The 115,343-nt window shown below is 69.3% G+C and carries 88 protein-coding genes, 2 tRNA genes, 1 other RNA gene and 2 pseudogenes (2 of these 93 cut by a window edge); 67 read left to right on the top strand and 26 right to left on the bottom strand.

Annotation, left to right across the window (positions count from 1 at the left end; genetic code table 11):
* The 3 genes from IEZ15_RS23445 to IEZ15_RS23435 all read left to right on the top strand — a co-directional run.
* A protein-coding gene (locus IEZ15_RS23445; protein ID WP_189279215.1) for a ComF family protein crosses the window boundary here: on the top strand, positions 1–354 show its 3' end. Its footprint begins 375 nt before the window's first position; only the last 354 of its 729 coding nucleotides appear in the window; the start codon falls outside the window, past its left edge; the stop codon is at positions 352–354.
* 322 nt (positions 355–676) lie between these two features.
* Positions 677–1,366 carry a ribosome hibernation-promoting factor, HPF/YfiA family gene (gene hpf, locus IEZ15_RS23440; protein ID WP_093894003.1) on the top strand — a complete coding sequence of 230 codons (690 nt, stop codon included), beginning with the start codon at positions 677–679 and terminating at the stop codon, positions 1,364–1,366.
* Positions 1,367–1,550: 184 nt separating this feature from the next.
* Positions 1,551–2,300, top strand: coding sequence for a response regulator (locus IEZ15_RS23435; RefSeq protein ID WP_114244837.1), 750 nt, complete (start codon positions 1,551–1,553; stop codon positions 2,298–2,300).
* A 58-nt stretch (positions 2,301–2,358) separates the two neighbouring features.
* On the opposite strand, the gene IEZ15_RS23430 is transcribed toward IEZ15_RS23435, so the two are convergent.
* Both IEZ15_RS23430 and IEZ15_RS23425 read right to left on the bottom strand, forming a co-directional pair.
* The gene (locus IEZ15_RS23430; protein WP_189279214.1) at positions 2,359–3,534 is read right to left on the bottom strand and encodes a winged helix-turn-helix domain-containing protein; all 1,176 of its coding nucleotides are present in this window, start codon (positions 3,532–3,534) and stop codon (positions 2,359–2,361) included.
* Positions 3,535–3,610: 76 nt separating this feature from the next.
* On the bottom strand, positions 3,611–4,186 hold the full coding sequence (locus tag IEZ15_RS23425; protein ID WP_189279213.1) for a GNAT family N-acetyltransferase: 576 nt from the start codon (positions 4,184–4,186) through the stop codon (positions 3,611–3,613).
* 240 nt (positions 4,187–4,426) lie between these two features.
* Here IEZ15_RS23425 and secA point away from each other — a divergent pair, with 240 nt between their 5' ends.
* Positions 4,427–7,246, top strand: a complete 2,820-nt coding sequence (gene secA, locus IEZ15_RS23420; RefSeq protein WP_114244835.1) for a preprotein translocase subunit SecA — start codon at positions 4,427–4,429, stop codon at positions 7,244–7,246.
* Between the two features lie 569 nt (positions 7,247–7,815).
* Here secA and IEZ15_RS23415 read toward each other — a convergent pair.
* Positions 7,816–8,244, bottom strand: a complete 429-nt coding sequence (locus IEZ15_RS23415) for an Rv3235 family protein (RefSeq protein ID WP_114244834.1) — start codon at positions 8,242–8,244, stop codon at positions 7,816–7,818.
* Positions 8,245–8,534: 290 nt separating this feature from the next.
* Here IEZ15_RS23415 and IEZ15_RS23410 point away from each other — a divergent pair, with 290 nt between their 5' ends.
* Both IEZ15_RS23410 and IEZ15_RS23405 read left to right on the top strand, forming a co-directional pair.
* On the top strand, positions 8,535–9,041 hold the full coding sequence (locus tag IEZ15_RS23410; protein ID WP_189279212.1) for a DUF6912 family protein: 507 nt from the start codon (positions 8,535–8,537) through the stop codon (positions 9,039–9,041).
* Between the two features lie 91 nt (positions 9,042–9,132).
* Positions 9,133–9,804 carry an HAD family hydrolase gene (locus IEZ15_RS23405; protein WP_189279211.1) on the top strand — a complete coding sequence of 224 codons (672 nt, stop codon included), beginning with the start codon at positions 9,133–9,135 and terminating at the stop codon, positions 9,802–9,804.
* A 39-nt stretch (positions 9,805–9,843) separates the two neighbouring features.
* Here the strand turns inward: IEZ15_RS23405 and IEZ15_RS23400 are convergent, their stop codons facing one another.
* On the bottom strand, positions 9,844–10,413 hold the full coding sequence (locus IEZ15_RS23400; protein WP_093893995.1) for a DJ-1/PfpI family protein: 570 nt from the start codon (positions 10,411–10,413) through the stop codon (positions 9,844–9,846).
* A 390-nt stretch (positions 10,414–10,803) separates the two neighbouring features.
* Here IEZ15_RS23400 and IEZ15_RS23395 point away from each other — a divergent pair, with 390 nt between their 5' ends.
* Positions 10,804–15,816, top strand: a complete 5,013-nt coding sequence (locus IEZ15_RS23395; protein ID WP_114244831.1) for an NAD-glutamate dehydrogenase — start codon at positions 10,804–10,806, stop codon at positions 15,814–15,816.
* Between the two features lie 75 nt (positions 15,817–15,891).
* On the opposite strand, the gene IEZ15_RS23390 is transcribed toward IEZ15_RS23395, so the two are convergent.
* The 3 genes from IEZ15_RS23390 to IEZ15_RS23380 form a co-directional block, all read right to left on the bottom strand.
* Positions 15,892–17,652, bottom strand: coding sequence for a serine/threonine-protein kinase (locus IEZ15_RS23390; protein ID WP_189279210.1), 1,761 nt, complete (start codon positions 17,650–17,652; stop codon positions 15,892–15,894).
* Between the two features lie 99 nt (positions 17,653–17,751).
* Positions 17,752–18,540 (bottom strand): ABC transporter ATP-binding protein, encoded by a 789-nt coding sequence (locus IEZ15_RS23385; RefSeq protein ID WP_189279209.1) that lies wholly within the window; start codon positions 18,538–18,540, stop codon positions 17,752–17,754.
* Complete coding sequence (locus tag IEZ15_RS23380; RefSeq protein WP_229846059.1) at positions 18,533–19,474, bottom strand: ABC transporter permease; 942 nt, start codon at positions 19,472–19,474, stop codon at positions 18,533–18,535. Before IEZ15_RS23380 ends, IEZ15_RS23385 begins: the two co-directional genes overlap by 8 nt.
* A gap of 128 nt (positions 19,475–19,602) precedes the next feature.
* Here IEZ15_RS23380 and IEZ15_RS23375 point away from each other — a divergent pair, with 128 nt between their 5' ends.
* A complete protein-coding gene (locus IEZ15_RS23375) occupies positions 19,603–20,217 on the top strand; it encodes a TetR/AcrR family transcriptional regulator (RefSeq protein WP_114244827.1) in 615 nt (204 codons plus the stop codon).
* A 3-nt stretch (positions 20,218–20,220) separates the two neighbouring features.
* Here IEZ15_RS23375 and IEZ15_RS23370 read toward each other — a convergent pair whose 3' ends face one another.
* The gene (locus IEZ15_RS23370; RefSeq protein ID WP_189279207.1) at positions 20,221–23,769 is read right to left on the bottom strand and encodes a bifunctional glycosyltransferase/CDP-glycerol:glycerophosphate glycerophosphotransferase; all 3,549 of its coding nucleotides are present in this window, start codon (positions 23,767–23,769) and stop codon (positions 20,221–20,223) included.
* A 101-nt stretch (positions 23,770–23,870) separates the two neighbouring features.
* Between IEZ15_RS23370 and IEZ15_RS23365 the strand changes: the two genes are divergently transcribed.
* From IEZ15_RS23365 to IEZ15_RS23345, 5 genes are all read left to right on the top strand, one after another.
* Entirely contained in the window at positions 23,871–25,895 is a 2,025-nt protein-coding gene (locus tag IEZ15_RS23365; RefSeq protein ID WP_189279206.1) for a bifunctional glycosyltransferase/CDP-glycerol:glycerophosphate glycerophosphotransferase, read from the top strand.
* Between the two features lie 114 nt (positions 25,896–26,009).
* A complete protein-coding gene (locus IEZ15_RS23360; RefSeq protein WP_189279233.1) occupies positions 26,010–29,564 on the top strand; it encodes a bifunctional glycosyltransferase/CDP-glycerol:glycerophosphate glycerophosphotransferase in 3,555 nt (1,184 codons plus the stop codon).
* 269 nt (positions 29,565–29,833) lie between these two features.
* On the top strand, positions 29,834–31,021 hold the full coding sequence (locus IEZ15_RS23355) for a glycosyltransferase family protein (RefSeq protein ID WP_229846058.1): 1,188 nt from the start codon (positions 29,834–29,836) through the stop codon (positions 31,019–31,021).
* A 47-nt stretch (positions 31,022–31,068) separates the two neighbouring features.
* Positions 31,069–32,583: a bifunctional glycosyltransferase/class I SAM-dependent methyltransferase gene (locus tag IEZ15_RS23350; protein WP_189279205.1), complete on the top strand. Its 1,515-nt coding sequence runs from the start codon at positions 31,069–31,071 to the stop codon at positions 32,581–32,583.
* 70 nt (positions 32,584–32,653) lie between these two features.
* Entirely contained in the window at positions 32,654–33,028 is a 375-nt protein-coding gene (locus tag IEZ15_RS23345; protein ID WP_229846057.1) for a DMT family transporter, read from the top strand.
* 6 nt (positions 33,029–33,034) lie between these two features.
* Here the strand turns inward: IEZ15_RS23345 and IEZ15_RS23340 are convergent, their stop codons facing one another.
* The 6 genes from IEZ15_RS23340 to IEZ15_RS23315 all read right to left on the bottom strand — a co-directional run bounded on the left by IEZ15_RS23340 (position 33,035) and on the right by IEZ15_RS23315 (position 45,343).
* Positions 33,035–35,236 carry a bifunctional glycosyltransferase/CDP-glycerol:glycerophosphate glycerophosphotransferase gene (locus IEZ15_RS23340; RefSeq protein WP_189279204.1) on the bottom strand — a complete coding sequence of 734 codons (2,202 nt, stop codon included), beginning with the start codon at positions 35,234–35,236 and terminating at the stop codon, positions 33,035–33,037.
* A 43-nt stretch (positions 35,237–35,279) separates the two neighbouring features.
* On the bottom strand, positions 35,280–37,586 hold the full coding sequence (locus IEZ15_RS23335) for a bifunctional glycosyltransferase/CDP-glycerol:glycerophosphate glycerophosphotransferase (RefSeq protein WP_189279203.1): 2,307 nt from the start codon (positions 37,584–37,586) through the stop codon (positions 35,280–35,282).
* 158 nt (positions 37,587–37,744) lie between these two features.
* Positions 37,745–38,656 carry a carbohydrate ABC transporter permease gene (locus IEZ15_RS23330; protein WP_229846056.1) on the bottom strand — a complete coding sequence of 304 codons (912 nt, stop codon included), beginning with the start codon at positions 38,654–38,656 and terminating at the stop codon, positions 37,745–37,747.
* Positions 38,657–38,750: 94 nt separating this feature from the next.
* The gene (locus IEZ15_RS23325; RefSeq protein WP_189279202.1) at positions 38,751–40,169 is read right to left on the bottom strand and encodes a carbohydrate ABC transporter permease; all 1,419 of its coding nucleotides are present in this window, start codon (positions 40,167–40,169) and stop codon (positions 38,751–38,753) included.
* A 4-nt stretch (positions 40,170–40,173) separates the two neighbouring features.
* Positions 40,174–41,541, bottom strand: coding sequence for an ABC transporter substrate-binding protein (locus IEZ15_RS23320; protein ID WP_189279201.1), 1,368 nt, complete (start codon positions 41,539–41,541; stop codon positions 40,174–40,176).
* A 142-nt stretch (positions 41,542–41,683) separates the two neighbouring features.
* The gene (locus IEZ15_RS23315; protein ID WP_189279200.1) at positions 41,684–45,343 is read right to left on the bottom strand and encodes an FHA domain-containing protein; all 3,660 of its coding nucleotides are present in this window, start codon (positions 45,341–45,343) and stop codon (positions 41,684–41,686) included.
* A gap of 499 nt (positions 45,344–45,842) precedes the next feature.
* Between IEZ15_RS23315 and IEZ15_RS23310 the strand changes: the two genes are divergently transcribed.
* The 4 genes from IEZ15_RS23310 to IEZ15_RS23295 all read left to right on the top strand — a co-directional run bounded on the left by IEZ15_RS23310 (position 45,843) and on the right by IEZ15_RS23295 (position 51,521).
* Complete coding sequence (locus IEZ15_RS23310; RefSeq protein ID WP_114244816.1) at positions 45,843–47,510, top strand: serine/threonine-protein kinase; 1,668 nt, start codon at positions 45,843–45,845, stop codon at positions 47,508–47,510.
* A gap of 181 nt (positions 47,511–47,691) precedes the next feature.
* Positions 47,692–48,930, top strand: a complete 1,239-nt coding sequence (locus IEZ15_RS23305) for a serine/threonine-protein kinase (RefSeq protein ID WP_114244815.1) — start codon at positions 47,692–47,694, stop codon at positions 48,928–48,930.
* A 162-nt stretch (positions 48,931–49,092) separates the two neighbouring features.
* The gene (prfB, locus tag IEZ15_RS23300) at positions 49,093–50,199 is read left to right on the top strand and encodes a peptide chain release factor 2 (protein ID WP_189279199.1); all 1,107 of its coding nucleotides are present in this window, start codon (positions 49,093–49,095) and stop codon (positions 50,197–50,199) included.
* A 404-nt stretch (positions 50,200–50,603) separates the two neighbouring features.
* Positions 50,604–51,521, top strand: coding sequence for an LPXTG cell wall anchor domain-containing protein (locus IEZ15_RS23295; RefSeq protein ID WP_189279198.1), 918 nt, complete (start codon positions 50,604–50,606; stop codon positions 51,519–51,521).
* Between the two features lie 107 nt (positions 51,522–51,628).
* Here the strand turns inward: IEZ15_RS23295 and IEZ15_RS23290 are convergent, their stop codons facing one another.
* The gene (locus IEZ15_RS23290) at positions 51,629–51,829 is read right to left on the bottom strand and encodes a hypothetical protein (RefSeq protein ID WP_114244812.1); all 201 of its coding nucleotides are present in this window, start codon (positions 51,827–51,829) and stop codon (positions 51,629–51,631) included.
* A 269-nt stretch (positions 51,830–52,098) separates the two neighbouring features.
* Between IEZ15_RS23290 and ftsE the strand changes: the two genes are divergently transcribed.
* From ftsE to ssrA, 5 genes are all read left to right on the top strand, one after another.
* The gene (ftsE, locus tag IEZ15_RS23285; RefSeq protein WP_072484165.1) at positions 52,099–52,788 is read left to right on the top strand and encodes a cell division ATP-binding protein FtsE; all 690 of its coding nucleotides are present in this window, start codon (positions 52,099–52,101) and stop codon (positions 52,786–52,788) included.
* A gap of 23 nt (positions 52,789–52,811) precedes the next feature.
* Positions 52,812–53,729, top strand: a complete 918-nt coding sequence (ftsX, locus tag IEZ15_RS23280; protein ID WP_114244811.1) for a permease-like cell division protein FtsX — start codon at positions 52,812–52,814, stop codon at positions 53,727–53,729.
* Positions 53,730–53,796: 67 nt separating this feature from the next.
* Entirely contained in the window at positions 53,797–54,984 is a 1,188-nt protein-coding gene (locus IEZ15_RS23275; RefSeq protein WP_189279197.1) for a S41 family peptidase, read from the top strand.
* Positions 54,985–55,002: 18 nt separating this feature from the next.
* Positions 55,003–55,491, top strand: a complete 489-nt coding sequence (gene smpB / locus IEZ15_RS23270) for an SsrA-binding protein SmpB (protein ID WP_114244809.1) — start codon at positions 55,003–55,005, stop codon at positions 55,489–55,491.
* 125 nt (positions 55,492–55,616) lie between these two features.
* Positions 55,617–56,004, top strand: a transfer-messenger RNA (tmRNA) gene (gene ssrA, locus IEZ15_RS23265).
* Positions 56,005–56,067: 63 nt separating this feature from the next.
* On the opposite strand, the gene IEZ15_RS23260 is transcribed toward ssrA, so the two are convergent.
* Positions 56,068–57,324: an MFS transporter gene (locus tag IEZ15_RS23260; protein ID WP_189279196.1), complete on the bottom strand. Its 1,257-nt coding sequence runs from the start codon at positions 57,322–57,324 to the stop codon at positions 56,068–56,070.
* 84 nt (positions 57,325–57,408) lie between these two features.
* On the opposite strand from IEZ15_RS23260, the gene IEZ15_RS23255 reads away from it, so the two are divergent.
* The 7 genes from IEZ15_RS23255 (at position 57,409) to IEZ15_RS23225 (ending at position 65,020) form a co-directional block, all read left to right on the top strand.
* Positions 57,409–58,410: a LysR family transcriptional regulator gene (locus IEZ15_RS23255; protein WP_189279195.1), complete on the top strand. Its 1,002-nt coding sequence runs from the start codon at positions 57,409–57,411 to the stop codon at positions 58,408–58,410.
* Between the two features lie 136 nt (positions 58,411–58,546).
* Positions 58,547–59,230 (top strand): hypothetical protein, encoded by a 684-nt coding sequence (locus tag IEZ15_RS23250; RefSeq protein WP_229846055.1) that lies wholly within the window; start codon positions 58,547–58,549, stop codon positions 59,228–59,230.
* Positions 59,231–61,420 carry a bifunctional polysaccharide deacetylase/glycosyltransferase family 2 protein gene (locus IEZ15_RS23245; protein WP_189279194.1) on the top strand — a complete coding sequence of 730 codons (2,190 nt, stop codon included), beginning with the start codon at positions 59,231–59,233 and terminating at the stop codon, positions 61,418–61,420.
* The gene (locus IEZ15_RS23240) at positions 61,417–62,658 is read left to right on the top strand and encodes an acyltransferase family protein (RefSeq protein WP_189279193.1); all 1,242 of its coding nucleotides are present in this window, start codon (positions 61,417–61,419) and stop codon (positions 62,656–62,658) included. The genes IEZ15_RS23245 and IEZ15_RS23240 overlap by 4 nt, the downstream gene beginning before the upstream one ends.
* Positions 62,659–62,870: 212 nt before the next feature.
* Positions 62,871–64,019: a uroporphyrinogen-III synthase gene (locus IEZ15_RS23235; RefSeq protein ID WP_189279229.1), complete on the top strand. Its 1,149-nt coding sequence runs from the start codon at positions 62,871–62,873 to the stop codon at positions 64,017–64,019.
* A gap of 39 nt (positions 64,020–64,058) precedes the next feature.
* Complete coding sequence (locus IEZ15_RS23230) at positions 64,059–64,436, top strand: DUF4259 domain-containing protein (protein ID WP_114244804.1); 378 nt, start codon at positions 64,059–64,061, stop codon at positions 64,434–64,436.
* A gap of 20 nt (positions 64,437–64,456) precedes the next feature.
* Entirely contained in the window at positions 64,457–65,020 is a 564-nt protein-coding gene (locus IEZ15_RS23225) for a GNAT family N-acetyltransferase (protein WP_189279192.1), read from the top strand.
* Here IEZ15_RS23225 and IEZ15_RS23220 read toward each other — a convergent pair.
* Positions 64,953–65,672: a GNAT family N-acetyltransferase gene (locus IEZ15_RS23220; RefSeq protein ID WP_189279191.1), complete on the bottom strand. Its 720-nt coding sequence runs from the start codon at positions 65,670–65,672 to the stop codon at positions 64,953–64,955. The genes IEZ15_RS23225 and IEZ15_RS23220 overlap by 68 nt on opposite strands.
* 114 nt (positions 65,673–65,786) lie before the next feature.
* Here IEZ15_RS23220 and IEZ15_RS23215 point away from each other — a divergent pair, with 114 nt between their 5' ends.
* From IEZ15_RS23215 to IEZ15_RS23190, 6 genes are all read left to right on the top strand, one after another.
* Positions 65,787–66,407, top strand: a complete 621-nt coding sequence (locus IEZ15_RS23215; RefSeq protein ID WP_189279190.1) for a CGNR zinc finger domain-containing protein — start codon at positions 65,787–65,789, stop codon at positions 66,405–66,407.
* An 88-nt stretch (positions 66,408–66,495) separates the two neighbouring features.
* Positions 66,496–67,083: a sigma-70 family RNA polymerase sigma factor gene (locus tag IEZ15_RS23210; RefSeq protein WP_189279189.1), complete on the top strand. Its 588-nt coding sequence runs from the start codon at positions 66,496–66,498 to the stop codon at positions 67,081–67,083.
* Positions 67,080–67,961 (top strand): anti-sigma factor family protein, encoded by an 882-nt coding sequence (locus IEZ15_RS23205; RefSeq protein ID WP_189279188.1) that lies wholly within the window; start codon positions 67,080–67,082, stop codon positions 67,959–67,961. Before IEZ15_RS23210 ends, IEZ15_RS23205 begins: the two co-directional genes overlap by 4 nt.
* A gap of 103 nt (positions 67,962–68,064) precedes the next feature.
* A complete protein-coding gene (locus IEZ15_RS23200) occupies positions 68,065–70,443 on the top strand; it encodes a HelD family protein (protein WP_189279187.1) in 2,379 nt (792 codons plus the stop codon).
* Positions 70,444–70,905: 462 nt separating this feature from the next.
* Entirely contained in the window at positions 70,906–72,342 is a 1,437-nt protein-coding gene (locus tag IEZ15_RS23195) for an NAD-dependent malic enzyme (protein WP_114244798.1), read from the top strand.
* A 388-nt stretch (positions 72,343–72,730) separates the two neighbouring features.
* Complete coding sequence (locus IEZ15_RS23190; RefSeq protein WP_003968811.1) at positions 72,731–73,012, top strand: HU family DNA-binding protein; 282 nt, start codon at positions 72,731–72,733, stop codon at positions 73,010–73,012.
* A 194-nt stretch (positions 73,013–73,206) separates the two neighbouring features.
* Here the strand turns inward: IEZ15_RS23190 and murA are convergent, their stop codons facing one another.
* Entirely contained in the window at positions 73,207–74,547 is a 1,341-nt protein-coding gene (gene murA, locus IEZ15_RS23185; RefSeq protein WP_114244797.1) for a UDP-N-acetylglucosamine 1-carboxyvinyltransferase, read from the bottom strand.
* 276 nt (positions 74,548–74,823) lie between these two features.
* Between murA and IEZ15_RS23180 the strand changes: the two genes are divergently transcribed.
* The 12 genes from IEZ15_RS23180 to IEZ15_RS23125 all read left to right on the top strand — a co-directional run bounded on the left by IEZ15_RS23180 (position 74,824) and on the right by IEZ15_RS23125 (position 90,355).
* Entirely contained in the window at positions 74,824–75,384 is a 561-nt protein-coding gene (locus IEZ15_RS23180) for a YqgE/AlgH family protein (RefSeq protein ID WP_114244796.1), read from the top strand.
* A gap of 30 nt (positions 75,385–75,414) precedes the next feature.
* Positions 75,415–75,708, top strand: a complete 294-nt coding sequence (locus IEZ15_RS23175) for a DUF3039 domain-containing protein (RefSeq protein WP_114244795.1) — start codon at positions 75,415–75,417, stop codon at positions 75,706–75,708.
* 270 nt (positions 75,709–75,978) lie between these two features.
* The gene (locus IEZ15_RS23170) at positions 75,979–77,628 is read left to right on the top strand and encodes a beta-N-acetylhexosaminidase (RefSeq protein ID WP_373302603.1); all 1,650 of its coding nucleotides are present in this window, start codon (positions 75,979–75,981) and stop codon (positions 77,626–77,628) included.
* A 429-nt stretch (positions 77,629–78,057) separates the two neighbouring features.
* The gene (locus tag IEZ15_RS23165; protein WP_114244794.1) at positions 78,058–78,954 is read left to right on the top strand and encodes an FAD binding domain-containing protein; all 897 of its coding nucleotides are present in this window, start codon (positions 78,058–78,060) and stop codon (positions 78,952–78,954) included.
* Positions 78,951–80,819, top strand: a complete 1,869-nt coding sequence (locus tag IEZ15_RS23160; RefSeq protein ID WP_189279186.1) for a 2Fe-2S iron-sulfur cluster-binding protein — start codon at positions 78,951–78,953, stop codon at positions 80,817–80,819. The genes IEZ15_RS23165 and IEZ15_RS23160 overlap by 4 nt, the downstream gene beginning before the upstream one ends.
* Positions 80,816–83,152, top strand: coding sequence for a xanthine dehydrogenase family protein molybdopterin-binding subunit (locus tag IEZ15_RS23155; protein ID WP_114244792.1), 2,337 nt, complete (start codon positions 80,816–80,818; stop codon positions 83,150–83,152). The genes IEZ15_RS23160 and IEZ15_RS23155 overlap by 4 nt, the downstream gene beginning before the upstream one ends.
* A 133-nt stretch (positions 83,153–83,285) precedes the next feature.
* Positions 83,286–83,828 carry a hypothetical protein gene (locus IEZ15_RS23150; protein ID WP_189279185.1) on the top strand — a complete coding sequence of 181 codons (543 nt, stop codon included), beginning with the start codon at positions 83,286–83,288 and terminating at the stop codon, positions 83,826–83,828.
* A 27-nt stretch (positions 83,829–83,855) separates the two neighbouring features.
* Positions 83,856–85,310 carry a WXG100 family type VII secretion target gene (locus IEZ15_RS23145; RefSeq protein WP_189279184.1) on the top strand — a complete coding sequence of 485 codons (1,455 nt, stop codon included), beginning with the start codon at positions 83,856–83,858 and terminating at the stop codon, positions 85,308–85,310.
* Between the two features lie 28 nt (positions 85,311–85,338).
* A complete protein-coding gene (mycP, locus tag IEZ15_RS23140) occupies positions 85,339–86,751 on the top strand; it encodes a type VII secretion-associated serine protease mycosin (RefSeq protein WP_189279227.1) in 1,413 nt (470 codons plus the stop codon).
* 202 nt (positions 86,752–86,953) lie between these two features.
* Positions 86,954–87,385, top strand: a complete 432-nt coding sequence (locus tag IEZ15_RS23135) for a hypothetical protein (protein ID WP_189279183.1) — start codon at positions 86,954–86,956, stop codon at positions 87,383–87,385.
* A 25-nt stretch (positions 87,386–87,410) separates the two neighbouring features.
* The gene (locus tag IEZ15_RS23130) at positions 87,411–89,681 is read left to right on the top strand and encodes a DUF6571 family protein (protein WP_189279182.1); all 2,271 of its coding nucleotides are present in this window, start codon (positions 87,411–87,413) and stop codon (positions 89,679–89,681) included.
* Between the two features lie 119 nt (positions 89,682–89,800).
* Positions 89,801–90,355: a hypothetical protein gene (locus IEZ15_RS23125; protein WP_189279181.1), complete on the top strand. Its 555-nt coding sequence runs from the start codon at positions 89,801–89,803 to the stop codon at positions 90,353–90,355.
* 357 nt (positions 90,356–90,712) lie between these two features.
* Here the strand turns inward: IEZ15_RS23125 and IEZ15_RS23120 are convergent, their stop codons facing one another.
* Positions 90,713–91,114, bottom strand: a complete 402-nt coding sequence (locus tag IEZ15_RS23120) for a hypothetical protein (RefSeq protein WP_189279180.1) — start codon at positions 91,112–91,114, stop codon at positions 90,713–90,715.
* A 123-nt stretch (positions 91,115–91,237) separates the two neighbouring features.
* Here IEZ15_RS23120 and IEZ15_RS23115 point away from each other — a divergent pair, with 123 nt between their 5' ends.
* The 7 genes from IEZ15_RS23115 to IEZ15_RS23085 all read left to right on the top strand — a co-directional run bounded on the left by IEZ15_RS23115 (position 91,238) and on the right by IEZ15_RS23085 (position 97,394).
* On the top strand, positions 91,238–92,014 hold the full coding sequence (locus IEZ15_RS23115; RefSeq protein ID WP_189279179.1) for a helix-turn-helix domain-containing protein: 777 nt from the start codon (positions 91,238–91,240) through the stop codon (positions 92,012–92,014).
* Positions 92,011–92,259 carry a DUF397 domain-containing protein gene (locus IEZ15_RS23110; protein WP_189279178.1) on the top strand — a complete coding sequence of 83 codons (249 nt, stop codon included), beginning with the start codon at positions 92,011–92,013 and terminating at the stop codon, positions 92,257–92,259. Before IEZ15_RS23115 ends, IEZ15_RS23110 begins: the two co-directional genes overlap by 4 nt.
* Before the next feature lie 11 nt (positions 92,260–92,270).
* Positions 92,271–92,834: an AAA family ATPase gene (locus tag IEZ15_RS23105; protein WP_373302602.1), complete on the top strand. Its 564-nt coding sequence runs from the start codon at positions 92,271–92,273 to the stop codon at positions 92,832–92,834.
* A gap of 402 nt (positions 92,835–93,236) precedes the next feature.
* Positions 93,237–93,386 (top strand): hypothetical protein, encoded by a 150-nt coding sequence (locus IEZ15_RS23100; RefSeq protein WP_189279177.1) that lies wholly within the window; start codon positions 93,237–93,239, stop codon positions 93,384–93,386.
* A 270-nt stretch (positions 93,387–93,656) separates the two neighbouring features.
* The gene (locus tag IEZ15_RS23095) at positions 93,657–94,094 is read left to right on the top strand and encodes a hypothetical protein (RefSeq protein ID WP_189279176.1); all 438 of its coding nucleotides are present in this window, start codon (positions 93,657–93,659) and stop codon (positions 94,092–94,094) included.
* A 33-nt stretch (positions 94,095–94,127) separates the two neighbouring features.
* Positions 94,128–96,383 (top strand): hypothetical protein, encoded by a 2,256-nt coding sequence (locus IEZ15_RS23090; protein ID WP_229846053.1) that lies wholly within the window; start codon positions 94,128–94,130, stop codon positions 96,381–96,383.
* Positions 96,384–96,443: 60 nt separating this feature from the next.
* Entirely contained in the window at positions 96,444–97,394 is a 951-nt protein-coding gene (locus IEZ15_RS23085; protein ID WP_189279174.1) for a hypothetical protein, read from the top strand.
* A 274-nt stretch (positions 97,395–97,668) separates the two neighbouring features.
* Here IEZ15_RS23085 and IEZ15_RS23080 read toward each other — a convergent pair.
* Both IEZ15_RS23080 and IEZ15_RS23075 read right to left on the bottom strand, forming a co-directional pair.
* Positions 97,669–97,743, bottom strand: a tRNA-Arg gene (locus IEZ15_RS23080).
* Between the two features lie 45 nt (positions 97,744–97,788).
* Positions 97,789–98,112: a hypothetical protein gene (locus IEZ15_RS23075; protein WP_189279173.1), complete on the bottom strand. Its 324-nt coding sequence runs from the start codon at positions 98,110–98,112 to the stop codon at positions 97,789–97,791.
* Between IEZ15_RS23075 and IEZ15_RS23070 the strand changes: the two are divergent.
* Positions 98,050–98,484: pseudogene (locus IEZ15_RS23070) on the top strand (phosphotransferase); the annotation flags it as partial. The gene IEZ15_RS23075 and the pseudogene IEZ15_RS23070 overlap by 63 nt on opposite strands.
* 230 nt (positions 98,485–98,714) lie before the next feature.
* Here IEZ15_RS23070 and IEZ15_RS23065 read toward each other — a convergent pair.
* On the bottom strand, positions 98,715–99,287 hold the full coding sequence (locus IEZ15_RS23065; protein WP_189279171.1) for a hypothetical protein: 573 nt from the start codon (positions 99,285–99,287) through the stop codon (positions 98,715–98,717).
* 3 nt (positions 99,288–99,290) lie between these two features.
* Entirely contained in the window at positions 99,291–101,522 is a 2,232-nt protein-coding gene (locus IEZ15_RS23060; protein WP_189279170.1) for a DUF6571 family protein, read from the bottom strand.
* Between the two features lie 94 nt (positions 101,523–101,616).
* Here IEZ15_RS23060 and IEZ15_RS23055 point away from each other — a divergent pair.
* The 3 genes and pseudogenes from IEZ15_RS23055 to IEZ15_RS23045 all read left to right on the top strand — a co-directional run.
* Positions 101,617–102,012, top strand: a pseudogene (locus tag IEZ15_RS23055) (phosphotransferase); the annotation flags it as partial.
* 98 nt (positions 102,013–102,110) lie between these two features.
* The gene (locus IEZ15_RS23050; RefSeq protein ID WP_189279168.1) at positions 102,111–102,626 is read left to right on the top strand and encodes a DUF1269 domain-containing protein; all 516 of its coding nucleotides are present in this window, start codon (positions 102,111–102,113) and stop codon (positions 102,624–102,626) included.
* 389 nt (positions 102,627–103,015) lie between these two features.
* On the top strand, positions 103,016–103,777 hold the full coding sequence (locus IEZ15_RS23045; RefSeq protein WP_189279225.1) for a MerR family transcriptional regulator: 762 nt from the start codon (positions 103,016–103,018) through the stop codon (positions 103,775–103,777).
* 117 nt (positions 103,778–103,894) lie between these two features.
* Here the strand turns inward: IEZ15_RS23045 and IEZ15_RS23040 are convergent, their stop codons facing one another.
* Entirely contained in the window at positions 103,895–104,416 is a 522-nt protein-coding gene (locus IEZ15_RS23040; protein ID WP_189279167.1) for a hypothetical protein, read from the bottom strand.
* 349 nt (positions 104,417–104,765) lie between these two features.
* On the opposite strand from IEZ15_RS23040, the gene IEZ15_RS23035 reads away from it, so the two are divergent.
* Genes IEZ15_RS23035 through IEZ15_RS23025 form a run of 3 tightly spaced genes read left to right on the top strand, consistent with a single transcriptional unit; the run spans position 104,766 to position 107,885 of the window.
* Entirely contained in the window at positions 104,766–105,200 is a 435-nt protein-coding gene (locus IEZ15_RS23035; protein WP_189279166.1) for a hypothetical protein, read from the top strand.
* A 16-nt stretch (positions 105,201–105,216) separates the two neighbouring features.
* Positions 105,217–107,304 (top strand): hypothetical protein, encoded by a 2,088-nt coding sequence (locus tag IEZ15_RS23030; protein ID WP_189279165.1) that lies wholly within the window; start codon positions 105,217–105,219, stop codon positions 107,302–107,304.
* Positions 107,301–107,885 carry a hypothetical protein gene (locus tag IEZ15_RS23025; RefSeq protein ID WP_189279164.1) on the top strand — a complete coding sequence of 195 codons (585 nt, stop codon included), beginning with the start codon at positions 107,301–107,303 and terminating at the stop codon, positions 107,883–107,885. The genes IEZ15_RS23030 and IEZ15_RS23025 overlap by 4 nt, the downstream gene beginning before the upstream one ends.
* Before the next feature lie 57 nt (positions 107,886–107,942).
* On the opposite strand, the gene IEZ15_RS23020 is transcribed toward IEZ15_RS23025, so the two are convergent.
* Positions 107,943–108,017 (bottom strand) — tRNA-Cys (locus IEZ15_RS23020).
* A gap of 186 nt (positions 108,018–108,203) precedes the next feature.
* Here IEZ15_RS23020 and IEZ15_RS23015 point away from each other — a divergent pair.
* From IEZ15_RS23015 to IEZ15_RS23000, 4 genes are all read left to right on the top strand, one after another.
* Positions 108,204–109,709, top strand: a complete 1,506-nt coding sequence (locus IEZ15_RS23015; RefSeq protein WP_189279163.1) for an MFS transporter — start codon at positions 108,204–108,206, stop codon at positions 109,707–109,709.
* Between the two features lie 32 nt (positions 109,710–109,741).
* The gene (locus tag IEZ15_RS23010; RefSeq protein ID WP_114249050.1) at positions 109,742–109,939 is read left to right on the top strand and encodes an Arc family DNA-binding protein; all 198 of its coding nucleotides are present in this window, start codon (positions 109,742–109,744) and stop codon (positions 109,937–109,939) included.
* Positions 109,939–110,307 (top strand): type II toxin-antitoxin system death-on-curing family toxin, encoded by a 369-nt coding sequence (locus IEZ15_RS23005; protein WP_114244769.1) that lies wholly within the window; start codon positions 109,939–109,941, stop codon positions 110,305–110,307. Before IEZ15_RS23010 ends, IEZ15_RS23005 begins: the two co-directional genes overlap by 1 nt.
* A 164-nt stretch (positions 110,308–110,471) precedes the next feature.
* Positions 110,472–112,253, top strand: coding sequence for a DEAD/DEAH box helicase (locus IEZ15_RS23000; protein WP_114244768.1), 1,782 nt, complete (start codon positions 110,472–110,474; stop codon positions 112,251–112,253).
* A gap of 112 nt (positions 112,254–112,365) precedes the next feature.
* Here IEZ15_RS23000 and IEZ15_RS22995 read toward each other — a convergent pair whose 3' ends face one another.
* Positions 112,366–112,935, bottom strand: coding sequence for a hypothetical protein (locus IEZ15_RS22995; RefSeq protein WP_229846052.1), 570 nt, complete (start codon positions 112,933–112,935; stop codon positions 112,366–112,368).
* 287 nt (positions 112,936–113,222) lie between these two features.
* Between IEZ15_RS22995 and IEZ15_RS22990 the strand changes: the two genes are divergently transcribed.
* Entirely contained in the window at positions 113,223–114,863 is a 1,641-nt protein-coding gene (locus tag IEZ15_RS22990) for a WxL domain-containing protein (RefSeq protein ID WP_229846051.1), read from the top strand.
* Positions 114,864–115,036: 173 nt separating this feature from the next.
* Positions 115,037–115,343 carry the 5' end (the start) of a hypothetical protein gene (locus IEZ15_RS22985; RefSeq protein ID WP_189279161.1) on the top strand. Its footprint extends 1,664 nt past the window's final position, so 307 of the gene's 1,971 nt are visible here — the first part of the coding sequence; the start codon lies at positions 115,037–115,039; the stop codon falls past the right edge of the window.

The raw sequence follows: 115,343 nt of genomic DNA, 5'->3' as shown, positions 1-115,343 counted from the left end.
CGCCGGATCGCGCTGGCCGCCGCGGGTGAACTGCGGCGCGGAGGTACCCGTGCCCGGGTTGTCGCGGTGCTTCGGCAGCGGCGCCCGGTGGCCGATCAGGCGGGGCTGGGAGCCCGGCAGAGGCAGGCGAATCTTGCGGGGGCACTGGAAGTCGTGGCCGGGGGCGAACGGCTGCTTGCGGCCGGACGGGTGGTGCTGGTGGACGACCTTTTGACGACCGGTGCCTCGCTGGCCGAGGCGGCCCGGGCGATCGGGGCAGCGGACGGGCACACGGGTGCCCTGTCCGGCAGCGGGCGGGCGGCGGTTGTCGCGGTATCTCCGCCGGCCTTCGAAATAAACCGGAACTGCCAGTGAACTTGCATCGTTGCAGTTGGTGAGTGGGTAAAAAGACCTGAACGGAGGTACGTGCGAGTAGCGGGTGCCGACATCGGGCCAGGCAGGCTATGTTCGGTTGTGAGGAATGGTGAACACCAGGCCTCGATGAATGCAACACCAGGTTTCGGGCAGGTAACTCACCGGTAGTCCAGATGCAGAAAATTCGGTGGGGTGCAGACCCCGCCGATGGGGGAGGAGGAGGTGGAAGTCACCGAGTCCGCGGCTCCGGCTACCACCGGGGCCTGGTGCAAAAGGGAGATGCTCCGCCACTGAGTGGAGTGATCCGGGAACGGAGTTCTGCGTGGACATCGTCGTCAAGGGCCGCAAGACCGAGGTGCCCGAGCGGTTCCGCAAGCACGTGGCCGAAAAGCTGAAGCTGGACAAGATCCAGAAGTTCGACGGCAAGGTGATCAGCCTCGACGTCGAGGTGTCCAAGGAGCCGAACCCCCGTCAGGCCGACCGTTCCGACCGGGTGGAGATCACGCTCCGCTCGCGTGGGCCGGTCATCCGGGCGGAAGCGGCCGCAGGCGACCCGTACGCAGCGCTGGACCTGGCCACCGGCAAGCTGGAGGCGCGGCTGCGCAAGCAGCACGACAAGCGCTACAGCCGTCGTGGCAACGGCCGGATTCCCGCTGCCGAAGTCGCCGAGACCGTGCCGGGCGCGGCGTCGTTCAACGGCGAGGGCGATCTGGTCGGCAATGAGGCGGCTCAGTCCGTACCCACCACCAGGTTCGGCTCGCTGGAGGTGCAGGGCGAGGGTCCGCTGGTGATGCGGGAGAAGACGCACGTCGCCGCACCGATGTCGCTCGATCAGGCGCTCTACGAGATGGAGCTGGTCGGGCACGACTTCTATCTGTTCGTCGACTCCGAAACGAAGGAACCCAGTGTCGTCTACCGACGGCATGCCTATGACTACGGTGTCATTCACCTGAGGACCGATCCGCTGGCCGCCGACGAGGCGGGCGGCGCGGGCGGTGCGCTCGGCGGCTGACGCCCCCTTCTGCGGTGCCCCTGGAGCGCCTGTGCGCCCCCAGGGGCACCCGTGTGCGGCCACGGAATCACCGCTCCGACGTCTGGGCATGAAATCATGTCGTCCCAAGCCAACCAGTGCTCTGTGAACTGCCGTTGGCGGACAGTTTGTGAACTTCAGGCCATGGCCTTCAGGGGGAGGAACGATGGCGGACACCTTCGGGCCCGTGCGCGATGCGAATGATGCCGACGGCGCTGCCGATACCGGGGCGGACACGGACAGTGGTTCCTGCAAGGAGCCGATCCGGGTCCTCGTGGTGGATGACCACGCGCTCTTCCGCAGAGGTCTGGAGATCGTCCTCGCTCAGGAGGAGGACATCCAGGTTGTCGGCGAGGCAGGTGACGGGGCGGAGGCGGTCGACAAGGCGGCCGATCTGTTGCCCGACATCGTGCTGATGGATGTACGGATGCCCAAGCGCGGCGGCATCGAAGCCTGCACGTCGATCAAGGAGGTGGCCCCCAGCGCGAAGATCATCATGCTGACGATCAGCGACGAGGAGGCCGATCTCTACGACGCGATCAAGGCGGGTGCCACTGGCTATCTCCTCAAGGAGATCTCCACGGACGAGGTGGCCACCGCGATCCGCGCGGTCGCCGACGGGCAGTCCCAGATCAGCCCGTCCATGGCGTCCAAACTGCTCACCGAGTTCAAGTCGATGATCCAGCGGACCGACGAGCGCAGGCTGGTGCCGGCGCCGCGGCTCACCGACCGGGAACTCGAAGTCCTGAAACTCGTTGCAACGGGCATGAACAATCGCGATATCGCGAAGGAACTGTTCATTTCCGAGAACACTGTGAAGAACCACGTTCGCAACATTCTGGAGAAGTTGCAGCTGCACTCCAGGATGGAAGCCGTGGTCTACGCCATGCGGGAGAAGATCCTGGAGATCAGATGACCGGTCCCACGACGGGACCGGAAGGGGCGGCGCCGGGTAAAGGGACGGGAATGTGCGCTCACGCCAGAGCGCGGGCGATTTCCTGAGCCAGCGGCCCTCGCAGTTCCGGTGCGTCGACCCGCTCCAGCCGGACATCTGTACAACCGACCCAGGACGCGGCCTCCACCAGCGCCTCGGCCATCGGCGCCACGGCCTTCCTGCCCTCCAGGGACACCTGGCGGGCGACCAGCGTGCTTCCCTCGCGCGCCGGATCGACGCGGCCCTGCAGCTTTCCGCCCGCCAGCAGCGGCATCGCGAAGTAACCGTGTATTCGCTTGGGCTTGGGGACGTAGGCCTCCAGACGATGGGTGAAACCGAAGATCCGCTCGGTGCGCGCCCGCTCCCAGATCAGGGAGTCGAACGGCGACAACAGGGTCGTACGGTGTCGCCCGCGTGGCTCGGAGGCCAGCGCTGCCGGGTCCGCCCAGGCCGGCTTCGCCCAGCCCTGCACCCTCACCGGCACCAGCCCGGAGTCCGCCACCACCGCGTCGAACTGCTCACCCTTGAGTCGGTGGTAGTCCGCGATGTCCGCGCGGGTGCCGACGCCCAGGGACTGCCCCGCGAGCGCGACCAGCCGGCGCAGGCACTCCGCGTCGTCCAGATCGTCGTGCAGCACGGCATCGGGCAGGGCCCGCTCGGCGAGGTCGTACACCCGCTTCCAGCTGCGCCTCTCGGTGCACACCACCTCGCCGTACATCAGAGCGCGCTCGACGGCGACCTTCGACGCCGACCAGTCCCACCACTCCCCGCCGTTCTTCGCACCGCCCAGCTCCGTCGCCGTCAGCGGGCCCTCGGCGCGCAGCTGCTTGATCACCGTTTCGTAGGAGCCGTCCGGCAGGTCGTGGTGCCAGTGGGGTCGCGAGCGGTAGGCGCGGCGGCGGAACGCGAAGTGCGGCCACTCCTCGACCGGCAGGATGCATGCCGCGTGCGACCAGTATTCGAAGGTGCGGCCACCCGACCAGTACGCCTCCTCGACCGGGCGTCGGCCGACCGCGCCGAGGCGCGCGTACGGAATCAGCTCGTGCGAACGAGCGAGCACCGAGATCGTGTCCAGCTGTACGGCACCGAGATGCCGCAACACACCCGGAACCCCGGCCCTGCGGTCCGGAGCGCCCAGGAAGCCCTGGGCGCGCAGGGCGATCCTGCGCGCCTGGTCGGTGGAGAGTTCGGCGGCGGGAGGCGGCGCAGACGTCATGCCTCGCACCTTAGAGGGAGGCACTGACATCCGGCCGTGGAGCTCCCCGCGGCGGCAAGAGGCCGGTGCCGGTGAGTCAGGTGGTGGCGGGCAGGTAGGCGTGGGTGCCCGGCAGGCCGAGATCGGACGGGAGCAGCGCCCCCACCCACGCGTTGCGCCGGACGCCCTTGTTGAGGAGTCCCGACCGCTGCTCGCCCTCCATCCGGAATCCCGCCCGAAGCGCCACGGCACGCGAGGGGACGTTGCCGGCCTCGGCCCGCCACTCCAGCCGGTCGCCGCCGAGCGAGGTGAAGGTCCAGCGGGCGGCGGACAGCACGGCCTCCGTCATGTAGCCGCGGCCCCGATGCTCCTTGGCGGTCCAGAACCCCACCTCGTACGTGCCCGGCAGATTGCGGCGATTGATGCCGAGCGCGCCCGCCAGGGCCCCGCCCTCGCGCGTGATCACCGCGAAGTTGTACATGGAGTCGTCGCGCCAGCCGCCGGGGGACAGCTTCCCCGCGAAGAGCTCCGCGTCGGCGTGGCTGTACGGCGAGGGCACGACCGTCCAGCGCTGGATGTCCGGGTCCTGACAAGCGGCGTGGACCTCGTCCGCGTCGCCCGTCGTGAAGGGGCGCAGCAGCAGACGCTCGGTGGTGAGGGTGATCGGCTCCATGTACGGATTCTGGTGAGGCACCGGCCGTGAAGCGAACACTTTTCGGACTTCCCGGCACCTTCGGAGCCTCCCGACCGTTGACTTTGGAAGGGACGACGGAGCCGACGCGGCGGCAGCCCTCCCGGCGCGGCGTGGTCCTCGCTTACGATGGCCGTTGCGGTGGGGCCCACCTGCCGTGCCCGCGCCAGAGTCCATAACACGACCCAGTGCCAGGCCCGACCGGCAAGGAGACCAGCCTCAGTGTCCGTCTTCAACAAGCTCATGCGTGCAGGCGAAGGCAAGATCCTGCGCAAACTGCACCGCATCGCGGACCAGGTCAGCTCCATCGAAGAGGACTTCGTCAACCTCTCCGACGCCGAGCTGCGGGCGCTCACCGACGAGTACAAGGAACGGTACGCGGACGGCGAGAGCCTGGACGACCTGCTCCCCGAGGCATTCGCGACCGTCCGTGAGGCCGCCAAGCGGGTCCTCGGACAGCGTCACTACGACGTCCAGATGATGGGCGGCGCAGCCCTGCACCTCGGCTATGTGGCCGAGATGAAGACCGGCGAGGGCAAGACCCTGGTCGGCACCCTGCCGGCGTATCTCAACGCTCTCTCCGGCAAGGGCGTGCACCTGATCACGGTCAATGACTATCTGGCCGAGCGTGACTCCGAAATGATGGGCCGGGTCCACAAGTTCCTCGGTCTGACCGTCGGCTGCATCCTCGCCAACATGACGCCGGCCCAGCGCCGTGAGCAGTACGCCTGCGACATCACGTACGGCACGAACAACGAGTTCGGCTTCGACTACCTCCGCGACAACATGGCGTGGTCCGCGGACGAGCTCGTCCAGCGCGGCCACAACTTCGCCGTGGTCGACGAGGTCGACTCGATTCTCGTCGACGAGGCCCGTACGCCGTTGATCATCTCCGGCCCGGCTGACCAGGCCACCAAGTGGTATGGCGACTTCGCCAAGTTGGTCACCCGTCTCACCAAGGGCGAGGCGGGCAACCCGCTCAAGGGGATCGAGGAGACCGGCGACTACGAGGTCGACGAGAAGAAGCGGACCGTCGCCATCCATGAGCCCGGTGTCGCGAAGGTCGAGGACTGGCTCGGCATCGAGAACCTCTACGAGTCGGTGAACACCCCCCTCGTCGGGTACCTCAACAACGCCATCAAGGCCAAGGAACTCTTCAAGAAGGACAAGGACTACGTCGTCATCGACGGCGAAGTCATGATCGTCGACGAGCACACCGGTCGTATCCTCGCCGGTCGCCGCTACAACGAGGGCATGCACCAGGCGATCGAGGCGAAGGAAGGGGTGGACATCAAGGACGAGAACCAGACGCTCGCCACGATCACCCTGCAGAACTTCTTCCGCCTCTACGGCAAGCTCTCCGGCATGACCGGTACGGCGATGACCGAGGCCGCCGAGTTCCACCAGATCTACAAGCTCGGTGTGGTGCCGATCCCGACCAACCGGCCGATGGTCCGTGCCGACCAGTCGGACCTGATCTACCGCACCGAGGTCGCGAAGTTCGCCGCCGTCGTCGACGACATCGCCGAGAAGCACGAGAAGGGCCAGCCGATCCTGGTCGGCACCACCTCGGTCGAGAAGTCCGAGTACCTCTCGCAGCAGCTTTCCAAGCGCGGTGTCCAGCACGAGGTTCTCAACGCCAAGCAGCACGACCGTGAGGCGACGATCGTCGCCCAGGCCGGTCGCAAGGGCGCGGTCACGGTCGCGACGAACATGGCCGGACGAGGCACCGACATCAAGCTCGGCGGCAACCCCGACGACCTCGCAGAGGCGGAGCTGCGTCAGCGCGGCCTCGACCCCGTCGAGCACGTCGAGGAGTGGGCGGCCGCGCTGCCCGCCGCGCTGGAGAAGGCCGAGCAGGCCGTGAAGGCGGAGTTCGAAGAGGTCAGGGAGCTCGGCGGGCTCTATGTCCTGGGCACCGAGCGGCACGAGTCGCGGCGTATCGACAACCAGCTGCGCGGCCGTTCCGGCCGTCAGGGCGACCCGGGCGAGTCCCGCTTCTATCTGTCGCTCGGCGACGACCTGATGCGGCTGTTCAAGGCGCAGATGGTCGAGCGCGTCATGTCGATGGCCAATGTGCCGGACGACGTGCCGATCGAGAACAAGATGGTGACTCGGGCGATCGCGTCGGCCCAGTCGCAGGTCGAGCAGCAGAACTTCGAGACGCGTAAGAACGTCCTGAAGTACGACGAGGTGCTCAACCGGCAGCGCGAGGTCATCTACGGCGAGCGCCGCCGGGTCCTGGAGGGCGAGGATCTGCAGGACCAGATCCGCCACTTCATGGACGACACGATCGACGACTACATCCGCCAGGAGACCGCCGAGGGCTTCGCCGAGGAGTGGGACCTGGACCGGCTGTGGGGTGCGTTCAAGCAGCTCTACCCGGTGAAGGTCACCGTGGAGGAGCTGGAGGATGCGGCCGGAGACCGGGCAGGCATCACCGCCGAGTTCATCGGTGAGTCCATCAAGGACGACATCCACGAGCAGTACGGGCAGCGTGAGAAGCAGCTCGGCTCGGACATCATGCGTGAGCTGGAGCGGCGTGTGGTGCTGTCCGTCCTGGACCGCAAGTGGCGTGAGCACCTCTACGAGATGGACTACCTCCAGGAGGGCATCGGCCTCCGTGCCATGGCGCAGAAGGACCCGCTGGTCGAGTACCAGCGCGAGGGCTTCGACATGTTCAACGCCATGATGGAGGGCATCAAGGAGGAGTCCGTCGGCTACCTGTTCAACCTGGAGGTCCAGGTCGAGCAGCAGGTCGAGGAGGTTCCGGTGCAGGACGAGGCCGAGCGGACCTCGCTCGCCAAGGAGGACCTCGTTCCGGCGGCGCGTCCGGAGATCCGGGCCAAGGGGCTCGATGCTCCGCAGCGACCGGACCGGCTGCACTTCTCCGCGCCCACGGTGGACGGGGAGGGCGGGGTCGTCGAGGGCGACTTCTCCAACGGTGACGGTGGGGTCGCGTCCGAGTCGGACGGGTTGACTCGGGCGGAGCGGCGCAAGGCGCAGAAGAACGGTGGGGGTGGGCGGCGCCGCAAGAAGTAGCGGTGGCGTCGGCGTTGTTGGCGCCGGTGGGGTTTTGGCCGGGGTCGGGCACCTTTTGTGGGTGGCCGGCCCCGGTTTGTTTGGGTTTGGGCCCTGGGCCCCGTTGCCGGGGGTGCGGGGCGGGTGGGGGCGAGTGGGGGCGCGGCGCGGAGGTGTCCTTGGTGGGGGAGGGGACGGCGCCGCTGCGCGGGGCCGTCCCCTCCCCGCCCTTTCCCGAAACCGGGGCTCTGCCCCGGAACCCGTTCCTCAAACGCTGGAGGGGCTTGGAGTGCGGGATGTGGGTGGGGCCAGGACGGGGGTCGGGTGGGTGAGTGGGTGGAGTGGCGTGGTGGGGGTGGGGTGGCTGTGGTGTGGGCAGGGCGGGCTGGCTGTGGTGTGGGTGAGGCCGCCGTAGGTGGGGTGTCCGTTGGTAGACGGGGTTCCGGCTCGGTGCCCCGCTCCTCAAATGCCGGAGAGGCTGAGAGTGCGGTGCGCGGGCGTGGGGTGGGCGGCCAGTGGTTTCCGGGAGCCTCCCCTGGCCCCGTAGCTCGTGTGGCTGCGGGGCTGGGGGGAAGTCCCCGGCTGGGTGTCTATCGGGTGGGCGTTGCCTGTAGGTGTTCGTCGCCCAGCTCTACTGCTGCGCAGCGCCAGCGGAGATCTGTGCCCTGTTCCAGGCGGAAGGCCATGGCCCTTACCTGTTCGCCCGCTGCGATGCTGGCGCAGGCCTCCACCACGCCCGGAGCCGGCTGGGCGCCGTGGCACATGCGGATGACCGGGCGTGCGCCCCGGGCCCTGAGGGGGGTGCGGGGGGCCAGTTCGGCCAGTTGGTCGTATGCCTCGCCGATGGTGTGTCCGAGCATCCAGTGCACCGGGCGCTGGCCGCTGAGGACCGCCAGGAGGCGTTCCGCGAACCAGTGGTGGGGGCGGACGCGTCGGGGAGTCCTTGCGCGTTGCGGTGGTACCGACTCGGGCCTGCGCTGGTCGTGTCGTCCGGTGGGCCGGGTCCTGTTCGTGCTCATCGCTCATCGCCCCCGTGCTTCAGAGGCCCGGCCGAATACCGGGCGGTAACTTCTGCTGTGGATCTTCTACGGCGACGGCGGAGGTGGCCGCAAGCGGCGTGGGGCGCCGGACGCGATCGGGAGGAATCACCTATCCGGGTGATGAGCCCGGTGTCGTGCGGGGTGCGAGGAAGGCATGGGGAGGGTGAGTGGCGGTTGCGGGGTGGACGGGACAGCAGCGATGCACGTAACCCCAAAGGGGGACGTCGCACGTATCCTGAGGGCGTTTCCGACTACGAAAGCGGCCAGCCATGCGCGTGTACGTCCCCCTGACGCTCCCCGGTCTCGCAGCGGCGCACAAGGCGGGCGAGATCGGTCCCGGTCCGCTGACCGCCTATGCGGTGACCCCCGGACTGCGTGAGTGGTACGTCTCCGACGACATCGAGGAGCTGGAGTACGCGGCGCTCAACCGGGCCGCTTCCGCTTCGCTGCGCCTGATCGCCGGGAATCCCGACGCGGTCCGCCGGCGGGTCGTCGTCGCCGTCGACGTACCGGACGGTGCGGCCGTGGCCGACCCGGACCGCAGCCTCGACTCGTCGTCGCTCGGCGAGGTGCGGATCGCGTCCTCCGTGGCGCTGACCGCGGCTGCTGCCGTGCATGTCGACGCGGATGACGCCGAGAAGGACGTCACGGCCGCCGCGGCTGCACTGGGTGCGGCGGACCTCGGTGACGACGACGCGCAGTTCACCGTGGACGGCGCCGAGGACCACGAGCTGCTCTGGTTCGGCATTCAGGAGATTCCGAATCTGATCGGATGAGGGGGACGGGGAGCGGAGGGGGAAGAGGGGCGGTGCGGTTGCTGCCCCGCTGTCGGAACGGGTGTCGGACCCAGCGGGTACTTTCTTATGCATGGGGACGCATGGGAAGCACCGCACGCATCTGGTCTGGGACTGGAACGGCACACTGCTCGACGACAACGCCGCGGTCGTCGGCGCGACCAACGCCGCGTTCGGCGAGGTCGGCCTGGAGCCGATCACCCTGGAGCAGTACCGCGAGATGTACTGCGTCCCCATCCCCCGCTTCTACGAACGGCTGATGGGCCGACTGCCCACAGAGGCCGAGTGGGAGCGGATGGACGGGATATTTCACCTGCACTACACCGAGCAGCGGGCCGCCTGCGGGCTCACCGAGGGCGCCGAGGAGCTTCTCGCGCAGTGGCAGCGGGCCGGACGCAGCCAGTCTCTCCTGAGCATGTACGGACACGCCCAGCTGGTCCCCGTGGTCCGGGGGTACGGCATCGAGCGGCACTTCGTACGGGTCGACGGGCGCACCGGGCCGTCCGGCGGCAGCAAGGCGCTGCACATGGAGCGGCACATCGCCGCGCTGGACGGGGTGTCCCCGGAGCGCACGGTGGTCATCGGCGATGCGGTGGACGACGCCGTGGCCGCCGCCCATGTCGGTGCGAAGGCCGTGCTCTACACCGGCGGATCGCACAGCAGGGCCAGTCTGGAGGCGGCCGGGGTGCCGGTGGTCGACAGCCTGGCCGAGGCCGCCGACCTCGCCGAGCGGATGGCTGGATAGGGAGGGAAGGGCGAGGGGCCCGGCCCCGCGTGAGAGCCGTCAGGTGGTTACCGGGGCCTTTGTGCGGAGCACCTTCAGGAATTCGCGCATCCACGCCGAGTGGTCCGGCCACGCACGGGACGAGATCAGGGTGCCGTCGACCACCGCCTCGTGGTCCTCGAAGACGGCGCCCGCCGCCTGCATGTCGAGCTCCAGCGCGGGGTACGCGGTGACGTGCCGGCCGACCAGTGCGCCGACCGCTGCCGTCATCAGCGGGCCGTGGCAGATCTGGGCCACCGGCCGGTCCGAGTCGAAGAACGCCTTGAGGATCTTGCGCAGCTCGGCGTCGTTGCGCAGATACTCGGGCGCCCGGCCGCCCGGTACGACCAGGGCCACGTAATCTCCGGCGTCGACCTCGGAGAAGGCCAGGTCGGCGGGCCAGGTGTAGCCGGGCTTCTCGGTGTACGTGTCGAAGCCGGGCTCGAAGTCGTGGACCACGAAGCGGAGCGTCTTGCGGGCGGGAGCCGCGATATGGACGTCGTACCCCTCCTCGCGCAGCCGCTGGTAGGGATAGAGGACTTCCAGGGACTCGGCGGCGTCGCCGGTGACGATCAGGATTTTCGGTGCCATGGCGGGGCTCCCACGGTTCGTCGGCCTGTTCCGTCTACCAGAGTGCGGCAATACGGGCCGACGCGCTGTCCAGAGTGTCAAACTTCGGGGCCATCTTTTGTACACATACGGCTCGTGACGGCTACGGGGGCGGGCGAGATAGCCTGGACCCCGTGATCAGCGCGATACGCCTCGGGGGCAGCGAAGCCCCCGGCCTGCGCCCGGAGTGCCACAGCACCCGGGCTATCACTGATCCTCACAGCCCGGGCCGACTGCCAAAAATGGCCAATATGGTCCCGGGCATCTCTCATAGCGGCATAGCGTCGACTCAGACCGGAAACCCCGTGTCGTGGCGGTACGTCGTCTTTTTCACCTACGTCACGCAACGGCGCGCGACAGGAGCCAGAGGACATGCAGACCAAGCTGGACGAAGCCAAGGCCGAGCTGCTCGCACGGGCCGCCAAGGTAGCTGACAACAGCCCGGGCGGTGGTGTCGGTGGCCCGGGCGGTACCCACGGGGTACGTGTTGCGGCCGCCGGGGCCGATCAGGAGCGTCCCGGGCAGGACGTACTCCTCGCCTACCTCCAGCGCTACTACCTGCACACCGCTCCGGAGGACATCTCGGGCCGCGACCCCGTGGACGTCTTCGGCGCCGCCTCCTCCCACTACCGGCTCGCGGAGGCACGCCCGCAGGGCACGGCGAACGTCCGGGTGCACACCCCGACCGTCGAGGAGAACGGCTGGACGTGCAGCCACTCCGTCGTCGAGGTCGTCACCGACGACATGCCGTTCCTGGTCGACTCCGTCACCAATGAGCTGTCCCGGCAGGGGCGCGGCATCCATGTCGTGATCCACCCGCAGGTCGTCGTACGCCGCGACGTCACCGGCAAGCTCATCGAGGTCCTCGCCGAGGGCAACGGCATCTCGACGAGCCTGCAGGGCCGCAAGGACGCCAAGGGTGCCAAGGGCGTCGGGACCGAGCTGCCGCACGACGCGCTTGTCGAGTCCTGGATCCACGTCGAGATCGACCGTGAGACCGACCGCTCCGACCTCCAGCAGATCGCCACCGATCTGCTGCGGGTGCTGTCCGACGTACGGGAGACCGTCGAGGACTGGGAGAAGATGCGCGACGCCGCGCTGCGCATCGCCGACGACCTGCCCGGCGAGCCGCTCGACGACCTCGCCGACGAAGAGGTGAACGAGGCCAGGGAGCTGCTGCGCTGGCTCGCCGCCGACCACTTCACCTTCCTCGGCTACCGCGAGTACGAGCTGAAGGACACCGACGCGCTGGCCGCCGTACCCGGCACCGGCCTCGGCATCCTGCGCTCCGATCCGCACCACAGCGTCGACGAGGCGCACCCCGTCAGCCCGTCCTTCGACCGGCTGCCTGCCGACGCCCGGGCCAAGGCCCGCGAGCGCAAGCTCCTCATCCTCACCAAGGCCAACAGCCGGTCGACAGTCCACCGCCCCAGCTACCTCGACTACGTCGGCGTGAAGAAGTTCGACGCCGACGGCAATGTCATCGGTGAGCGCCGCTTCCTCGGCCTGTTCTCGTCCGCCGCCTACACCGAGTCCGTGCGCCGGGTGCCCGTCATCCGCCGCAAGGTCGCCGAGGTGCTGGAGGGCGCCGGCTTCTCGCCCAACAGCCACGACGGCCGCGACCTGCTGCAGATCCTGGAGACGTACCCGCGCGACGAGCTCTTCCAGACGCCCGTCGACCAGCTGCGCTCCATCGTCACCTCCGTGCTGTACCTCCAGGAGCGCCGCCGACTGCGGCTCTACCTGCGCCAGGACGAGTACGGGCGCTACTACTCCGCGATCGTCTACCTGCCGCGTGACCGCTACACCACCGGTGTACGGCTCCGCCTGATCGACATCCTCAAGGAGGAGCTGGGCGGCACCAGCGTCGACTTCACCGCCTGGAACACCGAGTCGATCCTCTCCCGGCTGCACTTCGTCGTCCGGGTCGCCCCCGGCAGCGAGCTGCCCGACCTCACCGACGCCGAGGCCGACCGCATCGAGGCCCGGCTCGTCGAGGCCGCCCGCTCCTGGGCCGACGGCTTCCAGGAGGCGCTGAACGCCGAGTGCGGCGAGGAGCGCGCCGCCGAGCTGATGCGTCAGTACGGCCACTCGTTCCCCGAGGGCTACAAGGCCGACCACACGCCGCGCTCCGCCGTGGCCGACCTGGTCCACCTCGAAGCGCTCAAGAAGGACGAGAAGGACTTCGCCCTCAGCCTGTACGAGCCGGTCGGCGCCGGCCCCGGTGAGCGCCGCTTCAAGATCTACCGGACCGGCGAGCAGGTCTCCCTGTCCGCCGTGCTTCCGGCGCTCCAGCGGCTCGGTGTCGAGGTCGTCGACGAGCGTCCGTACGAGCTGCGCTGCGCGGACCGTACGCACGCCTGGATCTACGACTTCGGTCTGCGGATGCCGCAGACCAATGGCAACGGCAACTACCTCGCCGACGACGCCCGCGACCGGTTCCAGGACGCCTTCGCGGCCGTGTGGACCGGTGAGGCGGAGAACGACGGCTTCAACTCGCTCGTGCTGGGCGCCGGTCTGAACTGGCGGCAGGCGATGGTGCTGCGCGCCTACGCGAAGTACCTGCGTCAGGCCGGATCGACCTTCAGCCAGGACTACATGGAGAGCACTCTCCGTAACAACGTCCACACCACCCGGCTGCTGGTCTCGCTCTTCGAGGCCCGGATGTCGCCCGAGCGCCAGCGGGCCGGTACGGAGCTGACCGACGGGCTCCTCGAGGAGCTGGACGGGGCCCTGGACCAGGTCGCCTCGCTCGACGAGGACCGGATCCTGCGGTCCTTCCTCACCGTCATCAAGGCCACCCTGCGCACCAACTTCTTCCAGATGGTGGACGACGGCAGGCCGCACAGCTACGTCTCGATGAAGTTCGACCCGCAGTCCATCCCGGATCTGCCGGCACCCCGCCCGGCGTTCGAGATCTGGGTCTATTCGCCGCGCGTCGAGGGCGTGCACCTGCGCTTCGGCAAGGTCGCCCGAGGCGGTCTGCGCTGGTCGGACCGGCGCGAGGACTTCCGTACGGAGATCCTCGGCCTGGTCAAGGCGCAGATGGTGAAGAACACCGTCATCGTGCCGGTCGGAGCCAAGGGCGGCTTCGTCGCCAAGCAGCTCCCCGACCCGGCCGTCGACCGTGACGCCTGGATGGCCGAGGGCATCGCCTCCTACCGCACCTTCATCTCGGCGCTGCTCGACATCACCGACAACATGGTGGCCGGCGAGGTCGTGCCGCCCAGGGACGTCGTCCGGCACGACGAGGACGACACATACCTGGTCGTCGCCGCCGACAAGGGCACCGCGAAGTTCTCCGACATCGCCAACGAGGTCGCCGTCGGGTACGGCTTCTGGCTCGGCGACGCGTTCGCCTCCGGCGGTTCCGCCGGTTACGACCACAAGGGCATGGGCATCACCGCCCGCGGCGCCTGGGAGTCCGTCAAGCGGCACTTCCGCGGGCTCGGCCACGACACCCAGACCGAGGACTTCACCGTCGTCGGCGTCGGCGACATGTCGGGCGACGTGTTCGGCAACGGCATGCTGCTCTCCGAGCACATCAGGCTCGTCGCCGCCTTCGACCACCGGCACATCTTCATCGACCCGCACCCGGACGCCGCCACCTCGTACGCCGAGCGGCGCCGCCTCTTCGACCTGCCGCGCAGCTCCTGGGCCGACTACAACAAGGAACTGCTCTCCGCGGGCGGTGGCATCCACCCGCGCAGCGCCAAGTCCATCCCGGTCAACGCGCACATCCGTGAGGCGCTCGGGATCGAGTCGGGTGTCACGAAGATGACGCCCGCCGAGCTGATGCAGACCATCCTCAAGGCCCGTGTCGATCTGCTGTGGAACGGCGGCATCGGTACGTACATCAAGTCGTCCGCCGAGTCGAACTCCGACGTCGGCGACAAGGCCAACGACGCGATCCGCGTCAACGGCCAGGATCTGCGGGCCAAGGTCGTCGGCGAGGGCGGTAACCTCGGTGCCACCCAGCTCGGCCGGATCGAGTTCGCCCGCAACGGCGGCCGGATCAACACCGACGCGATCGACAACAGCGCCGGTGTGGACACCTCCGACCACGAGGTGAACATCAAGATCCTGCTCAACGGTCTGGTCCGGGACGGCGACATGACCGTCAAGCAGCGCAACAAGCTGCTCGCCGAGATGACCGACGAGATCGGCCGTCTGGTGCTGCGCAACAACTACGCGCAGAACGTGGCCCTGGCCAACGCCACGGCCCAGGCGCCCTCCCTGCTCCACGCCCACCAGCGCTTCATGCGCCGACTGGTCCGTGACGGGGACCTCGACCGCGGGCTGGAGTTCCTGCCCACCGACCGGCAGATCCGCGAACTGCTGAACGCCGGCAAGGGGCTCAGCCAGCCCGAGCTGGCCGTGCTGCTCGCGTACACGAAGATCACAGCGGCCCGGGAACTGATCAAGACCAGCCTGCCGGACGACCCGCACCTGCAGCAGCTGCTGCATGCCTACTTCCCGGAGCAACTGCGTGAGCAGTTCCCCGAGGCGGTCGACGGGCACGCGCTGCGTCGCGAGATCATCACCACGGTCCTGGTCAACGACACCGTGAACACCGGTGGTTCGACCTTCCTGCACCGGCTGCGGGAAGAGACCGGTGCCTCGATCGAGGAGATCGTGCGGGCGCAGTTCGCGGCCCGCGAGATCTTCGGCCTCGGCCAGGTGTGGGACGCCGTCGAGGCGCTCGACAACAAGGTCGCCGCCGATGTGCAGACCCGGATCCGGCTGCACTCGCGCCGGCTCGTCGAGCGCGGTTCGCGCTGGCTGCTCGGCAACCGGCCGCAGCCGCTGGAGATCGCCGGGACGACCGACTTCTTCAAGGCGGGTGTCGAGCAGGTCTGGGCCGAGCTGCCCAAGATGCTCATGGGCGCCGACCTGGACTGGTACCAGTCGATCCTGGACGAGCTCACCGAGGCGGGTGTCCCCGGCGAGCTGGCACAGCGGGTCGCCGGATTCTCCTCCGCCTTCCCGGTGCTGGACATCGTGGCGATCGCGGACCGCACCGGCAAGGACCCGCTCTCCGTCGCCGAGGTGTACTACGACCTCGCGGACCGGCTGGGCATCACCCAGCTGATGGACCGGATCATCGAGCTGCCGCGGGCCGACCGCTGGCAGTCCATGGCCCGCGCCTCCATCCGCGAGGACCTGTACGCCGCGCACGCCGGGCTCACCGCGGATGTACTGTCCGTGGGCAACGGGACCTCCACGCCGGAGGAGCGGTTCAAGGCGTGGGAGGAGAAGAACGCGGCGATCCTTACCCGGTCGCGCTCCACGCTTGAGGAGATTCAGGGGTCGGACGCATTCGATCTGGCGAATCTGTCGGTGGCCATGCGGACGATGCGGACGCTGTTGCGTACGCACGCGTAGGGGTTGGTGGGGGCGGGGCGGTTGCCGGGGTGCCCGGCAACCGCCCCGCCCCCAATCGCCGGACGGGCTCGGTATTCACTGCTGCCACAGGGTGAGTTCGGTGAAGTAGTCCGGCAGGTCGTTGGTGGCGCGCTTCTCCACCTTGGTGATCTTCAGCATGGCGAGATTGCCGTCGGACGTCACCGTGCAGAGGCGGGTGCCCACCGGCAGGGTCTGGCCGCGCTGGAGCTCCTTCTCTCTGATCTCGGACGGCAGCACGTCGGACTGCGAGCCCTGCAGGCACTGTTCGGGGGCCGGCCCGGTGCTCTTGCCCATCGGTGTGCGGAATTCCCAGCTGCCGCCCGACACCTCGCTCAGCTGCAGCTCGTCGTCCCCGTCGGTGAATTCGTCGGGGCCCGCGACCCGCGGCTCGTCGAGATCGACTCCGATGACGTTCGGCTCGGCGGGTGCCCGCAGCGCGAACGGGCGGTCCTGGAAAATCGCCTTGTAGCTGCTCTGCTGCGCGGATGATCCGGGCGAGGCGGAGTTCGACGATTTCGGATCGGGCTGCGGGGACGAGGGCCGGTTGCTGCGCGAGCTGTCGGCGTGCGAGGCGTCGCCGCCCTTGTCGTTGCCGCGGGTGGCGATCACCCACGTTCCCGCGACCAGCAGCAGCGCCGCCCCGGCGGCCGCCGCGATCCGCACCGGCCCGCGGGACTTCGAGGCGGGTGCCGTCGCCGGTGCCGGGCCGGGCGCGGGCGGCGGCGGGGTGGGGATGTACGCGGGTGGCCGGGGCATGGTCGGCCGGTCGGACGTCGGCAGGGTCGCCGCGTATCCGGCCTGTGCGCCCGGCGGCACCGGGTCGGCCGGGACGGTGGTGCCTGCCCCCGAAGGGCCCGTGCCCGGCGGGTACGTGGGTACCGTCGCCGGGTTCGCCGGCTGCGGGGGCCGGTGCGAGGCCTGCTCCCGGCGGGCGATCTCCGCAGCGAGCGGTTCCGGCAGCCAGCCGTCGGATTCGCGCAGCGGCCGGCCCGCCGACTGCTCGCACAGGGCGGCGAGTTCGGTGGGCATGAAGCGTGCCCCCGGATCGGCGGCCAGGCAGCGTTCCAGCAGCGGGCGCAGCTCCTGCGGATAGCCGTCAAGACGGGGCGGCCGGTGCTCGGTGTTGGCGATCTGGGCGGCGACGGTCATCGCCCCGCCCGTCCCGTACGGATGGCGGCCGGTCGCCGCGAGGGCCGCGATCAGGCCGAGCGAGAAGACATCGGTGGGCGGTCCGACCTGCTCGCCGAGCGCATGCTCGGGCGACATGAACTGCGGGGTTCCGACCAGCCCGCCGCTGCGCGTGAGCTGGGTGGCGTCGGCGGCGCGGGCGATCCCGAAGTCGATGACGTACGGACCCGTCGCCCCGAGCAGGATGTTGCCGGGCTTCAGATCGCGGTGGACGACCCCGGCCGCGTGGATGGCGGCGAGCGCCTGCGCCGTACAGCCGATGAGCCGGAAGACCGTGGGCAACGGCAGTGGGCCGTATGCCTCCAACGCCGACTGGAGAGCCATGCCGGGTACGAACACCGAGGCGAGCCAGGGCTGTTGGCCGGAGGTGTCGTTGTCGACGACCGGCACCAGGTGATAGCCCTGGACCCGCCGGGCAGCCTGCACCTCCTGCTCGAACCGGAGACGGAATTCGGGATCGTCGCCGAACTCACGGCGGATCAGCTTCAGCGCGACGGCCTGGCCGCCCCGGGTGTGCGAGAGATAGACCGTGCCCATCCCGCCCTCGCCCACCCGGCCCCGCAGGAGGTAACCGGAGATCTCCTGCGGATCGTCCGCCCGCAGCGGTCCCGGTACGCCGTCCTGCATGTGTCCCCCTGAGCGGTATCCGGACAACCCCGTTGTGCGGCACGGGAGTTTATCGCCCCGGCCGTTCCGGCCGCTCTCCCCGGTCCGCCGCCCGCGCCGCTACTTCTTGCCGGTGAACTTCTCGTACTCGGCCACGACCTCGTGCGCCGGGCCGTCCATCCGCAGCGTCCCCGCCTCCAGCCAGATCGCCCGGTCGCAGGTCTCGGTGATCGACTTGTTGCTGTGGCTGACCAGGAAGACCGTGCCGGCCTCCTTGCGCAGCTCCTTGATCCGTTCCTTGCTGCGTCGCTGGAACCTGGCGTCGCCGGTGGACAGCGCCTCGTCGATCAGGAGGACGTCATGGCTCTTGGCGGCCGCGATCGAGAAGCGCAGCCGCGCGCCCATTCCGGAGGAGTACGTCCGCATCGGCAGGGTGATGAAGTCGCCCTTCTCGTTGATGCCGGAGAAGTCGACGATCCCCTGGTAGCGCTCGCGGATCTGGGCCCGGGTCATTCCCATGGCGAGGCCGCCGAGCACGACGTTGCGCTCGCCGGTCAGATCGCTCATCAGCGCCGCGTTCACCCCGAGCAGCGAGGGCTGGCCCTGGGTGTGCACCCGGCCCTTCGTCGCGGGCAGCAGACCGGCGATCGCCTTCAGCAGCGTCGACTTCCCCGAGCCGTTGGAACCGATCAGGCCGATGGCCTCGCCCTTGTACGCGGCGAAGCTCACCCCCTTCACGGCGTGCACTTCGCGCACCCCGGGGGTCTGCCGGCGCGAGACGATCCGGCTGAGTGCCGAGGTGGCGCTGCCCTTGCCGGTACGGGCGCCATTGACCTTGTACGTGATGTGCACGTCGTCCACGACGACGGTCGGTACCCGCTCGTTGTAGTCAGTCACGTTGTCAGCCACGTCCGTACCGCTCCTCCGCCTGCCAGAAGTACACGAATCCGCCCACGCCGCACACGAGCGCCCAGCCCCCGGCGATCGCCCACACATGCGGCGGCAGATGGGACGCGCCGAAGCTGTCGATGAGCGCGAACCGCATCAGGTCGATGAAGACGGCCGCCGGATTGCACTCCAGCATCACCATCACGAAGTGCGGAACCCGGTCGCCCTTGAGCATCGTGTCCACACTCCACATGACGCCCGAGGCGTACATCCAGGTGCGCAGGATGAACGGCATCAACTGGGCGATGTCCGGCGTCCGGGCGGCCAGCCGTGCCACCACCATGGAGACACCGGTGTTGAACACCGCCTGGAGGAACAGCGCCGGAATCGCCAGCAGCCAGGACGGCCTGGGAAACTGCCCGAACCCCACCAGGATCATCACCAGCGCGCCCAGCGAGAACAGCAGCTGCTGGAGCTGCTGCAGGGCCAGCGCGATCGGCAGCGAGGCGCGCGGGAAGTGCAGGGCCCGGACCAGGCCCAGGTTGCCGCTGATCGCACGGGTGCCCGCGGTGATCGAGCTGGCGGTGAAGGTCCAGATGAACACGCCGGTGACGAGGAACGGCACGAAGTCCTCGACGTTGCGCTTCGTGTTCAACAGGACGCCGAAGATGAAGTAGTAGACCGTCGCGTTCAGGAGCGGGGTCATGATCTGCCAGATCTGGCCGAGCTTCGCCTGGCTGTACTGGGCGGTCAGCTTGGCGGTGGCGAACGCCGTGATGAAGTGCCGTCGCCCCCACAGCTGCCGGACGTACGCGCCCAGCGTGGGCCGGGCCCCGCTCATGGTCAGTCCGTGCCGGGCGGCGAGCGCGGCGAGCTCACCCGGTGCGTACACCGGCAGGGGTGTGCCGGCAGGGGTGTCGGCCGGGGCCGCTGGTGTTGTTGTCTGGCTCACCACGATCGCTTTCGACGGGAGGGCAGGAACACGAAGACCGACGGGACGGAACCGTATCGTCGCAACGCCGAGGGTAGGGCGCATTCACGTCGCAACGCAACCGTTTCGTCGTTACGGACTATGATTCGGCCATGACCACCGACCCGGGAACCCGCCGCCGTGTCCCCGCCGGAGCCGCTGTGCTGCGCGAGGACGTCACCGATGCGATTCGCAGCGCCGTCTTCGAGGAGCTGGCTGCGGTGGGCTTCGCCAGGATGTCGATCGAGGGCATCGCCCGGCGTGCGGGCGTCGGCAAGACCGCCGTCTACCGCCGCTGGAAGTCCAAGCTGGCCCTGGTCCTCGACCTGGTCTCCGCCGTCGCCGTCCAGGGCATGCCGGCCCCGGCGACCGGTTCGCTGTACGGGGATGTCCGCGCCGTACTGGAACTCGCCTCCTACGCCCTGCGCCACCCCGTCGCCTCGCAGGTCATCCCGGACCTGCTGGTCGAGGCTGCCCGCAGTCCGGAGATCTCCGAGACGATCAAGGCCGCCCTGCTGGACCCGCAGCAGGGCATCGCCGCCGTCGTCGTACGCGACGCCGTGGCGCGCGGCGAGCTGCCCGAGGACAGCGACCCGGACCGTGCGCTGGACCTGATCGTCGGCCCGCTCTACTGGCGGCTCGCAGTCGTCCGCACCCCGCTGCCCAAGGGCTACCTCGACGACCTGGCGGCATCCGCCGTCGCCGCACTCAAGAACCGAGCCGGGTAGGTACTACCCCTCGGCGAGCAGCCGGTCCGCGACCCGCGCCGCCGCCCCGCCGTCGTCCAGGTCGCAGAAGTCCCGACGGAAACTCTCGTACGCCTCCGCGTGCCGGGCCGCCGACGCGGTCAGGGCGCCGGCATCGCGCAGGACCCCGGCGATCTCGTCCGTGCCGACGAGCAGCGGCCCCGGCGCCCGGGTCTCGAAGTCCAGACAGAAACCGCGCACCGTGTCGCGGTAGTGCTCCAGGTCGTAGGTGTGGAAGAGCATCGGACGGCCCGTGTGCGCGTAGTCGAACATCAGCCCCGAATAGTCCGTGACCAGTACATCGGCGATCAGTAGCAGCTCCGCGGTGTCCGGGTGGGCCGACACATCGCGTACGCCGTGTCCCCCGGGCACGCTCCCGGTCACCTGTGGATGGCGCCGTACCAGCACGGTGTGGCCGTCGCCGAGGGAGTGCGCCAGCGCTGCCAGGTCGAGCGCCGGATCCCAGCGGTAGCGGGGCCGCTCGCCCCCGGTGCCGGACGGGTGGGCCAGCTGGTCACGGTAGGTCGGCGCGTACAGCACGACCCGGCGGCCCTCCGGGATGCCGAGCCTGCGCCGTACCCGCTCGGCGGTCTTGGCCCGGTCGGCCGAGAAGAGCAGATCGTTGGCGGGGGAACCCGCCTCCAGGACCTCGCCCCGGTAGCCGAGAGCGCGACGCAGCAGCGGGGTGGAATGGCGGCTGGGAGAGACCAGGACGGACCACTGGGCCGCCCGGCGCGGCAGCGAGGCGAGCTGGTGGTGGTCGGCGTACAGGGTGCCGCCCAGATCCGTGCCGAAGCGGCCGAGGGGGGTGCCGTGCCAGGTCTGTACGACGGTCTGGCCGGGCCGCCGCTCGAACCACTCGGGCAGCTGGTCGGCGGTGACGATCCGGCGGGACCGCGCCAGCGCCTCGTACCAGGCGGCACTGTGCTCGATGACCGGGACTGCGGCGGACGGGATGTGTCCGTGGAGCCCGTCGGTGACCCAGAGGTGCTCCGACTCCACGCCCCGGCGCAGGAGTTCGGCGTGGACGGCGCGCGGTGAGGCGCCGCCCGTGTAGAGGACGGCGTCCCGCAGCGGCAGCGCCCGCCGGGCCGGATAGTGCGTGCCGCGCAGTTCGGCCCGGCGGTACGCGCCCCGCTCGGCGACCGCGAGTACCGGTCCGGCCTGCACGGTCAGCCGGTCGCCGAACCTGCGGTCCAGGGCGAACTCCCGGCCGGGTGCGGGGGCCGTGGAGTCCGCCTCCGTGCGGCGGAGCGGCAGACGGGCGGTGAGTGCGGTCAGCACACGGACCGGCCGGCCGCCCAGATACGCGTCCCAGCGGCCCTCGTGCAGCCCTGCGGCCACCGAGGGCGCGAGGAACGCGGTGAAGCGGCGCCCCTCGTAAGCCCCCTCGTAAGCCCCTTCGGGCGCCCCTGCGCGTGCTTCCCCGTACGTTGCCGCGCGCGGCTCCTCATGTGTGACGGGGGCCGTCACCGTCTCGCGCAGTGCCTCGTGCCGCAGTACGAGGTGGGCCGGGCCTTCGTCCTCCCGTACGCCCGTTCCGGCGCCGGTCACCCCCTCCACCCGCAGCGCACCGTCCGACGTCCACGCCGCCCCGTCCACGAACGGCTGCCCGCTCAGGTCCAGCACCAGCTCGCCCGCCGCATCGGCCACGACCGGCGGCGCCGCCTCCGGGGCCGCGGCCAGCGGCACCCTCGACCCGTCCGCCAGCACCAGCCGCGCCCGCCACCGCCCGCCGGGTTCCGGCTCGACCTCGCGGGGCGCCCGGTGCGGTGCCTGTGGTGCGGCCGCCATCCCGGCGAGGTCGGTGAGCGGAATCCGTACCGTGAAACGGTCGCCCGCCAGGCACTCGACCGGGTGGCCGAACTCCTGGTCCGCCACCCCTTCGCAGGTCAGCACCAGGGCCTTCGGCCGGGCGCCCCCGTACAGCCGGCCGGTCAACTCCAGCTCCTCGCCGATGCGACGGTCCTCGCACCGGGCCGGCAGCTGCGCCAGGGTCAGCCTCAGCCGCCCGTCCAGGTAGTCGAGCACCGCCCGCCGCCCCTCGCCCAGGTCATGGACGAGCGGCTGTACGGACCCCGCCTCCACGGCCCGCACGGCCACCCGGCGGACCGTGCCAGGAGCGGCCACCATCATGCCCACCAGCCAGCCGCCGGGCCGCAGCCGACGCGGGTCGAGAGTCAGCTCGAAACCCGCGTGGTCGTAACTGTGCAACTGCTGACCGGAGTTGATGGTCGCCTCGGGTGCGGGAACGTTCCGTACCGGCACCGTCCGCAGATGCTGGCGGCGGGTCGCGCGCACCATGCCCACCTTCAGCGAGTGGCGCGGAGCCGCGGCCGGCAGATTGCGGATGTACGCGTAACCGCGCAGCAGCAGCTTCCCGTCGTCGCCCCACTGAGCCTCCAACAGCCGTGCCACGGCCGGGAGATCGGTACGGGCGAGGCGGGTGCTGTCCGGAATGCCGGGGAAACCGGCCTGCCGCCGCCCCGGCACGCCGCCGACCATGAACGTCCCGGCGCCGTTGTCCCGTTCGAAGGCGAGCACGGCCAGCAGCTCCGCAAGCCTGCGCTCCTTCACCAGCTGCCACTTGATCCGCAGCTCCACCGGCAGTTCATGGGCCACTGCCCGGCCCGACCTGGCCGCCCCGTCCATCCGTTCCATCCGGTCCAGGAACGCCCCCGCGTCCGCCATGAACGCATCCCGGTACTCGGGCCCGCCCATCGCGAGCCCCTCCAGGAAGTACACGAAGTCGTCGCGCAGGCACGAGAGGTCGTAGCGGCGCCGCGCACCGCCGTTCGCCACCCCGCCCCGGCCCGCCAGGAACGCGCTGACCTGCTCGCACGCCGAGATCCGGTCCCGTACGCCCTGCACATCCGTACGCCGTCGGGTGATCGACCCCTCCCGGACCCGCCAGTAGTAGACATGCTTGTGCAGCACATCGACCGAGCCCGCGAGGAAGTGCGCCGGGATCATCACCGGGGTGTCCTCGTAGAGCTTCCCCTCCGGGAAGGCGAAGGCGTGCCGGTCCCAGAAGGAGCGCCGGAACACCTTGTTCCAGGCGACCCGGTCGGCGAGCAGTCGCGGATCGCGGCTGATGTGGGTGCGGGCCCGGGTGGTGGTCAGCCAGCGGTACTGCCAGGCCTGCTGCCGCCCCTGCTCGTTCAGCCGCCACACATTGCCGGTCGCGAGGTCGGAGCCGGTCGACTCCAGTGACGCCAGCATCTGTTCGTAGGCGTCGTGGACGACGATGTCGTCGCTGTCGACGAACGCCAGATACGGCACGTCCGCCGTGGTGTGCCGCACGCCGGTGTTGCGGGCCGCGCTCAGCCCCGCGTTGGACTGACGGACGTAGTGGAAGCGGCGGTCGCGGGCGGCGAACGCCCTGGCGAGGGCCGCGCTGCCGTCCGTCGAACCGTCGTCGACGAGGACCACCTCGATGTCGGAGACCGACTGTTCGGCCACCGACCGCAGGCAGTCCTCCAGATAGTCCTCGACGTTGTGGACCGGGACGACGACACTGAGGCGCGGCTTCATGCCAGGTCAACCGGGGCGGACGCGCCTGGTCACCGGCACTGCCCCGAACGGGTGAACACGCGATTCGGTGCGCGGTGGGTGCGCGATTACGCTCGGCTGCCATGCTCCTCAGTGTTGTCGTGCCCGTCCACCGCGTTCAGGGATATCTCAGGGCGAGCCTGGAGTCCGTGCTGGGCCAGGGCCCCGGTGAACCGGAGCTTCTCGTCGTCGACGACGGGTCGAGGGACGGCAGCGCCGAGATCGCCGCCGAGTTCGCGGCGCGCGACCCGAGGGTCAGGGTGATCACCCTCGCCGAGCACCGCGGGGCGGGTCCGGCCCGCAACGCCGGGGCGGCAGAGGCACGGGGGCGGTTTCTCCTCTTCCTCGACGGCGACGACCTGCTGCGACCGGGCGCCCTGGAAGCGATCACCGGCCGGCTGGCCGAGAGCGAACCGGACGTACTCCTCCTCGGACACGACCGCATCGACTGGTGGGGGGACGTCTCGCCCGCGGCACCCGTCATCCCGTCCCCGGCGTCCGTTGCCGAGGGCTTCTCCACCGCCGTCCCGCGCCTCTTCCGCCGCGCCTTCTGGACCGCGCACGGTCTCCACTTCACCGACGGCCCCTATGAGGACGTCCTCCCCGTCCACCGCGCCACCCTCCTGGCCTCCGGCGCCGGCACGCTCGACACCCTCGACCGGATCTGTGTCCGCCACCGCATCCGCCGCACCGGCGCCTTCGCCACCACCCCGGGACGCCACCACTTCGCGATCCTCGACGCATACGAACGGCTGCTCGCCGAGACGGACCACGACCCACGGATCCGGGCGGCGCGCATCCACCACCTGCGTGCCGTCGTCGCCGACCCCGGCCGGATCGCCCCCGAGGACCGCGCCGCCTTCCACCGCGCCGCAGCCCTCCCCGGCAACTACGCCGCCCACCGCGCCCGGGAAGCCGCACGCACCGGCCGCACCCGCACCCTGGCCGCCCTGCGCCACCGCAAGAAGACGCTCCGGGCCCGCGTCATGCGCGCCGCCTACCGCGCGGATCTGCTCCGCCCCCTGGACCCCGACCTCGCCGTGTACGGGGCCTATTGGAACCGGGGCGTCGCCTGCAACCCGGCCGCGATCCATGCCAAGGCCCTCGAACTCGCCCCGCACATCCGGGGCGTCTGGGTCGTCTCCTCCCGTCACCGCGACCGCATGCCGCCCGGCATCCCCTACGTCATCGAGGGCTCCCGCGCCTACTGGCGGGCGATGGCCACCGCCACGTACCTGATCAACAACTCCAGCTTCCCCGGCGGCTTCACCAAACGTCCCGGCCAGCGCTATCTCCAGACCCACCACGGCACCCCGCTGAAGACCATGGGTCTGGACCAGCGCGTCTACCCGGCCCTCACCAATGGCATCAGCTTCGAGAAGATCGTCGCCCACGCCGACCAGTGGGACTTCTCCCTCTCCGCCAACCCGCACACCACCGAGATCTGGGACCGGGTCTACCCGTCCGGCTACGAGCATCTGAACCTCGGCTACCCGCGCAACGACATCTTCTTCACCGCAACCCCCGAGCAGACCGCCGCGATCCGGCAGCGCCTCTCCCTCGCCCCGGACCGGACGGTGCTGCTGTACGCGCCCACCCACCGCGACTACCGCAAGGGCTTCGTCCCCCACCTCGACCTGGAACGACTCGCCCGCGAACTCGGACCGGACTACGTCGTGCTGGTCCGGGCGCACTACTTCTACGGGCGCTCGACGCAGCTGGACGGCGCCCGGGTGGTGGACGTGACGGCATATCCGTCCGTCGAGGAACTCTGCCTGGTCTCCGACGCGTTGATCACCGACTACTCGTCGCTGATGTTCGACTACGCGTGCCTGGACCGCCCGATCATCAGCCACGCCCCGGACTGGGCCGCCTACCGGGCCTCGCGCGGCACCTACTTCGATCTGCTGTCCGGACGCCCCGGCGACACCCCGGGCGCGGTCGCCACCGATGAGGACGAGCTGCTGGAAGTGTTCAGGACGGGCGAATGGTGCTCGGCGCGGACGGCGGAGCTGCGGGCGGCGTTCCGGGAACGCTTCTGCCCGTACGACGACGGACACGCGGCCGAGCGCGTGGTGCGGCGGCTGTTCCTGAGCGACAGAGAGTAAGCGCGGCGCAGCCGATGTCACCCGTTCGGGAAAGACCGCAACCGGTGACCCCGGGCCCCGCACGGGGTTGAGCCATACGGACAACCAGGCCCCCGATGAACGGACGTGCTCAACATGCCGCCACGGCTCAGTGTCGTCGTACCCGTCCACAACGTCGAGCTCTATCTGACGGACTGCCTGAAGTCCCTCGCGGAGCAGACCATGGCCGACCTGGAGGTGGTGATGGTCGACGACGGGTCCACCGACAACAGCGCGGCCCTGGCCGCCGAGTTCGCCGGACAGGACGGCCGGTTCCGGCTGGTGAGCCAGGAGAACGGCGGACTCGGGCACGCCCGCAACACCGGGGTCCGCCACTGCGACCCGGGCGCCCGCCATCTCGCTTTCGTCGACAGCGACGACGTGCTCCCGCCCCGCGCGTACGAACTTCTCGTCGGCGCCCTGGACGAGACCGGCTCGGACATCGCGTCCGGCAATGTGCTGCGGCTGCGGGCCTCCGGAAAGCTCCAGCAGTCGCCCAACTTCCGCAAGCCCATGGCGACGACCCGGCTGCGCACCCACATCTCCCGCGACTGGGACCTCGCCGCCGACCGGATCGCCTGCAACAAGGTCTTCCGCCGGTCCTTCTGGGACGAGCACGCCTTCGCCTTCCCGGTCGGCGCCCTCTACGAGGACATCCCGGTCGTCCTGCCCGCCCACTTCCTGGCCCGCTCCGTCGATGTGCTGAAGGACGCCGTCTACCACTGGCGCGACCGGGCGGGCTCGATCACCACCCGCCGCGCCGTCGTCCGCGGTATCCAGGACCGGGCCTCGCACGTGCTGGGCGTCTCCACGTTCCTCGACGAGCACCGCGGCGCCGCCGACAAACGGCAGTACGAGGCACACGTCCTCGCCAACGACCTCTGGTACTTCATGGAGGCGCTGCCCGACGGCGACGAGGAGTACCGGCGCGCCTTCCTCACCTACGCGAACGAGTTCACCGACCAGGTCGACCCGGCCGTCCTCGACGCGCTCCCGCTGCGACTGCGCCTGATGTGGCACCTCGTGCGCGAACGGCGGACCGATGAACTGCTGGCCCTGCTCGCCTTCGACAAGGCCGAGCCGGGAGCGTTCGCGGTACGGGGCGTGCGGCGCCGCAGCGCATCCTTCCCCGCCCTCATCCGGCCGGTGCCGCGCTCGGTGCTGCGGGTCACCGACCGGGATCTGCCGCTCACCGCCCGGCTGCAGGACGCCTGCTGGCGGGGCGGCAAGCTGCACCTCAAGGGGTACGCGTACATCCGGAATCTGCCCGCCACCACGCGCGGCACCGAGTTCCGGGCCGGCTGGCTGCGGGCGGGGCGACGGCATGTGCTGCCGCTCCGGCTGCGCACGGTCGTCGAACCCGAGGCCACCGCCCGGTCCCGGCAGAGCCTGCACGACTACGACCGCTCCGGCTTCGAGACCGTCATCGACCCGACGAGGCTCCGCATCGATGCGGCCGGCAGCCTCGAACGGCTCACCTGGCACCTGGAGATCGGCATTGCCGGGCACGGCATGCTGCGCCGCTCCGACCTCTCGACGAGCGAGGCGGCCGCACCGCCGCCCGTCCACCGGCCCGATGGCGACCACCGGATCGTGCCCGCCTTCGAGAACGACAGGCTCGTGCTGCACGCCGAGCGGATCGATGCCCGCTTCGAGACGCACCGCGCGGGCGGCACGGGCACCGTGGTGATCCACGGGATGATCCGTGACCGTCTCGGCAAGGGACCGCTGCGCCTCGCACTCACCCACCGGCCCTCCAGTACCTCCTTCGACTGTCCGGTGACCGTGCACGAGGGGGCCGTGCCCTCGGCGGCGGGGTGGCGGCGCTTCACAGCCGATGTCCCGCTCGGCGCCTTCGCCGACGCCCGGCAGGGAGCGGGGGAGGGGGAGGCGTCCGCACAGCTGCCGTACAGTCTGCAACTCGTCGGCCCGGACGGGCGCAGGACACCGATCGATGTGCCGGGGCCCGTACTGCCGGGCCGTTACCCACTGGGCAGGGACGGCGACCAGCGGCGCGAACTCGGTCTGACCGCAAGCTCCCGCGGCAATCTGCTGATCAGCGACCGCACCGTACAGCCCGCCGTCGACCTGGCGACCTGGACGGAGGACGGACAGCTCCTCCTGGAGGGCACCTTCCCCGACGACCCGGAGCGGCCCGTCGAGTTGGTGGCCCGGCACAGCGGGCACGGCGAGGAGGCCGTCTTCCCCCTCGCCTCCTCCGGGGCCGTCCAGGAGCGGCGGTTCAGGGCCGCGCTCCGGCCGGACGCCGTCGAGGGACCCGGAGGGAAACTGCCGCTGGGCCAGGGCCATTGGTACCTCTTCCTCCGCGAGAAGGGTGCGAGGGACGACGCGTACGACGCCCCGCTGCGCATCCCCGCCGCGGCCCACCGCACCCTGCCCGCCGCCCGCACCCTCGCGGGCCGGCAGTACCTCATCGAAAGGCGCTTCCATGACCAGCTGCTGATCAACTGCGCATCGGTGCTCACCGCCGCGGAACGCGGTGCGCGCGGCAGGCGGCTGCTGCGCGAGGCATACCGGGGCCTGCGCATGGCACCCCTGCGCGACACCGTGCTGTACAGCAGCTTCGACGGCCGCCAGTACTCCGACTCGCCGCGTGCGATCCATGAGGAAGTGGCGCGGCGGGGCGCCGAGTTGGGGCATCTGTGGGTGGTGTGCGACCAGCAGGCCCGTATCCCGGTGGGAGCAGCGGCCGTCGAGCACGGCTCCGCCGCCTGGCACGAGGCGCTGGCCCGCAGCCGTCACATCGTCACCAACACCCAGCTGCCGGAGTGGTTCGAGCGGCGCGAGGGCCAGTGCGTCGTCCAGACCTGGCACGGCACCCCCCTCAAGCGCATCGGTCTCGACCTCGCGGGCACCGCCCAGGCCAATGCCGCCTATATCGCCACCATCGAGCGGCGCGCCCGGCAGTGGAGCGTCCTGGTCTCCCCGAACCGCTTCTCCACCCCCGTCCTGCGGCGCTCGTTCGGCTACCGGGGCGAGGTCCTGGAATGCGGCTACCCCCGCAACGACCTGTTCCACGCCTCGGACCGCACCAAGGTCGCCGCGGCGGCACGGGAGCGGCTCGGCATCCCCGAGGGAAAGCGGGTCGTGCTGTACGCGCCGACCTGGCGCGAGGACCGGCCGCGGAGCGGCGGCCGCTACGCCCTCGACCTGCAGCTCGACCTGGCCGCCGCCGAACGCGAACTCGGTGCGGACACCGTCCTGTTGGTCCGCCGCCACTATCTGGTCACCGACCGCCTCCCGGACAGCGGCAGCGGCTTCGTCCGTGACGTCTCGCGCTACGGGGACGTCGGAGAGCTGATGCTGATCAGCGACGCGCTGGTCACCGACTACTCCTCGCTGATGTTCGACTTCGCCCAGACCGGCCGCCCGATGCTCTTCCACACCTACGATCTGGCGCACTACCGCGACATCCTGCGCGGCTTCTGCTTCGACTTCGAGGCCCGCGCCCCCGGCCCCCTGATCCCCGGCTCCGCCGGACTCATCGAGGCGCTGCGCGACCCGGAGCGGGCCACCAGGGGACACGCGCAGGCGTACGAGGCATTTCGCCGGGACTTCTGCGACCTGGACGACGGACACGCGGCGGCGGGGGTGGTCGACCGGATGCTCCAGGTCCTTGACCGGCCCTGATCCGCCGGACCGCGGTCCGTGCGGCCCGGCCGGTCCCGGTGCCGGCCGGGCAGGGGCGCCGAGACCACCGCACCCCGCCTGAACCATTCGGGTGATTCAGGGATTCGGACGTTTGCGCAGACACGCAGTGCATCGAAGTCGCGAGCCGTGCAAGGCGTCCAAGCGTGGTCATCGGTGCGTTGCTCAGCGTCTTCGGGTTGCTACGTTCTGTTTTCATGGGTATCCGAATGCGATGCGAAACCTGGGACGTACGACGGGCAAGAGCGGTGGTGCTCATCGCTGCGGCCGTCGGCCTCCTCACCCGAATGCTGATCGCGGCGAATATGTCCGGCCCGGCCGACGTGCGGATCTTTCAAGGTTTCGCAGAAGCCATCGTGCGGTACGGCCCCATTCGGATTTACGAACAGCCGCTTCCGGGACTGCCCGTCTACAACCATCCGCCACTGGCCGGCTGGATGCTTCTCGGTCTGCATGAACTCTCCGAACTCGGAATTCCTTTCGGAACGTTGATCAGGTCACCCGCCTCGATCGCCGACTTCTTCTGCGCTCTCCTCGTGTTCGAAATCGTGCGCCGGCGCAGCTCCACCGGTACGGCGGTCGCCTGCGGTGTGGGCGTGGCCGTCAGCCCCGTACTGATCGCCACCTCCGGCTATCACGGCAACACCGACGCGGTCGCCATCACGTTCGCCCTGGCCGCCGCCCATCTGCTCGCGGACCGGAAGGCGCCGCTGGCCGCCGGGGTGTGTGCCCTGCTCTCGATCAGTGTCAAGTTCGTCCCGGTGGTGGTGATCCCGGCGCTGTTCGTCGTCGCGCTGCGCTCGGGCCGGCCGGCGCTCATCCGTTTCACCGCCGGGTTCACCGTCCTCGTCGCCCTCGTCTGGGGACCGGCCCTGGTGACTGTGCCGCAGAGCCTCAAGGAGAACGTCCTGGAGTACGCGGGCGGCAGCTACCGGCTCTGGGGCCTCGTCCGGTTCGCCGATGCGCTCAGCCTGCCGCAGTCCTTCATCACCTTCATCCACGGCGAGGGGCATTTGCTCTTCGTGCTGGCCTGCGTGGCGGTCGGGGTCTGGCTCGCCTGGCTGCGGCCCGCGCAGCTGCCCGGTGTCGTCGCCGTCACGATGGGCCTCCTGCTGCTGCTCTCCACCGCGTCCGCCCTGCAGTACCTGACCTGGGCGGCCGCCGGGCTGTTCGTCATCGGGTTCTGGGAAGGCGCCGCGTACAGCTGTCTGCTCGGCCTGACGGCGGTCCTCGGTTACCAGGGACGTTCCGCCGTGCACTGGAGCGAAACGGTGCTGCATCTGGGCGAGGCCGGCTGGTTCGTCCTCGCCGCCGGCCTCGTCAGCGGAGTCCGCAAGATCCTTGCCGCGCAGCCGGCCGGACCCCCGCAATCCCCCGCCGAGCAGACCTCGGTCCCGGCGCCCTGCACCCCGCGGCCCACCGGTTCCCCCGTCAACTGACCGCCCCTCCCGAGCACCGAGCACCGAGCACAACTGGAGAACGCCCTGTGAAGGAAAGCCCGAGCCCCAGGATCGGCATCCTGGTGGTCGCGTACAACGCCGAGACGACGCTGGAGAGGACCCTCGACCGCATTCCGGAAGACTTCCGGTCCAAGGTCGCCGAGGTCCTGATTCTCGACGACGCGAGCCATGACGCGACCTTCACCGCAGGCTGCCGCTGGTCGCAGACGGAGGGGCTGCCGCGGACCGTGGTGATGCGGCACACCAAGAATCTCGGATACGGCGGAAACCAGAAGGCCGGATACGCGCTGGCCGCCGAACACGGACTCGACATCATCGTGCTGCTGCACGGCGACGGACAGTACGCCCCCGAATTTCTGCCCGACATGGTCGCACCGATCGAACGCGGCGAATGCGATGCCGTGTTCGGCTCGCGGATGATGAAATCCGGATCCGCTCTCAAGGGCGGCATGCCGATGTACAAATGGCTCGGCAACCGCATTCTCACCCGTCTGGAGAACGCCCTTCTCGGCTCGCAGCTCACCGAATTCCACTCCGGGTACCGCGCCTACAGCGTCGCGGCACTCAAGAGGCTGCCGATCCACCGGAACACCGACGCGTTCGACTTCGACACCCAGATCATCGTCCAGCTGCTCAACGAAGGAATGCGGATCAAGGAGATCCCCGTCCCCACCTACTACGGCGACGAGATCTGCTACGTCAACGGCATGAAGTACGCGAAGGACGTCGTCAAGGACGTCCTCGAATACCGGCTCGCCGTCAAGGGATTCGGCACCTGCGCCTGGATCCCCAAGCCCGTCGAGTACGCCTTCAAGGAGGGCGACGGTTCCTCGCACGCCGTCATCCTGGAGAAGATGCGCAGCCTCCCGCCCGGCCGGGTACTCGATCTCGGCTGCTCCGGGGGCCTGTTCGCGCAGCGCCTCGAAGCCCTCGGCCACGAAGTGACGGGCGTGGACTACGTCGAGGTCCCCGGCGTACGCGAGAAATGCACCTACTTCCACCTCGCCGACCTGGAGGAGGGGCTGCCCGCGGAGATCGGCACCGACTACGACTACGTCGTCGCCGGCGATGTCATCGAGCATCTCTCCCGCCCCGAGCGCGTGCTCGCCGAGGTCGCCACCGTGCTGCGGCCCGGCGGCCATGTGCTGCTCTCCGTACCGAACTTCAGTCACTGGTACTCACGGCTGCGGGTCGCGCTCGGCGTCTTCGACTACGACCGGCGCGGCATCCTCGACGAAACGCATCTGCGCTTCTTCACCCGGGCCAGCCTGCGCCGCACGGTCAGGAACGCGGGCTACGACGTCCTCCACATCGCCTCCACCGGAGCCCCGTTCTGGGCGTTGCTCGGAGGCGGACCGCTCCCCGCGGTCCTCGGAGGGGTGTCGAAGCTGCTCACCCGGATCCGGCCGACGCTGTTCGGCTATCAGCACGTCGCACTGCTCACCCCGCATGCGGCCGAGACGATCATCGCTGGAGAGCACGTCGATGTACAGGACATCCTCAACCGACAGCACGCCTCGGCCGACCGGGTCGGCGTCTGAGGCCGCCGTCCCCCGTCCCACCCCCGCCCCGACGTCCGAAACCCCGGTCGCCGCAGTCAGGAGCAAGGTCTTGACCCTCCCCAGTCTGATGCTGCTGCTGTTCGCCGTGTTCTCGTCGGCGGGCGGCCAGATCATGCTCAAGCACGGGATGAAGGGCGCCGCGGCCGCTGCCGCGCAGGGCGGCGGGTCCCTCGCCGTGCGGGCCGCGACCAGCCCCTGGGTCGTCCTCGGCCTGGTGGTCTTCGCGGTGTCCGCCATCGCCTGGATGACCACCCTGGCCAAGGTGCCGCTGTCCATCGCCTATCCGTTCAACGCCCTCGGGTATCTGCTGATCGTGCTGGCCGGGGCGACCGTGCTGCACGAGCGGACGTCGATGTGGACCTGGGGAGGCTCGCTGCTCGTGGTCGTCGGCCTCTTCACGGTGATGGCGGGCCAGCAACGCTGAGCGGATTCAAGCCCGTCCGGCGTTCGAGGACACGCCGCCGGACGGGCCCGGCACCGCACGCTCCCCCAGCAACACCCTCCGCACCACCCGCTCCGCGGCGCGCCCGTCGTCGTACGGACAGAACCGTGCCCGGAACGCGGCCCGCAGCGCCTCGTTGGCCGGGCTCCGCCAGCTACCGTCGAGGAAGATCCGGGCCAGCTCGTCGGTATCGGTGGAAACCGCCCCCGGGGTGTCGCCGGGCTTCCCGGACAGCAGATCGAAGCAGACTCCCCGGACCGTGCGGTACGTCTCCCAGTCGGGGGCGTGCACCACGATCGGGCGGTCCAGATGGGCGTAGTCGAACATCACCGACGAGTAGTCCGTCACCAGGGCGTCCGCCGCCAGGCACAGCTCATCGATCCGCGGGTGATCGCAGACATCGACGAGCGAAGGATGCTCCGGCAGCCCGGCACCCTCGTAGAAGTAGTGGGTGCGGACCATCACCACGGTGTCCGGGCCGAGCGCCTCGCAGAGGCGGACCAGATCGAGCCGGCTGGTGAACGCCGCCTCGTAGTCGCGATGCGTCGGCGCGTACAGGATGGAGCGCCGGCCGGGCCGGATGCCGAGCCCCTCGCGGATCTCCGCGATCCGCTCGGCCGTCGCCGTCGCGAAGACGTCATTGCGCGGATAGCCCGACTCGAGGGACCGTGCGGCGCCCGGATAGGCGCGTGCCCACACCTCGGTGGAGTGCGGGTTGGCGGAGACGCTCCAGTCCCACCGGTCGACGCGCTGGAGCAGCCGGTCGAAGTTCAGCCCCTGGGCCGCCGCCGGATAGTCCTGCTGGTCGAGCCCCATGATCTTCAGCGGGGTGCCGTGATGGGTCATCACATGGATCTGGCCGGGGCGCTTGACCAGGTGGTCGGGAAAGTTGACGTTGTTGAAGAAGTACGTGGCCCGGGCCAGCAACTGCCAGTAGCGGCGGGTTCCCGGCACCACGTGGTCGATGCCCGCGGGCACCGTGTCCACCTGGTTCTTCGACACCACCCACACGCCGCGCACCTGCGGGGCCAGCTCCTGGGCCTTGCGGAAGACGGCCTCCGGATTGCAGCTCACCCCGCGGTTCCAGTACGCGGCGTAGACGGCGAGCCCGGGGTCCAGCGGAAGCCTCCGCTGCCACCAGTAGTAGCGCGCGGACAGGGTGCGCCTGGCCCGCGCCCGGACCGCGCAGGGAACCGCCCGCAGACTACGGCGCAGGGCCAGGACCGTGTCGAGGGCGCCGAGCAGGACGTACCGTCCACCACCCATCAGCTTCGGCCGCAGTCCCTGGGCGCCGCCCGGGAAGCGGTGCTCCTCCGGCCGGTACGCACGGTGGAACGCCGCCACGGACCGTACGTAGCGCCTGCGCCGCCGGGTCACCGACGGGTATCCGGAAAGGAGTTCCCAGGCCGCCCGTTCGAAGAGCAGGGTCCGTACGGGACGCAGGAGCGGCCGGTCCCGTACGAACTCCATCAGACCGGCGTACGCGTCGACGAGCTGGTGCGGTGCCGAGCCGTCCGCCGGTTCCGTCCCGTCGGCCGCAACGGGCAGGTGACGCCGGCTGCGGTGCTCGACGCAGGCGGTGGGGAGTACGGCGACGGACTCGGCCGCGGCGAGGGTCTGCAGTGCGTACATCCGCTCCCCGTGCTGCCCCGGTCCGAAGGACAGCTTCTCGCCCTCGTGGAGGGTGCGGCGCACGGCGCGGTTCCAGGAGACCGGTGCGATGTCCAGGAGCACGGGGTGTTCGAGCAGGGTGAGCCGGCCCTCGGGCAGTTCGCCGAGCAGCTCCAGCGACCGGGTCGGGCGGGGACCGCCCCGGAACGGACGCCTGTGATGGCCGAACAACAGCAGTTCGGGGTCACCGGCGGCGTCCAGTCGGTCGGCGACGGCCTGCAGGGCGCCCGGCAGATGGACGAAGTTGCCCTCCAGGAAGAGGAGATAGTCCCCGACCGCCCGCTCGGCCCCGGCGTTGCGCCGCCCGTCCGGCCCGGCCCCCGGCGGCAGATGGATGGCCTGCACCCGGTCGTCGCGCGCGGCGAACTCGTCGAACAGCAGCCCCGAGCCGTCCGGCGAACCGTCGACGACCCCGATCACCTCGATGTCCGTGAACGACTGCGTGAGCACCGACTCCAGGCACTCGCGCAACTGCCCTCGGGCGCGGCGGACGGGGATGATGACACTCAGCCGGGGCATACAGGCTCTTTCTCGGACTCGGGTCTACGGGAGAGGGGTGCGCTCAGGGTTGGTTGGTGGGCTGTGCCCCGGCGAGACCGAGGCCCGCGGATGCCTGCCGGTCCGCCGGGACCGTGGCCGGTGCGGAGACCGGGACCTGCGCCGGGTTGCCCGCCGCCGGTGCGGGCCGCCGCAGTGCCGGAGGAATCACGGGCGGCTGCGCCGAGGTGTCGCCCAGGAAGACCCGGCGCACCACCCGCTCCGCCGCGTGCCCGTCGTCGTACGGACAGAAGCGCTCCCGGAACGCCGCGCGCAGCTGGGCGGAGCGGGCGCCGCACCAGTGGCCGGTCGCGAAGACGTCGAGCAGCTCGTCCTCGCTGTGCGCGATCGCGCCGGGCGGGCAGGAGTGCAGGTCGAAGTAGGTGCCGCGGGCCGCTTCGTACGCCTCGCGGTCGTCGCAGTGGACGACGACGGGCCGGTCCAGATTGGCGTAGTCGAACATCAGCGACGAGTAGTCCGTGATCAGCGCGTCCGAGGCGAGCGCGAGCGCCTCGACGCAGGGGTGGCCGCTGACGTCGATGATCCGCGGGTGCGGTTCACGGACCGGCGGAGCCCCGTACGAGTAGTGGGCGCGGCTCAGGATCACGAAGTCAGGACCGAGGACCCGCAGCACGCGTGCCAGGTCGAGCGCGATGTGCTGGTCGCGCCGGTAGTCGCGGTGCGTGGGCGCGTACAGCAGGGCCAGGGTGCCCTCGGGGACGCCGATCGACTCGCGCAGCCGCGCGACGTCGTCGGCGGTGGCCCGTTGGTAGATGTCATTGCGCGGATAGCCGTACTCCAGCGTCGCGCAGCTCGCGGAGGCCGACGGGTAGGCCTTCTCCCAGACGAGGGTGGAGTGCTGGTTCGCGGAGAGGGAGTAGTCCCACTTGTCGACATTGGCGAGCAGCCGGCCGAAGTCCATCCCGCGGGCGGCCGCCGGCCGGTCCTGGAGGTCGAGGCCCATGGTCTTGAGCGGAGTGCCGTGGTGCGTCTGGAGCAGCACCTGGCCGCGCCGCTTGACCAGCCGCCGGTCGAAGTTGACGTTGTTCACCAGATACCCGGAGCGGGCCAGCGCCCGCCAGTAGCCGTACGTTCCGGGGGTGATCCGCTGAGTTGTGGTGGGCACGGTGTGCGTGTCCTCGGGGCGGCAGATCCAGGCGGTCCGCAGGCCGGGGACCAGTTCGCGGGCCTTCGCCTCGATCGCCGCCGGATTGCAGGCGTAGCCGCGGTGCCAGTATGCCGCGAACACCGCCCGGTCCGCCTGGACGGGCAGCCGCAGCTGGATGCGGTAGTACGCCTGGAGCGCGGCGGCCCGCAGCACCCGGCGGACGGCCGTGGTGACCTTCCGCAGCCGGCCGTGCAGCAACTGCGCGGTCCACAGCGCACGGTACGTGCGGTGCGCGCCCAGCCGGATCAGGCCGTGGCGCAGCCGGGCGCGGCGCGGGGCGGGGGCGCCCGGGGCGCGGTATCGGCCGCAATGGGCGCGGGCGCTGCGGAAGAATTCGGCGCGGCTGCCGCGCGGTAGCCGACCGGGAGTGGTGAACAGGGTGCAGAAGTGGTCGAGCATCCTGCGGAAGATCAGCGGCCGCCAGGGCGCGAGTTCGGGGCGGGCGTCGATGAACGCGAAGACCCGGTCGTACTGTCCGAAGATGTCGAAGTGCTTGCGGCTGGTGGTGGCCAGGATGTTGCCCTGGCGCCGCTGCCGGTAGCCGACGCACACCTGGTCGAGGACCGCGATCGAGCGGGCGGCCAGCAGCACTGGGTATGTCCAGGGCGTGTCCTCGTAGTAGCCGGGCGGGAAGGCGAACCCCTCGGCCTCGACGAACGCCCGGCGGTATGCCTTGTTCCAGACGACCATCAGGACCTTCAGCAGCCCGGGCCGGTCGGCGAGCGTGAAGGTGGCGGGGCCGGTCTCGGCGAGGTGTTCGGCGAAGGTGTTGCGAACGCTCTCGCCCGTCCAGTACGTACGGGCGTAGTCGTATACCAGGACGTCCGGTTCCCCGGTCTCCTCGATCCGGTCGGCGACGGCCCGCAGGGCGCCGGGGGCGAGGGTGTCGTCGCTGTCCAGGAAGATCAGATAGTCGCCGGTGGCCTGTGCGATCCCGGCGTTACGGGCCCGGCCCAGGCCCACGTTCTCCGGCAGATGCAGGGCCCGCACCCGGTGGTCCCGGGCGGCGAACTCGTCGATGACGGCGCCGCAGGCATCGGGTGAGCAGTCGTCCACCGCGATGAGCTCGAAGTCCTCGAAGGACTGGGTCAGCACCGAGTCCAGGCTCTCGTGCAGATACGCCTGAACCCGGTACGCGGGCACGATGACACTGAACCGGGGCACAACACATCCATGGGTCGTTCGCAGCGCGGGCGGGTGCTCCGCAAACTTCCGATGGAGTGACAGGGTTACGCCAAAACGTGGCAAATCCGCAAAATTGCAGGTGGGGTGGTCCTGTTGCGGCGAACAGGACCACCCCGTGTTGACGTACGACTGTGCGATTACTTCACCGCGCCCGCCATCACGCCGGAGACGAACTGACGCTGGAAGGCGAAGAAGACCGCAAGTGGAATGACCATCGACACGAAGGCGCCGGGTGCCAGCACGTCGATGTTGTTGCCGAACTGCCTTACCTGCTGCTGCAGGGCCACCGTGATCGGCGGGGAGTCGGAGTCCGCGAAGATCAGTGCGACCAGCATGTCGTTCCATACCCAGAGGAACTGGAAGATTCCGAGCGAGGCGATCGCCGGACCGCCCAGCGGCATCACGACCCGGGTGAAGAGCCGGATCTCGCCCGCCCCGTCGAGCCGGGCCGCCTCCAGCAGCTCCCTCGGGATCTCCGCGAAGAAGTTCCGCAGCAGGAAGATCGCGAAGGGCAGACCGAAGGCCGTGTGGAAGATGATCACACCGAAGGTCGTCTCGAAGATCCCGACCGTGCCGAAGAGCTTGGAGACGGGGACCAGGGCGACCTGCACCGGCACCACCAACAGCCCCACGACCACGAGGAACCACCAGTCGCGGCCGGGGAACTCCATCCAGGCGAAGGCGTATCCGGCCAATGAACCGATCACGACGACCAGGACGGTCGCCGGGACGGTGATCATGACCGTGCTGAGGAGGGAGTGGGTGATGGTCGAATTGTCCAGCAGCCGGGAGTAGTTGTCGAAGGTGAGCTGGGACGGGGCCGTGAAGACCTTCCACCAGCCGGTCGACGCGATGTCGTCCGCACCGCGCAGCGAGGACAGCAGCAGCCCGATGGTCGGCATCAGCCAGAACAGGCCCACCAGGATGAGGAAGACCCGCATCACACCGCCGCCGGCACGGGCGACGATGCGTGCGCCGAGGGACTGCTCGGCCTTCACCGGTTCGGTCGCGGCTGTCGTGTTCGTGGCCGCGTTCGACGCTGTCGTCATCGGCGCCCCTCCTTCCGGATCCGGCGGACGTTGCTGTGCGGTCCCGGGGGACAACCCCCGGACCCCCGGCAGGGGGTGGTGGTCGTTGCCCTCGTCATCGGCGCCCCTCCTTCCGGATCCGGCGGACGTTGAAATACATCACCGGGAGTACCAGCAGCAGCAGGAGCACGGCGATGGCGCTGCCGATCCCGAGGTCCGCGTCCGTGCCGAACGAGGAGCGGTAGAGCTGGAGCGCCAGCACATTCGCATCGTCCTGCGAGGAGCCCGGCGCGATGATGAAGACCAGGTCGAAGATCTTCAGAACGTTGATCATCAATGTGACCAGCACCACCGCGAGGACGGGCGCGAGCATCGGCACCGTGATCCGGCGGAACACCTGCCACTCGTTCGCGCCGTCCACCCGGGCCGCTTCCAGGAGTTCACGCGGCAGGCCCGCCAGGCCCGCAGCGATCAGCACCATCGCGAACCCGGCCCACATCCACACGTAGGAGCCGATGATCCCCGGTGTGACCAGGGTCGGGCCGAGCCACTCGACCCCGTTGTACGGTTCCTTGAAGTTGGAGGCGGGGAGCCGGAGTTCGGCGCCGTCCGCCGAAGCGGGCAGGGCGAACGTACCGTCCGCGGCCGCCGTCGCCGAGGCGACCACCTTGCCATCCTTGACCGCCTCCACCTCGATGCCCTTGAGCCCCAGCTCCTTGGCGTCGATGACATTGGGTCTGCCGCCGCCGCCCCTGGTGAAGTCCAGCCACGCGGTACCGGTGATCTTCCCGGCCCCCGCCGCCGCGGCCTTCGCGGGCTTCGCGTCCGTCGGCATCTTCGCCGGTGCCACACCGACCAGTGGCAGCTGCACCGGCTGCCCGGCCCGTACCGGCGCCTTGGTGACGAACGAACCGTCCGCGTCCGCCTTGAGCGGGTGGACGGGCAGCGGATGAGCCTTCGGATAGCCCGCCGACTCGGCGAATGTGTCGTGCACACCCACCCATACGGCGTTGGCGACCCCGCGCTCCGGGGCCGCGTCGTACACCAGCCGGAAGATGATGCCCGCGGCGAGCATGGAGATCGCCATCGGCATGAAGACGATCAGCTTGAACGCCGTACCCCAGCGGATCCGCTCCGTCAGCACCGCGAAGATCAGCCCGAGGACAGTGGATACCGTCGGCGCGAACACGACCCAGATCGCATTGTTCTTGACCGCTGTACGGATGGTGTCGTCCGTGAACAGCGCCTTGTAGTTGTCGAGTCCGGCGAAGCCCGTACCCGCCTGGTCGAAGAACGAGCGGTAGACGGAGTACACGATCGGATAGACCACGAGCGCGCCCAGCAGCACCAGCGCGGGCGCCAGGAACAGCGCCGCGATGACACGACGGGTGCCGGTCACACTTCTGCGGCTGCGTCCCGGGCCGCCGGCCGAGGCATCGGACGGCTTCCTGGGCGCGGGTACCGACGACTGTCCGGACGGATGCTTGTCGGCGGGGGGCACCGCGTCGGCGCCCCCCGCTGCGGCTGTCGTCATCCCGTCAGCTCTTGTACGCCTTGGCCGCGTCGGACTCCAGCTCGGCTTGAGTCCCCGCAATGTCCTTCGGGTTCTTCAGGAAGTCCTGGAGGATCTTCCACTCGCCCTTCCCGGGCGTCCCGCCGAACGACTGCGGGGCCTGGTCGGACATGTCGAACCGGACGGCGTCCCCCGCCGCGACCAGCGCCTTCGCCATCGTGCGCTGCACCTCGTTCGGGTATGCGGCGGCGTCCAGGGCCTTGTTCGGCGAGATGAAACCGCCCTGCTCGGCCATGATCTTCGCCGCGTCGGTCGAGCCCAGCCAGGTCAGCAGGGCCTGGGCGCCCTTGCCGTCCTTCAGTGCCACCGCCGCGTCGCCACCCGTCACGACGGGGGACTCGGCGCCGACCGCCGGGAACGGGAACACCTTGGCGTCGGTCCCGATCTTCGCCTTCGTCTGCGCGATGTTGACACCCACGAAGTCGCCCTCGAAGACCATCGCGGCCTTGGGCTGGTCGCCGCCGGTGAAGGTCTGGGTGACCGAGGCCGGGAACTCCGTCTGCAGCGCACCGTCGGCGCCGCCCGCGATCAGCGACGGCTTGCCGAAGAGCTGCGCGAGCGTGGTCAGCGCGTCCTTGACGGACGGGTCCGTCCACTTGATCTTGTGCTGGGCCAGCTGGTCGTACTTCTCCGGGCCCGCCTGGGAGAGATAGATGTTCTCGAACCAGTCGGTGAGGGTCCAGCCGTCCGCGCCACCGACCGAGACCGGGGTGACACCCGAGGCGGAGACCGTCTCGGCCGTCGCCAGGAAGTCCTTCCAGGTCTTCGGTTCGCTCGCGCCCGCGTTCTCGAACGCCTTGGCGTTGTACCAGATCAGGGACTTGTTGGCGGCCTTGAAGTAGACGCCGTACTGGGTACCGTCCACCGCACCGAGGTCCTGCCAGACCTTCGAGTAGTTCTTGGCCAGCTGGGCCTTGGCTTCGGCGCCGACCGGTTTGGCCCACTTCTTCTGGGCGGCCTGCTGGATCGCGCCGACCTGCGGGATCATCGCGACGTCCGGCGGCTGGCCTCCCGCGATCTTGGTACCGAGGAAGTTGACGATCGGGTCCTGCGCCGGGACGAAGGTGACCGTCGCCCCCGTGCGGTTCTCGAACTCCTTGAGGACCTTGACGAAGTTGGCCTGCTCGGCTCCGGTCCAGACCGCGGCGACCGAGAGCTTCTCGCCGTCCAGTTTCGGCAGTAGGACGCTCGACGAGCTCCCCTTGCCGCCCCCGGAGCTCTTGTCCGGCTTTCCTTTTCCGCTGCCGCCGTCGTCACCGCAACCGGTCAGAGCCAGTGCGCCGATGGCGGTGAACACCATGGCGGCCCTGCTGATCCCAAGGGTTGTGCGCATCGCTGCCCCGTCTCTCACATCGTTGTGTGCGCACAGTCCTACGCCCGGTGCACGGGGGCCGCAATACCGCTTCTCGTGTCAACTCGTTGATCGTGATGGGCTCGTGACGTGAGGTCAGTTGCTGTTCGGGCCCGGTGCAGCTTCAGGAGCGGACGGGCCCGAACGGGGCTATCGGCTCGGCGTTCACCGACCTGGCCGCCCGCTCCAGCGCACTGGCCAGCAGCGCCAGATCCGTCGGACCGTTGCCCAGCTCGCGGACCGGGCGCCGGGCCGGCGGATCGCCCATCCGCTCCCACTCCAGCGGGACGACGGTGGGGCGCAGGGTCGCCGTACGTGGAATGCGTCCCGTCACTCTGCCGCCCTGGAACGGTGTCACCCGCCCGTCCGGATGCCCCAGCCGGCCACGTCCGGGCGCCGGATCCTCCGGCGACGGCGGGACGACCGGTGCGTCGAGCACGATACGCAGCCGGGCCCCATGGGCCAGGTCCGTGTCCTCCGTACGGTCAGGGCGGGCGGACGTCGCGACCAGGTGGACGCCGAGCTGGCCGCCGTCCCTGGCCACGGCCTCCAGGGCCCGTACGACCGACCCCGCGGCGGGGCGGCCGGGGCTGCCGAGTGCTGGGGCGACCAGCGCGTCGAAGTCGTCGACCAGGACGACGAGCCGGGGCAGCGGGGAGGGGCCGGGGTCCGTGGACCGTGCTGCGGCGGGCCGCAGCCGGAGCGTCCCGCTCATCGGGGAGTCGAGGTCTCCGCGCTGCTCCGCGGCGCTCGGCGGGCGCTGGCCGACCATCTGCTGCGGCACTTCGTGCCGGTGGTGCCACTCGGTGAAGTCGTACTGGCCGAGCAGTTCGGCGCGCCGCTTCAGTTCGCCGCCCAGCGCCTGCGCGAACTCGCGCATCCGTACCGGATCCGAGGCCACCAGGTGGGTGAACGCGTGCGGGAGTTCGGTACACGGGCGCAGGCTCTCACCGCGCTCGCCACCGGCGCCGTCGACCAGGAGTATGCCCAGCCGGTCGGGCCGGGCTGCCGCGGCCAGCGAGGCGGCGACGGCCCGCAGCAGCTCCGTACGTCCGCTGCCGGCCGGCCCCTCGATGAGAAGGTGGGGGCCCTCCTCCGCCAGGTCAACACTGACCGCGCCCCGGGGCCCCGCCCCGAGCACCACGACGGGCCGCCCGGCGGCCACGGCAGCGGTGCCTTCGGCCCGGGAGGCTGCGGACAGGCCGGTGCTTGTGTTCGCTTCCGCGGCGGTACGTGTGGCTGCCGCTCCGTTCCCGGCGCCTCGCGCCGCGACCGGCGGTGTGTCGCCGCGCGGTCCGCTGACCCGGTTCGAGGTCCGTCCGGATCCGGCGGAACGGAGACTGTCGGCCCCTTGGACATCACCTCCGCCCCACGTACCGGACCCGGGAACGGTGCGGGAGCTCGGGGTGTCCCCGGGTGAACTGTCGTGGCGCCCGCCGCCGGCACGGGAGGTGCCGGTGTAAGGGGTGCGTCCGGAGCCACGGGTGTCCTGGGAGTCGTCGCGCACGAGACCGTGGCCCGCGGTGCCGATGTGGGTGGTGGTCTCGCTGCCGGGGTACGGGGTGCGCCCCGAGCCGGGGGCGTACCCGCCCGCGCGGTCCGGACCCGGTGCGCCGCCTGTGCGCTGGGCACCCACGCGAGGGCCCGCACTGTGCGGGTAGTCCGTACGTCCCGAACCGCGGGCATCCGCGTCGGCCGCATCCGTACCGCCACCGGCGCCCGTCGGCCCGCCCGTCCAGCGGCCCGAACCGCGGACCGTGGCGCCGGGCTGGTCGTCCGCGGTGGAGGCCCAGCGGGCCATCAGGGATGCCGGGGTGGCACGCGCCAGGCCCAGTTCGTCCAGCAGCCGGGCGGTCGGCGGGAGCGCGGCCGACGCGGGCCGGCCGTGGGCCGACGCCGAACCCTCCGTACGCAGCGGGGCCAGCGCCCGGCCGAACCGCTCGGCCCAGTGCGCCGACACCGCGTCCACCGCGGCGACCGTGCCGCGGCCCGCGGCCCGGCCGTCCGCCGTGCGCAGCAGCCGCAGTGCCGTGGCCACATCGCCGCTCAGCATCGCCACCGCCCCGCACTCGCGGAACGCGATCGAGGCGTGGCACGCGGCCTCGTACGTCGCCGCGACCGGTGAGGTGGGCGTGGCGGCCGGGGTCTCGGCCAGACAGATCAGATGGATTCCGGCAGCGGCACCCGCGGCGGCCAGCCGGGCGGTGTTCTCGCGCAGCACCGCCGAGCCGGGGTCGCCGTCGACGATCACCACGGTGTACGGGCCCGCGTACTGCCCGGCGGCCTCCGCGACGGTGCTCCGGTCCAGGCTCGCCCAGCCGGGCCCCAGCGGCCCGTCGTCCAGCCGGCGCACCAGCTCCGTCGTACGGGCGACGGCCTGCTCCCGGTCGTACGCGAGGAGCAGCCGGCAGTCCTGGCCGTGCATGGGGCGAAGATGGGGCAGCCAGCCGAGCCAGGCCCATTCGCGCCTGCGCTCGTCCGCGCTGCGGGCGCGGTCCGTGCTGATCAGCACGATCTCCAGATCGGCGGGGGAGTGCAGCGCGGCGAGCTGAGCCACCGCTGAACGGGCGAGTCCGGCCAGCCGGGTCCGCGGCCCGGCGAGCCCGAGGGAACCGGCCTCCCGCAGCCCCACGGTCACCGGCACGGCGGGCAGCTCGGCCCGGTCCGTCGTCCCCAGGCGCACCACGAGCGCCTCCGGGTGTGCGGTGCCGCGCTCCCACAGCCGGGGGCCGGGTCCGAGCGCGGTCAGCAGCACGGCCGCGGGGTCGGGCCAGACGCTCTCCGCAGCGGATCCCCGTGGTGTCGCGGGGGAGGCGTCGGACGGGAACGGCAGCTCGGCCGCGCCCGTCTCGTCGGGCGTCGCCTCGTGCACCGGCTCGCCCTTGTTGCCCGCGAGCCTGCGCGCCCAGGCGCCTATCCCGCCCCGCCGGGGTGTCCCGTCGTCCGGGAAGCGGGGGGAGCGCTCGGAGGGGGAGTGGCGGCGGGTGTCGGCCCACCCGTCTTCGCCGCTCTCGTACGTGTGACGGTCGCCGGGCCCCTCCTGCGGGGCGGGCCCGGGGCCGGCGGCGGCCGGGGCGTACCCGTGGCCGGAGCCGTGCTCCTCGGCGAAGCCGCCATCGGCCGCGGCCGCGCCTGCCGTACCGGACACCCGTAGATGCCCCTCGCCGTCCGGGGCCGTCGCCAGCGTCGGCGTACGCGCGCCCGAGGTCAGCCGGAGGGTCGATTCGCCCAGCCGCAGCAGCGCGCCGGTCTTCAGACGGACCGGGCGGTCGCGGACCTCCGTACCGTCGAGCAGGGTGCCGTTGGTGGAGCCCAGGTCGGCCACCGAGACCAGGCCGTCCGCGGAGACCGTCACCGTGCAGTGCAGCCGGGACACATCGGGGTCGTCGAGCGGGACGTCCGCGTCGGCGGAGCGGCCGATCCGGATCCGGCCGCCGTGCAGCAGATGGACCCCGCCCGCGTCGGGCCCCGCGACCACGTGCAGCTGCGCCGGAACGGCGTCGTCCACCGCCTCGTCCTCGCCCGGGACCTGGAGCGAGAGCACCGCTCCGTCGACCAGCGGGGGCTCACCGAGTGCGCACCGCTGCGCGTCGAGCCGCTCACGCCCGGCGAACAGCACCACCGCACCGCTGCCGAGCGAGCCGTCGGGCCCGGAGACGGCCGCGGCCAGATTGGACGCCACCGTGGCGAGCGCCGTCCCCGGTGGGGCGGTGACCAGCACGTCGCAGGCGCGCGCCGGGGTCTGGCCGCTGCGCGGCGCGAGGACGGTCAGCCGGATCTGCATCGCCGTCAGCGGTCCCTTCTGCGCGGGGCGCCGGGCAGGGGAAACGCCCTGTGATTCCCCCCACCCGACCCGGACGCGTCGTCCGGTACAGGTTCGTCACGTGCCACAGGGCTCCCTACCCCACAGTGCGTGCTGAAGGCATCCTCGCACCTGCCACTGACAACACGCCCGGGGGTCACCGCTAAGTGATCTTGAAAGGTCGGCTGTGCGCACATAAGTGCCTGCTTGGAATGTTCTCCGCGGCAGCGCAACCGATCCGGGAGAGTGCCCGGAACCGGTTCGTCGCACGCGTGTACGGCAACCATCCGCCCGGTGTGAGCGTCTTGTTCCGCAACCGGCCGGTTCCTCCTTCAGGAGGCGATCGGGCCCGGCAAGCAAGGACGGCGACGGCAACCGGGCGGACCCGCCCGACCTCGCCCATCACCCCACTAGAGTGGGCCGGAACTCCCGGGGGACCCGGGAGCACCGCAAGCACCACGATCAGCAGGGAGCGCATGACGTGCGGCCGGTAGGCAGCAAGTACCTGCTCGAGGAGCCGCTGGGACGCGGCGCCACGGGCACCGTCTGGCGTGCCCGCCAGCGGGAGACCGCAGGCGCCGAGGCGGCCGTCGCCGGCCAGCCCGGCGAGACCGTGGCGATCAAGGTCCTGAAGGAGGAGCTCGCCAACGACGCGGACGTCGTGATGCGGTTCCTGCGCGAGCGCTCCGTGCTGCTCCGGCTCACCCACGAGAACATCGTGCGCACCCGCGACCTGGTCGTCGAGGGAGACCTTCTCGCCCTCGTCATGGACCTCGTCGACGGCCCCGACCTGCACCGCTACCTCCGCGAGAACGGCCCGCTCACCCCGGTCGCCGCCGCGCTCCTCACCGCGCAGATCGCGGACGCGCTCGCCGCCAGCCACGCCGACGGCGTCGTCCACCGCGACCTGAAGCCCGCCAACGTCCTGCTCGACGAGCGCGACGGCCAGATGCGCCCGATGCTCACCGACTTCGGCATCGCGCGCCTGGCCGACTCCCCGGGGCTGACCCGCACCCATGAGTTCGTCGGCACGCCCGCCTATGTGGCGCCGGAGTCCGCCGAGGGCCGGCCGCAGACGTCCGCGGTCGACATCTACGGCGCGGGCATCCTGCTGTACGAGCTGGTCACCGGGCGCCCGCCGTTCTCCGGAGGCACCGCCCTCGAAGTCCTGCAACGGCACCTCAGCGAGGAGCCCCGCCGCCCCACCACCGTCCCGGCCCCGCTGTGGACGGTCATAGAGCGCTGCCTGAGCAAGGACCCCGACCGGCGGCCCAGCGCCGAGAACCTGGCCCGTGGACTGCGTACCGTCGCGGCCGGCATCGGCGTGCACGCCAGCTCGGCCCAGATCGCGGCGGCCGACGGCGTGGGAGCCCTGCTCGCACCCGACCCGGCGCCCGCGGCCGTTCCCCAGACCCCCGGTGCGGCCGACCCGACGCAGGTGCTGCCCAGCAACGCGGGCTCGTACGATCCGAACGCCGCGACCAGCGTCATGCAGCACGCCCCCGGCCCGGGCGGGCACGCCGACCCGACCTCGGTCATGCCGCCCGTACCGCCGCATCCGGACGGCCCTCCGCAGCCTGAGGGGCCGCACCCCTGGCAGTCCCAGCTCCAGGCGGCCCGCGATCGCAACGAGCAGACGCAGGTCCAGTACCTCGACCCGAGCCAGGATCCGCTGCGCCGCCGCCCCCAGCGGCCCCAGCCCCAACAGCAGCCCCAACAGCAGCCTCAGCGGCGGCAGCAGCCGCCACAGCATCAGCAGTACCAGCAGCAGCCACAGCAGTACCCCCAGCCCCGGCAGCAGCAGTACCAGCCGCAACCCCAGCACCAGCCCCAACAGCAGTACCAGCGGCAGCAGTACGCGCCCCCGCAGCAGCCGCCGCCCCAGCAGCCGGTCCCGCGGCAGCCCCGCGAGCCGAGGCAGCGCAGCGCCAACCCGATGAGGATTCCCGGCCTCGGCTGCCTCAAGGGCTGTCTGTTCACCCTGGTGCTGCTGTTCGTCGCCAGCTGGCTGATCTGGGAACTGACCCCGCTGCAGGACTGGATCGGCCAGGGCAAGAGCTACTGGCAGGCGATCAGTGACGCCGTCTCCAGCGTGACCGACTGGGTCTCGAAACTGGGCGGCGGTGGCAGCGGCAGCAGTGGCTCCTGATCCGCCGACACACCATCAACTCTGTAGCTATATCGACTTCTGCGGGCAAGTTTCCACCGCATTTCGCCCGCAGAAGTGAGGGTTGGCGCCATCCCGGGCACTCAACACCCCGATCGACGCGTAACTTTGTCGACCGGGGGTCATGAGCGACGGTCCATCGCCAGCCGCTGAGGGAGCAGTTTTGGCACGGAATATCGGCAGCCGGTACACCGCCCACCAGATCCTGGGGCGCGGCAGCGCCGGCACGGTGTGGCTCGGCGACGGGCCCGAGGGCCCGGTGGCCATCAAGTTGCTCCGCGAGGACCTCGCGTCCGACCAGGAGCTCGTGGGCCGCTTCGTCCAGGAGCGCACCGCCCTGCTCGGCCTGGACCATCCGCATGTCGTCGCCGTCCGCGACCTCGTGGTGGACGGCAACGACCTGGCACTGGTCATGAACCTGGTACGCGGCACGGACCTGCGCACCCGCCTCGACCGCGAACGCCGTCTCGCGCCCGAGGCCGCCGTCGCGATCATCGCGGACGTCGCCGACGGCCTGGCTGCCGCGCACGCCGCCGGAGTGGTCCACCGTGACGTCAAGCCGGAGAACATCCTGCTCGACATGGAGGGCCCGCTCGGCCCCGGCGGCTCGCATCCGGCGCTGCTCACCGACTTCGGCGTGGCCAAGCTGATCGACACCCCGCGCCGCACCAAGGCCAGCAAGATCATCGGGACGCCGGACTATCTGGCCCCCGAGATAGTCGAAGGCCTCCCGCCCCGCGCCGCCGTCGACATCTACGCCCTCGCCACGGTCCTGTACGAACTCCTCGCCGGCTTCACACCCTTCGGCGGCGGACACCCCGGCGCGGTCCTGCGCCGCCACGTCACGGAGACGGTCGTCCCGCTCCCGGGCATCCCCGACGAGCTCTGGCAGATCCTGGTCCAGTGCCTGGCCAAGGCCCCGGCCTCCCGGCTGCGTGCCTCCGAGCTCGCGGCCCGGCTGCGCGAGCAGCTCCCGCAGCTGACCGGCATCCCGCCGCTGGACGTGGACGAGCCGGACGTCGAACCGGAACCCCAGGCGTACGACGAGCAGCAGTACACCCCCGCACCCGAGGAACCCCGCCGCCGCGGCGCGGTCCCCCTGGTCCCCGGCTCGTCCGCCGATTCCAACCGGGACACCCACACGAGCATGCGTGTCCCGGCCCCCGACGAACTCTCCGGCGGCCCCCGGGGCACGGCCAGGGCCCCGCGCTCCCCGGGCCGGCCCCGCCCGGGATCGGCCCGCAACAAGTCCGCGGTCGTCCGCAAGCGCCGCCTGACGCTGGGCGCCGCAGCGCTGGTGCTGGTGGTGGCGCTGGGTGTGGGCGGCTGGCTGGCGCTGGGCGACGACGCCGCGGACGCACCTGCGCAGGACACGAAGAACTCGGCGCCTGGAACACCCTGATCCCGACGGGGCCCCGCGAGGCGGTTCCTGATGACTCCGGGGCCGCAGAGCCCCGTGGGCCCCCTTCGCCGTACGGCCCGGGGACGCGGCGCCCACACGGTCGCGGAGTCGTGATCATGCGGCCCGAGGAATGTCCGCGCCGACAGCCGTTACGCTGGACCCGTGGCAGTCGTCGATATTTCCGAAGAGCTGAAGTCCCTCTCCTCGACCATGGGGTCGATCGAGGCCGTCCTGGACCTGGATGCGCTGAGGGCGGACATCGCCGCGCTCGAGGAGCAGGCGGCCGCGCCATCCCTCTGGGACGACCCGGAGGCGGCGCAGAAGATCACCAGCAAGCTTTCGCACCTCCAGGCCGAGGTCCGCAAGACCGAGGCCCTCCGGGGCCGGATCGACGATCTCGAGGTCCTCTTCGAGCTCGCCCAGGACGAGGGCGACGCCGACGCCCTGGCCGAGGCCGAGTCCGAGCTGGCGTCCGTCAGGAAGGCGCTGGACGAGATGGAGGTCCGTACGCTCCTCTCCGGCGAGTACGACTCCCGTGAGGCCCTGGTCAACATCCGGGCCGAGGCCGGTGGCGTGGACGCCGCCGACTTCGCCGAGAAGCTTCAGCGCATGTACATCCGCTGGGCCGAGCGGCACGGCTACAAGACCGAGGTCTACGAGACGTCGTACGCGGAAGAGGCCGGCATCAAGTCGACCACCTTCGCCGTCCAGGTGCCGTACGCCTACGGCACGCTCTCCGTCGAGCAGGGCACCCACCGGCTCGTCCGGATCTCGCCCTTCGACAACCAGGGCCGCCGCCAGACGTCCTTCGCGGGTGTCGAGGTGCTGCCCGTGGTCGAGCAGACCGACCACATCGAGATCGACGAGTCCGAGCTGCGCGTAGACGTGTACCGCTCGTCGGGCCCCGGCGGTCAGGGCGTCAACACCACGGACTCCGCGGTGCGCCTGACCCACCTCCCCACCGGCATCGTCGTCTCATGTCAGAACGAGCGCTCGCAGATCCAGAACAAGGCGTCCGCGATGAACGTCCTCCAGGCCAAGCTCCTTGAGCGCCGCCGCCAGGAGGAGCAGGCCAAGATGGACGCCCTCAAGGGCGACGGCGGCAACTCCTGGGGCAACCAGATGCGGTCGTATGTCCTGCACCCGTACCAGATGGTCAAGGACCTGCGTACGGAGTTCGAGATGGGCAACCCGGAAGCGGTCTTCAACGGCGAGATCGACGGGTTCCTGGAGGCGGGCATCCGCTGGCGCAAGCAGCGGGAGAAGTAGGCGGGCCCAGCGGCCTGTTGCTGTTCCCGATTTCTTGAGGCGGTGCCGGAATCCCCACGGGGCTTCCGGCACCGCCTTTTTCGTCGGGGAGGGGTGCGGGGCGGCACCCGAAAGGGAGTTGAGGTTCCGAGTTGCGCAGGTGCCGTGGTGAGTGCGTCACAGTCGCGATTCTGAATGATGGTCAACTGCGACCAAAGCGGTGCACATTGCGTGGAACGGCCTTGACGCAGACCTTAACTGTGGACAGGCTGCTAGAGCAGCATGCGTATGTCTGGGACGGGTGTGAACGGGGGCGGGCGGCATGACCACGGCTCCATGTGGCGCTGTTCGGAGCAAACCCCGCAGAACCGGGGCCCGCATATGGCTGCTCCACTGACGAGAACAGCTACTGGGGGTAGCAGCAGATGACCAAGAAGACGCGAGTACGCGTCGCGCGCATAGCCGCAGGTGCGGTGATCGCCGCGGGCGCCTCGCTCACCGCTGCCGGTGTGGCATCGGCCGTCGGTGTCGATGTCAACGTTGCCGGGCTGTCGGCCAACGCGCACGTCGACGACAGCGGTCTGGGGATCGACGCCGGCCTCAACGGGCCGTCGGGCGAGTCTCAGGGTGGCACCGAGGGCGGCGACCCGGGCGGTGTCGACCAGGGTGGTGCGAGCAACCAGGGTGGCGCGAGCAACCAGGGTGGTGCCGACCAGGGCGGCGCGAGCAACCAGGGTGGTGCCGACCAGGGCGGTGCGAGCAACCAGGGTGGTGCCGACCAGGGCGGCGCGAGCAACCAGGGTGGTGCCGACCAGGGCGGCGCGAGCAACCAGGGTGGCGCCGACCAGGGCGGCGCGAGCAACCAGGGTGGCGCCGACCAGGGTGGCGCGAGCAACCAGGGTGGCGCGAGCAACCAGGGTGGTGCCGACCAGGGTGGCGCGAGCAACCAGGGTGGTGCCAGCAACCAGGGTGGTGCGAGCAACCAGGGCGGCGCGAGCAACCAGGGTGGCGCGAGCAACCAGGGTGGCACCTCGCACGGCGGCGTGACCGGCGGCGACACCGGCGGCGACACCGGCTCCACCACTGGTAACGCCTCCTCCGGTACCACCGGTGGCGACACCAGCACCTGCACCGTCGACCTCGACGGTGCGAACTGCGCGGACAACACCACCCCCGACTCGGCCGGCAACCAGCCGGTCGAGCAGGGCAAGGGCAAGGACGAGCTCGCCGAGACCGGTGCCGCCGAGACCACGTTCCTGCTGGTCGGCGCCGCGACGATGATTGCCGGAGGCATCGGCTTCCGGATCCTGCCGCGCCTGATGAACGGCCGTACGGTCGCCTAAGGGCCGCCTGCGGTAAAGATACGCACAGAGGGGCCCGGGACGCCTGTCGGCATCCCGGGCCCCTCTGCGTACGCGTACACGCTCTTGCAGGCGGACGGACGGCCCGGCTACACGGTCTGGTGCGCCAGCAGCGCCAGCGCGCCCAGAAGCACCACCAGCAGGGCCACCAGCATCACAGGGCTCAGCCCCGCGAACATTCCCTGCTCCTGTTCCTGCTGTAGCCGTGCGCGGCTGGCCCGGCACACAGGGCAACGGCCCTCGTTCACGGGCGCCGCGCAGTTTGCGCACACCAGTCGGTCATAGGTCATGCGCTTTCCTCCTCCCGCGCGGCGGAGCCGCATACGCCTTCACTCCGCACAACGCTCATGGAAACGCAACTGTTCCCCCCACCACTGTGCCAGCTCGCGCGGATTTCGGCGCGGCCCGCCGGACATCACCCGTTCCGTAGCGCTTCGGCCCCGCTTCCGGCCAGTCCCGTTCCGTCATAAATCACCCATCCCCGGACGCGCGCCTGCACGCGTCAGCCCGGTTCGCGTATGGTCACGCACACCTACTCCCGGCCGACCGTGGTGCATCCGTGATCCGATTCGACAACGTCTCCAAGACCTACCCGAAGCAGAGCCGTCCCGCTCTACGGGATGTGTCTCTCGATATCGAGAAGGGCGAGTTCGTCTTCCTGGTGGGCTCATCCGGCTCCGGCAAGTCCACCTTCATGCGACTCATCCTCCGCGAGGAGCGCGCCAGTCAGGGCGCGGTCCACGTCCTGGGCAAGGACCTCGCGCGCCTGTCCAACTGGAAGGTGCCGCACATGCGCCGCCAGCTGGGCACGGTGTTCCAGGACTTCAGGCTTCTCCCCAACAAGACCGTTGCGGAGAACGTGGCGTTCGCGCAGGAGGTCATCGGCAAGCCGCGCGGTGAGATCCGCAAGGCGGTGCCCCAGGTTCTCGACCTGGTCGGCCTCGGCGGCAAGGAGGACCGGATGCCCGGTGAGCTCTCCGGTGGTGAGCAGCAGCGCGTGGCGATCGCGCGGGCGTTCGTGAACCGTCCGATGCTGCTGATCGCGGACGAGCCGACCGGCAACCTCGACCCGCAGACCTCCGTCGGCATCATGAAGCTGCTGGACCGGATCAACCGGACCGGCACCACCGTGATCATGGCGACTCACGACCAGAACATCGTCGACCAGATGCGCAAGCGCGTCATCGAGCTGGAGCAGGGCCGTCTCGTACGCGACCAGGCCCGCGGCGTCTACGGCTACCAGCACTGAGCATCGAGCACTGAAAGGACGCCATGCGCGCCCAGTTCGTCCTGTCGGAGATCGGCGTCGGCCTCCGTCGCAACCTCACGATGACCTTCGCCGTCGTCGTCTCCGTCGCCCTCTCGCTCGCCCTGTTCGGCGGCGCGCTGCTCATGCGCGAGCAGGTCAGCACGATGAAGGACTACTGGTACGACAAGGTCAACGTCTCGATCTTCCTCTGCAGCAAGAGCGATGTGACCTCGACTCCCAAGTGCGCCAGGGGCGCTGTCACCAAGGAGCAGCGGGACCAGATCGAGCGCGACCTCAATAATTTGGATGTCGTCGACACGGTCACGCACGAGACGGCCGACGAGGCGTTCAATCACTACCAGGACCAGTTCGGCGACTCGCCCATGGCGAGCAACATCACGCCGGACCAGATGCAGGAGTCGTTCCGGGTCAAGCTCCACGACCCGAAGAAGTACAAGGTCGTCGCCACCGCCTTCGCCGGCCGTGACGGGGTGCAGTCCGTCCAGGACCAGAGATCCATCCTGGACAACCTCTTCGGGCTGATGAACGGCATGAACGTGGCCGCGATCTTCGTGATGGCGCTGATGCTGGTCATCGCCCTGATGCTGATCGTGAACACCGTCCGGGTGTCCGCGTTCAGCAGACGGCGCGAAACCGGCATCATGCGGCTCGTCGGAGCGTCGGGCTTCTACATCCAGATGCCGTTCATCATGGAGGCCGCGTTCGCCGGTCTCATCGGTGGTGTGCTCGCCTGCGTGATGCTGCTGGCCGGCCGCTACTTCCTGATCGACGGCGGTCTGGCGCTGCAGAGCAAGCTGAATCTGATCGACTTCATCGGCTGGGACGCGGTCTTCACCAAGCTGCCCCTGGTCCTGGCAATCGGCTTGCTGATGCCTGCCGTTGCCGCTCTCTTCGCGCTCCGTAAGTACCTGAAGGTGTGACAAGCGCCCCTGTGGCGCGTGGCCAACCGGCCGTGCGCCACAGGGGCGTTGTCCTAGACTCGACGCCATGTCGGGCCCCACGCAATGTCTCGGGCCCCGCGGCGTGCGCCGCGGGGCGGCCCTGACATTGGTCTTCGCGACCGTGCTGGCCACCGCGGCGGCCACCGGCTCGCTGCCGCACGGCGGTGCGAAGTCCTCGGACATAGCGGCCCGTTCCGTCGCCTCCACCGTCGACGGCGACGAGGTGGCAGACGCTGCCGCCCGCGCCGTCGCCGACGGCAAGTCCGGTAAGGCGGCGGCCGAGGAGGTCGTCAGCCGCAGCGGCGACCGCTGGGGCGCGGTGTACGACGAGCGGCAGTACGAGGAGTTCGAGCAGGCCCTCGACGGCTCGTACACCGGTGTCGGGATCGCCGCGAAGCGCTCCGCGGACGGGCTGGTCGAGGTGGCCCGGGTCCAGCCAGGCGGCCCCGCCGACCGGGCCGGCATCGAGCCGGGCGATCTGCTCCGTACGATCGACGGTCACCGGATCGACAAGCGCCCCGTCGCCGAGGCCGTGGCCCTGCTGCGCGGAGACCGTACGGACGCGGACGCGGGTACCACCGTCGTGCTGGGGGTCCAGCGGGGCGCCGCCCTTCGGACCGAGACGCTGCACCGGGCCAGACTCACCACCGAGGCCGTCACCGTGCGGCGAATCGGACCGGGCCGTTCCGATTCCTCCGCAGCTGTACTGATCGAGGTCGACTCGTTCACCAGGGGCTCGGGAGCCAGGATCCGCGACGCGGTCCGGGACGCACCGGCGGGCGCCGGGGTGCTCCTCGACCTCCGCGGCAACTCGGGCGGCCTGGTCACCGAGGCCGTGACCGCCGCCTCCGCCTTCCTGGACGGCGGCCTGGTCGCCACGTACGACGTGCACGGCGAGCAGCGCGCCCTCTACGCGCAGCCGGGTGGCGACACCGTCCGCCCCCTCGTCGTCCTCGTCGACGGCGGAACGATGAGCGCCGCCGAGCTTCTCACCGGCGCGCTGCAGGACCGGGGCCGCGCCGTCACCGTCGGATCGCGCACCTTCGGCAAGGGGTCGGTCCAGATGCCCAGCAAGCTTCCGGGCGGCTCGGTGGCCGAGCTGACCGTCGGCCACTACCGCACCCCGGCGGGCCGTGGCGTCGACGGCCGCGGCATCACCCCGGACCTCGCGGTCAGGTCCGGGGCCGAGCAGCGGGCCGAGACGGTATTGAGTGGCCTCGGGGGTGGGTCGTAGTGCGAAAATGGTCTCACTATGGCTAAGGAAAAGGACACAGGGCGCAAGCTCATCGCGCAGAACAAGAAGGCGCGGCACGACTACCACATCCTCGACACCTACGAGTGCGGTCTCGTACTCATGGGTACCGAGGTCAAGTCGCTGCGGCTGGGCCGGGCCTCCCTGGTGGACGGCTTCGTCCAGATCGACGGGGGCGAGGCCTGGCTGCACAACATCCACGTACCCGAGTACGTGCAGGGGACCTGGACCAACCACTCGGCCAAGCGGAAGCGCAAGCTGCTGCTGCACCGGGCGGAGATCGACAAGCTGGAGTCGAAGGCGGGCGAGACGGGTCACACGATCGTGCCGCTCGCGCTGTACTTCAAGGACAGCCGGGTCAAGGTCGAGATCGCGCTCGCCAAGGGCAAGAAGGAGTTCGACAAGCGGCAGACCCTGCGCGAGAAGCAGGACCTGCGGGAGACCAACCGCGCGATCTCGGCAGCGCGCCGGCGCCAGCGCAGCGCGTAGCCGGGGAGCGTACGGGCGGGCCGGCAGGAATAGGCTGGCATCGTCGTGCGTTGGTCACGTACGATGGCACTGCACCTCACAGCGGGTGCGTGTTTTGAGCGGTTGACAATTAAATACGCCAACATGGGGATGATCGGTTTCGACAGCGGATGTCGAAGCAGGGGAAGCGAGTCGAGGAAGCGGCAATGATCTCGTAAACCATATGTCGCAACCAATAATCGCCAATTCCAAGCGCGATTCCTCCGCCTTCGCCCTCGCTGCCTAATTAGCAGCTAAGCGAAGACTCTGCGGAGTGTCAGCCCGGGGTTGATCCCGACCCGGATCCTGACATCATCAAGGGATCTAAACTTCTGGACCCGGCCACGGGGCCCAGAAGGAAATCAAACAGTGGCTGGGCCCGTCGGCAGCTTGTCCGCGTGACTGCCGGGGCCGAGAAAAGCGCAGCGGACTGCACTCGGAGAAGCCCTGATTCTGCACCGTTGGACGCGGGTTCGATTCCCGCCATCTCCACAATTCCCATGTGAACGAGGACCCCGTTGCCCACCGGCAACGGGGTCCTCGTTTTTGTGCCGGCCATCAGTTCCGGGGGGCCCGGACCCCGGCCGTCGCGACGACCAGTGCCAGCCCGGCCGCGCACACCGGGACGACATAGCCCGTCACCTGCCCCATGTGCTCCACCAACCAGCCGCCGGTCGCCGAACCCGCGGCGATCCCGCCCAGCAGCGCGGTCACGGCCAGGGTCATGCCTTCGTTCAACTGGCCCTCGGGGGTGAGGCGTTGCACCAGCGTCATGCCGGTGACCATGGTCGGGGCCGTCGCCGCGCCAGCCAGCAGCAGCGCGCCCGCGAGGGCGAGCAGCGAATCTGTCGAGGAGGCGGCCAGCAGCGGCAGGGACATCAGCGCCGTCATTCCCGCCAGGCAGCCCAGCAGCCGGCGCCGGAGGTCCGCGGCCGGGCGCAGCGATCCGTACAGCAGTCCCGCCACACACGATCCGGCAGCCTGGAGGGCCAGGATCGCGCCCCCGGCATGGGCGATCGTGACGACCTCCATCGCGCCGAAGACCGCGCCGGTGGCGAGGAAGGCGGCGAGCAGGGCCGGCATGCCCGGGGCGCGGAGCGGGGAGCCCGCGTGGGTGTGGGGTGCCACCGGCGGTTCGGTGGCGCGCTGGGCGGCGAAGATCAGCACGCCGGTCATCAGCAGGATCGCCCCGACGAGTGTTCCGGCCTCCGGGAAGAACGCCGCGCACAGCAGGGCGGCGAGAGCCGGGCCGAGCATGAAGCAGAGCTCGTCGGCGGCCTGTTCGAAGGAGTTCGCGGTGTGCAGGGCGGCCGGATCCCCCCGGTGCAGATGCGCCCAGCGGGCCCGGGACATCCCGCCGGTGTTGGGGGTGGTGGCGGTCGCGGCATAGGAGGCGAAGAGCGTCCAGGCCGGGGCCCCGTAGTGCACGCAGAGCAGCAGTGCCAGCGATCCGAGCGCGGCGATCGCGGTGGCGGGTACGGCGACCCTGGCCTGTCCGTACCTGTCGACGAGCCGGGCCGTCCAGGGCGCGACCACCGCCGTCGCGGCGAGGCCGGTCGCGGTCACGGCGCCGGCCAGGGCGTACGAGCCGCGCGAACCGGCGATCATGATCACCGCGCTGACGCTGAACATACCCATGGGAAGCCGGGCGAGGAGATTGCCCGCGGTGAAGGCGCGGGCACCCGGGGTGGCGAGCAGTCGGCGGTACGGGTTGGTGGGCGCCGGCCTGGTGGCGGCGGCGCGCGGGGCTATGACCAGCAGGTCCCCGGAGACGGCGAGCATGGGATCGGTGTGCGGGGCTCTCTCGTACGGCATGGATCAACCCTCACGGCGCACGGCCCATGGGGTCCAACACCTTGTCCGTACCGATTAACGCATCTCTGTTGTAAATTCCTGGGTGTGGCCTCCTCCGCTGCCGATACGGGCACCCAGACGCATACCCATACCGACCCTCGGCTGCTCCGCGCCTTCGTCGCCGTCGCCGAGGAGCTGCACTTCACCCGTGCCGCCGCCCGGCTCTACATCGCCCAGCAGGCGCTGAGCCGGGACATCCGCCGGCTGGAGCGCGAGCTGGGTGCGGAACTGTTCGTACGCACCACCCGGCAGGTCGCCCTCACCGCCGACGGTGAACGGCTCCTCCCGTACGCCCGGCGGGTGCTGGAGGCGCACGCCGATCTTGCCGCGGCCTTCGCCGACCCCGCGGCCCGGCCGCTCTTCGTCGACCTCAACACCGACGGCATGGCGGCCGCCCGCGTACTCGCCCGCGCGCGGGAGCTGGCTCCGGCGTGCGAGCTGATGGCGCGCTTCGAGAGCGGACTCACCTGGGCCGCCGACGAGATACTCGCGGGGCGGCTCGACGTCTCCTTCGGCCGCGCCGCCGGACTCGACCCCGCGGTGCGGGCGCGGCTCGGCGTACAGCCGGTGCGGTACGAGCCGATGGCCGTTCTGCTCCCTGCCGATCACCCTCTCGCCGCGCACGAGGTCGTCGCACTGGACGACCTGGCCGGTGAGACCGTCTACGCGGGCGCCGGGAATCCGCGAACCGGGGAGTGGACGGACTTCGCCCGGCTGCTCTTCGCCGAGTGGGGCATCGAGCTGGCGCCACCCGCCCCACTCGCGATCGGTGTGGCCGAATTTCAACGGGTCATGGCGAAGTCGCGGCATCCGGTTCTGTGCGTCGTCGACTTCTCTCCGGTGCCGGGCACCGTGGTGCGTCCGCTGGGCCGGCCCGTACCGCTCTCGCCGCTCCTGATGGTCTGGCGCAAGGGGCTGCGCCACCCCGGCCTGGACGCATTGCGCAAAGCCGCAGCTCAACTGGGCTCCGAGGAGGGCTGGATGATGCGGCCGGACGGAAGCTGGCTGCCCGAGATCGATGCATCTCTCATGTTGAAATCCACCTGATCGGGCGAAGGAAGTGCCGTTTTCGTGCGCTACGTTCATCACCCGGGTGCAATGTGGTGGGGCGCGGACAGGGTGGGGGCCCGGTCCGGAAGCACATAATCGGACAGTCGTGCGCACCCGATCCTTGAGTGGGGAAGTGCGTACACCTGTGGAAACCTGGCGTGAAGGTGCCCGTTCGGGGCACACACACGAGCCGAATGAAGTCACGGTCCAGCTCGACGGCCTGGGTCGGCAGCTCTCCGAGCTGACCGCGCAGCCGAGCGAACCGGAAGGCTCGGACGGCCCCGTGTTCGTCGACGAGAGCGGTCGGCGCAGCAAGACGTTCAGGCGTCTGGGCTGGATCCTCGCCGCGGCCTGTGCCTGTTATGCGGTGACGCTGGCCGTCGCCGTGCTCGGCGGCAGTTCGAGCGCGCCCTGGCTGCCGCTCTCCGGTCAGGAAGGGCACAAGAACGCGGACGTGGTCCAGGCGCCGCCCGCACCGACGGGCAGCGCCGGTGAGGAGCTCCCGCCCGACAGTGCGCCCGCCCGCGCCACCACCGGCCCGGTGCCCGGCAGCGCCGCGACGCCCTCGGGCAGCGCAGCCGCCGGCGCCTCGGCCGGCCCCGGCAAGGGCACCCTGGTCTCCTCACCCGTCGTATCGCCCAAGGCGCACGACGACACCGGCGGCGGCAAGAAGCCCGATCAGGCGGCCTCAACCCCTGTACCGCCCGTCGACACCGCGACGCCGTCCGCCGACATCTCGACTCCGCCCGTGGACAGCACGACGCCGCCGGCCCAGTCCCCACAACCTCCTGTGCAAGAGCGAAAAGGCACCGAGTAAATGACCTCCCCTGCCCCGCGGGGCAGGCGCAACGCCAGGAAGCAGAGGCGGCGGCGCAGATTTCCCATGCGTTATCTGCTGCCGTCACTGCTCCTCGTTGCCCTGCTCGCCATGTTGATGCTGCGCGGCTATGTGCACAGCGAAATCCTCGCCGACCATCGGGTCCGGCCCCCGGCGGCCACCGACCGGGTGCCCGAGAAGATCCTCGACGGCGGCCCGGTCATCGACGCCCGGAGCACCACCGGGCCCGCCGGGTCGCTGAGCATCCCCGGCCACCGCATCGTCCTGACCTTCGACGACGGACCCGACCCGGTGTGGACCCCGAAAGTGCTCGACGAGCTGAAGAAGCACCACGCGCACGGCGTCTTCTTCGTCACCGGAACCATGGCCTCGCGCCACCCGGAGCTTGTGCGGCGCATGGTCGACGAGGGGCACGAGGTCGGGCTGCACACCTTCGACCACCCCGACCTCTCCTACCGGTCCCATTCCCGCATCGACTGGGAACTGTCCCAGAACCAGCTGGCGTTGGCGGGCGCGGCCGGAATCCGAACGTCCCTGTTCCGCCCGCCGTACTCCTCGTTCGCCGACGCCATGGACAACAAGTCCTGGCCCGTCACCCGGTACGTCGGCAGCCGCGGCTATCTCACCGTCGTCAACAACACCGACAGCGAGGACTGGAAGCGCCCGGGTGTCCCCGCGATCATCGAGCGCGCCACTCCCAGGGGTGGCAGGGGCGCCGTCGTCCTGATGCACGACTCCGGCGGCAACAGGTCCCAGACCGTCGCCGCCCTCGCCGAGTTCCTGCCGCGGATGCAGCAGCGGGGCTACGGGTTCACCAACCTCACCACCGCCCTCGGTGCTCCCAGCGCGCACACCCCGGTCACCGGATTCGCGCTCTGGAAGGGCAAGGCGTTCGTCTACGCCGTGGGCCTCTCGGAGAACGTCACCGGCGTCCTGGTGGCCGGGCTCGCGGTGATCGGCGTCCTCGTCCTCGTCCGCTTCGGGCTGATGCTGCTGCTGTCCTTCCTGCACGCCCGCAAGGTGCGCCGAAGACACTTCAGCCGGAGGCCGGAGCCGGCCCGCCCGGTCTCGGTGCTCGTGCCCGCGTACAACGAACGCGAATGCATCGCCAACACCGTGCGTTCCCTGGTGGCGAGCGACCACCCCGTCGAGATCATCGTCATCGACGACGGCTCCACGGACGGAACCGCCGGTATCGTCGAGGCGATGCGGCTGCCGCAGGTGCGCGTCATCCGCCAGCGCAACGCCGGCAAGCCCGCCGCCCTCAACAACGGGATCGCGCAGGCCCGTCACGACATCGTCGTGATGATGGACGGCGACACCGTGTTCGAACCCGCCACCGTCCGCGAACTGGTCCGGCCCTTCGCCGACCCGCGCGTCGGCGCCGTCGCCGGGAACGCCAAGGTCGGCAACCGCGACTCGCTGATCGGTGCCTGGCAGCACATCGAGTACGTGATGGGCTTCAACCTGGACCGCAGGATGTACGACATCATGCGCTGCATGCCCACCATCCCCGGTGCGGTCGGCGCCTTCCGCCGGGAAGCACTGGACCGGATCGGCGGCATGAGCGAGGACACCCTCGCCGAGGACACCGACGTCACCATGGCCCTGCACCGCGACGGCTGGCAGGTCGTCTACGCGGAGAACGCCCGCGCCTGGACCGAGGCCCCGGAGACCGTGCAGCAGCTGTGGTCACAGCGCTACCGGTGGTCGTACGGCACCATGCAGGCGATCTGGAAGCACCGCCGCGCCGTCGTCGAACGCGGCCCGTCCGGCCGTTTCGGACGCGTCGGACTGCCCTTCGTAGCACTGTTCATGGTTGTCGCCCCGCTGCTCGCCCCGCTCATCGATGTCTTCCTGCTGTACGGACTCGTGTTCGGCCCCACCCGGAAGACCGTCCTCGCCTGGCTCGGCGTCCTCGCGGTGCAGGGCGTCTGCGCCGCGTACGCCTTCCGGCTCGACCGGGAACGCATGACGCATCTGATCTCGCTGCCCCTCCAGCAGATCCTCTACCGGCAGCTCATGTACGTGGTGCTGCTCCAGTCCTGGATCACGGCGCTCACCGGCGGGCGACTGCGCTGGCAGAAGCTGCGCCGTACCGGCGTCGTGGAGGCGCCCGGCGCCACGCCGGGCCGGCGGCGGAGCAATGACCGCAGGCCCGTCGCATGAGCCACCCGAGACACCGCCTCACGCATCCGACCGGTGTGCGGCGGACCGTGCCGTTCCCGGTGCAGGGGCAGTCCGAGCCGCCGGTCGCGGAGGCCGCGACGCCGTCCTTCGCCACGGAGCCGGGCGGCCGGGACCGCTATCTCGACCTGTTGCGCTCCGTCGCTCTCGTGCGCGTCGTCGTCTTCCATGTCTTCGGCTGGGCCTGGCTGACCGTCCTGTTCCCCTCCATGGGCGTCATGTTCGCGCTGGCCGGTTCGCTGATGGCGCGCTCGCTGGCCCGCCCGGCACGGGACGTCATCCGCGGCCGGCTCCGCCGGCTGCTGCCCCCGATGTGGGCGTTCGCCGCGGCTGTCGTCCCGGTGATGTTCCTGCTCGGCTGGAAGCCCGTGAAGGAGGAGGGCATCTGGTGGTTCATCAAGCTGGGCTGCTACCTCCTTCCGGTCGGCGCCCCTCCGTATCCCTGGGAGAACGGCTCGCCGAGCGGCCTCCTGGAGGCGTCCTGGGCCGACCAGGCCGTGGGACCGCTCTGGTACATCCGCGCCTACCTGTGGTTCGTGCTCGCGTCGCCGCTCCTGCTGAAGGCCTTCCGCCGAATGCCCTGGCCGACGTTGCTCGCTCCGATCGGGCTCACCGCCGTGATCGGTACCGGACCGGTCACCGTTCCCGGCGAGACCGGTGAAGGGCTCGTCGACTTCGCGGTGTTCGGGTCCTGCTGGATCCTCGGCTTCGCCCACCACGACGGTCTCCTGAAGAAGGTCCCGCGCTATCTGACGGTCTCGCTCGCCGCGTTCGTCATGGCGTTCGGACTGTGGTGGGCCTCGGGGCACCTCACCGAGGAGGGCTGGAACCTCGACGAGATCCCGCTCGCCCAGGCGGCCTGGTCGTTCGGCTTCTGCGTGATCCTGCTCCAGTACGCGCCGTCCTGGCGGCAGCTGCCCGGCAGGACGGCCCGGTGGGACGGGCTGATCACCCTCACCAACAACCGTGCCGTCACGATCTACCTCTGGCACAACCTGCTGATCACGGCCACCGAGCCGGTCATCGACCAGCTGTGGAACATCCCGTACTTCGGCGACCACTTCGGTACGTACATCGGCGCCTCGTACACGGCGCTGATGCTGCTCCTCGTCTGGCCGCTGCTGGCGCTGACGATCCCGGCGATCGGCTGGGTCGAGGACGTGGCGGCGAAGCGCGCACCGAGGATCTGGCCGAACGGATCACGCAAGCGGCCCGGGTGACCGGGGGACGGTATACCTTCGCCGGACCGGATCCCGTCCTGCCCGTACCCGAGAAGCCGCGGCTCAGCCGCACCGAGGCCTGATCGTGACCGCTCGATGTCATGTGACGTAACGGGCGGGAAATATGGGTGAACCAGGTCTGTCACGCATGGTTGGCAGGCTCGGCCCCCGGCATCATCGGGCAGCAGCGGGACGAGAGCCGGGTAGACCACATGCACGAGGACGAACAGCACGGGCCCCTCGCTGGCTTCACCGTCGGGGTCACCGCCGCACGGCGCGCGGAGGAGTTCGGCGCGCTGCTTGAGCGACGGGGCGCCGCCGTCCTGCACGCGCCCGCCCTGCGGATCCTGCCGCTCGCCGACGACAGCGAACTCCTCGCCGCCACCCGGCGAATCGTCGACTCCGCCCCCGAAGTGGTCGTCGCGACCACCGCGGTCGGCTTCCGGGGCTGGATCGAGGCCGCGCACGGCTGGGGGCTCGGCGACCGGCTGCTGGAGGCCCTGCGCGGCACCGAACTGCTGGCCCGCGGCCCCAAGGTCAAGGGCGCCATCCGGGCCGCCGGGCTGACCGAGGCGTGGTCGCCCGCCTCCGAGTCCATGGCCGAGGTGCTGGACCGGCTCCTGGACGAGGGCGTGGAGGGCCGCCGGATCGCCCTCCAACTGCACGGCGAACCTCTCCCCGGATTCAGCGATTCGCTCCGCGCCGCGGGCGCCGAGGTCGTCGCCGTACCCGTCTACCGCTGGGTGGACCCCGAGGACATCGCCCCGCTCGACCGGCTGCTCGACATCACCCTGGCCCGGGGCCTGGACGCCCTCACCTTCACCAGCGCCCCGGCCGCCGCCTCGTTGCTCGGCCGGGCCGAGAAGCGGGGGCTGGTCCCGGAGCTCCTGAGCGCCCTGCGCGACGACGTCCTCGTGGCCTGCGTCGGACCGGTCACCGCCCTGCCGCTGCAGGCCCGCGGCATCGACACCGTCCAGCCGGAGCGCTTCCGGCTCGCCCCGCTCGTCCAGCTGCTGTGCGACGAACTTCCCTCCAGGGCCCTTATGTTGCCGATCGCCGGGCACCGGGTGGAGATCCGCGGTCACGCCGCGATCGTCGACGGCGAACTGCGCCCGGTGCCACCTGCCGCAATGGCCCTGCTGCACACCCTGGCCCGCCGGCCGGGCTGGGTGGTGGCCCGCGCCGACCTGCTGCGCGCGCTGCCCGGCAGCGGAACGGACGAACACGCGGTGGAGACGGCCATGGCGAGGCTGCGTACGTCACTGGGTGCACCCCGTCTCATCCAGACGGTCGTCAAGCGCGGCTACCGGCTGGCGCTGGACCCGACGGGGGACAGCCCCGATGTCAGTCCTGCCTGCTAGAACCGGGCAGGTATGCAACGACCAGTGGGAGGGGCCTTCATGGGTACCTGGGGCAGTGGGAACTTCGACAGCGACACGGCCGCTGATCACCTGTCGGGCATCACCGAGCGCCTCGTCTCCGAGATCGCGGAGGCGATGGCCGACGACCCGGTCGGCCTGGAGCCCGACGAGTACTGGGGCGTCGCCGTGCCGTGCAACGTCGAGCTGCTGTGCCTGATGGCGGAGCAGCGCTACGTCGGTGCGGAGGTACCGGAGGCGGCGGTGGTCGAGGGCTGGAAGAAGACCTTCATGGACGTGTGGGAACGGACCATCGACGGTCTGGAGCCCGAACCGGGGTACAAGGAGGAGAGGCGGGCGGAGCTGATCCGGACCTTCGACCGGCTGGCGGGCCTGGCGGGGGAGCGCGCGGCGGGATGAGGCCGGGATAGCGTGCTGGGATGATCAATGACATCCACCGGCTCGACGCGGAGGTACGGCTCCGTCCCGTCACCCCGGCCGACGCCTCGTCCCTCGCCGTGGCGCTGACCCGCAGCCGTGCGTACATGCAGCCCTGGGAGCCGGTACGGCCCGACGCCTTCTACACCGAGCAGGGGCAGCGAGAACGCCTGGCCGGAATGCTCGCGGACCGCGACGCGGGGCGGGTGATGCCGTGGGTGCTCGCCGATGAACAGGACCGTGTGGTGGGCGGGTTCAGCCTCAACGGCATTGTGCTCGGGTCGTTCCGCAGCGGGGTTCTCGGTTACTGGGTCGATGTCGAGTACGCGGGCCGCGGGCTGGCCACGGCCGCCGTCGAGCGGATCTGCGAGTCGGCCAGGGACGAGCTGCGCCTGCACCGGGTCGAGGCGGGGACGGTGCTGGACAACGTGGCGTCGCAGCGGGTGCTCGCCAAGTGCGGCTTCGAGCAGTACGGGATGGCTCCGCGCTACATGCACATCAACGGTGAGTGGCGCGACCATCGGCTGTTCCAGCGGATCCTGCACGATGGGCCGTTGATGGGGTGACCGTTGACTGTGGGAGCGTCCTCGAACGCCGGACGGGCTCGCTTTCGCCGTGCGGGCGTGAAAGTTGAGCCTGCTCGGCGATTGAGGACAAGGACGGCTGCCGGACGCCCCCGGTACGCCCCCGCGCATGCCGGTGTCCGTCCAGCAGCCACGGCGGCCGTGCCGGAAGAACCTCCGCGAAGCCGTATCCGCTCTTCTCGGCAACCCGGCAGGACGCCTCGTTGTTCACCTGATGCAGCAGGTCCAGCCGCGCGAGCCCGTCCCCGGCGAACGCTTCGAACGCCCAGTCGGTGAGCGCCCCGAGCGCCCGCGGCGCGATCCCGCGGCCGCGCGCCCGCGCCGTCGTCCAGTAGCCGACCTCCGCGCTGACGGAGCCCGGTGCGGGGTACTTGAGCGCCACATTGCCGACCAGTTCGTCGGAGCGGTCGCGATCGACCACCGCGAAACTGAAGCGGCTGCCGGATTCCCGGCCCTCCTGCTGCACCCGCAGCCAGTGCTGAGCCTCCGCCTCGTCCGTGACCAGCATGCGCAGCATGGCGCGCATCGCAGGATCGCGGTACGCCTCGATCACGGCCGGCATGTCGTCGGGCAGCCACGGCCGGAGCAGGAGCGGGCCGGCCGCAAGGGTGGCGGCACGGAGATCTTCGTCCATCAGGACACCGTACGGGCTCGCGTGCACCGACCCGCGTGGCAGCAGGGGTTCCGGGTCTGCCGCCCGAGGGGCACTCTGGGGGAGACCTCCACCGGAGACCCGAGGCGGTGACATGTGCATGACGACGGCAAAAGCTCGTACCACTGGCGGTTCGACTCCGGCCGCCCCTGCCTGGATCTGGTGGCCACGGGAATCGGCACCTCCGGCGCATGCGAACTGCTCGACGGCGCCGAGCGGCTCGCCGACTGGCTGGTGGCCACCGGACTCGTACCGAGCGGCACCCACCTCGGCGCGGTGGACGACACCTGGGTGGTGCGCTTCCGGCAGTTGAGGACCGGCGTCGACCGCCTGCTGACCGCCGAACTCGCCGGCCGCAGAGCCGAGAGCGCCCTGGAACGGGTCAACGCGCTCGCCGCGACCGCACCACCGGGACTGCGGGCGGTACGCGGAGGAAGCGGCACGCTGGTACGGACACTGAGCGCCGATCCCGAATGCGGAGCACTGCTGGCCGCCGTGGCCCGCGACGTCGTGGAACTCCTGACCGACCCCGTGGCGCGAGCCGGCCTGCGCCGCTGCGAGGCCGGTAACTGCCGCCGCCTCTACCTGGACACCTCGCGCGGCCGCCGACGCCGCTGGTGCTCCAGCGAGGTGTGCGGGAACCGGGAGCGGGTGGCCCGGCACCGGCGCCGGGCGGCGGCCGTGGCGATCACGGACGCGGACACGGGAGCGCCGTAAAGAATCTTGAAGCCGGATTGAATGGATCGCGGCCCCCCTTCGTGTTCATGGTCAAGGAGCTCAACAGGGTCTCGACCGGGAGGTTCGGGTGCGCGAGGATGCGGCCGTGGCCGATGACCGTCCGCGCAGGGCTCGACATCGCAGTGAGCCGCCCCCGTCCCCCTCCGACGTCCCCGACGAGGAGTTGATGCGGGCGCTCTACCGCGAACACGCCGGACCTCTGCTCGCGTATGTGCTCCGCCTCGTCGCCGGCGACCGACAGCGCGCCGAGGACGTGGTGCAGGAAACGCTCATCCGTGCCTGGAAGAACGCCGGCCGGCTGGGCAGGGCCACCGGCTCCGTCCGCCCCTGGCTGGTGACGGTCGCCCGGCGCATCGTCATCGACGGCCACCGCAGCCGGCAGGCCCGGCCGCACGAGGTCGATCCGTCGCCGCTGGAGGTCATTCCCGCGGAGGACGAGATGGACAAGGCGCTGTGGCTGATGACGCTCTCGGACGCGCTCGACGATTTGACCCCTGCTCATCGGGAAGCATTGGTCGAGACCTATTTCAAGGGCCGTACGGTCAATGAGGCGGCTGATGTGCTGGGCATCCCCAGCGGGACGGTGCGGTCCCGGGTCTTCTACGCATTGCGTTCGATGAAGCTTGCTCTCGAAGAAAGGGGGATCACGGCATGAGCGACCATGAGTGGGAGCCTTTCGGGCCCCGGCCGACCGGTCCCTCCAGTCCCCGAAACCCCGGGAGCCCCAGAGGCCCCCGCAGCCCCGGTGGCCACACAGCCCCGCGCGGAGCCGCCGAAGGGCCCGGGCACGACGCCGCCGGTGCGTATCTCCTCGGCATTCTGGACGATGCCGAGGCATCCGCCTTCGAGGCGCATCTGGCCGACTGCGACCTGTGCGCCGCCCATCTCGACGAGTTCGCCGGCCTGGAACCCATGCTCGCGCTGCTCTCCGAGTCCCCGGCAGCCGTACCGGGCGCCCGCCCTGTCCCGCACGTCCCGCAGCCGCCCGCGCCCCGCATGCTCGACCGGCTGGTCGACGAGGTCGCGGCCGAGCGGGCCGGGCGCAGGCGCCGCTCCATGTATCTGGTCGCGGCGGCGGCCGTGCTGATCATCGGCGGTCCGGCGGTCGCGGTCCTGGCGACCGGCAACGACGGTACCTCGGCGCAGGCGGCCGACCCGCACCCCACCGGCCCCGCCGGGGACGACTTCTTCCACCACATGACGGAGAAGGTGCGGGCCACCGACCCCACCACCAAGGTCGACGCCATCATCGGCATGGAGAAGAAGGCATGGGGCACCCACACCGTGCTGGAGCTCAAGAACGTCACGGGTCCGGAGAAGTGCAGCCTGATCGCCGTGTCGAAGACCGGTGAGGAGGAGGTCGTCACCTCCTGGTCCGTTCCGAAGTGGGGATACGGCATCGAGGACTCCCAGCACCCGGCCTCGAAGTACCCGCTCTATGTCCACGGCGGCGCGGCGATGGACCGCGGCGACATCGACCATTTCGAGGTGCGTACGTTCGACGGCAAGCGGCTGGTGGAGGTCGACGCCTGATCGAGACCCCGCCGTGCCATTTCGATACGCGCGGCAGGTGCGCGGCGGGCCTCGCTTCGCATAGGGTTGACGGCTGCCCAATGCACGTCAGAAGGGGGCCTCGGTGGCCGCGCAGGATGCCGCTGTCGATTCGATGCGGGACCGGGAAATCGGTGTCGAGCAGGAACATCTCGACCGTGTTTATCACCGCCTCGAAGAGAAGATCCACGAGGCGGAATTTCTCATGAGTGACGCCGTCAAGCGCGGCCAGGTCGGTACCCCCGGAGCGCTCGCCGAGCGCGACGCCCAGGTGTTCCGGGCCGGAATCCACCTCAACCGGCTGAACAGCGAGTTCGAGGACTTCCTCTTCGGAAGGATCGATCTGCTGCTCGGCAAGGACGGCGAACGGGGCCCGGACGGCGCGTACACCTCCGTCGAACCGGCCGACGACGCCGTACGCGAGGACAACTCCGCCGATATCGCGGAGACGCTGCACATCGGCCGGATCGGGGTCCTCGACTCCGACTACGCGCCGCTGGTCATCGACTGGCGCGCACCGGCCGCCGCACCGTTCTACCGGTCGACGCCGAAGGAACCGGGCAGGGTGGTACGCCGCCGGGTCGTCCGCTCCAAGGGCCGCAAGGTCCTCGGGGTCGAGGACGACCTGATGCGCCCCGAGCTGACCGCGTACCTGGGCGGCGACAAGCTCCCCGTCATCGGCGACGGCGCCCTGATGGCGGCGCTCGGCCAGGCCCGCAGCCACACCATGCGGGATATCGTCTCCTCCATCCAGGCCGAACAGGACCTGGTGATCCGGGCCCCCGCCGCCTCCGTCACCGAGGTGTCCGGCGGCCCCGGCACCGGCAAGACCGCCGTCGCCCTGCACCGCGCCGCGTACCTCCTCTACCAGGACCGGCGGCGTTACGCGGGCGGCATCCTCGTCGTCTCGCCGACCCCGCTCCTTGTCGCGTACACCGAAGGCGTGCTGCCCTCGCTGGGCGAGGAAGGGCAGGTCGCGATCCGCGCGGTCGGTTCGCTCTCCGACGAGGCGGCCGGCGTCGAGGGCGCCACCACGTACGACGAACCCGCCGTCGCCCGGATCAAGGGCTCCTCCCGGATGCTCCAGGTGCTGCGCAAGGCGGCACGCGGCGCACTGGAACAGCCCGGCACCCCCCGCAGGACGGAGGACCGGGACGGCCAGCTGTCCTTCGGCGACGGAACCGACGAGGCCCCGGCCACCCCGACCCGGCTGCGGGTCGTCGCGTTCGGCGCCCGTGTCGAGCTGAACGCCGACGAACTGCACCGCATCCGGCACTCCGTCCTGGGCGGCACCGCCCCGGTCAACCTGCTGCGCCCGCGCGCCCGCAGACTGCTCCTGGACGCCCTGTGGAACAAGTCCTCGGGCCGGGGCCGCTACACCGACCCCGAACTGGCCGCCGAACTGCGCTCCTCCTTCGACGAGGACGTCTCCACCGAGACACCCTTCCTCGAGTTCCTGAACGCCTGGTGGCCCGAACTCACCCCGCGCGGTGTGCTCGCCGCGATGGCCGACGAGAAGCGGCTCGGCCGCTGGGCGCGCCGGGTCCTCAACCAGGGCGAGGTGCGCCGCTTCGCCCGCTCCCTGAAGCGGCTCGACAGCGAAGGGAACGGGCCGCTCTCCGTACACGACGTGGCGATCCTCGACGAGCTGCAGACACTGCTCGGCACCCCGCACCGGCCGAAGAAGAAGCGTGAATTCGACCCGCTGGACCAGCTCTCCGGTCTGGAGGAGCTGATGCCGCAGCGCGAGGAGACCCAGCGCGAGCGGGCCGAGCGACTGGCCGCGGAGCGTACGGAGTACGCGCATGTCATCGTCGACGAGGCGCAGGACCTCACGCCCATGCAGTGGCGCATGGTCGGCCGCCGTGGCCGGCACGCCACCTGGACGATCGTCGGAGACCCCGCGCAGTCCTCCTGGTCCGATCCGGACGAGGCGGCCCGGGCACGCGACGAGGCACTCGGCAACCGGCCGCGCCGCCGCTTCACCCTCACGGTCAACTACCGCAACCCGGCGGAGATCGCCGAGCTGGCCTCGAAGGTCCTGGCGCTCGCGATGCCCGGAATGGAGTCACCGGCCGCGGTCCGTTCCACGGGTGTGAAGCCGCGCTTCGAGACCGTACGGGACGGCGATCTGGCCGCATCGGTGCGCGAGGAGGCGCGGCGGCTGCTGGCCGAGGTGGACGGCACGGTGGGTGTGGTCGTCGCGATGCACCGCCGGGCGCAGGCCCGCAACTGGCTCGCCGAGCTCGGCGAGCGGGTGGTGGCACTGGGCAGCCTGGAGGCGAAGGGCCTGGAGTACGACGCCACGGTGGTCGTCTCGCCCGCGGAGATCGCGGACGAGTCCCCGGCCGGTCTGCGGGTGCTGTACGTGGCGCTGACACGTGCGACGCAGCAGCTCACGGTAGTCTCGGGGGAGCGGGATCTGCCCGACGAGGACGGCGTCCCGGACCTGCTGAGAGACTGAGGCAAGGAGCGGAGGCACCGCCGTCGGGGCAGATTTTCGAACGGACCTGTCCTGCGGGAATCACTTCTGTGGGGTCTTTGTTAGCCTGGTGTCGGCACCGGCTCGATCCAAGCCCCCGGGCCCAACCTTCGTCGCTTCGAGCGACCACTTGCCGCGAGGCGAGCATGGCGGGTCGGTGCCGCTTGAACAAGAAGACAGACCCGCGTCACCTTCCGGTGGCGCGGGTCTGTTGTTGTTTGCGGACCTGGCGGCTTCTTGACGGGGCCGGCTGCTTCCGGCCCCCGGCAGGGAGCGGTTGGGGGTTCCGCTGAAGCAGCCAGCTCTCGTATGGTGGAAAATATTTTCCGAAACGCGGCAGTCATTACCGGCTACCAGCCAGTAGGTGCGACGATCGGGAAGCGTGTCCGAGGTGAGCGCCCCGGCCGCGCGGCAATGAAGCTAAGGAAAGCGAAGGACTCGGCCATGGCAACGGCGCCCAGCGTCTCGTACTCGATGACGGTCAGGCTGGAGGTGCCCGCGAGCGGCACAGCAGTCTCCCAGCTGACCACGGCCGTGGAGTCCTCCGGCGGTTCGGTCACCGGCCTCGATGTGACCGCCTCCGGCCACGAGAAGCTGCGGATCGACGTCACCATCGCCGCCACTTCCACCTCGCACGCCGACGAGATCGTCGAAAACCTGCGCGGCATCGAGGGTGTCGTGCTCGGCAAGGTCTCCGACCGTACGTTCCTGATGCACCTCGGCGGCAAGATCGAGATGGCGTCCAAGCACCCCATCCGCAACCGTGACGACCTCTCGATGATCTACACCCCGGGTGTGGCCCGGGTCTGCATGGCGATCGCCGAGAACCCCGAGGACGCCCGCCGCCTCACCATCAAGCGCAACTCCGTCGCAGTTGTGACGGACGGCTCCGCCGTGCTCGGCCTCGGCAACATCGGCCCGATGGCCTCCCTCCCGGTGATGGAGGGCAAGGCGGCCCTCTTCAAGCGGTTCGCCGGCATCGACGCCTGGCCGATCTGCCTGGATACCCAGGACACCGACGCCATCGTCGAGATCGTCAAGGCGATCGCCCCCGGCTTCGCGGGCATCAACCTGGAGGACATCTCCGCACCCCGCTGCTTCGAGATCGAGGCACGGCTGCGCGAGGCCCTGGACATCCCCGTCTTCCACGACGACCAGCACGGCACCGCGATCGTGGTCCTGGCCGCGCTGACCAACGCACTGCGCGTGGTGGGCAAGGGAATCGGGGACGTGCGGGTCGTCATGTCCGGCGCCGGAGCGGCCGGTACGGCCATCCTGAAGCTCCTCATCGCCGCGGGCGTCAAGCACGCCGTCGTCGCCGACATCCACGGCGTGGTGCACGCGGGCCGCGAGGACCTGGTCTCCGCCGACGCCGACTCGCCGCTGCGCTGGATCGCCGACAACACCAACCCCGAATCCATCACCGGCACCCTCAAGCAGGCCGTCGTGGACGCCGACGTCTTCATCGGCGTCTCGGCTCCGAACGTGCTGGACGGCGCCGACGTCGCCGCCATGGCCGACGGTGCGATCGTATTCGCGCTCGCGAACCCGGACCCCGAGGTGGACCCGGCAATCGCCCGCCAGACCGCGGCAGTTGTCGCCACCGGCCGCTCCGACTTCCCGAACCAGATCAACAACGTACTGGTCTTCCCGGGCGTCTTCCGCGGTCTGCTGGACGCCCAGTCCCGCACGGTCAACACGGAGATGATGCTCGCCGCGGCCCGCGCCCTCGCCGACGTCGTCGCCGAGGACGAGGTGAACGCGAACTACATCATCCCGTCGGTCTTCAACGACAGGGTCGCGGGGGCGGTCGCCGGTGCCGTCCGGGACGCCGCGAAGGCGGCGGGCGGTGCTGTGACAGGCTCGGGCGACCTCGGCTGAACCACCCACTCACGGAACCCGCCGCGGCCCCTGCCGGCGTCGCCCACGGCCGCGGCGCCCCCCACGTCGGCCCGACGTACGGCGCGTCGCGGGTCGCGGCGCCACAAACACCCCTTTAGGGTGGGCGGGCGGCGCGTCCCGCAGAGGCCCGCATCCGCTGCGGACCGCTTTCGGGGAGTCGACGGAACGTCACCACGATGAGGCAGTGGTGCTTTTCGTGTGACTCCGGAGGGTGCCGGATTGGCTTTCCCGCCGCAGGTGGGGGCAGGATGCGTAATCGGGCGCGAGGGTCTGACGACAGACCCGGGTCCGGGGACTGTCCTAGGGCCCTGGCAGCATCGGCTTCGATCTCACGCCTCACAGGCAAGAAGAACACGGGAGTAACAACATGAACCGCAGTGAGCTGGTGGCCGCCCTGGCCGACCGCGCCGAGGTGACTCGCAAGGACGCCGACGCCGTGCTGGCCGCGCTCGCCGAGACCGTCGGTGAGATCGTCGCCAAGGGCGACGAGAAGGTCACCATCCCCGGCTTCCTGACCTTCGAGCGCACCCACCGTGCCGCTCGCACCGCTCGTAACCCGCAGACCGGCGACCCGATCAACATCCCGGCCGGCTACAGCGTGAAGGTCTCCGCGGGCTCCAAGCTCAAGGAAGCCGCCAAGGGCAAGTAAGCCCCACAGGCGCGCCGAAGGGCGGTCACCCGACCAGGGTGACCGCCCTTCGGCGTACCGGCCCGAGAGGGCCCGTTCTGGGCTTCTGCCGCCATCGCGGACCAGGGGTACGGGCCCGGCCCGTCCGGCAAACGAAGAACGGGGGCCCGGGGCAGTGCCCCGAACCCCCGTCAGCAACCCTCGGGCGCCGCGCCTCAGACCAGCGCCCCGTTCGGCAGCTCCACCTTCGCGCCGAGCTTCTCCAGCTTCTCCATGAAGTTCTCGTAGCCGCGGTTGATCAGGTCGATGCCGTGCACCCGCGACGTGCCCTGCGCGGCCAGCGCGGCGATCAGGTACGAGAAACCGCCGCGCAGGTCCGGGATGACCAGATCCGCGCCCTGCAGCTTCGTCGGCCCGGACACGACCGCGGAGTGCAGGAAGTTGCGCTGACCGAAGCGGCAGTCGGAGCCGCCCAGGCACTCGCGGTAGAGCTGGATGTGCGCGCCCATCTGGTTGAGCGCGGAGGTGAAGCCGAGCCGGGACTCGTACACCGTCTCGTGGACGATGGACAGGCCCGAGGCCTGCGTCAGGGCCACGACCAGCGGCTGCTGCCAGTCGGTCTGGAAGCCGGGGTGCACGTCCGTCTCCAGGGCGATGGCGTTCAACGCGCCGCCCGGGTGCCAGAAGCGGATGCCCTCGTCGTCGATCTCGAACGCCCCGCCGACCCGGCGGAAGGTGTTCAGGAACGTCATCATCGAGCGCTGCTGTGCGCCCCGTACGTAGATGTTGCCCTCGGTGGCCAGCGCCGCGGACGCCCAGGAGGCCGCCTCCAGACGGTCCGGGATCGCCCGGTGCGTATAACCGTCCAGCCGGTCGACACCGGTGATCCGGATCGTCCGGTCGGTGTCCATCGAGATGATCGCGCCCATCTTCTGCAGTACGCAGATGAGGTCCTCGATCTCCGGCTCCACGGCCGCGTTGGACAGCTCGGTGACGCCTTCGGCGAGCACGGCCGTCAGCAGTACCTGCTCGGTGGAGCCCACCGACGGGTACGGCAGCCGGATCTTCGTGCCGCGCAGCCGCTGCGGGGCCTCCAGATACTGGCCGTCCGCCCGCTTCTCGATGGTCGCGCCGAACTGCCGCAGCACGTCGAAGTGGAAGTCGATCGGCCGGCCGCCGATGTCACAGCCGCCGAGTCCCGGGATGAACGCATGGCCCAGCCGGTGCAGCAGCGGGCCGCAGAAGAGGATCGGGATGCGCGACGAGCCCGCGTGGGCATCGATGTCGGCGACGTTGGCGCTCTCGACATGGGTCGGGTCCAGGATCAGCTCGCCCGGTTCGTCACCCGGCCGGACCGTCACACCGTGCAACTGCAGCAGCCCCCGCACCACCCGCACGTCGCGGATGTCGGGCACATTGCGCAGCCGGCTGGGTCCGCTGCCGAGCAGCGCGGCGACCATTGCCTTCGGCACCAGGTTCTTGGCGCCTCTGACGCGGATCTCGCCCTCCAGCGGGGTTCCGCCGTGGACAAGCAGGACATCGTCTGTGCCGGTCATGAATCTCGCGTTCCGGAGTGGTCGGGCAGGGGGCCAAACGAAAGGGTAATGGCCCACGGCCCCCCTTCCGTAAGAGAGCGGGGGGTGTGCGAACGTCATGAATTCGCCACAACACGCTCTGCTCCCCGACTCTTGCGGAGGGTTACCGTCCGCAACGCCCTCCGGATGGTGCGCTCCTCGTGCACCCGTGCGCCCTGAGCTGCGCCCGGGCCCCCTCGGCGACCGGGCGGCCCACTTGGTCCCCGCGGAGAGCGAAGATGCGGGATCATTTCTGCCATGACCGAGGTGTCCTCGCTCACAGGGCGACTGCTCGTGGCCACACCCGCGCTCGCGGACCCGAATTTCGACCGCGCGGTGGTGCTGCTCCTCGACCACGACGAGGAGGGCTCGCTCGGCGTGGTCCTGAACCGCCCGACCCCGGTCGGCGTCGGCGACATCCTCATGTCCTGGGCCGGCCTGACCGGCGAACCCGACGTCGTCTTCCAGGGCGGCCCGGTCTCGCTCGACTCGGCGCTCGGCGTGGCCGTCATCCCCGGCGACGAGGGCCCGCTCGGCTGGCGCCGGGTGTACGGGGCGATCGGCCTGGTGGACCTGGAGGCTCCGCCGGAGCTGCTGGCCGCGGCGCTCGGCTCGCTGCGGATCTTCGCCGGGTACGCCGGCTGGGGCCCCGGACAACTGGAGACGGAACTCGGCGAGGGGGCCTGGTACGTCGTCGAGTCCGAGCCCGGAGACGTCTCCTCCCCGCGCCCCGAACACCTCTGGCGGGCGGTCCTGCGCCGCCAGCGCAGCGAACTGGCGATGATCGCCACCTACCCGGACGACCCTTCGCTGAACTGATGCTCCGCGCTTTCAGTACCCTTGGCGTTCATGAGCACTCTTGAGCCCGAGCGCGGGGCAGGTACGGGCACCCTCGTAGAGCCGACGCCGCAGGTGTCGAACGGCGACGGCGACCACGAGCGCTACGCCCATTACGTCCAGAAGGACAAGATCATGGCGAGTGCCCTGGAGGGCACCCCCGTGGTCGCACTGTGCGGCAAGGTCTGGGTACCGGGTCGCGACCCGAAGAAGTATCCGGTCTGTCCCATGTGCAAGGAGATCTACGAGTCCATGGGTGCCGGTGGCGACAAGGACAAGGGCAAGGGCGGCAAGGACCAGAAGTAGTCCGGAGCCGGTCGGCCACTTCTGCTTCAGGTCCCCGGGGCGCGCCCCGGGGACCTTTTGCGTTGCGCGGGCTGCATCACAGGGTCACAAGTGGTCGAGACCACTTGTCGGCGTCTGCGTGCGCACCTACTCTCCTGTCAGTTGTGCAAACGAAGCGCACGTTGCGACACCTGCCCAGCCGCCGCCTGTGCGCCGCAGACTTCCGACTCTTCGTACTCGTACAGCGCCGCCCGGTCCCGGGACCGGGCGGAGCGGTGAAGGACTGACGCCATGGGCACTGACATCACGGGCATGGAACTGATCCCGGCGCCCGTGCGCGTCGGCCACCAGGGGCGCTGCGGCTTCCTGATGGACCGGGCCACGACCATCACCGCACAGGACGGCACCGAGAACACCGAACGCTGGCTGCGCTCCACGCTCGGAGCCGCCTTCGGTCTGCCGCTCGCACCGGGCGGCGAGGACGCCCCGAACGCCATCCGGCTGCGCATCGACCCGGCTCTGGAGCCCGAGGGCTATCGGCTGTCCACCGGGAGCGGCCGGAGCGTCGAGATCACCGGCGGCAGCTCTGCCGGGGTCTTCTGGGGCGCCCAGACCCTGCGACAGCTCCTGGGGCCCGAAGCCTTCCGCCGCGCGCCCATCAGCCCCGGCAGCCGGCCGGCCGTCCCCTTCGCGGACATCGAGGACAGCCCCCGCTTCCCCTGGCGCGGCATGATGCTCGACGTGGCCCGGCACTTCCTGCCCAAGGACGACGTCCTGCGCTACCTCGACCTTCTTGCCGCGCACAAGTTGAACGTCTTCCACTTCCACCTCACCGACGACCAGGGCTGGCGCATCGAGATCAAGCGCTACCCGCGCCTCACCGAGGTCGGCTCCTGGCGGTCCCGTACCAAGCACGGCCACCGGGCCTCCGAACTGTGGGACGAGACCCCGCACGGCGGCTACTACACGCAGGACGACATCCGCGAGATCGTCGCGTACGCCGCCGAGCGGCATATCCGAGTCGTCCCCGAGATCGACATCCCGGGCCACTCGCAGGCCGCCATCGCCGCGTACCCCGAACTGGGCAACACCGACGTCATCGACACCACCGCCCTCTCCGTCTGGGACACCTGGGGCATCAACCCGAACGTACTCGCCCCCACTGACAACACCTTGCGATTCTTCGAGGGCGTCCTCGAAGAGGTCCTCGGCCTTTTCCCCGCCGCCACCTCGCCGTTCATCCACATCGGCGGCGACGAGTGCCGCAAGGACCAGTGGAAGGAGTCCCCGGCCGCCCAGGCCCGGATCGACGAGTTCGGCCTGGCCGACGAGGACGAGCTGCAGTCCTGGGTCATCCGGCACTTCGACACCTGGCTCACCGCACGCGGACGCCGGCTCATCGGCTGGGACGAAATCCTCGAGGGCGGCCTCCCGGCCGACGCCGCCGTGTCGTCCTGGCGGGGTTACGGAGGAGGCATCGCCGCCGCCGAGGCCGGCCACGACGTGGTGATGTGCCCGGAGCAGCACGTGTACCTGGACCACCGTCAGGACGGCGGCGCCGACGAGCCGATGCCCATCGGCTTCATCCGCACCCTGGAGGACGTCTACCGCTTCGAACCCGTACCTGCGGGCCTTTCCGAGGAGGCGGCCCGCCACATCCTCGGTACCCAGGCCAATGTCTGGACCGAGGTCATGCAGGACCGGGCCCGTGTCGACTACCAGGTCTTCCCGCGCCTCGTGGCGTTCGCGGAGGTCGCCTGGTCGCCCCTGCCCGCCTCCGCCGAACGGGACTTCGCCGGCTTCGAACGCCGAATGGCCACGCACTACGCCCGACTTGACGCGCTCGGCGTCGACTACCGGCCGCCGAGCGGCCCGTTGCCCCGGCAGCAGCGCCCGGGCGTCCTCGGACGCCCTCTTGAGGGACCGCCCCCGAACGTGTGATCCCGGTCGTGCTCCGGGTCCGGCCGTCACCCTCCCCGGAGCGTGACGGCCGGCGGTCTTTCCCGTAACGCATCCTCGCCGGAACGGAATACCGGAACGCATCCTCGCCGGAACGGAATACCGGAACGCGTTCCGTCGGCACGGAGCAGCCGGAACGCGCTCCCGCCGGACCGGAAAGCGCCCCTGCCGGACCGGAACAACCGGAACGGAACAAGCCGTACAAGGCTCGCCGAAGAGTGGCAATTCGCACTCTGCGTCGAAGCAGGGCGAATCAGGATCATCCACCTGGTCGGGGACGGATACGCCCTTCGCGGACCCTCGCGTCGAGCCGGTCGGAAGATGTGCCAGAGTTGCCACGTCCGGGCTTTGAGCACGTACCGTACGGCGAAACAAGCCGGACAGCCGGGACACCGGGAAGGGGCAGCTGGGTTGACCACGCACGCACCGCAGGCGACGCAGTCCGTGACACTGCCGGCCTCGCTCGACGAGGCCGTGGCGGCGCTGGGCGCCATGCCCGCCGCCGTTCCTGTGGCAGGCGGTACAGACTTGATGTCGGCCGTCAACAAGGGGCTGCTGCGCCCCTCGGGGTTGGTCGGCCTCGGCCGGATCAGTGAGCTCCGCGGCTGGCACTACCAGGACGGCCACGCCCTGCTCGGCGCCGGACTCACCCACGCACGCATGGGGCGGCCCGACTTCGCCGCCCTCATCCCCGCCCTGGCCGCGTCCGCACGCGCCGCGGGCCCGCCGCAGATCCGTAACGCCGGAACACTCGGCGGCAACATCGCCACCGCCGCCCCGACCGGTGACGCCCTGCCGGTGCTCGCCGCGCTGGAGGCCGAGCTCGTCATCGCGGGCCCCGGCGGCGCCCGCCGCGAGATCCCGGTCTCGCACCTGCTGGCCGGCCGCGACATGCTCGAACCCGCCGAACTGATCGGCTTCGTCCGGGTACCGCTGCTGCACGCCCCCCAGGTCTTCCTGAAGGCCACCGGCCGCACCGGTCCCGGCCGCGCCACCGCATCCGTCGCGGTCGTCCTCGACCCGGCCCGGCGCGGAGTGCGCTGCGCGGTCGGCGCCATCGCACCGATGCCGCTGCGGCCGCTGGAGGCCGAGCGCTGGATCGCCTCACTGATCGACTGGGACGGCGAACGGGGCCTGGCCCCCGACGCGCTGGCCGCCTTCGGCGAGTACGTCGCCGCGGCCTGCATCCCGGACCAGGCACCGCTCGCGGACGGGGGAGAGGCGCCACCGCTGCCCCCCGCCGTACTGCATCTGCGGCGAACCGTCGCCGCGCTGGCCCGACGAGCGCTGGGGAGGGCACTGTCGTGAGCAACGAAAACCACAACGATCAGCACGGGCAGCGGGAGCAGTTGCAGCACGGGGGCTGGCAGCCGACGCCGCAGGGCGGCGAGTACGACGCCGAGGCGACGGCCTTCGTCCACCTGCCGCCGGAGGACCTGGCGGACATCCCGCTGGCCGCGCCCGGCCATGGCTACGTACCGCCGATGATCCTGCCGCTGACCCCCGCGGCCGGGCTCGACCCGACGGCCGCGGGCAGCTGGGCCATGCAGACACAGAGCCAGCAGGAGCGGGGTACGGGAGCGGAGCAGCCGGCATCCGACGCGGTGCACTGGCCGGACCCGAACCAGCAGCAGCCGAGTTACGGGTACGAGTACCCGCAGCAGGAGCAGTACCGGGAGACGCCGGCCGCGACGGGCCAGTGGAACTTCACCGAGTCCGCCGAGTTCGGCGGTTACGCGGACCACAGCGGCCAGGCCGGTCACGCTGCTTCGGCCGACCACAGCGGTCAGTCCGACCACGGCGGTCAGTCCGGCCACGGCGGTCAGTCCGGCCACGGCGGTCAGTCCGGCCACAGTGGTCACCCCGGCCACAGTGGTCAGCCCGGCCACAGTGGGCATGCCGAACCCGCCGGCCACACCGGCCAGTGGACGATTCCGGTCGCCGACGGCGACCTCCCGGAGGAGTCCGGCGAGTTCGCGGCGTCGGCTCTGGCCTCCCAGTGGTACGCGGACCGGACCCCGCCGGCCACGCTGCCCGGCGGTGCGCCCGCACCGTGGGCGACCCAGCAGCCGGTCGCGGACCCCGAGCCCGAGCCCGCGGTGGAACAGTCGGCACCCGGAGCGGACGTCGAGCCGGAGCACGCGCCGGGAGCCGATTCCGCACCTGCGGTGGAGGCGTCCGCGTACGAAGAGAGCACCCTCCAGGCCCCGGAGGCAGCACCGAGGACGGCGGCCGGGGACGTACCCGTACCCGCTGCCGGAGACACCCCCGCTCTCGGGGTGGACCTCGCGCAGGTCCCGGCCCCCGGCACCGTTCAGGCCCCGGACACCGTCCCGGCGGCCGACACTGCCCCGGCCCCGGACACCGTTCCGGCGGTCGACATCGCCCCGGCCCCCGACACCGTTCCGGCGCCCGACACCCCGGCCGAGCACCCGGTGGAGGCCACGCCCGAGCACCACCCGGCAGAGCCGCCGGCCGGCACGGCACCCGACTCCGAGCCGGGCACGGCCCCGGACACGGCTCCGGACGCACCACCACTGGACACCCCGCCGGAAGCCTCACCGCTGCCCAGCGAGCACCCCGCCGTCTCCTACATCCTGCACGTGAACGGCGCCGACCGCCCCGTCACCGATGCCTGGATCGGCGAGTCGCTCCTCTACGTACTCCGCGAGCGCCTCGGTCTCGCCGGTGCCAAGGACGGCTGCTCGCAGGGCGAGTGCGGTGCCTGCAACGTCCAGGTGGACGGCCGTCTGGTCGCCTCCTGCCTGGTCCCCGCGGCGACCGCGGCCGGCAGCGAGGTCCGTACGGTCGAGGGCCTGGCCGTGGACGGCGAACCGTCGGACGTCCAGCGCGCCCTCGCCAAGTGCGGTGCCGTCCAGTGCGGCTTCTGCATCCCCGGCATGGCCATGACCGTCCACGACCTGCTGGAGGGCAACCACGCCCCCAGCGAACTGGAGACGCGTCAGGCGCTCTGCGGCAACCTCTGCCGCTGCTCCGGCTACCGGGGCGTCCTCGACGCCGTGAACGAGGTCATCGCGGGCCGCGAGGCGATCAACGACCCCGCCTCGTCGGACTCCTCGTCCCCGGAGCCCGACGAGGCCCGCATCCCGCACCAGGCGGCCCCCGGCGCGGGTAGTGTTCAGCCGCACCTGCAGGACGGAGGCATGGCGTGAGCAACGACGCAGCCACCGCTGCCAACGCGACCAGCACACGGATCACCACCCCGCCGGTCGTAGGCCCCGACACCGAGCCGCCCGCATTCGGCCTCGGCGTCTCCCTTCCGCCCGCCGACGTGCGTGCCAAGACCGAGGGCACCTTCCCGTACGCCGCCGACCTCTGGGCCGAGGGCCTGCTGTGGGCGGCCGTCCTCCGCTCCCCGCACCCGCACGCCCGCATCCTGTCCATCGACACCTCGGCCGCCGTCGAGATGCCGGGGGTACGGGCCGTCGTCACGCACGAGGACGTACCCGGGGAGAGCGTGTACGGGCGCAGGGTCGTCGACCGCCCCGTCTTCGCCTCCGACCTGGTGCGCCACCACGGCGAGCCGATCGCCGCGGTCGCCGCCGACCACCCCGACACGGCCCGGCTCGCCGCCGCGGCCATTGCCGTCGAGTACGAGGTCCTCGAACCGGTCACCGACCCGGAGAAGGCCTTCGCCGCCGAACCGCTGCATCCCGACGGCAATCTGATCCGCCACATCCCGCTGCGCTACGGCGACCCGGATGCCACCGGCGAGATCATCGTCGAGGGCCTGTACCGCATCGGCCGTCAGGACCCGGCCCCGATCGGTGCCGAGGCCGGGCTCGCCGTGCCCCGCCCCGACGGCGGAGTGGAGATCTACACCGCCTCCACCGACCCGCACACCGACCGCGATCTCGCCGCCGCCTGCTTCGGCCTCGAACCGGACCGTGTGAAGGTCGTCGTCACCGGCGTCCCCGGCGCGACCGGCGACCGGGAGGAACCCGGCTTCCAGCTCCCACTCGGGCTGCTCGCCCTGCGCACCGGCTGCCCGGTCAAACTGGCCGCCACCCGCGAGGAGTCCTTCCTCGGCCACGCCCACCGCCACCCGACGCTGCTCCGCTACCGCCACCACGCGGACGCCGAGGGCCGGCTGGTGAAGGTCGAGGCACAGATCCTGCTCGACGCGGGCCCGTACGCCGATGCCTCGTCCGAGTCGCTGGCCGCGGCGGTCGCGTTCGCCTGCGGCCCGTACGTCGTCCCGCACGCCTTCATCGAGGGCTGGGCGGTCCGTACGAACAACCCGCCGTCGGGCCATGTGCGCGGCGAGGGCGCGATGCAGGTCTGCGCGGCGTACGAGGGCCAGATGGACAAGCTGGCCGCCAAGCTGGGCATCGACCCGGCCGAGCTGCGCCTCCGTAACGCCCTGTCCACCGGAGACATCCTCCCCACCGGCCAGACGGTGACCTGCCCGGCACCGGTGGCCGAACTCCTCGACTCCGTACGGGACTTTCCCCTCCCCGCCCTCCCCAAGGACGCCCCGGAGGACGACTGGCTGCTCCCCGGCGGTCCGGAGGGCGCGGGCGAGCCCGGTGCGGTGCGCCGAGGGGTCGGCTATGCGCTGGGCATGGTCCACATGCTCGGGGCGGAGGGCGCCGACGAGGTCTCCACGGCCACGGTCAGGGTCCACGACGGCATCGCGACGGTCATCTGCGCCGCGGTCGAAACGGGCCAGGGCTTCTCGACCCTCGCCCGTCAGGTGGTCCAGGAGACCCTGGGCATCGAAGAGGTGCACGTAGCGTCCGTCGACACCGACCAGCCCCCGGCGGGCCCGGCGGCGCACGGCCGCCACACCTGGGTCTCGGCAGGAGCGGTGGAACGCGCCGCCAAGATGGTCCGCACCCAGCTTCTCCAGCCCCTGGCCCACAAGTTCGGCATGTCCACGGAGCTGCTGCAGATCTCCGGCGGCAAGATCACCTCGTACGACGGGGTGTTGTCCACGACCGTCACGGAAGAGATGCACGGCAAGGAACTCTGGGCCACCGCCCAGTGCCGCCCCCACCCGACCGAACCCCTGGACGAGTCGGGCCAGGGCGACGCCTTCGTCGGCCTCGCCTTCTGCGCGATCCGCGCGGTGGTGGACGTCGACATCGAACTCGGCTCCGTCCGGGTCGTGGAGATGGCGATCGCCCAGGACGTCGGCCGGGTCCTCAACCCGTCCCAGCTGGCGACCCGTATCGAGGCGGGCATCACCCAGGGCATCGGCGCCGCCCTCACCGAGAACCTCCGCAGCGCCCGCGGCCTGATCCGCCACCCCGACCTCACCGGCTACGCACTCCCGACCGCCCTGGACGCACCGGACATTCGCATCGTCAAACTCATCGAAGAACGCGACGTGGTCGCCCCCTTCGGCGCCAAGCCGGCTTCCGCGATCCCCGTGGTGACCTCCCCCGCAGCAGTGGCCGCAGCAGTACGAGCCGCCACCGGCCGCCCGATCAACCGCCTCCCCATCAGGCCCCAGGCGGCGGTGGCGGCCCCCAAGTCCTGAGCCCTGTACGGATGGCGTGATCCGGGTTGCACCTGCAACCCGGAGGTGCGCGCTGTCACCGGTGCTGGCTAAGGTGAACCCCGAGGCTGAAGTCGAAGCGTCAATCGGCTGTTGCTAAACGGGGGAGGGTGCTGTGGGACAGAGCGATCCGGGGGCGGAGTCTTCGGCGTATTCGTTGGGTGTGCTGGGTGGCATGGGTGCGGTGGGGGCGGTGGCACCGGGCGCCGTGGGCGAACTGGTCACCGAGCTGTCGTCGTTCACGAAGTTCCGCGACCGCATCGACGGTCTCCTGCGCGACCTCAGGGCGTCTCCGGCCGGGCCGGGGAAGGTCGGCGAGGACACGATGGAGCGCGAGCGGTTCGGCGGCGGCAAGGGGGAGTGGACAGAGGCGGACGGCCTCTACAAGTCGTACTCCACCGTAATCAAGGAGCTGGAGGGGCTGTCCCAGCTGCTTTCGGACTCCATCGAGGGCATGAGCATCGCAGTCCTCGGATCCCACAAGGGTTACGAGTCCGTCGACTTGGACGTCCGTCAGCGCATGCTCGCGATCAAGCACAGCACGGAGACCCACCACCAGGCCGAACAGGCCGCGATGGACGCTGCGGCGAAGAACGCCTACAAGCCTCCGGCCACGTCGGAGGATCCGGGGGACACGTCTGGCACCCAGGCCTATTGATGTCGGTGGAGTTGTTCACCACACGCGATGGACTGGGACGAGGACGAAGACGGGGAGAGAGGCGGCGTCATGGGTACGGATTTTGACAAAAAAACTCACGAGGAAATGCTGAAGTGGCTGGACCAGGCCCACAGCGGTGAGATCCAGGGGGCCGCTGACCGTCTGAAGAGCGCCGCGTCGGAGATCCGTAAGATCGCCGAGGAGCTGAAAGTCCGTCCGCAGTGGGTGGAGTGGAAGGGCGAAGGAGCCGACGCATTCCGTACGTGGAGCGCGGACCTGGCCAATGCGACGCTGCGGCTGGGGGATTACAGCGAGGGCGCGTCGAAGTGGCTTGGTGAGGCATCGAACGCGATTGCGTCGGCGCAGGTGTCGATTCCTCGGACGGAGGCGGGCGCACAGGCGAATCTGGAAGCCGCCCTCGCCGCACGAAACGATCCTGACGCTTCGGCGGTGGCGAAGAAGTCAGCAGAGACGTTGATCGCGTCGAGGGAGAAGAACCGCCAAGAGGCGGCTGCGCAGATGCGGAAGCTGGCGCAGACGTACAGCTTCTCGTCGACGCAGATGGAGGGTCTGGAGAAGCCGGTGTTCCCAGCCATGCCGGGGGGCATCGCGCCGGAAGACGTCGGGCAGCGTCTTGGTGGAGAGGACGGGAGTGTCTACCGCGAAACCGGAGGTAGCTCGACTGCAGGCGGCACGGCGTATGCCACTGCGCAAGGACAGGGCGTTGGCGCAGCGGGCAGTGTGACCGCGCCCTCGGGACGGGTGGGTACCACCCCGCACCTCGTGCCGCCCTCGGTCTCGGCACCGGTGGACATGGGAATTGACGGGCTGGCCGTGCTGCCGGACGCTCCGTCCACCCCGCCCGCCAACCCGGTGGTGCCGCAGACCGGACCCAGGTCGGACACCGTTCTCCCGCCGACTGTGAGCACACTTCCACCTGTCCCTACTGTCAGCCCCTCCTCACCGCCCCGCACCAGTGGAGGGGGTAGAACGCTCGGGTTGCCACGTCCATCGGTGTCTGCCCCAGGGGTGAACCCGCCTGCTCCTGGGCCCACGGGGCGCCCCGTGGGGCCCGGGATCACCGGCGGCCGTGTGGTGTCCCCGACCTCGGGCCGACCTGCGGTCGGTATTCCGCGTGGGACGGTCATGGGCACTGAGAACCCCCGCGGCTCGACGCCCGTGGGACGCGCCCCGGGCATGAGTGGCGGGATCGGCCCCGGCGTCTCGCCGAACGTAGCGGGCGGCAGCCGTCGTCTGGCCGGCGAGACAGGTGGCGTGGTCGGGGGACGCCAGCAGCAGGGTCGTGCGGCTGTGCGACCGTTCACGCCTGGGGGGTCAGGTTTGCCGACAGGACGGGGCGGTGGCTCTCGGACGCACACGGAAGGGCGTGACGAGGGCGGCGAGCGTCCGGACTACCTGGTCGAGGACGATGAGACTTGGCAGCAGGGTGGCCGACGCATCGTCCCGCCGGTCATTAACTGATCAACAGAGAACTCACGAAGGATTCCGGATGCGCACCAAAAGCAGGAGACTTACACAACGGCACACCATGATGTCGGCTGCGTTGGGTCTCCTGCTGGTGGGTGGCGCCGCCGTACCCGCATCCGCCGACACCATCCGTTCCAAGCAGTGGCACCTGGATGCCATGAAGGCCGAGGAAATGTGGAAGACGAGTACGGGCAAGGGTGTCATTGTTGCCGTGCTCGACAGTGGTGTGGACCCATCGAATCCTGACCTCGGCGGACAGGTGCTCAAAGGAAAGGACTTGGCGCCGGACGTCGCAGGTGACGAGCACACCGATTATGACGGTCATGGCACGAGCATGGCCGGACTGATCGCGGGGACGGGCCGGAGCGGCGGAGGAGACGGTGCATTCGGGCTCGCGCCAGGAAGTAAGATTCTCCCGGTCCGCATGCCCGAGTCCGGACTCGGCAGGACTCAGGTAGAGGGAGACGCCGAATTCAACAAGGTCGCCCCCGTGGCAATTCGGTACGCGGTCGACCGAGGCGCAAAGGTCATTAACATCTCCCTGGGCGCCCAAGCGGGTTCGCAGGCACTGACGGATGCCGTGAAGTACGCACTCGATAAAGGATCGTTGATCTTCGCTGCCGCCGGCAACAGCGGTAATGGATCCAACATGCTCGAATACCCAGTCGGAACGCCTGGTGTTGTCGGTGTCGGTGCCATCGACCAGAACGGGAAGAAGACTGCCGAGTCCCAGTACGGGCCGCAGATCGACTTCACGGCCCCGGGCATCCATATGGTCCACCCGTGCGCAGGCGGAACGCAGTTGTGCAAGACGAGCGGAACCAGCGACGCCACCGCCATCGCCTCCGCCTCTGCCGCTCTCATCTGGTCCAAGCACCCTGAGTGGACGAACAACCAGGTCCTCCGCGTCATGCTGAACACGGCCGGCGGCCCGACCAGCGGTGCCAAGCGCAATGACTACGTGGGCTACGGCTCTGTCCGCCCCCGCATCGCCCTCAAGACCCCAGGCGACCCCGGTCCGGCCGACGTGTACCCGCTCCCCGATCTCGCAGCGGCCGAGAGTCCCAGCCCCAGTCCTTCCGCCAAGCCCTCCGAGGTAGCCGGGGGCTCGGTGAACGATGACAAGCCCGCTGTGGCAGCGCCTGCATCTGACGACAGCAGCAGTAACACGGGTCTCTGGATCGGCCTCGGTATCGGAGTAGCCGCGCTCATCGGCGCGGTGACCGCCGCCCTGGCCATCCGCTCCCGCCGCCACAAGGCCGCAGCCGCAGCCGCCCCGCCCGCGTACCCGCACCAGCCTCCGCACCCCAACCCGTACCAGCAACCCCAGCCCCAGCCTCAGGCCATGCACCCGACCTTCGGGCCCGCTCCGACCGATCCCCCCGGCTCCAACTCGTCCTACGGGGGTCCTCAGAGGCAAGGCCCCTATTCATGAATTCGTAAAAGGAACCTTGCGGACAAGGCGTTGTGCTGGTGTGAGAGTCCTGCGGGAATGACTCAAACATGCTGTTGCAGACGCTCATGGTTCAACTAGCTTTAATTCGCTCAGGGCATTCGCGTCGTTGGCCACCCAAGAGACTTCACTTTGGCAACGAGTCGACCTACGCGTCTGGGTAGGATCCGAAACAGGGGCAAAGGTGTCGTTCGGCGAAGAATGGGCTGAGCTGCGCGCTGAAGCGGCCGCAAGGCAGCAGACGGCGATGCAGCTCAACAGCCTTCCACCTGGGGTAGGCCCGTCCGCAGCCAAGGAGAAGGTGAAGATCACCGGGAGTGAGCTGCGTAGGCGGGCGGGTAAGGCCGACATCGTTCGGGGCGACTTTCGGGACGCTGACAACAGGACGATGACTGAAACGAAGCAAGTAGGCCCCAGCCTCAAGGGATTCGCGTCGCGGTCGGCATTCGAGGTTTTTGTGACGCGCTGGAATGCCCAGATGAAGTACGTCGATGGCCTGCTGGAGCAGGACGTGTCAGGAGCCCTACGAGCGACCGCCGATGACTTCGCGGCGGAGGACCAGGAGCAAGCCGACCGGCACAAGCGGGCGTCCAAAAAGGATCGAGATCTGAAGTGACGGCGCAGGAGGTAGGAGATCCGGCGTGCTGACGTACGAGAATCTTCTCCACGTGGACCTCGCCCCGCTCTCGGAAGCGGTGGTGAAGTGGCGCAACCTGCCCAGTCAGTTCAAGACCATCGCGCGGAAGTACGAGAGCACCGTCGAGAAGGGGCTGTGGGACTACGACTGGGAGGGCGAAGCGGCCAACGCAGCGCGGACCAAGCTCGGCAAGGTGAAGAGGCAGATTGATTCCGCGGCCGAAGAGGCCACGGACATACATCTGCTGCTCGGTGACGCGCTTCACGTCTTCAAGTCGTCGCAGCAGAAACTCAAGCGGCTGCGCGAGCAGATCGAGCAGGACAAGTACCTGTCGATCAAGCCGGACGGCGAGGTCTGGTTCGATGCGCCGGCCGATGCTCCGGTGGACAATCTGGCCGTACTCCGGAAGGGGTACCAGGAGTCCATTGTCGCTTACCGCGAGAGCATCGGGTCTTGCCTGACCGCCGCCGACGAGGCCGACTCCATCCTGAGCTGGGTTCTCTCGCAGGACGGCAACGGCCGTGATCGCGGCTTTAACTCGCACACGTACCACAGCATCAAGGCCGCAAAGCAGGGAAGAGAAGCAGCGGAGAAGGACCTGGCTGCTCTGACAGAGCTTGCGTCAGCCCAGAAGACCCCGGACGTCAAGACGCTCACACGGATCAACAACCTTCTGAAGAAGCACGAGGGCGATCCATACTTCACTGCGCAGTTCGCAACTCGACTCGGTCCCAAGGGGACGCTGGAGTTCTGGACGAGGATCGCGGACCGCAGGCAGACCGGCGACGAGCGGACCAAGATATCCGCTGAGATCCAGAAGTCACTGAGCCAGACCCTGGCCACCGCCACTCACTCCGACAGTGCCGCCATGGAGCGCTGGAAGAAGCAGATGGTGGCTCTCGGCGACGACCGTGTCCGAATGGTCGACATGGACGCGGGGACCGTCAGCGACGGCCCGTACGGCTACCAGGTGATGAGCAGCCTGATGCGAACAGGCGAGTATGAAAAGGGATTTCTCACCGACTACGGTCGAAGCCTGATCGATTTCGAGCAGGACCACAAGGGCACCAAACTCAAATCTCTGTGGCAGCCGGATGGGTACGAGACATATCTAAACTTCGGTCCGGGAACTGACCACGGCCTGGACCCCATGGCCGGATACATGGATGCGCTTGGGCACAACCCGGACGCGGCGAAGGCGATGTTCTACTCCGAGGGCTGGCAGCAGAAGGACAAGATCGACCCTGACCTTCAGTACCTGCTCAAGGACCGGGAGTGGCCGAACGGAAACTATCTGGTCGGGAACAAGCGTGGTTACGGATATGACGAGCTGGGCCACGCTCTGGAAGCGGCGACGTTGGGTGTGCCGTACGACCAACCGCAACTAGGACTCCGCCGGGATGACACGACGGCGAACGTCATGGAGCAGGTCGTGAGGATTGTCGGGGGCGACCATGGGTTTGTTGCGGACAAGCCCGGCATCGGCAACAGCCTGGCCAAGATGGGCGCCGGTTACATGGATGATCTGAACTGGTCTGTGTCTAATTTTGGCGACAGTGAGGGTGGGCAAGACCTCCGGGATGCAGCATTCGGTCATTCCGGCAAGGGGCACATTTTTGTGAAAAACGCGAGTGCGTTGAGCTTCCTCCAGTCGGTTGGTCAGCACGAGGGAAACTACGAGATCCTCTCGCAGGCTCAACAGCAGTACACGGTCAGTGGACTCAAGGCACACCCGGTGCCGGATGATGAACTCAAGCTGATCCTTGAAGCAGGCGCCAAGACGCATGGAATCCTTGACCAGGCTCGCATCACTGAGATCAATCACGACTACGGTGAGAAGACAGACGAAGCCAATCGTAAGATGGCGGAAGCGGCTGAGTGGAAGAAGTTTGGGATCAGCCAAAGTGCGAGCGTCGGTGTTGGGCTGGCGACGCTCCCCTTCGGCGGCCCTGCTGCGGCGACTGGAGCGGCTGCGGTGGCGCAGATTGCCGTACCCATGATTATCGAGGGTGCGGGTGGTGCTGTTGAAACCGATCAGGGAATCGCTATCGATCGCGAACTGGCGAAGCGGGAGGCAGATTTCGACCGCAAGGAAGAGTCGGACAAGCGAGATTTGGTGGCGGTTGGTCAGCGGCAGGCTATGTCTCCTCTCGACGCATACATTGCGGTGCATCCTGAGGTGGATGGCACCAGTTGGCATAACGAAGTAGCTGCCACAATGGAAAACAGATATGGCAGTGGTGATACCGAAGCCGACCAGACAGATGCGGACTGAGTATGAGTAGACGCTGTCCTGTTGGTGGTGCAGTCCTGGCGGCCGTGATGGCGTGCGCCGTTCTTACTGCGTGTGGAAATCAAAGTGACGAGACGAGTAAGCCTCGCCATTCGGATTCAATGACGCTTCTGTCCGACGTTTGTGAGGGGATATTCGACCCGGAGACCCGTGGTGAGGCGGAGAAGATCCTGGGCTCTGATCGGGTCAGCTGGCAATCGCCGTCCAAAGGTGATGTCTACGGAACTTCTTCGGGAGTGGCAGAAGTTCTCTCCAGAGGAATGAATAGAAGATACACGATAAATCCCAGCTGTGTCCTCAAAAAGAAAGCCAGCAGTACAAGGGATCTGAGGATTTGGTTCGAGTGGTGGCATGGAACGCTCGAGAATATGCCGGGGACGGGGCGAGTGAAGGGGACTTCCGCGGCGTATCAACTGGACGGTTCTCAGCTTTCCCGGTTGTTCGTCGACTGCCAGAGGCCTGATCTGGTGGAGCCGGGCAAGGGGCCGTATCTCCTCAGGGCTGTGATTTCCGACCCCGTTGGGCTCAGCGAGCAGTCCAGGGTGCGGTTGCTGAATGCCTCAGCCGAGAAGGTTACTGCGCAGCTGAACTGCAAGAATGACATCATTTTGCCTGAGGCAGATGTCGTGATCGAGGAAGATCCTCGTCTCAAGTGACGGAGAGAGGCCAAGAGGGCCTACTCAAGCGGCTTGCGCGGGTCGACGAAGGGCGCAGTGGCCCCGGTCGGCGATGACTCCGGCAGCATCCCGTCGGCCCCGCAGCGTCGGTTTCTCCGACCAGCGTCATCAGGCGGCTGCGGAGCCGCGTGACTCTGCCCGGACATGCCACGTCAACCGTGCCAACGCGAGCGGCGGGACAAGAGGCAGTCTGTACTGCCTGATCGTCGAGGACACTCGCCTGGGTCTCGATCCTCCGAAGGGCTCGACGCCCCCTGGCCGGTGGCCATCTCGGCTGGGTGAGCCCCACCAAGGCGGTGACGCAGCGGTGAGCGTGGATATCTCCGCGCCTCACCCCTACTCCGGCGCCAGCTGTGCCATCACCAGCCCGTACAGCAGCTCCACGTCCACGAACTCCCCTTCCCTCGGTGCACCGCACCGCCAGCTCAGCGGGTAGGTGTTGCCGTCCGGTGCGGGGATTCCCACGTACTGGTCCCGGGCAGCCGGCCCGAAGCACCTGGCGCCCGGAGGCCAGTCGTACTCCTTGCTCGACCCGGGCGGGATCAGGAAGTACGTCCACCGGGCGCCCGCGATCTCCCGTACGACCGGGCCCGGTTCGCCTTCGGTGAGCGTCCCGAGGTGCTGCAGCACTGCCTCGCCCCGTACGCCCCGCAGCCGGATGGCATCGAAGTGGATGCCGGTCAGGTGGAGTTGGTGTCCGACCGCGGGTACCCATTCGGGGAGTCTCTTGCTCGTCATGACCCCAAGGATTCCGATGGCTGCGTAGCGTGACCAGGAGGACACGGTCCACATCGACGTGATGTGGGGAGGGTGGTGGTGGCTGTGGGGACGAGTGGTGAACCGTCGCAGGTGAGGCGGCTCGTGGGCGAACTGATCCGTATTCATCGGGTGCGAGCCGGGCTCACGCAGAAGGACGCGGCGGACAAGCTGTTGATCTCGGAGTCGCTGATGGGGGCGGTCGAGCGGGCTGAGCGCATTCCGTCGCTGGAGCTGCTGGCCGACGCGGACCGGGTCTTCGTCGCGGGCGGTGCGCTGAAGGCGTGCATCGAGCTGGTCGATGAGGAGAAGTACCCGGCGAAGTTCCTGGACTGGGCGCGGCTGGAACGGCAGGCGCGGGTCATCAGCGCGTACGAGACGATGCTGATCCCGGGGCTGCTCCAGACGGAGGCGTACGCGTACGCCCTCTACCGGGCGCGCAAACCCGCGTACACCGAGGACGAGATCGTCCGGCACGTCGAGGCACGGCTGGAACGGCAGGCGGTGCTGATGCGCACGCCGCCGCCGTACGTCGGGTTCGTCATCGAGGAGTCGGTCCTGGACCGGACGCTCGGCGGCGCGGAGGTGCTGAAGGAGCAGTTGCTGCATCTGCTGGAGTGCATGCGGCGGATGAACCATCTCACCGTGCAGGTGATGCCCTCGGATCAGCACACCCACGCGGGGTTGAACGGGCCCATGCAGTTGATGTGTACGGCGGAAGGCCGCAATCTGGTCTTCGCGGAGAGCCAGGGCGGCGGTAGGTTGATCGCCAGGCCGGAGCAGGTGGGCGACACGTTCGATCTCTTCGGCATCCTGCGGGCCCAGGCGCTCAACCCCTGGAAGTCGGCGGAGATCATCGAAACGAAGGCGAGGCAACTGTGACCACCGGGCCCGAGCTCACCTGGTTCACGTCCAGCTACAGCAACAACGAGGGCGGCGCCTGCGTCGAAGTCGCCTACGACTGGCGCAAGTCCAGCTACAGCAACAACGAGGGCGAGGCCTGCGTCGAAGTCGCCACTTGCCCCCACACCGTCCACGTCCGTGACTCCAAGGTCACGGACGGCCCCACCTTCGCCGTCTCCTCCGCCGCCTGGACCGCTTTCCTGGCCGGCGCCGTCGCGGGCTGACCGCGAACGTGTTGCGAGCTGCTGATCCCGGCCCCGCCGTCGTCCTCATCACCGGCGTGATGGCCTCCGGGAAGTCCACCGTTGCCCAGGCCCTCGCCGAGCGGCTGCCGCGGGCTGTCCATGTGCGGGGGGATGTCTTCCGGCGGATGGTGGTGTCCGGGCGGGCAGAGATGGTGCCGGGGGCGTACGAGGAGGCCGCCGCCCAACTCCGGCTCCGGTACCGGTTGTCCGCGATGACGGCCGATGCGTACGCGGGTGAGGGCTGGACCGCGGTGGTGCAGGACGTGGTGCTGGGGGAGGAGTTGGCCGGGTACGTCGAGCGCGTACGGACCCGGCCGCTGTACGTCGTCGTGCTCGCTCCCGCGCCGCGGGCCGTTGCAGAGCGGGAGGCCGGGCGGGGCAAGAACGGTTATGGGGCCGGGTGGACGGTCGAGTCGCTGGACCGGGTGCTGCGGGAGGAGACGCCGCGGATCGGGCTCTGGCTGGACACGACCGGGCAGACCGTGGAGCAGACGGTCGACGCGGTGCTTGCGGGTCTTGAGCGGGCGCGGGTAGTGGGGGCGTTCGAGGCCTGAGGCGGCAGGAGGTTCGACCACCTGCTCGCCTCGGCCCTGAGGTCCTGGTCGAAGCCGACGAGCGTGGTCAGCTCGGCGGTGATCTCGTCGGTCAGATCCAGGGTGCGCGTAGGCGCAGAGTTCACGCACAGTAGGAGTTCATGCGTTCTGCGTATCCTTTTGCGGCGGCCCTTGCATAGGTCAACTCAGCCTTGCAGCAACTGGGTCGGTGGTGAAGAGGCCGATTCCGCACTGGGCTCCGCTCGGTGTGATGAACTGCAGTCCGTTCACCGTTGGCCAAGAGGGCGAGATGACTGCCGACGTGCGGGCCAGCAAGCGCCCGATCCTGCCAATACCGCACCGGCGCATGCCGAGCAGGAGCGTCAGCAAGCACACCGCATCGAGGCGTGGTCGATCGCGTGGATGCTCCTGGCCCTGGTGATCTGGGGATGGTTCGCCTTCCTCTTGCTCGCCGACTACGGCCCCGAGTTCGGGGACGGAGCCCTCTGCCGAGGCCCGCTGGTCGGTCCGCCGTCCGAGGTCAGCCTGTGCCGCGACCCGCTGCGCCAGTGACCCGCGCTGCTGGGCGTCCTCGCGCTGGCGGTCATAGTGACCATTTTCGCGATCGTGTACGCCGAGATCCTCTCCCGCCTGGCACACCGCGACGGGCTCGGCGTGCGGCCACACGACTGAGTCTCCGGCAGAGCGGTGGTGCGGGTTGCCAACGCGATCGGGCGCTGCGCAACAGATCTCCGTGCGGGCGAGCCGCGGCGGGCCACAACGAGCTTGGCACGTGTGCAGTTGCCATGTCTATGATCACGAGGCCGATGGGGAGGGCACAGCATGGAGGATTTCGACCAGGAGTGGCGCCAGTCGCGCTCTGGTGCGGGCGATGAGCGGGTGCACATGCGGTTGAACGGCACAGGTGCTCCGGCGGGGCCGCTGGCGCCTGGGGGATCGGGGACGTTCGCGTCCACACCGGCGGAGAAGAACGCGGCTGCGAACACGATCGAACATGAGCTCGAGCACAAGACGAAGACATCCACGGGGCACGCTGACGAGGCGACCAACACCGCGGTCAAGGGCTTCGACGGGTGGGATACCGCAGCGGGCCTGAAGAAGCTCGCGGACACCTGGGACAAGCAGGTCAAGGTTCTGATGGGCCGACTTGGTTCGGAGAAGATCGCGCTGCGTGGGGCATATGGTCTCATCGTGCGCAATGACATCGATCTGGGTGACCAGTTCCGTCCGATCGGCCGGTCGAAGCTTCACGGCGTATAGGGGTAGTCGCGGGTGCTGACGTACTACGAAGTAATGACGACGGATCTGGGCCTGCTGACGGCGGCGGCCGACAAGTGGGAATCCATGGCCGGTGAGATCAAGAAGGTCGAAGACCGGTACGGCGACACCGTCCAGAAGATCACCATGGGCCAGAACTGGACCGGCATCAGCGCCGGCGTCGCTCACACGAACTTCGCCGCCACCCGGTACGAGTACTCCGCGGCACAGATCCAGGCCAAGGCCATCGCCGGGCTGCTGCGAGACGCCCACGGCCAATTCACCGACCTGAAGAACAGACTTGAAACCGCACGGGAGGAGGCGATAGCCGCCGGTATGTTCGTCTCCGAACAGGGGAACGTCGCCTTCGACTACGCAAAGCTCACCCCGTCCCAGCGAAGCGCCTACCAGCACGACCCGGACGGCAAGGCCGAAGTCCAGAAGGCCGTCACGAAGTGGCAGCAGCACCTCGACGACTGTGTGAAGGCCGTGTCGGAGGCCGACCAGGGCGTCAAGATTGCGCTCGACGCGGTGGGTGTCGACAGCAACAAGGACGCCTTCGGCAAGGGCAACGACGAGACGTACAACGGCTTCAACGTCGACGCGCAGAACGACATCGAGGTCTACGAGGCCCGCAACGCCGAGGACATCGCCACCCGCATCAACAGCGGCGACAAGGTATCCGCCGCCGACTACGCCGAGCTGAATCGTTCCTTCCGCGACAACTCCGGCCGCACCGAGTTCACACAGACATTCCTTAACGGGATGGGCGCTCAGAACACTCTTCAGTTCACCAACAAGCTCAATGATCTTGCCTACCAGGACGACAAGAAGGGCAAGCAGACCTACCTGGACCTCCAGAAGGGTCTCGCCAACTCCCTGTCCAACGCGATGCAGGACCCGAAGTCGAAATTTTACAAGGACTTCCGGGAGCAGTTGAAGACGGCAGGCGTAGAAAAGTTCAACCTCAAGGAAGCCGCCGAGGGCCCGAACACCATCAGCCGCGGTCACGGGCAGCAGGTCCGGGGTTATCAGAGTTTGATCACTCTCATGCAGAACGGCGATGGGTACTCGGCACCGTTCATGCACGACCTGGCGGACGACATCCGGTCGGCGGAGGACAAGAAGCGCGGTGGCGACCCGAATATCTGGGACCTGCAGGGCGATTTCAGCGGCAAGAACGGCGGATGGTTCGCCAACGACCCGCTCGACGGCCTACTCGGCATCATGTCCAAGGACCCCGCAGTTGCCACGTCGTATCTCGATCCCGGTGCGGATCACAAGAACGACAACCTCCAGTACCTGCTGAAGGAACGCGACTGGAAGTTCAACGATACTCCCGTCTGGCACGGCAACATCGAGACGCACAACGACACCGAGAGCGAGGGCACGGATGCTCGCACCGGTCTGGGACTCCTCCTGGAATCCTCGACGACCGGCCACACACCGCTCGGCCCCAACCAGGACCCTTGGCCTGCGACCCCTCACACCGAGGGGCAGGCGCGCATCATGCACGACGTAATCAGTGGGCTCGGACCTGACCAGAAGGTGCACGAGAACATGCGTGAGCCTCTGGCCCATGCCCTGGCCACGTACACCGCAGACACCCACGAAATCCTCGGAGGTCTCGACTCCAAGTACATCTCCGCGGCCGGGGCGGGGTACTTCCAGGACGGCGACAAGACCCACATGGCCGTCAGCCAGAAGGACCTCGTGCAGTTCATGCGCGGACTCTCGGAGGACCCGGAAGCCTACGGAACGCTCCACAAAGCGGAGTCCCGGTACATCGACCTCTCCCTGGAGCAGATACCCAAGGGGGCACAGGGATCGGAGCTCACCAACCCGATCAACAAGGCGGGCACAGCTCTGGGCGTCATGAGTTCCATCCGGGAGGACGTAATCAACGACGGCCGGATGGCCGGATACAGCGAGGCCGACTGGAAGGCGAAGCTCGCCTACCACGTCATCGGCGGTGCGGTGACTCCCATGTACTTCACCACGGCCGGCGGTGTCTCCATCGCCTTCGGCGACTCGATCCAACGTGGAGTCGACACCTGGGCCTGGGAGTGGGGCAACCGCATGAAGGGCGAGGTCGACGCCAAGGCCAATCCCCAGATCGCGGACGAATACCTTTCCGTCAACACACAAGCACCGATCTTGATCCGTGAGTGGGCCAACGACCGGGCGGACATCTCGGAGAGCGATATCCAGGACTACACCCGGGATGTCCTCGAAGGACGTGTCCGCGGCACCGAAACAGCTCACAAGTACCTGACTGATACGACCAACTGATCGGGCACGAGAGGAATGGGGATAGCCATGGCGGGGAGTACACAGCGCCGAGCCGTTCCGGTGAAAGCATGGGCCGCCGCCGGAGTAGGCCTGGTACTGCTGGGCACTATCGCGGCGTGGTTTTTTCTCGGGCGTGAGATATCCCCACCCTGCAATGGCCTGGCCGAGGACGCGAGCGTACAGAAGTCGGTGGGGGTGGATGTTCACCCCGGCATGAACTGCACGGCACTCGGAGAGGCCATCGCAAAAGCGACTGCGGGCAGCGAACCCGGCCGTCACACTCAAGCACAGGCGCAGGCCATGAAAGACGTCCTCTTCGCGCTCGGATCCGGGCAATCGAAGAAGCTCGACCTCGACCCTGCGCTGCGCGTCCCCCTTGCCACTGCCCTGGCCGACTACGCCCCCGACCTGCACGAGATGCTTGCCGGCCTTGACAGTGAGTACGTGCTGAAGGCGGGCCAAGACACACCGCCTTGGGAAGCCGGGGGTATCTACCACATGTCGGTCCACAACACCGTGTTCCGGAAGACCCTACGAGCGGTGGCCGAGGACCCCCAGGCCTACGCCCTACTCCGGATGGCAGAAACTCGCACCGCAGCCGAGCGGCTCGCCGCCGTCCCCGCGGACGCTACCGGCACAGAACTCTCCCTGCCGCCAACGAAGAACGCCCGCGCTCTCGGCATCCTGAACGGCATGGCCGACGCGGCTACCCACGGCAAGGACAAGGATCAGGCACGGGCGTGGCGTGCGGCTGTCCTCAACAGCCTGCTGGACGGACAGGCCTCCCCCAAGAGCGATCAGGATCCCCATGCCGCCCATCTCACGACGGCATGGCTCCAGAACCTGAAGAATGCCTCCGAGGAGGAGCGCTTCGACCGGCTGCGTACACAAGGTGTCGACATGGCCCGTACGTGGTCCCAGGAGCGGAAGATGGATGAACAGACCCAGCAGGGACTGCTCGCCAAGGTTGAAGGCAGCGCACTCAGCGCGTACCGCGAGATCAAGCCCTGACACAGAACGCCCTACCTCACCCCTCGAAACCTCTCGAACCGTACGCGCTCGAACTTCGCTGCCTCATGGCGGCCGGCGATCTCTCGCACTTCAACCAGGACAGGATCGATGAGTGTGGTCATGAGGCCGTGGTCGGGATGCTCGGTCCGCTTGCCCAGGCGGCCGCGTACCGCTTCGCCGACCTGCCGCGCCTGCATTCCCGTCAGACGCGGCGAAAAAGACGCCGACGCCGGCCCGGCGCGACAGATGACGCGTGCTGGGCGGGCGTACTGCGTGGGGGCCGTGACCGGATTCGAACCGGTGTAACTCGAGTCGCAGTCGAGCCCCTGAACCACTTGGGCACACGGCCGTGTGTTCCTCGTTGTGGTTCGACCGCAGCGGCGGGGGCAAGCCGTTACAGCAGCTCCATGTCCACGAACTCCCCTTTCCTCGGTGCCCCATACCGCCAACTCAGCGGTACGTGTTGCCGTCGGGGGCGGGGATGCCCACGTACTGGCCACCGGGCGGCCGGCCCGAAGCACCTGGCGCCCGGTGGCCAGTCGTACTCCTTGCTCGATCCGGGCGGGATCAGGAAGCACATCCACGGGCCACCCGCGATCTCCCGTACGACCGGGCCCGGTTCGCCCTCGGTGAAGGTGTCGAGGTGGTGCAGCTGCGGATGGTGGTGTCCGGGCGGGCCGAGATGGTGCCGGGGGCGTACGAGGGCATGGTTGCCCAACTCCGGCTCCGGTAGCGGTTGTCGGCGATGACGGCCGATGCGTACGCGGGTGAGGGCTGGACCGCGGTGGTGCAGGACGTGGTGCTCGGGGAGGAACTGGCCGCGTATGTCGTCCTCGTACGTACGCGGCCGCTGTACGTCGTCGTGCTCGCCCCCGCGCCGCAAGCCGTTGCCGAGCGGGAGGTGGGGCGGGGCGAAAGCGGTTACGGGGCCGGGTGGACGGTCGAGGCGTTGGACCGGGTGCTGCGGGAGGAGACGCCGCGGATCGGGCTCTGGCTGGACACGACCGGGCAGAGCGTGGAGCAGACGGTCGACGCGGTGCTTGCGGGGCTCGAAGGCGCGCGGGTGGTGGGTGCGTCGGAGTCGGACTGAGGTCCTGCTTGATGCGGCGAATGCGCTGACGGCCGGTGATTCGCCAGGGGTTCGGTGCTTCAGATGTGCATAAAACCCGGAGCATGCGGCTGCCGCTGGACTGGTTCGACACGGCCTAGCGCTACAGCCGAGTGCTTCTCCACCCCGACGAAGCGCTCTTCCGTAGGCCGCCCATCGCGCCGACGTACAGCGGGGACCGTGGACGACGACTGCCCCCGCTGACGCCGGTCCTACGCCTTGCAGCCGTACCGCTTGACGAGATTGGTGGCGGCTTCTCGCACCACGGTCGCGCTGTTGCGGATCGCGGTGTCCCGGTCGACGAGGCCCTTCTTCTCCTCCTGTGAGGGCGCCTTGAGCGTCACGATGATGTACGGGGAGGTCGAACCCATGCGGGCGGCGCAGCCGGCGGGCAGCGTGACTCTGGCTTCGTCGGGGAGGACCCAGCCGGTGAATCCGAGGCCGAGGGGGACGGAGTCCTTCCCGGGGCCGGGGTCGCTCCGGAAGTCCGCGATGATCAGTTGGTAAATCCCGCGGGGATACTCGCTATCTGGATTGGCGCGCATCACCTGGCACGTCTTGAACACCGTGAGGTCGCCCTGGCCCTTGCTCTCCCACTCCTCCGTGCTGACCTCGCCCCCCTTGCCGTCGTCGATCAGTTCCGCCGTCTGCCGGCTAAGCGCCCCGTAACACAGGCTCTGCGGCAGCGGCGGCTTCTCCTTGGCGTCAGGCCAGAGGCTCGCCGTCACGACGGCCACTCCAGCGACGCCGAGCACAACGGTCAGGGGCAGCCACTTCTTGTCCATCGATCACTGTCCCATCGCCTTGTCCGCGTCCCCCATGCCGTTCCCGTACCACTGCTCGGCGATCGCCTGAAGGTGGTCCTCGTACTCGCCAGGAGTCGCGTCTAGTTCCTTCGTCGTGAGCCCGCGATAGTCCGCCATACCGCGCAACATGCCGTACATCTCCTTCTGACCGTAGTCGTAGTGCTTGATCATGTTGTTGCGGGTCTCGGCGTCGACCCTGGCGTTGTCGGTGTTCACGTGCTCGTTCAGACCCCAGTCCACCGCGCGCTGGACCCCGTCGCCGACGATCGGGATGGGAGTCAGCAGCCCACCGTAGATGTGGTAGTTGACCATCCGCTTCCAGTTGTTTGCGTCCTTCTCCGCCTGCCCCAGGTCGTAGATGACATCGCCACGCACGCCGTCGAGGTGCCCGAGCACTGAAGCGGACTGCTTGACCCAGGCACGCAGCTCCTCGTCCCCCTTGCGGAAGGACTCCGCGGGGAAGCGGTCGAGCCCCGCACTTGAGACCACGGTCTGCGAGGCGTGGATGGCCTTGTACGCGTTGGGGTCCTCGGCGGTGGCGCGGATGATCCGGGTGAGGTCGCCGCGGTCGATCTCGAGCTGGTTGAAGTCGGTCGGCCCGTCCATCTTCTTGCCGAGGATCTGGTGCACGTCGGAGCCGTAGTCGGCGATCATGTCGGCCATTGGCAGCCGCATGGACACGGGGACGGCGCCCTGGTCCGTCCTGAGTTCCTTCGTGTACTCGCCCATCACCCGCTCGAAGATCGCGGTCTCGGCGCCGTCGTGGTGAGCGGGTACCGGGTGCATCGGCGAGCCGGGTACGCGGCCGGTGGCCGCGGCCTCGAGCGCGAGGCCGAACTCGGCGCGGGCCGAGGTGTACTGGGTCTCCGTCGGCATCTTGCTCTCGACGTCGCCGCCCGGCCACTTCCGGTCGTCCATGAAGTACTTCAGGTTGTCCGTGGTGTTCGGGTCGAAGTAGTGGGTGGAGGCGGACGGGTTGCGACTCATGGCGTTCAGCAGGCCCTTCATCGGGTCCTCCTGCGTGCCCTGCCAGTTCTTCATGACGCCGTCGTAGGCGTCGTCGTTGCTCGTCTCCCACTCGCGGATGGTGTCGCCGACCTGCGTCAGGAAGGCCTCGCTGTAGACCGGGTCGCCCTCGTCCTTCTTCCAGGGCGAGGACTTCTCCTTGGGGTCCTTGTTCGGGTCGTACACGGCGTCGTCGCCGGCGTCGGCGGCCATCAGGTGAGTGAGGGCGTTCAAGCCCGCGGCCCCGCCCTTGAGCGCCCCGGGGTGCCGGTCGGGCAGGCCGTTGCCGTCACGGGCCGTGGTGATGAGCCGGTCGGTCCAGGCGGAGGTGACGCCGCCGGGCGAGCCGATCGGGGAGTCGGGGCCGGTGGTGGTGGCGAGGCTGCCGGACAGGGCCTTGTAGAGGCGGGCGTCGGTGGCGGAGACCTGGCCGTCACGGCCGCCGCCCTCCAGGCTGCCGGCAAGCAGCAGCACCGCCTCCTGGTCCTCGCGGCCGTTGTAGCTGAGGTTCTGCATGAGCTCGGCGGAGAACGCCGGCGAGTCCTTCCCGCCTTCGGCGAGCGTGAGGAGCCGCTCGCGCTCCTTGTCGTCGAGGTACTCCCACCGGCTGTAGAGCTTGGCGGCCTCGCGGCCGTTCTCCACCTGCTGCTTCTCCTCGGCGCGCATCTTCTTGGCGTCGGCGACACCGCTGAGGTCGGTGCTGCCGAAGTCGTTGGGGTGGTTCCGGATCAGCGCGCGCAGGCCCCAGGCGCAGAGTTCGTCGGCCTCGTTGGCGCGCTTCAGGATGCCTTCGAGCTTGCTGCGCAGCGCGTCGAACTGCGCTTCGGTCGCGATGGGTTCGGTGCTGTCCTTGGACCGGCGGTCGGGGTGGACGCGGTGGCTGAGGACGCCGTCGGGGTAGATGGTGATGCCCGGCGGCGGGTTCTCGTAGGCGTCCTTGAGGTCGTCATGGGCGGTCTTGAGGAGGGTGTGGGCGTCCTTGAGGAGGTCGCGTACGGACTCCGCCTCGGTGACGGCGTCGCTGAACTCCTTGGCGGTCTTGGTGACGAACTCCTTGGTGACGGTGGCGTTCTCGCCCTTCCAGGTGGACTTGTCGGCCTTGGTCTTCATGGCCGATGCGTCGGTCCGGAGGGTGGCCAGTTTGCCGATCATCTCGGTCCACTGGGTGACTGCGATGTCGAGCGGGCCGAGTCTGACGTACTTGGGCACACGGCCGTGTGTTCTTCGTCGTGGTTTGACCGTAGGGGCCGGGGTTCTCGCTGCTCAAGAGGGTGTCCGGGCGGGTTGGGATGGTGCCGGGGGGGGGGCGTACGAGGCTGCTGCTGCGCAGCTCCGGCTCCGGTACCGGCTGTCCGCGATGACGGCCGATGCGTACGTGGGTGAGGGGTGGACTGCGGTGGTGCAGGACGTGGTGCTGGGAGAAGAGCTGGCTGGCTACGTCGGTCTCGTGCGGACCAGGCCGTTGTACGTCGTCGTGCTCGCGTCCGCGCCGCGGGCCGTTGCCGAGCGGGAGGTGGGGCGGGGTAAGGGCGGTTACGGGGCCGGGTGGACGGTCGAGTCGCTGGACCGGGCGCTGCGGGAGGAGACGCCGCCGATCGGGCTCTGGCTGGACACGACCGGTCAGACCGTGGAGCAGACGGTCGACACGGCCCTCGCGGAGCTCGGCCGGGCACGGGTGGTAGGCGCGGCGGAGAGCTGAAGCGGCTGGAGGGTCGATGCATTCGGACCTAATGTCTTATTTAACAACAGTTCCTCTATGGTTGGTGCGGTAAAGCACCACGAGGAGGAGTCAGCCGCATGAGCAATCTGTTCGTCATCGCCTACGACGATCTCGCCACCGCCGACCGGGTCCGGGACAAGCTGCTGTCCATGAACCGCGAGCACCTCGTCGAGCTGGAGGACGTCGTCGTCGTCGAACGGCGTGAGAAGGACGGCAAGATCAAGCTGCATCAGGCCGTCAACCACGTGGGTAACGGTGCCGCGGGCGGCGCGCTGTGGGGGAGCGTCATCGGGCTGCTCTTCCTCGTGCCGTTCCTCGGTGCCGCGGTGGGCGCCGCGGCCGGCGCCGCCGGAGGGTCCGCCGTCGACACCGGTGTCAACGACGACTTCATGAAGGAGCTGAGCGCCAATCTCCGGCCCGGCGCCGCCGCCGTCTTCGTGCTCGTCAGGAAGTCCGCCCGCGACAAGGTCATCCCCGAGATCGTCAAGTTCGGCGGTCAGCTCGTGCAGACCTCGCTCAGCAAGGAGGACGAGACACACCTGCGGGAGATGGTGAAGGAAGCGCTCAAGGAAGAGACGACGATCGCCTCCTGATCTCCGGACCATACGAGAGAAGGCGACTGCCCGCGCCGCGCGCAGGGCGGTCGCCTTTCGTATGGGGGGACCCGGTGCAGATTCGGGTCGGTGGACATCGCTTTATGCGCATGGGGCTGGGAAGGCTTCCTGATCAGTGCAGCGACTGCGGCGGGGGCGGCTCGCTTGCCGCTCGAGACGGTTCTCCGGTTGGAGGAGTTGCTGTTCCCGTCGATCACGGACGTGGCGGTGCTGTCGGTGGACGTGAACAGCGCGGCGATACGTGTCGAGGCCCGCAGGACCACGACCGGGGAGGCGAACGCCGGTTCCGGCTTGCGGTTTCCGCTGCGTCAACTTCTACGGTCGTCTGTGTGGCCGGAGAGACCGGCCTGGCGATGGGAGGCACGGCAATGGCCTGGTCGATCGCGGATGTGGCCCGGATGTCCGGGGTGACGTCCCGGACGCTGCGGCATTACGACGAGATCGGTCTGCTGCCGCCTGCGTGGATCGGAAGTAATGGGCACCGCAACTACGAAGAGGCCGATCTGCTGCGGCTGCAGCAGATCCTGCTGATGCGGGAGTTGGACCTGGGGCTGCGCGAGATCCAGGCGGTTCTGGACAGTCAGGCCGACCAGGTGGCCGTGCTGCGCGAGCACCACCGGCGGCTGCTCAGGGAGCATGACCGACTGGAGACGCTCGTCCGCACGGTTGAGCGGACCATCGCCGAACTGGAGGAAGGCAAGGACAACAACGACATGGAAAAGATCAACAGGCCGGAGAACCTGTTCGAGGGATTCGAGCACTCCCCTGCTGAGGCCGAGGTGCGCGAGCGATGGCCGAAGGCGTGGGAGGAGTCCCGACAGGCCATCGAGACGATGACCGCCGAGGACCAGGAGCAGTGGCAGCGTGAGGTGACGGCGCAGATGATCCGTTTTGCGGAGTTCATGGTGACCGGCACCCCGGTTGTCGATCCTGCGGTGCAGGTCGAAGTGGGCGCCCACCACCAGGGCATCTGCCGGTTCTGGACCCCGAACGCGGTTGCGTACAAGGGACTGGGCCGGACCTACGTTGACGACCCGCAGATCCGCGCGAACTACGACAAGATCGCCGACGGGCTGGCCGTCTACCTGCGCGACGCGATGGTCGTCTACGCCGATGCCCGGCTGAGCTGACCGACGGCTCACACTGCCGGGGGGCTGCAGACCCCCGGTGACAAGCCACTCTCCGCCGTGCTCAGAACACCCGACCCACCGGCCACGATCGAGGTGGCACCTCGGCTGCTCCTGCTCCTACTGCTCCTCCTCGTCGTACTCGTCGGAGTCGCCCAGCAGGTCGGAGAGGTGTTGGGCGATGGGGTTGCCCAGCTCGTCTTCGGTGGAGAACAGTCCGTGCACGGCGCCCATCGGATAGATGGCCTCCTCCGTGTCTTCTCCGGGTACCCCCACGCAGGGGTCGTCGACGACCCCTGACGGATCCGCCTCCCCGAACAGGGACGGCAGTTCGGCGCCCTTCACGGCGTACGGCTCGAACTTCCACACCGCCCCCTGGGCGCGGCAGACCACTTCCCCGATGTACCAGCATGCCCCTTGAAGAAATGCGTCGCGTCGCGCTGCGAGGCTCTCCGCGTAGCTGTTGCACCGGCTGCGGATGAGGTCTTCCAGCGCATCCAGGGACTGGGGGGAGAAGTCCCATGTCTCGGAGGTGCCGGTGACCTCGGCCCATTGCTCGAAGCTCTGGGCGCGTTCGGTCAGCCACGCCGGCAGGTCGGGGTGGGCCTGCGGGGCGACGCCGGGGTCCGCGCGATCAGCCATGACACCCACTGTAGAGAGCCTCTCGGACAGTGGACGCGAACTGTCCGCCCTGCCACACCAGTTGGCGCACCGCTCCGCGGCAACCCGAACCCAGGGCGGCCGCGGAAGAGAAGCCCGTGGTGGCGACGGGTCTCTGTGTCGGTGTTGTGTCGGCGGAACTCGCACGTCGTTCCGTGCACGGGGGAACTGGGCGGACTTCGAGTTCAAGGGCTCCATGTCCAATGGGCCGGTAAGTCACCCCGCCCCTGCCCCCTGCTCCCGCGGGCGGATTCGAGTGGATAGCGTGGGTGCTTGACGAATGCGGAGCTGAGGCTTCGGCGGTGCTCGGGATGTGGATACGGGGAAATTCATGACGTTCGACGCGGAATGGGCGGCACTTCGGACGGAATCGGCGCAACGGGTCGATATGCGACTCAATAGTGCCAGTGGTGGCGGTGGAGGGCAGGGTGGGCCTGCTGCCCCGGACCTGGCGGTCAATCGGGACGACCTCGGTGCAATCGGACATGATGCTTACGACTTGCGTACGCGACTGTCCAAGGACGGGGACCAGGCCCGGCCTTCGACGTTCGATGCGGCGATCGCGCTCACCAATGGCAGCTTCGAGAGCGGATCGGCAGTTCTGAAGGTCCACGACCGGTGGAACACGCACCTGCATACCCTGATCGACGCCTGTTCACAGATCTCGAACCATCTCAACTACACGAAATCCGCCCACGCGAAGGACGATGTGCAGATCGGTGGCGATCTGATCTCCGTGTCCAAGCTCAACGACTATCTCAAGTAATTCACGGGGAACGGACATGCTGAAGTTCGAGGACATCGTCGATGCACCTGTCACCGCACTCAAGACAGCGGCAGACGCATGGTCGGACATGGTCACCCAGCTGGATCGGCTGGCAGGGGATGCCTTTGACGGCATGAAGGCCAAGGCCGACAAGGCCGAGTGGGAAGGCGTCAATGCAGGGGTGACAAAGGCGTTCATCGGTAAGACCGCGAAAGAGTTCAAGGACGCTGCTGCCGAGGCCAAGGGCGTCAAGGTCATTCTTGAGGACGCGCATACGGCTATCAAGCAGGCCAAGGACGACCTTGTGCGCATCCGCGACGACGAGGCCCCGGGGGCCGGCATCCATGTCGATGCCAAAGGGAAGGTGACGGCACGGCATCCACTGGAGGATGACGCCGGTGCCCGCCATGACCCGGACTACCCGGAAGCACTGCGGAAGCAGCGGTCCGCTGTCGAAGCCTGGCAGAAGAAGATCGACCAGATCGTCGACAAGTGCAGGGAAACCGACGAATCCTTCAAGCGGGCCCTCGAAGCCAACGTCACGGACCGCCCCGACTTCAACGCGCCCGAGTACGAGAACCTGGGTGAGGAGCAGAAGGACGCGGCGGAGGCGATCAAGTCGGCCGAGGACGTGGCGCGTCTCGTCAAGCAGAAGGGGGACGACATGTCCCCCGAGGAGTTCGACAGGTTCAACCAGGCGCTGGCACGGTACAAGGACAACCCGCTCTTCCAGGAGAAGTTCGCCACCACGCTCGGTGCGCGCGGAACGCTCGACTTCTGGGCGGATCTGGCCGACGTCAGTGACGGGGGAGATCTGATGCGGTCCCGCCGTGGCGACATGGCGGAGATGCAGAAGAACTTCAGCCTGGTCCTTGCGGGGGCGACGCAGTCCGACAGCCCCGCGATGCAGACCTGGGAACGCGACATGGTGAAGCTCGGGGACGAGCAGATCCAGACCCGGGGCTCCCGCGTCTACGGTTTCCAGATCATGAGCAATTTCATGCGGGTCGGGGACTACGACGACAAGTTCCTCAACGACTACGGAAATGCGCTGGTGGCCACCGAGAAGAAGATGAAGCTGCCGTCCCACTACTGGAACGACGGGATGGGTGGACCGGGCAAACTCAATTTCATGGGCGAGGAATTCGGACGGGATCCGATGACGGGCTTCATGAAGGCGCTGTCCAACAGCCCCGACGCGGCAACGGACTTCTTCAACACGACGGAACCCAACGACAACGCCCAGTATCTACTCTCGGGCAAGCGTGATGTGTTCGACGACACCCCGCTGAACCACGGCGACTCGAACCAGGCGAATGATGCCACGGGCAAGGCCCTGCTCGCTGCGGCCACCGGAATGAATCCGAACGACCCCGATGCCCCGCTGGCGGCGCATGGTCCGCAACACCGGGAAGTACTGGAGCGGTCACTCAAGTACATCGCGGAGGCGGGGGACGACTTCCCGTCCGAGATGCGCGACGACATGGCCATCGTGCTGGGCAATCACTCGGATGAAGTGCACTACTCCGCGAGTGCGCTGGCCGACGACCCGAATGATCCGAAGCTCCTGGACCGCCACGACCTGATCGCGGTCGCCAAGCAGGTGTCGCGTGATCAGAATGCGTACGGAATCCTCAACGAGGCGCTGAACAAGGAGATGGTCCAGGACATCAACAACGATCACCCCAAGGACCCCAGAGAGACGCTGCTGCGAGCCGGTCACACCACCGGCTTCCTGGAGGAGGCGCGTTATCAGGCGCTGAAGACCGACAAGGAGGACCCCTCCTGGAACGCGAAGTGGCTGTACCACGGCTTCGGCGGTGCGGCGAACTTCATTCCGGTGGCCGGCGATGCTGTCCAGCGCGGCGTGGACGCTCTCGCCTATCGCTGGCAGCTGGAGGAGCAGGACCGTATCGACGGCGAGATCCAGGAGACCAACTCGAAGACGTTCGGGCAGCGTGAGCAGCAGCTCGCGGAGCTCGCCCGTCAGTGGGAGGCCAAGAACCCGGACAGCGGCCGCAGCGTGTACACCGCGACGGACGACATCAACGGTGCGGCCTTCGACGGCAACGACCGGGCCAAGGGTCTTTTGGGGGACCAGTGAACATTGCGACAGGCAGTCGTCGTACACGACTCTTCACCCGCCATGCGGCCGCTGCCGGCCTGTGCGCCGCGCTGCTGGCCGTGTCGGCCTGTAGCAGTGGTGACGACGGCGGGGGGCGTGGCTACTCCGTGCCGGACCGGCTCTGCGGTGTCGACGTCGGCGGGGAGACGCTGGAACCGCTGCTGCCGGACGGAGAGAAGCTCGCGGAGCGGGATTCCGGGGTTGCCCCCGGCAGTCTCCGTTGCGCGCTCACCGTCGACGAGCGCCCCGCGTTGTCCGTCGTCGGGGACGTACTGAACACGGACGCCGACCCCTTCGCCGACGCGGACTGGTACCTGAGACTGGGGAAGGATGCCGCGCCGAAGGACGGTGCGCAGTACCGGGGCACCCGCATCATGGACCGCTTCGCGTTCACCGTGAAGGAGTGCGCCTATCAGGGTTCCGCGCGGAAATACGCTGTCCTTGTCGAACTCGGCGAATCCAAGCCGGTGCCCGAGGACGTCGCCGACCGTCGCAAAGCGCTGAAGGAATTCATCAACGGTTTCGTACCGTCCGTGCTCAAGGCCCAGGGCTGTTCCTGAAAAACGCCGACGCCCGCCCGGCGCGACAGATGACGCGTGCTGGGCGGGCGTACTGCGTGGAGGCCGTGACCGGATTCGAACCGGTGTAACTCGAGTTGCAGTCGAGCCCCTGAACCACTCGGGCACACGGCCGTGTGTTCCTCGTCGTGGTTCGACCGTAGGGCCGGGTGTCCGCGCTGCTCAAGGGTGCGGGGCGGGCCGCAATGCGACTGCCATACCGCGTTCACGATCGGCGCTCCGGACCTACGACCAACGGACGAGCGGCGGACCGACTCGCGACAGGGGCCACATAAGATCTTGCCCCTTACTCTTGGGCTCATGAGTGCCCTGGAACCACGAGACGCCGGAACCGATACCGATAGCAGTACCGGCACCGGCACCGGCACCGGCACCGGCATAGAAGCGGCGATTCCGGTCCCGCCCGTCGAATCCGGAGGGGTGCTCGGGCGTACCTACCGGGCGCTCAGTGTCGGCATCGTCTCCGTCGTGTTCCTGATCGCCTTCGAGGCGACGGCCGTGGGGACCGCGATGCCGGTCGCCGCCCGTGAGCTGCACGGCATCCCGCTCTACGCGTTCGCGTTCTCCGCGTACTTCACCACCAGCCTGTTCGCCATGGTCCTCTCCGGGCAGTGGGCGGACCGGCGAGGGCCGCTGGGGCCGCTGGCCACCGGGATCAGTGCGTTCGGGGTGGGGCTGCTGCTGTCGGGTACGGCGGGCAGCATGTGGATGTTCATCGCCGGGCGGGCCGTCCAGGGGCTCGGCGGCGGGCTGGTGATCGTGGCGTTGTACGTGGTGATCAGCCGGGCCTACCCGGAGCATCTGCGGCCGTCGATCATGGCCGCGTTCGCCGCGAGCTGGGTGATTCCGTCCGTCGTCGGGCCGCTCGCCGCCGGGAGTGTGACCGAGCACCTGGGGTGGCGGTGGGTCTTCATCGGCATCCCCGTACTGGTGGTGTTCCCGCTGGCGCTCGCGCTGCCCGCGATCCGGCGCCGGGCGTCGGGGCCGGCCGACCCCGCGGCGCCCGTCGAGCCGTACGACCGGCGCCGCATCCTCCTTGCGCTCGGCATCTCGCTGGGGGCGGGGCTGCTCCAGTACGCCGGGCAGGAGCGGAACTGGTTTGCGCTGCTTCCGGCCGTCGTCGGGTTCGGGCTGCTCGTCCCGGCGGTGCGCGGGCTGCTGCCCCCGGGCACGGGTCGGGCGGCGCGTGGGCTGCCCTCGGTGGTGCTGCTGCGCGGGGTGGCGGCCGGGTCGTTCGTCGCCGCCGAGTCGTTCGTACCGCTGATGCTGGTGACCCAGCGCGGCCTGAGCCCGACGATGGCCGGACTCTCGCTCGCGGCGGGGGGTGCGACCTGGGCGCTCGGTTCGTATGTGCAGTCCCGGCCGCGACTCGAGCCGTACCGGGAACGTCTGATGGTGGGTGGCATGGTGCTGGTCGCCGCGGCGATAGCGGCCGCGCCGTCCGTGCTGATCGACTGGGTGCCGGTCTGGACCGTGGCCGTGGCGTGGGCCTTCGGGTGCTTCGGCATGGGCATGGTGATCGCATCGACGAGCGTGCTGCTGCTGAAGCTGTCGGCGCCGGAGGAAGCGGGGGCGAACTCGGCCGCCCTCCAGATCTCCGACGGGCTGTCGAACGTCCTGCTGCTGGCCGCGGGCGGAGCGGCCTTCGCCGCGCTCGGCGGAGGTGCGGTGGGGGCCGTGCACGAAGCGGCGGAGGCGGGGGCCTCCGGGGCGCATCCGGGGGCGTTCGCGGCGGTCTTCCTGCCGATGGCGGGGGTGGCGCTGGTGGGGGCGTGGGTGGCGGCGCGGGTGCGGACAAAGCCTTAGTGCCGCGTGGTACCACGCGGTACCATCCGTACATGGCTGGTCTGAATCTGCGGTTCACCGAAGAAGAGCTGGACGCACTGCGTGCACGCGCCGAGTCGGAGGGGCGGAGCATGCAGTCGTTCGCCCACGACGCGGTGATCACCGCCATAAACGAACACTCGCGCCTCTTCAACGAGGCCGCGGACCACGTGCTGAAGGTGAGTGAGGAGCTCAACCGGAGGCTCGCCTGATGAAGTACCTGACACTTCCCGAGCTGCTCAACCTCGCCGAGCGCCTCGGGGCCGCCGAGGTGCGCGACTACGGGCTGCTCGATTCGGCGCTTGCCCGCCCGCAGGCGAGCGTGTTCGGCCAGGACGCCTATCCGGACGTGTGGCAGAAGGCCGCGGCGCTCATGGAGTCCCTGGCGCGCAATCATGCGCTCGTCGACGGAAACAAGCGCATTGCCTGGTATGCCACCTGGGTCTTCCTGCACATCAACGGGCATCGCCTGAGCGCGGACTTCGATGTCGACGAGGCCGAGAAGTTCGTGCTGGACGTGTGCCAGGGGGCCCTCGACATGCCCAGGATCGCGGAACGGCTCCCCGGGTTCGCCGCGTAACGCTGCTCTGTGAAGAGGGTCTCAGCGGCGCCGAACCACCGCTCGTTCATACGGGGTTCCGCCGGGCCCCCCGGTAGGGTGGCCCGGTTGTCGTATCGCGTGCGAGTCCGTCCCGGCCCGTACGGACAGCGCCCCACGTACCCGAGAGCCCCGAACCGGAGACCGTGACTACTACCGCCTCCCACCACCTCTCACCCGCCTTTCCCGGCCGCGCCCCCTGGGGCACGGCCGGCAAGCTGCGAGCCTGGCAGCAGGGCGCCATGGAGAAGTACATCCAGGAGCAGCCGCGTGACTTTCTCGCGGTCGCCACCCCCGGCGCGGGGAAGACCACCTTCGCGCTGACCCTCGCGTCATGGCTGCTGCACCACCACGTGGTGCAGCAGGTCACCGTTGTCGCGCCGACCGAGCACCTGAAGAAGCAGTGGGCCGAGGCAGCGGCCCGGATAGGGATCAAGCTCGACCCCGAGTACAGCGCAGGCCCGCTGAGCAAGGAGTACGACGGCGTCGCGGTCACCTACGCGGGTGTCGGCGTCCGGCCGATGCTGCACCGCAACCGGTGCGAGCAGCGCAAGACCCTCGTGATCCTCGACGAGATCCACCACGCCGGTGACTCGAAGTCCTGGGGCGAGGCCTGCCAGGAGGCGTTCGACCCGGCCACCCGTCGCCTCGCGCTCACCGGTACGCCGTTCCGGTCCGACACCAACCCGATCCCGTTCGTCGTGTACGAGGAGGGGAACGACGGTATCCGGCGCTCCTCGGCCGACTACACCTACGGCTACGGCAACGCGCTCGCCGACGGCGTCGTCCGGCCCGTGATCTTCCTCAGTTACAGCGGCAACATGCGCTGGCGCACCAAGGCCGGTGACGAGATCGCCGCCCGGCTCGGCGAGCCGATGACCAAGGACGCCATCGGGCAGGCCTGGCGTACCGCACTGTCGCCCACCGGGGACTGGATCCCCAATGTGCTGAGCGCCGCCGACAAGCGGCTGACCGAGGTGCGCAAGGGCATTCCGGATGCCGGTGGGCTCGTCATCGCCACCGATCAGGAGTCGGCGCGCGAGTACGCCAAGATCCTCAAGAGGGTCACGGGCGAGAAAGCCACCGTGGTCCTCTCCGACGAGAAGGCCGCGTCGAAGAAGATCGACCGGTTCAGCGAGGACGAATCGCGCTGGATGGTCGCGGTCCGCATGGTGTCGGAGGGCGTCGACGTGCCGCGCCTCGCCGTGGGCGTGTACGCCACCACCATCTCCACGCCGCTCTTCTTCGCGCAGGCCGTCGGCCGTTTTGTGCGTTCGCGCAGGCGCGGCGAGACCGCTTCCGTCTTCGTACCGACCATCCCGATGCTCCTCGACTTCGCCAACGAGATGGAGGTCGAGCGGGACCACGTCCTCGACAAGCCCAAGAAGGGCAGCGACGAGGAGAATCCGTTCGCGGAGGAGGACAAGCTCCTCGCCGACGCCGAGAAGCTGGAGGACGAGGAGACCGAGGAGCAGCTGCCCTTCGAGGCCCTCGAATCCGACGCGGTCTTCGACCGGGTGCTGTACGACGGTGCCGAATTCGGCATGCAGGCACACCCCGGGAGCGAGGAGGAGCAGGACTACCTGGGGATTCCGGGGCTCCTGGAACCCGATCAGGTGCAGTTGCTGCTCCAGAAGCGGCAGACCCGGCAGATCGCGCACAGCCGCCAGAAGCCGGCCGCGGATGCCGATCTGCTGGAGAAGCCGGCCGAGGCGCGGCCGGTGGTCACGCACAAGCAGCTGCTGGGGCTGCGCAAGCAGCTCAACACGATGGTGTCGGCGTACACGCATCAGAGCGGCAAGCCGCACGGTGTGATCCACACCGAGCTGCGACGGGTGTGCGGCGGGCCGCCGAGTGCGGAGGCCACGGCCGGGCAGATCCAGCAGCGGATCCAGAAGGTGCAGGAGTGGGCCACCCGTATGACGTGAGGTGGCTCTCGTGGAGTGCCGGCCCGGAGCGGGGACAGCGGTCCTCGCTCCGGGCCGGCGTCGTTCGTGCGGATCGGGTGCGGCTGCCGAACGAACGACTGTCGACGAACGGCTACCAGACGAACGGTGCGGACTGGTTGACCGTGGCCACACACGGAACCGTGGCCGACGTCGGGGACGAGGCCACGATCTGCAGTGACCAGTTGGTGGCGCTCGGCGGACCGGACAGCACCACGGAATTCGTGGTGTCACCCGCCGCCAGGGTGCCGGAGGTGAGCTTCAGCGGCCCCAGGGTGATCGGGTTGGGGCTGGTCATGCCGGGGTTGGTCTTCCCGGAGAACTGCACCTGACTGGTGACGCCGCCCGAGGTCTTGGTGAGCTTGAGCGTCGTCGTGATGCTGTTCGGGTCGGCACTGGTACCGGTCGGCATGGTGATCGCGCTGGAGTTGATCTTGATGGTCTTGGATGTGCCCGAGTCGGCGGCGGTCAGGGTGGCGAGACCGCTGCCCCAGGTTCCGCAGTTGTACGTGGCCGTCGCGGTGAGCGGGGTCACCGCCTGGGCCGTCGGTGCCAGGGCGAGGGCGCCGGCCACGGAACAGGCCGCGGCCAGCACGAGCGGGACGCGGACGCGTCTTCGGTTCGACGGCCGTACTCTCGACGGCCGTACAGAAGTGATCGACATGACGGGAGGGACTCCTTCCGGTTGAATTCCGCGGATTCGAAGAAATCGCCGTATGCGATCTTCTTGCGGATCCGCGTGCCGGGCCCGGCATGTCGGATGCAGTGAAACTGTGATCTTCGGAGATGTCAAGAGATGTCAACAGGTGCGTGGAAAGTGCTTGTAGAAATGCTTTTCGGGCATTTCAGATAACGATCAATCTCCGGATAAGGATCAGTCAATTCTCTCTTGACTTCTCTGCACGCGACCTCCTCAATGTGCGCAATCAATGGGCCATGGAGGGGTGTCTGGTGATCCGACGACGAAGACCCGGCGTGACCGGTCTGCTCGCTGCCTGCTTCGTACTGTCCCTGAGCTGCGTCGGGGCCACTGCCCAGGCCGCGCCACCGGCCGGGCAGCAGACAGCCGGTACGGTCACCCCGACCGTCCACTGCACCCTGCCCGCCGGTCAGGGCGAGGCGGCCGGGCCGCAGCAGATGACCGTCGAGCTGTCGCCCGCGGTCGTCGCCCCGGGCGGCAAGGTGCACGCGAAGGTCACGCTCGGCCCGTCCCCCGCGACCAGCGCTCTCGCGCTGGAGGACGTGCCGACCATCCCCAGCCTCGACCTCGCCATGTCCGGCGGGGCCACCGGAACCGTCACCGTGCGGGGCGCCGAGTTCACGATGGACATCCCGGCCAAGACGCCCATCGAACTCCCGCCGTACGAGGGTGACTTCCTGGTCCCGGCGGATGCCTCCGGCGACATCTCGTTCGCCCCGGTCCGTACGCTGACGCAGACCAAGGTGCTCGGCTCGGTCTTCGAGACGCCCTGCGACGTGGTCGACGGGGGCGGCAGCGTCGGCACCGTCATGGTGGAGGGCACCGGCTCCGAGCCCGCCACCCTGACCGCACCCGCCGATCCCGTACGCCCCAACACCCCTGTGACGCTGGGTGGTTCGGGCTGGACGCCGGGCGGCGCACCCGTGCCTTCGCTCTGTGCGGTGGGTGGTGGCGGCTGTGATCCGCTGAAGTTCAAGGGCCACACCCTCACCATCGACAGTTACGGAACGCTGCACGGTACGGCCACCCTCGCGGAGGCCGGGGCGGTGCCGGACGGCGCGTACGAGGTGAAGGTCAACGACGGTACGAAGGAAGCCACCGCTCCCCTCACCGTCAAGGCCGTCGCGGCCGGCGAGCGGGAGATCTCGCTCTCGCGGAGCAGCGGACCGGTCGGCAGCGTGATCACGGTCAGCGGCAGGAACTACAACCCGGACCGCTGGATCAATGTCATCGGCCTCGATGCGACGGGCACCGGGCTCGACGACAGCGCGGTCTACGTCAAGAGCGGATCGGACGGCACCTTCGCCGTCGAGTTCACCGTGATCTCCGATGCCGTCGTCGCCGTCCAGGCCGACGAGGGCAACGACCCGGCCACCGTACGGACCGCCCCGTTCACCGTCTCCACGGGCGGCGGAGGAGGCGGCGGCACCGCCGACCAGAAGCTGAACACCTCGGTCAGGGCCGGGACACTGTCCATGGTCCAGGACGGTGACACCGTCGACTTCGGTACGACGGTCCTGGGCACCGGCAGCGGTGTGCAGCGCTCCCGGCTCAACCGGGTCGAGGTGGAGGACGCCCGCGGCGTCAACAGCGGCTGGTCCCTGACCGCCACCCTCACCGGCTTCACCAGCGCCGACGGGGGCACCATCCCGGCGAGCGCCGTCCGGTGGACACCCAAGTGCACGGCGCAGAACGGGAGTGTGGGGGTGCCGGTGGCCGGGTCGCCCGCCGCGCTCGGGAGCGAGGCGGCGAGCCTCTGCCGGATGAATCCGGACGGGTCCCGTCCGTTCACCGGCGGCCAATTCGACGCCGACGCCGATCTCACCCTGAAGGTTCCCGGATTCACCCGGCCCGGAGATTACAGCGCCACCCTGACACTCACTCTTCTCTGAGAACCGTCGGGGGAAAGACCCGGAGACGCCCGCCTGCTCCGTATCGCAATGGAGCAGGCGGGCGTCGCCATTTCGAATTCGGAGAATTCCCGTAGCCATGGAGGAGCCGCATGTTCGTACGGCCGAGATCGAGAAGACCGGACGGATCGAGAAGACCGGAAAGGCCGGGTGCGGTGTTACGCCGTGCCGTCGCCCTCACGGCCGGGGCCGTGCTCGTCTGGACCGGCGGGGCCGTCGCACTCGCCCCCGTCGCCCACGCCGGCACGGTCACCCCGACCGTCCACTGCTCCCTGCCCGCCGGCCAGGGCGAGGCCACCGGGCCGCAGCAGATGAGTGTCGACCTCTCGCCGGCCGTCGTCGACCCGGGCGGCAAGGTCCACGCCAAGGTCACCCTCGGCCCGTCGCCCGCCACCAGCGGACTCAGCCTGAGCGATGTGCCCACCACCCCCAGCATCGACTTCGCCATGTCGGGCGGCGCGA

It is taken from the genome of Streptomyces atratus (genome assembly GCF_014648655.1).
Lineage (GTDB): Bacteria > Actinomycetota > Actinomycetes > Streptomycetales > Streptomycetaceae > Streptomyces > Streptomyces atratus.
This window is presented reverse-complemented; position numbering and strand designations above follow the sequence as displayed.

What these genes read in the sequence shown, in the direction of transcription:
- IEZ15_RS23275 (WP_189279197.1), top strand. Translation starts at nt 53,797, where the DNA reads ATGTCGGGCCCCACGCAATGTCTCGGGCCCCGCGGCGTGCGCCGCGGG.
- IEZ15_RS23035 (WP_189279166.1), top strand. Translation starts at nt 104,766, where the DNA reads ATGACGTTCGACGCGGAATGGGCGGCACTTCGGACGGAATCGGCGCAA.
- IEZ15_RS23290 (WP_114244812.1), bottom strand. Translation starts at nt 51,829, where the DNA reads ATGACCTATGACCGACTGGTGTGCGCAAACTGCGCGGCGCCCGTGAAC.
- IEZ15_RS23170 (WP_373302603.1), top strand. Translation starts at nt 75,979, where the DNA reads ATGGGCACTGACATCACGGGCATGGAACTGATCCCGGCGCCCGTGCGC.
- IEZ15_RS23190 (WP_003968811.1), top strand. Translation starts at nt 72,731, where the DNA reads ATGAACCGCAGTGAGCTGGTGGCCGCCCTGGCCGACCGCGCCGAGGTG.
- ftsX (WP_114244811.1), top strand. Translation starts at nt 52,812, where the DNA reads ATGCGCGCCCAGTTCGTCCTGTCGGAGATCGGCGTCGGCCTCCGTCGC.
- IEZ15_RS23145 (WP_189279184.1), top strand. Translation starts at nt 83,856, where the DNA reads ATGGACTGGGACGAGGACGAAGACGGGGAGAGAGGCGGCGTCATGGGT.
- IEZ15_RS23360 (WP_189279233.1), top strand. Translation starts at nt 26,010, where the DNA reads ATGCCGCCACGGCTCAGTGTCGTCGTACCCGTCCACAACGTCGAGCTC.
- IEZ15_RS23180 (WP_114244796.1), top strand. Translation starts at nt 74,824, where the DNA reads ATGACCGAGGTGTCCTCGCTCACAGGGCGACTGCTCGTGGCCACACCC.
- IEZ15_RS23320 (WP_189279201.1), bottom strand. Translation starts at nt 41,541, where the DNA reads ATGCGCACAACCCTTGGGATCAGCAGGGCCGCCATGGTGTTCACCGCC.
- IEZ15_RS23120 (WP_189279180.1), bottom strand. Translation starts at nt 91,114, where the DNA reads ATGACGAGCAAGAGACTCCCCGAATGGGTACCCGCGGTCGGACACCAA.
- IEZ15_RS23365 (WP_189279206.1), top strand. Translation starts at nt 23,871, where the DNA reads ATGCTCCTCAGTGTTGTCGTGCCCGTCCACCGCGTTCAGGGATATCTC.
- IEZ15_RS23375 (WP_114244827.1), top strand. Translation starts at nt 19,603, where the DNA reads ATGACCACCGACCCGGGAACCCGCCGCCGTGTCCCCGCCGGAGCCGCT.
- mycP (WP_189279227.1), top strand. Translation starts at nt 85,339, where the DNA reads ATGCGCACCAAAAGCAGGAGACTTACACAACGGCACACCATGATGTCG.
- IEZ15_RS23405 (WP_189279211.1), top strand. Translation starts at nt 9,133, where the DNA reads ATGGGGACGCATGGGAAGCACCGCACGCATCTGGTCTGGGACTGGAAC.
- IEZ15_RS23100 (WP_189279177.1), top strand. Translation starts at nt 93,237, where the DNA reads ATGCTCCTGGCCCTGGTGATCTGGGGATGGTTCGCCTTCCTCTTGCTC.
- IEZ15_RS23410 (WP_189279212.1), top strand. Translation starts at nt 8,535, where the DNA reads ATGCGCGTGTACGTCCCCCTGACGCTCCCCGGTCTCGCAGCGGCGCAC.
- IEZ15_RS23195 (WP_114244798.1), top strand. Translation starts at nt 70,906, where the DNA reads ATGGCAACGGCGCCCAGCGTCTCGTACTCGATGACGGTCAGGCTGGAG.
- IEZ15_RS23050 (WP_189279168.1), top strand. Translation starts at nt 102,111, where the DNA reads ATGAGCAATCTGTTCGTCATCGCCTACGACGATCTCGCCACCGCCGAC.
- IEZ15_RS23010 (WP_114249050.1), top strand. Translation starts at nt 109,742, where the DNA reads ATGGCTGGTCTGAATCTGCGGTTCACCGAAGAAGAGCTGGACGCACTG.
- IEZ15_RS23330 (WP_229846056.1), bottom strand. Translation starts at nt 38,656, where the DNA reads ATGACGACAGCGTCGAACGCGGCCACGAACACGACAGCCGCGACCGAA.
- IEZ15_RS23260 (WP_189279196.1), bottom strand. Translation starts at nt 57,324, where the DNA reads ATGCCGTACGAGAGAGCCCCGCACACCGATCCCATGCTCGCCGTCTCC.
- IEZ15_RS23295 (WP_189279198.1), top strand. Translation starts at nt 50,604, where the DNA reads ATGACCAAGAAGACGCGAGTACGCGTCGCGCGCATAGCCGCAGGTGCG.
- IEZ15_RS23065 (WP_189279171.1), bottom strand. Translation starts at nt 99,287, where the DNA reads ATGGACAAGAAGTGGCTGCCCCTGACCGTTGTGCTCGGCGTCGCTGGA.
- IEZ15_RS23030 (WP_189279165.1), top strand. Translation starts at nt 105,217, where the DNA reads ATGCTGAAGTTCGAGGACATCGTCGATGCACCTGTCACCGCACTCAAG.
- IEZ15_RS23040 (WP_189279167.1), bottom strand. Translation starts at nt 104,416, where the DNA reads ATGGCTGATCGCGCGGACCCCGGCGTCGCCCCGCAGGCCCACCCCGAC.
- IEZ15_RS23005 (WP_114244769.1), top strand. Translation starts at nt 109,939, where the DNA reads ATGAAGTACCTGACACTTCCCGAGCTGCTCAACCTCGCCGAGCGCCTC.
- smpB (WP_114244809.1), top strand. Translation starts at nt 55,003, where the DNA reads ATGGCTAAGGAAAAGGACACAGGGCGCAAGCTCATCGCGCAGAACAAG.
- IEZ15_RS23230 (WP_114244804.1), top strand. Translation starts at nt 64,059, where the DNA reads ATGGGTACCTGGGGCAGTGGGAACTTCGACAGCGACACGGCCGCTGAT.
- IEZ15_RS23125 (WP_189279181.1), top strand. Translation starts at nt 89,801, where the DNA reads ATGACGCTTCTGTCCGACGTTTGTGAGGGGATATTCGACCCGGAGACC.
- IEZ15_RS23325 (WP_189279202.1), bottom strand. Translation starts at nt 40,169, where the DNA reads ATGACGACAGCCGCAGCGGGGGGCGCCGACGCGGTGCCCCCCGCCGAC.
- IEZ15_RS23175 (WP_114244795.1), top strand. Translation starts at nt 75,415, where the DNA reads ATGAGCACTCTTGAGCCCGAGCGCGGGGCAGGTACGGGCACCCTCGTA.
- IEZ15_RS23095 (WP_189279176.1), top strand. Translation starts at nt 93,657, where the DNA reads ATGGAGGATTTCGACCAGGAGTGGCGCCAGTCGCGCTCTGGTGCGGGC.
- IEZ15_RS23395 (WP_114244831.1), top strand. Translation starts at nt 10,804, where the DNA reads ATGCAGACCAAGCTGGACGAAGCCAAGGCCGAGCTGCTCGCACGGGCC.
- IEZ15_RS23400 (WP_093893995.1), bottom strand. Translation starts at nt 10,413, where the DNA reads ATGGCACCGAAAATCCTGATCGTCACCGGCGACGCCGCCGAGTCCCTG.
- IEZ15_RS23015 (WP_189279163.1), top strand. Translation starts at nt 108,204, where the DNA reads ATGAGTGCCCTGGAACCACGAGACGCCGGAACCGATACCGATAGCAGT.
- murA (WP_114244797.1), bottom strand. Translation starts at nt 74,547, where the DNA reads ATGACCGGCACAGACGATGTCCTGCTTGTCCACGGCGGAACCCCGCTG.
- IEZ15_RS23370 (WP_189279207.1), bottom strand. Translation starts at nt 23,769, where the DNA reads ATGAAGCCGCGCCTCAGTGTCGTCGTCCCGGTCCACAACGTCGAGGAC.
- IEZ15_RS23090 (WP_229846053.1), top strand. Translation starts at nt 94,128, where the DNA reads ATGACGACGGATCTGGGCCTGCTGACGGCGGCGGCCGACAAGTGGGAA.
- IEZ15_RS23415 (WP_114244834.1), bottom strand. Translation starts at nt 8,244, where the DNA reads ATGAGCACGAACAGGACCCGGCCCACCGGACGACACGACCAGCGCAGG.
- IEZ15_RS23435 (WP_114244837.1), top strand. Translation starts at nt 1,551, where the DNA reads ATGGCGGACACCTTCGGGCCCGTGCGCGATGCGAATGATGCCGACGGC.
- IEZ15_RS23045 (WP_189279225.1), top strand. Translation starts at nt 103,016, where the DNA reads ATGGCCTGGTCGATCGCGGATGTGGCCCGGATGTCCGGGGTGACGTCC.
- IEZ15_RS23225 (WP_189279192.1), top strand. Translation starts at nt 64,457, where the DNA reads ATGATCAATGACATCCACCGGCTCGACGCGGAGGTACGGCTCCGTCCC.
- IEZ15_RS23315 (WP_189279200.1), bottom strand. Translation starts at nt 45,343, where the DNA reads ATGCAGATCCGGCTGACCGTCCTCGCGCCGCGCAGCGGCCAGACCCCG.
- IEZ15_RS23340 (WP_189279204.1), bottom strand. Translation starts at nt 35,236, where the DNA reads ATGCCCCGGCTGAGTGTCATCATCCCCGTCCGCCGCGCCCGAGGGCAG.
- IEZ15_RS23390 (WP_189279210.1), bottom strand. Translation starts at nt 17,652, where the DNA reads ATGCAGGACGGCGTACCGGGACCGCTGCGGGCGGACGATCCGCAGGAG.
- IEZ15_RS23220 (WP_189279191.1), bottom strand. Translation starts at nt 65,672, where the DNA reads ATGGACGAAGATCTCCGTGCCGCCACCCTTGCGGCCGGCCCGCTCCTG.
- IEZ15_RS23430 (WP_189279214.1), bottom strand. Translation starts at nt 3,534, where the DNA reads ATGACGTCTGCGCCGCCTCCCGCCGCCGAACTCTCCACCGACCAGGCG.
- IEZ15_RS22995 (WP_229846052.1), bottom strand. Translation starts at nt 112,935, where the DNA reads ATGTCGATCACTTCTGTACGGCCGTCGAGAGTACGGCCGTCGAACCGA.
- IEZ15_RS23235 (WP_189279229.1), top strand. Translation starts at nt 62,871, where the DNA reads ATGCACGAGGACGAACAGCACGGGCCCCTCGCTGGCTTCACCGTCGGG.
- IEZ15_RS23205 (WP_189279188.1), top strand. Translation starts at nt 67,080, where the DNA reads ATGAGCGACCATGAGTGGGAGCCTTTCGGGCCCCGGCCGACCGGTCCC.
- IEZ15_RS23240 (WP_189279193.1), top strand. Translation starts at nt 61,417, where the DNA reads ATGAGCCACCCGAGACACCGCCTCACGCATCCGACCGGTGTGCGGCGG.
- IEZ15_RS23425 (WP_189279213.1), bottom strand. Translation starts at nt 4,186, where the DNA reads ATGGAGCCGATCACCCTCACCACCGAGCGTCTGCTGCTGCGCCCCTTC.
- IEZ15_RS23245 (WP_189279194.1), top strand. Translation starts at nt 59,231, where the DNA reads ATGACCTCCCCTGCCCCGCGGGGCAGGCGCAACGCCAGGAAGCAGAGG.